We start from the raw sequence: 115,343 nt of genomic DNA on the forward strand, positions 1-115,343 counted from the left end.
TGTCTGTTGTTGTGTATAGGAAACCGCCATCGCGTTTTTGAACGATAACGCCCATTGGTTCGCCATCTTTGTTCTTGTATTCATCTAGGAATACAACTTGCGCGCCATCATCTTCAACGGCAAGACCTTGTTCTTTTAGGTCTGCAACGATCTTAGGAAGCATGTCGTTGTACATGCTCTCGCCCATCACGTCGTCACGAGTCAGTGACACGTTTAGACGGTCGTAGTTGCGCTGGTTTTGGATCATGGTTACATCAACGAGTTTTTTCCACATTTCTGCACAGTACTCGTCACCGCTTTGCAGTTTCACAACGTAGTTTCGCGCTTTCACTGCGAATTCTTCGTCTTCGTCGTACAGTTTCTTAGACTCACGGTAGAAGCCTTCAAGGTCAGCCAGTTCCATAGAAACTTCGCCAGACTCTTGTTGTACACGCTCAAGGTTTGCGATAAGCATACCGAACTGAGTACCCCAGTCGCCGATGTGGTTCGCACGGATCACTTTGTGACCTAGGAACTCAAGAGTACGTACTACCGCATCACCGATGATGGTTGAACGTAGGTGACCAACGTGCATTTCTTTAGCAACGTTTGGTGCAGAGTAGTCAGCAACGATAGTTTGAGCTTCGTCTGCTGCAACGCCAAGACGTGAGTCAGCCAGTGCTGCTTCCGCTTGTTTTGCTAGGAACTCTTCGCTTAGGAAAATGTTGATGAAACCAGGACCTGCGATTTCTGTCTTGCTCGCAATACCGTCTAGGTCTAGAACATCCAGTACTTTCTGTGCAAATTCTCGTGGGTTAGTACCCAGTTTTTTAGCAACGCCCATTACGCCGTTTGCTTGGTAGTCACCAAATTGTGGCTTTGCTGATTGGCGTACCGCCGCAGGACTGCCTGCAGGTGCGCCAGCGGCTTCTAGAGCCTGAGATACTTTGTCATTAATAAGTGCTTGGATATTCACACGCGTTTCCTTCAATTCAAGGACGAAGAACTCGGCGAAGTAAGTGCCAAGTTCTGCTGGAGTTCACAAAAATGGGGCTAATGATAACAACTTTATTGCTTTTCATACAGAGAGGAATTGGGGAAATTTATACTTTTTCGATTGAATGGAAATGAGGCTTGGTTTGCGTTTACTATTGCGCTCAGAGTAATGAGATAAATAGCCCCACAAGAGAGCCACAATGACGACTCAACTAGTTGAAAAACGCCTAGCGCCTGAATTGATGATCCAAGATTTGGATGCATTTATGGCGAAGATTGAAGAGTTTGCATCCCTGTTAAAACTGGATCTGAGCTTTGCTCAAGCTGACCATATTGCGTTGCGTATTAACGATACTGATACCGCAAAAGCTGCGCATGAGGCTTGGAGTCAATACGGAAAGGTGATTTCACAAGCGAAAATCAACGGTCGCCCAATTATTGTTATTGAGTTCGATAAAGCGTTGGAAAGTCGTGGCTGGAAGATTGAGTGTCTGGAGCTGCCATACCCTGAGGAAGGCAAAATCTACCCAACTGAAAGCTGGGAACATGTGGAGTTTGTGATTCCGTCTCATGCCGAAACCGCAGATGAGTTTCTTGCTGATTTGAGACACACTTATCCAGCGTTTGGCGCACGCTTTAATGAGTTAGAAGAGCTGGGTGTGAAGATCAAACTATCGAGCCCGAAAGGGGAAGGCGAACGCTTGAATAACCCAACGGTGGCGTTTAAGTATCAAGGCATTTGTATCAAGCTGCACCCGCATTCACTCAAGCGTATTGTTGAGTCTGAGCAGTCGTAAACGCTAGAGTGAGAGTTGCTTAGTTGTTGGAAGTAAAAAGGGAGCCGAGGCTCCCTTTTGCAAGCTAACTATTATTTAGTTAGTGACTTGCTTTTTGGGTTTGTAATGAAAAGCTTTTTGCCTTGCAACTCTTCATCTAAAGGCAGTGTAAAAGTTTTGGCAAACGGCATTCGTTTACAATGATCCGCCTTGTCTCTAACGATAGTAATAAGAGCTTCTGTCTGTGAGCTTTGCTCTATTTTTAGGCTAAAGTCCTCGTTTTCACTGCAGCCGTTAGACTCTGTGATAAATGAAATTTGACTCTCACTTGTCCTATAAGTCTCTACCATCATTGCTTGGTGCTCAGACGTCTGGTTTGTTTGCAGTCCTGCGTTTGCTGAACATGCAGTTAAACTGATAGTGCCCAAACCAAGTAGGAATATCTTGAGTCTATGTTTCATCTCGTTACCTTTTTTTGCGTCGTACGAATGAACCTGCAGCCATTAACACCAGTAGGCCAATAGATAAACTGCCGCCTGAACTAGACTTTTTATTAACGTCGTTACCAGCATCGCCCGTATTATCTGTGCTGACTGACATATTTATGTTGCGAACAAATGCTTGCGCGCTGTAAATGCCACTTGAAAACGGGTGTTGGACGTATTCAAACGTTATCGTATTAGATGCTTTGTAAAGATCGATCTGGATCTCTTTATAATCGAGGAGTTGGTTGGTGCTATCGTAAATTTCACCATTAACTAAGATGAACAAGTAATCAAAACCATCGGACATTACTTTGAGATCCATGGTAAGTTTGCCCTTCGGAAGATCGGTCAAAACCAGCTCAGATACACCAGGATAAGCTCCCATATCCGCTGATTGCAGTTCACCATTTTCAGCCGTCCAAGCGTTTTGACCGGTATAAACATTTGCGTCTGCTAGCGGAATGGCATTACGCACTGATCTGCTTGCTTTATCTACACCTGAATACTCGAAAGTTGTTGTGAGTCTGGACAGTTTCGGATGATCGGTAAAGAGCTCTATCGTTGTTTCTGATCCCGAATAGCTAGGTTGGTAGCCGACGGTAATTTGACAGCTTTGCGAAGGCTTTAAGGTACCAGTACAAGTGCTTTTCTCGATGGTACTTCCGTATGATATTGTGCTTTGGTAGATGTTGAATGGGATAGTATCGTCATTACGAATAGTAAAGGTCTCTTGCTGCGCTTTTCGCTCAACGAAACGAAGATCTCGGTACTTAGTGAAGCTGATAGTATTGCGATGACTATCTATCCATCCATTGTGTTGAAAATGAGCGACGTTGGCGTAAACACCATAAGCATTTGGTTGAGCACATCCATCACCCCAACTGACCACCCCTAATAACTTGTTGATGCCGTTATCGTCAACGATGAGCGGACCGCCGCTATCTCCTTGGCAGCTATCTTTACCTCCCCAATAGTATCCAGCGCAAATGCCGTCATCTGATACATTAGAGTAGTTTCCTGGTAGGTTTTGGCAGGTAGCTCGATCTACGTATTCCAAATCTACTTGTTGTAAAACGGTTGGGTATATTCGGTCTGTCGTGGACGTATTTCCCCATCCAGCCACGTGCAACTTGTCTCCTGCGCGTACGTTAGCTAGAACTTCTGGCGTTGCAAGAGCAATAGTCGCGCTGTCGACACTGCGTTCCAACTCAATAAGAGCAATGTCATTGTTCGTTGTTATGTTGTTATATTCATCATGTGAATAGATATTTTTAATGGCGATGCGCTGTGCTTGAGACTCTCTGTTTTTGTCATAAAGACCAAGAACGATATCCAGATCGTCCGCATTAAGACCTTCCACACAGTGCGCAGCAGTTAATACGTATTTTCCACCTAGGAAACTGCCACCACAAAAGTGACCAATAGATGTAGGTTGTCCTTTACGTACCAGTGAAGCAATAAATTTCCAGTCGGAAGTGTTGGCAGGTTCGCCGCCGATAATGCGAGTGGATACATCATTCTGAACAGGCTCAAGAGTATCTGCGATTGTGGTTGCTGGTAAAGTCAGCCCAATCAGAAAAGCCACTAACGTTTTTTTCATTTTAATTCCGTAATATTAACGTGGTTTATTATAAGGAGGGCAAATGATAAACGGAATCATTCTCTCAGTAAATAGTTGTGGAGAAATGAAAAATTATAACGTATCGGTTTAACTTTGATGGTTAGAATTGGAGGGGGGATCTTCTGAAAAGATGAAACCCGCCAAGTTGGACGGGTTTCACTATCGTTGTAACTAGTACGGAGGGATTACAGGATCACTGTCTTATTCCCATAAACAAAGACGTGGTCATTGATCACTTTATTCAAAGCCTTACTCAATACGTTCTTCTCTACATCGCGTCCCGCTTGCGCCATATCTTGGGCATTGAATGTATGGTCGACAGGAATTACGTCTTGCTTGATGATCGGCCCTTCATCTAAATCATTAGTCACGAAGTGTGCTGTTGCACCGATGATTTTCACACCGCGATCGTAAGCTTGTTGATATGGCTTCGCGCCAATAAAAGCAGGTAAGAAGCTGTGATGAATATTAATGATTTTATGGTGATATTTCTCAACAAACGTCGGCGTTAATACGCGCATGTATTTAGCTAGCACCAAAAAGTCAGCATCGTATTGATCGATCACTTCTAGCATCTTCTGCTCGTGTTCTTCACGGCTAAGGTTTTCATGGGTCACATGGTGGTAAGGAATGTCGAAGCGTTCAGTGAGAGTTTGCAGTTTGTCGTAATTCCCCACCACAGCGGCGATCTCAACATCTAGGCTTCCATCGTAGGTTTTCATCAGAATATCGCCTAAACAATGCGCTTCTTTTGTGACGAGAATGACGATGCGCTTACGGCGAGAGCCAACCAATTTACGCTTAGCACCTTGCGGGAGAGCTTGGTCCAAGTCGGCAAGAAACGTTTGATCGTTGAAGTACCCCTCCAACTCCGTTCTCATGAAAAAGTGGCCACTGGTATTATCAACAAATTCGTTATTGTGAACGATGTTGAGTTGGTGCTTGTAACAGATATTAGTAATTTTCGAGATGAGACCCGGGGCGTCAGAACAGTGGGTCAACAGTGTTTTCTTTTCCATAAATCAGGTACTTCCATGCATTAATATTTTAGCGTACGAATTTGTTATTATTCCCTGGCGGGTGTAACTGTACTGCCATGTTTCACCATAAATAATCTATTCTTACGTTGGTTTCAACAAAATATCCTTGTGTCGCCGCAAGCTGGTCAGATTGTGGGCTGATGTCACTCCTATTCCTCTGATATACTCTCGATAATTTTTCAAACTCAATACCAAGCATGATCGCAAAAACTTTTTCCTCTGATGGCGCGTTAGGTAAGGCCATTCCTGGCTTTCAAGCTCGTCAGCCACAAATCGATATGGCGGAAGCCGTCAGCAGTGCGATCAAAGATCAAACCCAGTTGGTGGTGGAGGCAGGAACCGGAACCGGTAAGACCTTCGCATACCTAGTCCCTGCGCTGTTGAGCGGTAAAAAAGTGATTATCAGTACAGGCTCGAAAAACTTGCAAGAGCAGTTGTACCATCGTGACTTACCGCTCATGGTCAATGCGCTTGGTTTTTATGGTCAAGTGGCATTATTAAAAGGGCGTCCTAATTATCTGTGTTTGGATCGTTTGAGCCGCCAAATGGTCGAAAGCCACACTAATGAATCTGACCCGACGTTATTAACTCAACTGGTTAAAGTGCGTGCTTGGTCATCAGAAACCAAAACAGGTGACCTTGGTGATTGTGATGATCTGCCAGAAGACAGCATGATCATTCCGACCATCACCTCAACCAATGATAACTGTTTAGGTAAAGAGTGTCCGAGCTACACCGATTGCTTTGTATTGAAAGCGCGTAAGCGAGCCATGGATTCCGACATTGTTGTAGTGAACCATCACTTGTTTCTTGCTGATTTAGCGATCAAAGAAACAGGATTCGGTGAACTGATTCCAGAAGCCGATGTGTTTGTTTTTGATGAAGCTCATCAGTTGCCAGATATTGCGAGCGAATATTTCGGCCAGTCAGTTTCAAGCCGCCAAATTCACGATCTTGCCAAAGACATTGAAATAGCCTACCGCACCGAAGCCAAAGATATGCGTCAATTGCAAAAAGTGGGCGACAAACTCATGCAAAGCGCAATGGACATGCGGATTGTATTAGGTGAGCCAGGCTTTCGTGGCAACTGGCGTGAGGCGTTGCAATCAGGTTCTATTAAGCGAGAATTATTGCGCTTAACTGACAGCCTCGAATTGGCGATTGATGTACTCAAAATAGCTTTAGGGCGCAGTCAATTACTGGATACCGCTTTTGAACGAGCCAATTTGATCAAAGGCCGCATCGCCCGCGTCTGTGATGTCGATATTACCGGTTACTCATACTGGTACGATACCTCGCCTCGTCATTTCGCTCTGCACATTACGCCTCTTTCTGTCGCGGACAAGTTCCATGAGCAAATAGAGATTAAACAAGGCGCGTGGATTTTCACGTCAGCAACCCTAGCTGTATCGGGCGACTTCAAGCACTTTACTGAGCGCCTTGGCCTCAAGCCTACAAAGCAATTTTCTCTGCCGTCCCCCTTTGATTATCAAAAACAAGCGCGCCTTTGTGTGCCAAGGTATTTGCCAGAGCCAAACAGTAACGGCTTAGCGGATAAGTTAGTCCGAATGCTTGCTCCGGTGATTGAAGAAAATGATGGTCGCTGCTTCTTTTTATGTACCTCGCACAGCATGATGCGTGAACTAGGTGAGAAGTTCCGAGAAGTACTTGAGCTGCCTGTGTTAATGCAAGGGGAGATGAGTAAGCAGAAAACCTTGGCGGAGTTTATGGAACTGGGTAACGCTTTACTCGTGGCGACGGGCGCTTTCTGGGAAGGGATTGATGTTAGAGGTGATGCGCTGAGCTGTGTTATTATCGACAAATTACCGTTTACCGCCCCTGACGATCCGTTACTCAAAGCCCGTATCGAGGATTGTCGATTACGTGGCGGTGAACCATTTGCTGAAGTACAAATCCCGGATGCAGTGATTACGTTAAAGCAGGGAGTCGGGCGATTAATTCGAGATCAGAAGGATCACGGTGCGTTGATCATTTGTGATAATCGCCTTGTCACGCGAGACTATGGTGGTATTTTCCTCGGAAGTCTACCACCTATCCCAAGGACGCGAGACTTAGATGGAATCAAAGCATTCCTGAAAGCAGAACAATCTGTCACAGACGCAAGTGCTGAGGCATAACCCAATAAATGAGAGTTGTAGAGAGTTAAATGAGCGCAAAAATTCTTGCTATCGATACAGCGACTGAAAACTGTTCAGTTGCGTTGTTGGCTAATGATCAAGTGATTTCACGTAGCGCGGTTGCACCACGCGATCACACCAAAAAAGTACTGCCAATGGTTGATGAAGTACTCAAAGAAGCTGGCCTGACTCTACAAGAGCTGGATGCGTTAGCGTTTGGACGTGGTCCAGGTAGCTTTACTGGCGTTCGTATCGGTATTGGTATCGCACAAGGTTTGGCGTTCGGTGCTGACTTACCTATGATCGGCGTTTCAACGCTGGCTGCAATGGCTCAAGGTAGCTATCGCTTACATGGTGTGACCGATGTCGCTGTGGCCATTGATGCACGTATGGGTGAAGTTTACTGGGCACGTTACACTCGCCAAGCAAACGGTGAGTGGGCAGGGGTGGATGCAGAGTGCGTAATTCCACCAGCACGTCTCGTTGAAGAAGCACAAGCAGACGACAAAACGTGGACGACAGCAGGTACTGGTTGGGATGCTTACCAAGAAGTATTAGCAGGCCTACCGTTTAATTTGACGCATGGTGACGTTCTGTACCCTGATTCACAAGACATCGTGATTCTTGCTGAACAAGAATTTAAAAAGGGTAATACCGTGCCGGTCGAAGATTCGAGCCCTGTTTATTTACGTGATAATGTGACATGGAAAAAACTTCCTGGTCGCGAATAGTCCGTTTTTCATTAACCTGACAAAAAGCAGGGCGTTTGCCCTGTATTTTTATGGAGTGCTATGGCGTCGATTAATGGCTTGCCTCCTTCTTTGATTCCCGGTGCAAATCGCACTCATAAAGCCAGTCAAAAGAAGCAGGTAAATAAATCACAAACAAAGCAGCCTGTAGGTCAGCCTTCAAAGGTTGCTAACGCCGTGGCGCACTCCATAAAACACGTGGATGAGTCCCAAATTCACCGAGCTCAAGTGCAATATGACCTTCCTGAAGGGGGCGCACGTAAAGCAATGGAGCAGTACATGGATGTCATGAATCGAGCTAAAAAAGAGGAACTGGCTCAATTACTTGGTGTCGATATTTACGTGTGAGATCTCCCCAGCTTGGGGTTACTAATATTGAAAGGTGGTTTATGAAGGTTTTTGGACGGTTTTTTCTCGCATTATTTGCTACGGTTGGTTTGTCTGCGTGTAGCTCGTTGCCTGAGGAGCTAAATGCAAGCACAGAATTGGTCGTTACAGACTATAAAGCTTTTGCTGAGTCTCAGGGGCAAGTGAGTGAAGATGTTCGCCTTGGTGGAATCATCGCTAAAGTGGATAACTTTAAAGATAAAACGCGTCTAGAGATTGTAAACCTTCCTATCAGTAAGTCTGGTAAACCTGATATCGATGAAGAGCCTACGGGACGTTTTGTCGCCTATTTTGATGGCTATTTAGAGCCTGTCGCCTTTAGTGAAGGCCGTTTGGTGACGGTTGTAGGCAAAGGAGCAGGGGAAGAAGAAGGAAAGATCGGTGAGCACGGTTACATCTTCCCGGTAATAAAGGGGGAAGGGTACCGTTTATGGAAAATTGAAGAACGTGTACGCATGTATGACTCGCCAACCTACTTTTACCCATGTTACTCGATTAACTGCCGCATGTGGCGTAATGATTTCCCACAAGACGGTAAAGTGATAAAACAGGTCAAATAATCTGCGATGCATGAGCGTCAATTCGAGCTTCCTGCCGGCAAAATGGCAGCCCTTGAGATAGGGAACGAGAAAACGGCTGACTTGTCAGTCGTTTTTCTTCATGGGTGGTTAGATAATGCGGGCAGCTTTAAAGCGCTCATGGAGCAGTTGAATCAACTTAATCCTCACTTACACCTCCTCGCCATCGATCATTTTGGTCACGGTTTATCGAGTCATAAATCTCACGATAATTATTACCCCTTTCACGACTATATTGCCGATTTGTATCAGTTTTTGGACGAATTATCACCAAACAGACTGATATTAGTAGGGCATTCACTTGGTGCTTTAATCGCAAGTTGCTATAGTGCTGCGTTTCCAGAGCAGGTCGAAGCTCTTGTGCAAATTGAGGGAGCAGGACCTCTTACTGAAGATCCTACTAACAGTTTGCCTCGTCTTCGCGATGGCGTTTTAAGTCGAATAAGACAGCAAAACAAGCCAGAGCGAGCCATTGCCTCCTTCGATCTGGCGTTAAAATTACGCGTGCAAGCCAACCAATTAACCGCTGAGCAGCTTCTGCCGATAGTCGAGCGAGGAACGGAGCAGCGAGGAGATAAATGGTATTGGCGGCATGACGCCAAGTTAAAATGTGCGTCGCTTTACCGAATGGCGCAAGCGCATGCTAACTCGATTACCAGCCAAATACGTTGTCCTCATTTGATCGTATTAGGCGATCAAGGATTTCAGAATTTACCATCTAACCAAGCTGATTGGGGAGAGAACCCGCCGCAAGTGGTTTCTGTCAAGGGTGGTCATCACTGTCATTTAGAGCAAATACTCGAGGTCGCAACGCGAATTCTTGGTGTAGTTAACAAAATTTAAACAAGTGTTTGAGAGTTGCGTGCTCAAGCACGTTCGCTGTGCTGTAATAGCTTTCAAAATAAAAAGGACGCTATTTTTTAGCCAGTTATAAACGAGGAGTAACATCGTGGATAAACCATGGCTTTCACGTTATCCAAGTGACGTACCTGAAACCATTAATCCAGAGCAATATGAGTCTTTGGTAGAAATGTTTGAGCAGTCTGTACAAAAATATGCAGACCAACCAGCATTCATGAACATGGGCTCGGTTATGACCTTCCGTAAATTGGAAGAGCGTAGTCGCGCATTCGCAGCGTATCTGCAAAACGAGTTAAAACTGCAAAAGGGTGACCGTGTTGCTCTGATGATGCCAAACCTACTGCAATACCCAGTGGCGTTGTTTGGTATTTTGCGTGCAGGTTGTATCGCCGTAAACGTTAACCCACTTTACACTCCTCGTGAACTTGAGCACCAATTGAATGACTCAGGTGCGACGACGATTGTGATTGTATCTAACTTTGCGAACACGCTAGAACAAATCGTCGATAAAACACCAGTTAAACACGTGGTGTTAACCAGCCTTGGTCAAATGCTGCCACGAGCGAAAGGTACGATTGTCGATTTTGTCGTGAAGTACGTTAAGGGCATGGTGCCTAAGTATGATTTACCTGGTGCAATCTCAATGCGTCAGGCTCTACGTAAAGGTCGTCGTCTACAATACGTTAAACCGTTTATGTCTGGGGATGACATCGCATTCCTGCAATACACGGGCGGTACGACAGGCGTCGCGAAAGGTGCGATTCTTACACACCGTAATATGATTGCGAACGTTTTACAGGCGAAAGGCGCGTACGGGCCGGTTTTATCTCCAGGCCGCGAATTGGTCGTGACAGCGCTACCGCTGTATCACGTATTTGCTCTTACCGTAAACTGTTTACTGTTTGTCGAAATGGGTGGCCGTAACCTACTTATTACCAACCCTAGAGATATTCCAGGATTCGTAAAAGAGCTACAAAAGCATCCGTTTACTGCGATCACGGGCGTGAATACCTTATTTAATGCTTTGATCAACAACGAAGACTTCCACGAGTTGGATTTCAGTAACCTACGTTTAGCCGTTGGCGGCGGCATGGCAGTGCAGCGCTCAGTGGCAGAAAGATGGCAGAAGACCACGGGTTGTTACCTACTAGAAGGTTACGGCCTAACCGAGTGTTCTCCATTGGTTGCGGCATACCCGCATGACCTTGTTGAATACAATGGATCGATTGGCCTGCCTGTGCCATCAACGGAAGTTCGCATTGTGGATGAAGAAGGCAATGCTCTTGCGAACACTGAAACTGGTGAACTTCAAGTTCGCGGTCCTCAGGTTATGCAAGGCTACTGGCAACGACCTGAAGCAACGAAAGATACGATCAACGAAGACGGTTGGCTATCAACGGGCGACATTGTTAAGTTCGATGATGAAGGCTTCCTGCACATCGTTGACCGTAAGAAAGACATGATCTTGGTATCAGGCTTTAATGTTTACCCGAACGAAATCGAAGACGTTGTAGCGCTACACGGCAAAGTCCTTGAAGTGGCCGCTATTGGTCAACCGCACGAAGTCTCTGGTGAATTAGTGAAGATCTATGTCGTGAAACGCGACCCGAGCTTGACCAAAGATGAAGTGATTACGCATTGTCGTCAGCACTTAACTGGCTACAAAGTGCCTAAGTTGGTTGAGTTCCGTGAAGACCTCCCTAAAACCAATGTCGGTAAGATCTTGCGTCGTGTTCTGCGTGAAGAGAACGACGCTGAACTTGCGAAGAAAAGCGCATAAGCCGATTTCGTCGAGTCGAAAGATTTAAAAAATGATAGAATGCCAGCGTTTTGCTGGCATTTTTTATAGCGAGAAGTATGTGAATTATCAAATTATTACCAAAAACAAAGACCTAGAAGAAGTTTGCATTCATGCCCGAGAGGCAGATGTAGTGATGCTGGATACCGAATTCGTCCGTATTCGCACTTTCTACCCGCAGTTAGGTCTGATTCAGCTTTTCGATGGTAATCGCCTCTCGCTGATTGATCCGACCGAATTAACGGATATGACGCCGTTCGTAGCGCTATTAAAAGATACTTCCGTGTTAAAAGTGCTGCATGCCTGCGGTGAAGATTTAGAAGTTTTCCAAAATGCATTTGGTTGTACGCCGTTCCCTATGGTAGATACTCAGTTGATGGCGGCCTTTCTCGGTCACGGCCTATCGACAGGCTTCGCATCGCTGGTGGAAGAATATTTAGGCGTAGAGCTAGACAAAAGTGAGTCACGTACTGACTGGATGGCCCGACCGTTGACGCAAAAGCAATTAGATTATGCTGCTGCAGACGTGCATTACTTGTTACCGTTATACGAGAAGCTGTTCGATAAGGTGACGCAAGCAGGTTGGTGGGAAGCCGTACAACAAGAAAGTGATTTGTTGGTTTCAAAACGCATTCGCGTCACTAATGAAGAGAATGCCTACCTTGATATTAAAGGTGCTTGGCAGTTAAAACCTTCTGAACTGGCCATTTTAAAGCCTCTAGCGATGTGGCGTTACCGTGAAGCAATCAAACGAGATTTAGCGCTGAACTTTATCTTCAAAGAAGGTGACCTGTTAACAGTCGCTCGTCTTGGCTTAACTAACTTTAAGAAGATGGAGGCGGAAGATATTGATATCCGAGCGATTAACCGCCATGGCGCGAAGATTGCCGCTATTGTTAAACAAGCGAAGCAAACACCTTCTGAAGAGTATCCAGCAAAAATTGAACGCTTAATGGATTATCCAGGTTACAAACAAGTCTTCAAAAATATGAAAGACATAGTGAAATCGGCGTCGCAGAAGTCTGGCTTAGCAACGGAGTTCCTTGCTTCTAAAAAGCAGATTAATCAGCTAATCAGTTGGGTGTGGAAAAAAGATCGCGATCCAGAAGTGTTGCCTGACTTGATGCAGGGCTGGCGCTTGGATCTACTCGGCGACAAGATGAACAAAGCATTAAAGTAATAAAAGATTAAAAGGTTGGCCTCGGTGCCAACCTTTTTCATTCAAATCTGAGCATTCAATCTCGCGAGGAAAAGTGGTTTACTTCTCGTCGTCTGGTAGCTTCACATTGAGCTCAAGAACTGAGATATCGTCGTCTTTGTGCTCAAATGTTAAGTCAACCATATTTGGATCAATTGCCACGTACTTACTGATCACCTTCAAGATGTCCTCTTTCAATTGAGGTAAGTAAGAAGGCGCTGGATCATTTTGGCTGCGGCGCTCAGCAACAATGATTTGCAAACGCTCTTTAGCTAGATTCGCAGAAGTTTTCTTCTGTGGACGGAAAAATTCTAATAATGACATGTCTAGCCTCCAAAGAGTCGTTTAAAGAGTCCTTTCTTCTCCTCAGTAAGGAAACGAAATTCAACCTGATTGCCTAATAAGCGATCAACGGTGTCAGAATAAGCCATGCCCGCATCGGTGTTATCGTCAAAAGTAACCGGTACACCTTTGTTTGACGCGTTAAGCACGGCTTGGCTTTCTGGAATCACGCCCAGTAGTGGAATATGTAAGATCTCCTCTACGTCCTCAACGCTTAGCATTTCGCCTTGAGTGACGCGAGATGGGTTGTAGCGAGTCAGTAGCAGGTGCTGTTTTACTGGCTCTAGCCCTTGTTCTGCGCGCAGGGACTTAGAATCTAAAATACCGAGAATGCGGTCAGAGTCACGCACAGAAGAGACTTCTGGATTCGTTGTGACAATGGCTTCATCGGCGTAGTACAAGGCCATCAATGCGCCTTGTTCGATACCTGCTGGTGAATCACAAATAATGAAATCAAAGCCCATTTCATCAAGTTCGCCGAATACGCGCTGAACACCATCTTTTGTCAGTGCGTCTTTATCACGAGTTTGAGAAGCAGGAAGAATGAATAGGTTGTCCGTGCGCTTATCTTTGATCAGCGCTTGGTTTAATGTCGCTTCGCCGTTAATGACGTTTACAAAGTCATACACGACACGGCGCTCACAGCCCATGATTAGGTCGAGGTTACGCAAACCGATATCAAAATCGATCACCGCGGTCTTTTTTCCCTTCAGAGCTAGACCAGAGGCGATGGCTGCGCTTGAAGTGGTTTTACCAACGCCACCTTTACCAGACGTTACTACAATAATGCGTGCCATTTTTTTTCCTTTTTAGATTAAATCGCGAGAACTTCTAAATGTAATGATTCATCGGCTTTACTGATCATTACTTTCTTTTGCCAGTACTCGCTTTCAATTTGATCGCTTAACCAGTAGTCACCCGCAATGGATACCAGTTCTGCTTGTAAATCGTGGCAAATAATACGCGCTTCCTGCTGACCACTTGCGCCTGCAATCGCACGGCCTCGAAGTGTGCCATGGATATGAATAGAGCCGTCAGCGATGACTTCAGCACCAGCACTTACGTGCGCTAACACCACCAAATCACCATCTTTCGCGTAGATCTGTTGTCCTGATCGAACAGGCGTGCGAACTACTTTCGTTGGTGCCATTTTGGCTGGCGCCTGGCTTGGTGATTTGCTTGCCGACATAATGGCGAAGCCAGCTTCGGAAGCAAGATTTTGTACACGCTTGTCTTTACAGCCCGTTACACCGACCGGAATAAAACCAGCATCTGAGATGCCTTGTTTAAGCTTAGGGAAATCAATGTCGCCTTGTACTTTTGCTATATTGATTACCAAAGGCGCGGATGCAAAAAAAGAAGGTGCTTGAGAAACTTTTTCTTGCAAAAATTCGACAGTCTTTGCGATCTCATTGTCAGAAAGGTGTAAAACTGACAATGTAAAACTGCTACCTTTAAGGTCTGGTGAATGGGTCATCGTGGACTTCTTGCCTTTATTGAAAGAGCGTTGCCTTAAACTAGGTTTGTCATGTTATATTTCATCCTTTGACGCAGCAAGTTCTCTCGTGGGCAAATAGGTGAATTAATCTCAAATTTGCTATTAAGTTTGCGAGAATTTGACGTTTTCAACCTAATCCGCACTCAACGCGGCTAAATCAGCATAAAAGGCGTGTCATGCTTTGTTCTATTTATAAAAGCTCGAAAAAAGAAGGTACTTATCTCTATATTCCGAAAAAGGATGATTTTTCACAGGTTCCTGACACCTTAATGCAGATGTTCGGTAAGCCTATCGCTGTTATGACGATTAAACTTGATGGCCGTAAATTGGCACAAGTTGATATCGAAAAAGTGAAGGCTTCATTGCAAAATGATGGCTTCTTTTTGCAGGTTCCGCCTCCGCCGGAGAACCTACTAGAAAAGTACAAAGAACAAAAAGCCCAGCAGAAAGGCGAATAACGTCATCGTTTTTCATCTGGGATTTCTGCCTTGCTCAAGGAGGGCAATATGAAAAAAATACTGGCTACCATGCTTAGCGTTGGTGTGTGTACCTCGGCTTTTGCAAGTAGCGAGGGTTTCGATGAATACTTGAATAAGCTGCGTGCTGAAGCGCGTGATAAAGGTATCTCAGAGCAGGTCATTAGTGCTGCTTTTGCGAATGTTGAGTACAAGCCTCGAGCAGTAAAAGCGGACCGAAACCAACCAGAGAAGAAACTGACGTTGGATGAATACATTCCTCGCGCGGTGCCCGAATGGAAGGTGAAGCAAGCCAGACAGCTCTATAAAGAGCATTACACCGAGCTAAAGCGTATAGGCGATGAGTACGGTGTGCAGCCTCGCTTTATCGTGGCGCTGTGGGGTGTAGAAAGTAACTTTGGTAAATTTACGGGTAACTTCAAAGTGATTGACGCGCTATCGACAATGGCATTTGAAGGTCGTCGTGAAGAGTTTTTCCGTAAAGAGACCATGTCGGCATTGCAGATCCTCGATCAAGGCCATATTGAACTAGAAAACTTTAAGGGGTCATGGGCTGGTGCGATGGGGCAATGTCAGTTTATGCCAAGCTCTTTTCTTCGTTTTGCCGCTGACGGCAACGGGGATGGTAAAAAAGACATTTGGCAATCTGAAGCCGACGTATTTGCATCAACTGCTAACTATTTGAGCAAGTCCGGCTGGGATGACAAATACACTTGGGGTCGCCAAGTGAAAGTCCCTAAAGGCATTGATCGTAGCTTAGAAGGGCGCACGGCTGAAAAAGGTAAATACCTTCAGGAGTGGAGCAAACTTGGCATCACAAAATACGACGGTAGTCCGTTGCCAAAACTGGATGAAGACATCAAAGCATGGTTGATCATGCCGGACGACGAAAATGGTCGTACGTATCTGGTTTACAATAACTACAACGTACTGATGAAGTGGAACCGCTCTTACTATTTCGCACTCGCCGTGAGTCACTTGGCTGACCGAATCAAATACTGAGCTGTTATCAAATAATCACTTGGCATCCAGTATTCAATATGAGGGCTCTTCGGAGTCCTTTGTTTTTCCTATAATCAAATCGAGGTAAAGCGTGTTATCTGAACGTGCCGCACAAATGGTGATTTTCTCCGCTCTTCTTAAACATAAAAGCTTCACAGCGGCTGCAAAGAGCTTAGGCGTGTCGGTGTCTCATGTGAGTAAGCAGTTGAGTCAGCTAGAAGCGTCTCTTGGTATCAAGCTTGTTCAACGCACTACGCGAAGCTTTACGCCGACTGAGGCAGGGAAAACCTTTTTTCATCACTGTGAGCAAGTGGTACAAGCGGTGAGCAGCGCCACATTAGAGATGGAGACCCAGCGGGATGAAGTGGCAGGTTTGGTACGTCTTGGATTGTCGCAATCATTTGGTACCTTACACATTATCCCAGCGATTCAAGAGTTACGCGAACTGTATCCTCAACTTCAAGTGGAGGTGCATTTGTTTGACTATAAGGTCGATATGTTAGCCGAAGGGCTCGATTTATGGGTGACCAACAACGAGCATTTGCCTGAAGGCTACATTGCGCAGCGTTTGACGGATTGCCAGTTTGTTGTGGCGGCATCACCAGATTACTTATTGAAACATGATACGCCAACAGAGCCGGATGACTTGTCTTCTCACAACTGTCTTATATACAGAAGCTGGGAGCGTGACTATACGGGTTGGGCGTTTACTAAAGATCAGCAGGAGTTGAACGTAAAAGTTTCGGGCAACTATTCAGTGGATCTGGCAGAAGCCGTTCGGGATGCCGCTATTGCAGGTTGGGGTATTGCCTACCTTGCCACTTACTTACTGGGTGATGAGTTTAGGACGGGTAAGTTAATACAATTGTTACCGGATTGGAAAGCAAGCCAGTCGATGCCGTTTTATGCGGTGTATCCAAGCCGCCAACATATGCCCAAAAAAATATCCGCAGTGATTAACTTCATCAAACAGAAGATCGGTAACCCGTGTCATTGGGATCAACGTCTAGCGCCTTACATCTCTATTCCTAAGTAACAGGATCAATGACGTTATTGAACGGCACATAAGGTGATTCACTTCACAAAAATTTTTCCAGAACTAGAAACATCTTTTCCATATAGAAATAATAAGAATAAGCAAACGTTTATATTTATATAATTCAATGCCTTATAGTTAAGGTTAATTATTGGGCGCTTAAACTTTTCACACTGTTAACATCCTCAACTTGCAGCATTTTGAGTCCACTATACAATCCGGTGCCTTCCATATCCCCCTTCTGTCGGATTCATTTTATGAACTCAATTATTGGTATCGTAGCCATACTATTCGTAGCATGGCTACTTTCTACAAATAGAAAAAATATAAAGCTGAGAACAGTGTCGTTTGCGTTTGCTTTGCAGGTACTGTTTGCGTTGTTGGTTTTATATGTACCAGCAGGACGAGATGCGCTGAATTCAGTGAGCAGCGTAGTGTCGAATTTGATCAACTATGGTCAAGAGGGCATTGCGTTTTTATTCGGTAATTTGGCGACAGGGGGCTTCACCTTTGCGATCAATGTTCTGGGTATCATCGTTTTCTTTTCCTCTCTTATCTCAGGTCTTTATCACATTGGCGTGATGCCAAGAATCATCAACTTTATCGGTGGCGGTATTCAAAAACTGCTGGGTATCGGTCGTGCGGAGTCTTTGTCTGCTACGGCGAATATCTTTGTTGGCACCATTGAAGCACCATTGATGGTAAAGCCTTACCTAAAACACATGACTGACTCGCAGTTCTTTGCGGTGATGACAGGTGGTTTGGCATCAGTTGCTGGTGGAACGTTGGTCGGTTACGCATCACTGGGCGTCGACCTTAACTATCTTATTGCTGCTGCATTTATGTCGGCACCTGCGGGCTTGCTGATGGCAAAAATTTTAATGCCAGAAGATACGGATAAAGCAGCAGATATCGACATTAGCCAAGTTGAAATTCCACGTGCAACCAACGTAGTAGAAGCATTAGCCGATGGTGCAATGGCGGGTGTACGCATTGCTGTATCGGTAGGTGGTACGCTATTGGCTTTCATCAGTGTCATTGCAATGTTAAACGGCATGCTAGGTTGGATTGGTGATCTTGTTGGGACGCCACTAAGCTTCGAGCTGATCCTAGGTTATGTATTCGCACCTGTCGCTTGGTTATTAGGTGTACCATGGCAAGAAGCAACCACAGCAGGCTCGCTGATTGGTAATAAGATTGTGGTGAATGAGTTCGTTGCCTTCATCCAGCTTGCTGAAGTGAAGTCTCAACTCAGTGAACACTCACAAGCAATCGTGACGTTTGCTTTGTGTGGTTTTGCAAACATCTCAAGCATGGCGATGCTGATTGGTGGGTTGGGCTCATTGGTACCTGAAAAGCGTGCATTTGTTTCTAAACATGGTTTCCGTGCGATTATCGCTGGTGTCATGGCGAACTTAATGAGCGCTTCGATTGCGGGCGTGATTTTAAGCCTGTAATTGAAAGAGATACCTAAAATTAGCAAAAAGGCTCCTTGCGGAGCCTTTTTCGTATCTGAAGTTTACGTTATTTGTCTGTGTGGAACTGCTCGCAAGCGAGCATCGTGTTCTCAATTAAGCTTGCGACGGTCATTGGGCCAACACCACCAGGGACAGGAGTAATAAAGCTCGCACTTTCACGTGCTTTATCGTATTCCACGTCGCCAACTAGCTTGCCTGAATCAAGACGGTTAATGCCGACATCGATAACCACTGCACCTTTCTTAATCCACTCTCCAGGGATGAAGTTTGGCTTACCAACCGCAACCACGACAACGTCAGCTTGACGCACATGACTCTCTAGGTCTTTGGTAAAACGGTGACATGTTGTTGTCGTGCAGCCCGCAAGCAGCAGCTCAAGTGTCATAGGACGACCAACAATGTTTGATGCACCGACCACAACAGCATGTTTGCCACGAAGCTCTATGTTGTAACGGTCTAGTAGGGTAATGATGCCCTTTGGCGTGCAAGAGCGAAGCTTTGGAATACGTTGCGCAAGACGACCAACGTTATAAGGGTGGAAGCCATCCACGTCTTTCTCTGGGTGAATGCGCTCTAAAACATGTGTTGTGTCGATGCCCGCAGGAAGGGGTAATTGCACTAGAATGCCGTCAATTTCATCATCGTTGTTTAATTCATCAATCAGCGCTAGTAACTCTTCTTCTGAGCTAGACGCAGGAAGGTCAAAAGACTTAGAAACAAACCCAACTTCTTCACATGCGCGGCGTTTGCTACCGACATAAACCTGAGAAGCAGGATCTTCACCAACTAGAACCACTGCTAAACCAGGGGCACGTAGCCCAGCTTCAACACGAGCTTTAACACGTGCTGCCACTTCGGATCGAACAGTTTGGGAAATGAGAGTTCCGTCTATATTTTGAGCAGTCATGACTTTCCTTATAAATTAAGAAGGCAAATTATCTGCGGCGCATTGTCGCAGAATTTCTTATTAACATCCATACGCAAACGTTTGCTTTGTGGTGTTTTTGAACATTAAGCGTTTTGATGGACTTTTTTTAGGCATTCAGATCAGAATGTTATGAAAACCCGTTGATTTACCCGTTTGAACTCGTATAATCCTGTCCCTGTAGCGCGCCCTTAGCTCAGCTGGATAGAGCACGTCCCTTCTAAGGATGTGGTCGTAGGTTCGAATCCTACAGGGCGTGCCATTTATTCTGCGGGCACAGTCTTTCTTACTGTTTACTAAGAGGACTGTGCCATGCAATCTATGACTCCCGTCACACTATCTAACCCAACACTGAACACTCCTGTACCTGTCTGTGTGGATTACTACATCCAAGTTAAAGCCCAATATCATAAGTCTTACTTAGGTACGTTACAGTACCGTCTAGCTCGTATCAGTAAGCATTACAGCAGCATGACTGTTCGTGACCTTACTGTATCTCCTGATGCTCGTGAGAGTATTCAATCCTTTATTGATTCCCGATTAAAGAAAGTTAAATCTGGCACTGTTCGTAAAGATGCCAGTGCATTACAGGCTATGTTGAACTGGTTACGCAGAGACATAGGACTGAACATCCCTGATATTTTTAAGCAGATTAGAATCCCATCCGATTACGGTGTAAGACAGTTCGTTCCTACTGATGAGCAGGTCTATTCAGTAATCAGTCATTTACCAAGCGATGAACTCAAAGATGCTACTTTGCTACTGGCAGAGACAGCTTGCCGTAGGAATGAAGTGCTTAGGTTGCGTATCTGTGATTGTCACCTTGATAAAAGGTATGTGCAACTAGTTGATACCAAGAACGGTGAAGATAGGAAAGTTCCTTTGAGTTCAGCAGCTATGGCAGTAGTTCGTAAACGTCTTGAGTTGGTGCAGGGGAGGGCAGATACTTATCCACTGTTCAGCGTTATGCCTGAGTATCTTAGTAAGCAGTTCCGTAAAGCTGCTGATAAAGAGGGATTGTCTGAATTCGTTGTTCACAGTTTAAGGCACTACCGATTGAGTAAGTTGATAGCAGCAGGGCATGATGCTGTGCTTGTTAGCAAGGTATCAGGTCACAAAGACCATAGGATGCTGAATAGGTATGTGAAGCTGGATGCTACTGATTTAGCCTCAATGCTATTCGACTAGATATTGAAGCCGCTTGCACTACATTGCCACACAAGAGATTAAAAATTTAGCGGGGATTCTGTTAACGCAGAGTCCCCGTTTTTTTTTATCTGCAAGAAAAGCTTGAACCCTCACTATTAGAGAAGTAGATATCTCGAGACCCCACACCATTAGAGAAATAGACACCTCGAGTCAACGAAAGACTTTAACGAACGCACTATGCACGGAAGTAGTTCTGCAAGGGCTAACTATACCGTCAGGGGACAGGATTTTAATATCTCCCACAGGTAGTAAATACAGTATTCCGTTAGGAAAGCACCTGTATTTGTTTATGCACGTAGTAGGTGCAGAGCAACTACCCGTAGGGGACAGGATATATAGTAATAATGAGTTATGAGTGAGGTAGATATGGCTAGACCGAATAAGGTAATCACAGCAATCAATAAAATGCTGGATGAGCACAGGTATCTGACAGCAAAGCAGATACAGGTTGGACTTGGATATAAGAGTCAGGGAGCAGTAGCTAATGCGCTGAATAGATACATCAGTCAGGGTAAGTTACAGCGTGTTGATGTGCTTGGGTTGAAAGCATTCGAGAAAAGGGATTCATCTCTACGGGATTCATCGAAGATGAAACCCTCTGCTTCGATGAAGCCCGTAGAGAGGGGAGGGCAATCAACATGCCCGTAGAGAGTGTGGAGTGCAGCGGGGGCTTACTTCCGTCACAACATTTAATAAGAGGGTCACAGCATTATGAACATGAACTTACCATAAACCGCCTATGGGAAACCAGAGGGCAAGGAAGCATACGGATTTACAAATTGCTGAGGTTGTTGCCCTGCGTGAAAAGTATCGCATTGGATACGGTCAGATTAGTTATTTAACAGGGATTCCAAAGGGTACGTGCAGGGCGTATTGCGTGGGAGAGAGGGCGCAGACGCTGTTGAATTCCAACGAGTTCAATCAAAGGGTTGATGAGATTAAGCGCATGCTCTCCCAGCATCCACCAGCGAGTCGTAAAGGGGTGCAGGAAAGCAAGGCAGAGATGCGTGCTCGATTGCGGAAGGAGAGGCAAGACAGGCTTGCTGACGAGGCGATACCGCATACTCCTGTGCCGACACAGAAACAGGTACAGGCAGCAGCCATGCACAGGGCAGCAGCTATGCTGCAGCGAGGGCAGCAGCCCGTTATCAGTGAAGCGGATAGCCTACGCAAGCGAGTACAAGAACGGGGACGAGTGCCGCAATGGGTCGATGCTGCGTTGAGGCGAGGGGATTACCAAAGGGTTGAGAAGTGGTTGACCCGATAAGAAATCCAGAGTCTGAAATCAGGGGTTCTGGAGCAGGGTGTTTTTAGAGGGGGGAGACTCGGGAGCCCTTATGTAACAAGGGTTGAGGGGTGGGGACACTTTTTTACCCATCCTCTTATATACGGAGAAGAACATGGCGAGAAAGAAGCATACGTTCACATGCAAGAGATGCGGGAACGAGTACACAGCATGGCGTGAGTACAAGAAGAAACGATGTAGTGATGCATGCGTTGCAGTGGATTGGTCACACGGTTTTATGAGGTGGCTAGAGAGAACAACCAAACGACACGGAAGTTACGAGGAAGCATTTAAAGAGTTCGATGCATTTGAAGTTTATCAAGTGTACCGACACGCACAAGTGATGCGCGGGTACTGGCGAATTGATGGTGAGATAGGGGTTACGATGCGCGTGGATATTGCGCACCTATACCCAGTGAGTACGGAATGGATTAGCCCACTAGCAGCATGGAACCTCGTCCCCGTACCGGAAGTGTTCAACAGGGCACTAGGGGATAAGGTGTTCAGACGACACTGCCACACTGGAGTCAAGAAAGTAGATGGTACACGTATCGAGGATGTGAAAGCGTGGTTGCTCACGAACACTAACCTGATGCAATTGCTACGGCAGAAAGAGTTAGTGAAGCGAGATGAGGGTGAAGAGGATAAAATCTACAGCTTCAAGTCTCCGTGCATTGCGATACCGCAAAGTGCAGAACGATTACTGGATATGCCAGAGGATACGTACAGCACCAAGAACGTAGAGCAAACGGATACCCTAACGAATCGGTTACTGGATGGCACGATACTAGAGGATGCTGAACCGTACATTCAAGAGCACTTGATAAGCGGCAGCAGAGGGCGTGTAGCTGCGTTCTTGGAAAGGTATGAGGCAGACATAGCCAAGAATGAACAAGACGACGGACACGCCGCTGAACGTGCGTATCAATCGGTACAAGCACAACTACACAAGATGGGCGGCGCAGCTATGCGACTAGCCATAGCGGAGGAACAGCAGAGGAGGGGACACATTTTTACCCATCCTATTAAGGGAGGTAAGAATGAACAGATTCACAGCACTTTACGGTGAACCAGAGGAAACTCTGGGAGGTATCCCCAAAGACAGCACGTGGCATTCAGTCGGGTGGAACCCACCGGACGATGAGAAAGATGATGAGGAGAATGAAGCATGAGGATGGTTGAGCAGTTGCTCGCGGATAATCCGATAGCAAATGGAGAGGGACGGGGGAGCATGAAAGCCCCGCCCCAAAGACCAAAACAGTAGTAGACGAGATGCCCGCACATGCGGGCTTCGTTGTATTTGAAGGGGAGGATTATGAACACAGATACTTTTAAGAATGGGAAGAGCACAGTTATCAAGATGGGAACGCAAGAGGCACGAGATATCGTGTGCAGTCCGTCAACTCATCACAGGGCAGTTAACCTGATTGGGCAGACATTCGGCAGGTTGACTGTAGTTCATGCAGCAAAAAGACGGTCAGGTCGTGCAGAGCAACGATGGAAGTGCAAATGCGAGTGCGGGTCAGGATATGTGCTAGTGCGTAGCAATAGTTTAACAAGTGGTCATACGGTATCCTGTGGTTGTAGTAGTCGTGAAGTAGCGGCAGTTAAAGCGGTGAAACAGTTTACTACTCACGGTTTATTCACCCATCCTTTGTATCAAACATGGGCGAGCATGCGGGCACGTTGCTACAGAGAAACGGCAACAGGATATAAATCTTACGGTGCGAAAGGAGTTAAGGTTTGTGAGCGTTGGAGAGACCCTATAACAGGGTTCAAAGCTTTTATTGAGGACATGGGTGAGAAGCCAACCGCAGAGCATACGCTGGATAGGATTAATCCCTTTGGGCATTACACACCGTTGAACTGCCGATGGGCAACACCAGAGCAGCAGGCGCAGAACACGCGTAAGGCTTGGGTTAAGGGAGGGCAATTAGGGTGGATTTAACCGAGAAGTTGATACAAGAAAATCCAATGGCTCGTGAACTGTGGGGTAGCGATGCCCCGATGGTGATTAGACCGAGGGAGAGTTTTCCCATAAGCAACTCATGTGCGTTATGCGGTAAAAAGTTGACGGGTAAAGCTAGGCACTTAGACCATCGTCACTCGACTGCGCTTATCCGTGGGTGGCTACATCCAGCGTGCAATGTGAACCTTGGTCATTGGGAGAAATCCGGTAACTGGAAATTCCACCAGCGAAGTGGAGTAACTAGAAATAGAGTGGAGGCGTATCTTATGCAGAGTGCATTGAAACCAGAGCAGTACCTTTATGAGCCACGAGTGAGTTTAGTTAGGCGATGCTATCGAGTCGTCATCAACAGCCCGACCAAGGAAGAAGCGAAAGCCCGTGCGGTTCAACGTGGACTGCCTTGGCTGTGGTGTTACACCTTGGCGGTACAACACGGATTAGATTGGGTGGAGGAGTAGAGTTATGCACAAGATTACAGTGTTTCATTTTATGCATGCGATAGCATGGTTTGTACCTAAAAGAATCTGTATAGGGTTCATGCAAGATACAGGGAACTACACAGAGCGTTACCCGTGGACTTGGGCGTACAGGTTAGCGGATTACTGGGAACAGGAGACCGAGAAGTTGTGCAATCGAGAGCAGCGGGATAGTGAGCTAAAACGTATCGGGGAGTTAAGGTCGGTAGCTGATGGTTCAACAGAATTTCACAGGAAATAGTGATGAACCAGACTGGAGTAACCGTGTGGAATAAATAGGATAATCTTGCACGGTTACTCCATTCACTTGCAAGCATAGTGGTTTTACCACGGTCGGGTCTGCCTGCAAGGATTCCAAAATCTCCCGGTCGCTCTAGGAATTTATATATAAATAAGCTGGGCGACCACGTAATAATAGTCAGCCCGTGGTTACTCCCAACTAAGAGTAATCACGCCGCACTTCTCCGACGGAGTTTCCATGGAAATCTTGTCCCTGAAGTGCAAGCGATGGATTTTAGGGAATAAATTTCGTGAGGGGGCAATCCCTCGACTTCAATATAGCTCGCGTCCCCCGTGCGGGTGTCGCCTGCGTGCGCAAGACACGACCTTTAGGAAAACTTGAGTGTTTCTGTCGGGTAAGGTGGCCGAGCAATCTGGCTGCTGGCGAGTAATGGAAATACTTCAGCGGGATTTACACCACACCATTAGAGAAGTATAAGTCTCCAGCGGTTGCACTGCGCGGTATTTGTTGACTGAGCAAGCGTGTTGCTGTGATGGAAGATACAGCTAGTACAGCTAGTACATCTATTACTCCAAGCACAGTCCTGTCGAGACAGTGCCCGTAGCTGGTGGATAAAGAGATGCAGTTCAAAAGATGCAACAGAATGCGAGCGTAGTAGCATAAAGGTACGGTACAATCCCTGAGATAAATGAGGGATTAGTGCATGTTAAATAACGAGATTTATGAAGTACCTACGAACAGACGATACTGGATGGTTAGGTCTAGTGGTGGACATTACTACAACCACTTCACTTCTAATAACTGTATTGGTATTGGGCATCTGAATGTACTGGATTTGGAGTCAAAGGCAGCAGGAGAGTTCAATAGCACTGAAGTTGAACTAAGGCATGCACTAAGACAGAAAGGCTTTGAGAAGAAGCGCTTTGATAAGTACAACAGACAGCTAAAGCAAGCTACTAAGTTTATCCATGAAATGGCTATCGGTGACTGGATTATTACGGTTGGTCAAGCTGGCTACAGGTACGGTGTAATCACCAGTAAGGCATACATAGAGCGAGAGCCTGTAGTTCTAAAGGGTGAGGCGAGAGGCTTTGCTGGTGATGCTGATATGCACTTGCGTAGGGACGTGAACTGGGGGCCAGTAATCCGCAGAGAGCATGTGCCGTATGGTCTTGCACAGGCTCTTCGAGCAAGACAGACGGTTACTTGTCTTGATGAGCATTGGCAAGCATTGTGCCATGCGATATACCCTGCTTTTGCTCAAGGTGAGGAGCTGTATCTATCAGTTAAAATAGGTACAGATAACCCGATTGGTAGTTACTCGATTGGTACGCTTCTGACATTGTTTAGTGAAATGGAAGTGCTTGCCAAAGAGGTAGGTAACGCCTTTAAGGATACAGAATATAGTCCAGAGGCTTTTGATGCTGTCTTTAAAGGTTACTTGAATGATGGATTATTAACTGTAACTAACAAAGCTTCCTACCATTCCCAAGGTGATGTGTGGTTGAAGTTTGCAGCGAAACATGCGTTCTGGTTCCACATACTGATGACATCAACAGTTTTACTTGGTAATGAATGGTTAGGAGTAAATGGTGTTATCCCTGACGAGATTCAACAACAATTGTGGCAGATGGCAATTGAGCGACTTACTGAGCATGATGCTGTGGAACAATTGCAGCAACTAGAATTAGATGTACCTAAGTTCCAAACCAAGGAACTAGAAGTACCTGTAGAGCGAGAGTTACCTGAGCTTGCGAACATGAATCAAGAAGCCTAGCTTGACAGAGAGGGGCACGGGACTTAGATTAAAAGACCAAGCACAATACCGTGCTTGATAGATTTAACGACTGTGCCCGTGCGATAGAGCACGTACAGGGAGCGAAGCGACTGCATTTCACTTCTAAGGATGTGGTCATTGGTTCGAATCCAATAGGGCGTGCCATTTATTCAAAAGCCCCGATAACTCTTTGAGTTGTCGGGGCTTTGTCGTTTTTAGGTTTTTGGCTGTAATTACCACTCTATCTACAACTTTTGAATGGCATTCTAGCCATTGCAATTTCTAGCAATTAATATGGACGCATATTAATTATCTTTCGTTAGTCTTTATGCCTGCCACTTCTAATTTTTATGACCAACACGCCGACTCTTTCGCGAAGCAATACACATCGCTCCAGTTTGAGGATGTCCACGCGAGTTGGAGAGTTTTCTGGCCCCAGGCTGGAGATCGCGTGTTAGATGTTGGCGCGGGCTCTGGTCGAGACGCGAAATGGATGGCTGAACATGGGTGTGAAGTTGTTGCGATTGAGCCTGCTCAAGCACTTCTAAGGCTTGGTAAGTCTTACTGTGGCGATTCCGTTACTTGGCTTGAAGATGCATTACCTAAGCTTGAGAAAACCATTAATCTTGGCTTTCGCTTCGATTTAATTCTTATCAGTGCGGTATGGATGCATCTTGCGCCTACGCACCGTGAACGTGCATTTCGCAAACTTGCAAATTTGTTAGCGCCTAATGGTCGATTGGTGATTAGCCTTCGTCACGGTGACTTTTCTGACGGTCGTAAAGCTTATCCGGTATCGGTTGAAGAGCTCGAAAAGTTTGCAAAGAATAGCGCTTTAATGGTGAGGAACGTATCTCTCGATGATGATCAGTTAAAGCGAACGGGTGTATCTTGGCAAACGGTAGTGATGTCTTTGCCTGATGATGGTTCTGGTGATTTGAATAAGGTTCGTCACATTATCGTCAATGATTCCAAATCGGCTACCTATAAACTCGCACTACTGCGTACTTTACTACGAATTGCAGATGCTCATTCTGGTGCAGTGGTTGATCGCAGCGAAGGTAAAGTTGCCATCCCATTAGGATTAGTTGGCTTGTATTGGATTCGTCAATTTAAGCGTTTAATCGATAAAGAGAACATCCAGCAAAGCTCGAACTCGTCTAAAGGGCTAGGTTTTATAAAGCCCGATGGTTGGGGCAGACTTTCCCATTTAAGTCCTGATGATCTTGCTATAGGCGCGACATTTTTTGGCGAAGACGCAGTGGCGCTGGATAAAGCAATAAAAGATAGCTTAAAAACCATAAAAGATGGCCCCGTCGCCTTTACCTATCAGGGCGATAAATCAAACCCTTACTTTGAAATGATTCGTTCAGCTAAGAAGCCAAAAAGTTCAATTGTTGTGGATAGCGAGTTCCTCAAAAGTTATGGGCTGTTTGTGTTGTGTGAAAGCCTTTGGGATTGTTTTCGATTGTATAACTCTTGGATTGAGCCGCTGGTGGTCAACCAGTGGATTATGGAAATGCAACGATTTCGGTCTAATCAAGAGCGGAGTATTCCACTGCAAACGTATCACGATTGTTTGGTCTGGATTGATAAAGACCATGATACGCGAGTCGTGCGAAAGAGAATTGAACCGTTGAAGCTCAGCCATTACGACATTGTCAGTGTATGGAGTGGAAGCAAATTACGAAATGAGTATCACGTTGATCACTGTTTGCCTTTTGCTTATTGGCCCAACAATGATAAGTGGAACTTACTACCAACATCTAAGGTTGAAAACCTAAACAAGCGTGATCGTATTCCTGCTAGCTATCGATTAAACGCATCCAAGCCGCGAATTTTGGATTGGTGGCAGTTAGCTTGGGGAGAGACGGATAATTTGAGTCGTACATTTTTTACCGAGGCTTCATTGTCGCTACCTAATGTGCCTGCATCTTGCCAAGATTTTGAGCATGTCTTTGAAGCGATGGGATTACAAATTCGTGGTGTTAAAAGTCGCCTTTGTATCGCGGAATGGTAATGTCTTGTTTGCCGTTACTGCGTGATATATGAACCTGATAGGCAACCAACAAAAAAGCGCTGGTTAACCAGCGCTTTTGTATTTACTAAGGGCATTACACCTTTTTAAAGATGATGGAGGTGTTGATGCCGCCAAAGGCGAAGTTGTTACTCATCAAATATTTCACGTCCAGCTCTCGGCCTTGTCCGGCAATGTAGTCTAAATCGCCACATTGCTCGTCGAGGTTTTCTAGGTTGAGCGTTGGGTTGAACCAACCTGTGTGCATCATTTCTAAACCTAGCCACGCTTCAATTGCGCCACAGGCGCCTAGTGTGTGGCCAAAGTAGCTCTTGAGTGAACTGATTGGCACTTTGCCCAGAGCATTCGCTGTTGCGTTGCTTTCCGCAATATCGCCGCGGTCGGTGGCAGTGCCGTGAGCAGATACATAGTCGATCTTCTCAGCAGGAATGCTCGCGTTTTTCAAAGCCATTTCCATACAGATTTGCATGGTTTCCATCTGTGGTTGAGTGACGTGTGCGGCATCACAGTTGCTGGCAAAACCTATGATTTCTGCATAGATTTTCGTGCCACGAGCGACGGCGTGTTCGTACTCTTCCAGAACCAGTGTTCCCGCACCTTCACCAATCACCAAACCATCGCGATCGGAGTCATAAGGTCTTGGTGTGCTTTTCGGGTCTTCATTCTTCAGACTGGTGGCAAAAAGGGTATCGAAGACAGCGGATTCCGTTGGACACAATTCTTCAGCGCCACCAGCAACCATGACCGTTTGGTAGCCGTGTTTGATCGCTTCGTAGGCGTAGCCGATTGCTTGGCTGCCGGAGGTACATGCACTGCTGGTTGGGATCACTCGGCCTTTCAAACCGAAAAATAGACCAACGTTCACCGCCGTGGTATGTGGCATCATCTGCACGTAAGTCGTTGCGGTGATCGCTTTAGTGGTTTTCTCATTCAGCATGACACCAAATGCGCCGATTGCGTCAGTACTGCCTGTTGACGAGCCGTATGCGATACCCGTTTGGCCATTGGTGAGTACGTCGTTACCAATCAAACCTGCTTGGCTTAGTGCGTTTTCTGTTGCGACGGTCGCTAATTTGGAAACACGCCCCATGCCACGTACTTGTTTGCGCTTGTAGTGCTTTGGCAGATCAAAATCTAAAATGGGTGCCGCGAGTTTAGTGTTCAAACCATCATACTGTTCGTAAGAAGGCATGTATTGGGTCGCGTTCTGGCAGTCACGCAGTTTTGGTTCGACAGATTGCCAATCGTTACCAAACGCAGTCACACCCGACATTCCGGTTACAACAACTCGACGGTTCATACTAGGCCTCCGTTTACCGAAATGACTTGGCGAGTTACATAGCCTGCGATGTCAGACATAAGGTAACTGACTAAACCAGCGACTTCTTCTGGCTCTCCCATGCGGCGCAAAGGAATTTGCGGCATCGCGTGTTCTTTCACGTATTCGTCTACCATGCCTGTGTCGATAAGCCCTGGAGCAACGCAGTTGACGGTGATTTTGCGTTTTGCCAGTTCAAGTGCGAGTGATTTTGTTGCACCAATTACGCCCGCTTTTGCTGCGCTGTAGTTGGTTTGGCCACGATTACCCATTAGGCCAGAGACTGATGCAAGGGTAACAATTCGGCCGCCTTTGCGCTTTTGCACCATTGGCATAACACAAGGGTGAAGAACGTTGTAGAAGCTATCTAAGTTGGTATGAATCACACCATCCCATTCTTCTTCGGTCATCGCAGGGAAAGCGGTATCTTTTGTGATGCCAGCGTTGTTTACGACGCCATAGTAAGCGCCGTGTTCGGCGATATCGGCTTCTAGCTTCTCACGACAATCTGCACGGTCACTGATGTCGAATTGGATAAGACGACCGCTACCACCATGCTGTTCGATGGTGTTTAGGGTGTCTTGCGCGCCTTGTTGATCGCCCATGTAATGGACAATGACTTGGAAACCATCTTTGGCTAATTGAACGGCAATGGCTTTACCGATGCCTTTGCTGGCACCTGTAACGAGGACTTGTCGGGTCATTGTTGACTCCTGATTTTCATTTCTTGTAATTTTTCTTCTGATGGAACGTAAACGTTCAATTGGCAAGTCGCTACAACAGTTCCTTGTAGCTCAATACGGGCTGAAAAAACCGCCATACCGTTATCTTCCATAACTTTTTCAGCATACACATCGAGCACCTGTCCGCGAGAAAACGTATCGCATTCAGACGTGTATCGACGGCTACCAAGTAAAAAGCCAATCGGTGGCGCTTGTTCTTTCATTAATGCGTGGTAACCAGACCACGCCGCGACAGATTGCGCCATAAACTCAATGCCAACGTAAGCTGGCACAGTTTGAGAGGCCGAGTCGAAGAACGGGTTGTGTTCTGCGATATCAACCTGGCAGTGAATCGTATCTTGTTGAACATCTAAAGCACGATCGACCAAGATCATTGGTTTGTCGTGTGGCAAAAGTTGTTCGATGGGAGGAAGTTTAGTCATGAGCGTAACCAAAAATAAGACTAATATTATTGCCACCAAAAGCAAAAGAGTTGCTGAGAATCGCTTTGTTACCCAGTTTGGTTGGCGTCTCAACTAACGATATATGGATATCGTCTGCTTTGGTTTCGCAGTGTTGCATTGGCAAGTCAAGGTTGTACTTGAGAATATGCCAAGCGATAGCGGCTTCCGTTGCACTTGCAGCGCCTAATGTGTGTCCGGTAAGTGGCTTTGTAGAGCTCACAGGGACGGAGTCACCAAAGCAGCGATGAATGGCTTTGCTTTCCATCGCATCGTTTAACGGCGTTGCTGTGCCATGCGCGTTGATGTAACCAATGTCTTGCGCTGTAAGTCCTGCATTGGCCAACGCTTTTTTCATCGCTTCTTCTGCGCCTAAACCTTCTGGATGTGGTGCGGAAATATGGTGTGCGTCTGAGCTGTCGCCAGCTCCGAGAAGAGCAACGGGCGCAGGTGTTTTGCTTAGCAACATTAATGCTGCGGCTTCGCCGATATTGATGCCGTTGCGATGTTGGTCAAACGGCTTACAAAGGGTATCGGATAGAGCTTCTAAACCGTTAAAGCCGTTTAGCGTTAGGCGACAAATGGTATCCACACCACCTACAATGACCGCATCAACAATGCCAGAGCGAATCAGGCGTTGCGCGGTTAAAAAGACACGACCACTAGAAGAGCAAGCGGTTGAAACTGAGTAATGTGGGCCGCTCAAATCAAAGTAGGCGGCAATAAAATCGCTGCAGTTGCCAAGCTCTTGTTTGGTGTAATGGTAGTCGGCAGGAAACTCACCGCTTGCCAGCTTTTCGCCAAATGCGATTTCGCCATCTGAAATGCCAGATGTGCTGGTGCCGATCACGACTGCGATACGGTCACGACCATATTTAGCAATGGCGTCACGCACGTCGCTTTCGATTTGCTGCAAAGCTGACAGTGCGAGGCGGTTGTTTCTCGTATCAAACTGGCTGAGTGCGGTCGGTAATTGCGGTAACGTCTGTGCAATTCGACCGATTACGGTTTGGCGGCCTGAATTTAAAATATCTTGGTCAACCACCATGTTGGATGGCTTCGCTCCCGATAAACACTGGTGGATGAGCGCGTCATCTTGTCCCATGGCAGAGTGGAAGCCACAGGCCTGAATATACAAAGGTTGAGAAGAGCGAATAGGCATATTGTTATTCTAAATTGTTCTTAATTAATCTGATGTTGCAGTGTTTGAATAGAAATTGAAAACTGATGTTTGAGGTGATGAAAATCAATTTTACCCTCTAACTTGTTAGAAGAGCTGTATTGAATCTCAATGATCTTTTCACCGTCGCTATCAAAGATGGCGCGAGAATTATTTTTATCAATAATTCGCCACCTTACCTCATTTAACGACCCTTCCCAAGCGGAACTCGGCCAGAGCGTGATCATCAGGTTAAATAATACCTGTTCTGGCTGCGGTAGCGAACCTTGTAAACCGTTGAGCACTTCGGTTTGAATTTGTTCTCCATCGTAAGACAGTGAGAGTACTCTTGTCCCCCAGGATGAGAAGCCTGCCAGCACCACTTCGTTGTTGGTTACTTGCAGTTGTACCGGAAGTTGCTCAGATGTGGTTTTACCATCTATTGCCCAAGAAGCCGTAATCAACTGACTGGCAGACAACTGATAGCCCAAGCTTGCGGGAGTGGGCAAGCTAACTTGGGTGTGCTCGTCAATGTCGACCTGAGGCGTCGATTGGTGAGGGACCAAGCTGCATGCACTTAAAAACAGGCTCAGTGTGATGAACGTCGCGTAGCGAAAAGCATGGTTAAAAATCATGACGTCGTTTCCTCTGTTTTAATCGCAATCGGAGAGAGCAGCCAAGCAACAAAAATACCACTTAACACCGTAATGCCGAAACTGTGAATCGCGTGAGTTTGGCTGAGTGATAGCAACCCAAATGACAGCACAGTGGTTATTGCCGAAAGGGTGATCGCCAATAGTGTGCTCACGCTGCGGGCTTTCTCGGCAAAGAACAGAGTGTAATCGATCCCGATACCAAGAATGAGCACCAAGCCAAGCAAGTTGAATAGGTTTAATGTTGTTCCCATCGCGACTGCCGTTGCCAGACCGCAGGCGCAAGCAATCAATGATGGCAGTAAAACTCGCCAACTGTGTTGCAGACCGTACCGCTTGATTAATACCAGAAAGATCACAGCACTGGCGGCTGCCAATAGTTCCATGATTTTGATTCGGTATTCACCAAATAGGGCGGATATTTCCTCAGCTTTGTTTAGATAAACAACATCAGACTGCGATTTGGCAAATGCCTTAACAACGGCGGAGTCTTGCAATTGGTTTAACACCACTACCGTTGCAGATTTTCCTTTGATCTTACCCAAATGGAGAAAACGCACAGGCGCTGATACTGGGTTTTGCAAGTACTGAGCAACCGTGACAGGGATAAAGTCGGCGTCCATTTTAGGCTTTTTACTTAAGCTCAGTCCGGAAGCTAGTGGGCTGGATTGTGTCGCGTAAAGATCGCGAATCAATTGATAGTCTTGTTGCTGACGCTCCACCGAGCTCAAGTAGCGGCTCAGACTTTGGTAGCTTTCGATGGTGCTGTCCGCTTTCCACGCTTCTAATGTTGGCGTCAAAGACTCCAGCTTTTTCATTAGGTTTTCGTCATCGTCGGCGGTAACGACCAACATTTGCTGCGAAGATTGCATGCCACTAAGCGTCGTAATCAAGGTTTCTTGCTGCTTGAGATCGTTCGGCATCGTTTGCAGTAGACGAATGTCGTCATCGTAGTTCAATTGCAGCAAGAAAAAGCCACTCGCAACCACACATAACATCGGCAATCCGACTTTAATTCGAGGTTGATTCCAAAGCGTTAACCATTTCGCCAACAGTGATTGTCCTGGTAAGTTCGAAATGGATCGCGATGGGTTACGAGCCAGTATCGGATACCAAGCCACCACGGTGATGTAAGCAGCAATCAGACCAATGGATGAAAACAGCGCAAGCTGCTGCAAACCTGGAAACGGTGCCACTAACATGCCCAAATAGCCGATCAAACTGGTGATTAAGCCAAGTGTGATAGCTATGAAAATATGCTTTAATCCTTGCTCGCTATCCCATTCATTTCCCGCCGCAAGACGTTCGGTTAGGTAGTGGAATGCGTAGTCGATAGACACGCCGATTAAACTTGCGCCAAACACTAAACTGAACAGATGGACTTTTCCAAAAATCCACGTCGTAACGGACAACGCAACGAGCAAGCCAATGGTGATTGAAAGCAGTGCGAGAGACAGTGGCACCACACTACGAAAGACCAATACGAACAATGCAATGATACCGAGCAGAGAGAACACACCGATGGTACTGATCTCCGATTTTGCACTTTGCGTACCAAAGTCGGCGTAAAATAGAACGCCAGTATGTGCGACTTCAGCGCCATATTTCTGCGCGACGCCTTGTTCTAGCGCTTGAATATCAGGGACTGCAAGCTGCCCAGTTAGGCTATAAGGCGAGTCTTTTAGCTCGGCAGTAATAAGCAAGTATTGAGCACCGTCTTTTTCGACGGACAGATAGCCGTTATCCAATCGGAAAGAGGACGATTGCTGGGTAACTTGGCTCAAATAATCACGAAATAGCAAGAAAGGATCATTTTGTAACTCTTGCCCGGTCACTCCAGAAAACGGGTTGTACAGCGACTGAATCACATGCTGCACTTGCTGTTCTGGATTTTGGCTTAAACGCTCTCGTTGTTCAGGCGTCAGCAATTGGAAGCGGTGCTTAAAGTAGTAACTCGCCCAAGCTTGCTGCTCTTGAGGTGAGATTTTTCCCACCACATCGCGAAAATGATTACTCTGACGCAAACCCTTATCAAATTCAGCGGCTGCTGCAAAAAGGGCATTTTTGTCCGGCGCTGTGATCACGAAAATGACTTTGTCGCTCATACTTGCCGAGACCGACTCAAAGGCTTGCTCAGCCACCGGGTTTTGTTGGTTCTTCGGCAACAGTTTTAAAATGTTGGTCTCAATCGGAGATTCTGCACTCCAAACCCATTGTTTGAGTAGCAACGCGCCCGCTAAAACAACGAGATTGAGCCAAACCAGAGCAAAGGTGTGAGTGCCAAGACTGAGTTTAGAAACGGAATTGAGCGTCTTCGGCATCCGTGAGTTCCTGAGGTAGAGAGGTCTGGTTCGTAAACGTGATTTCGGTCTTATCGCCACGCAGCTCTTGTAGGGTTAGGCGATCAATGTGCGTTTTACCGGAAAGAGTGATGGATTGAAACACCGCATTTAATGGTGACTGTTTTGGCACTAAAACGAGCTGCCACTGATTGTTCTCAACTGAAAAATCGAGTGTGAATTGTTCTCGCAGTGCAGAAGTATCCCCGTGGAACACGGATAAAAACACATGACTAAAGTAGAACGCCATTGGGTTTTCTTGTGCAGAGATCGTTTTCGGTGCTTGGTCGGCAAAAGTTTGACGAAGTTTGTTTTCCGTCAATACCAAATTGACTGCGAAAGGTTCTGTTTGTTGCCACAACAAGCCATGTGTTTTGCTCAGTGTGAACTGACCTTTAGAGGTTAAAGGTTGACTGAACATTTCCAGATGACGCTGCTGCGTAAAATCTCCGCGTACGATTTCATGCTGAGACAACTGCTGTTGAAGCGATGCCAAATCCGTTACATTTACTGTCGGTGTGGCCAGTGCTGGAACAGAAAATATCAGCAAAAAAGAGAGTAACCACTTTTGCATTAGTCCAGACTCCCATGGTTGTGCCATTGCTCTACTTTATCTAAAAAGATTGCTGGAGAAACAAAGCACATCTCTTGCTTTTCAATGGATACGGCGACTTGCGTTGTATGCGCTTTGCACATACGTTGATTCGTTTCGGCGTCGTAAATCACGTAATCCACACGTAAGCGGTTTTCCCACTCAGTGAGTTGCGCGGTAATGCGAATGGTGTGATTAAACGGAATCGCCTTCACGTATTTAACGCGCGTGTCGATGATCGGCCACATGTACCCAGAGTCTTGCATATCGCGATAGCTGTATTGGATCTTTTCCATCAGCACACGACGCGCTTCTTCAAAATATCGAAAGAAGTTGCCGTGATAAATCACGCCCATCGGGTCAGCATCTTGGAATGAGGTGACCATAGTCACCTCCGCTTTTAATGGGTAGAGAACCTGCTCTTGCATTATACCTCCGCGTAGAGTGGCCAATGACGTTGCTGAATGCGTTCAATGAAATGGCGCAAATCTTGTTCCAATGGGCGATCTTCAATCACAAATTCAAACTCGTTCAGTACTGCGTCACGAATTACTCGCAAACTCTGACTCATGTGGTGTTCGTCCAATTCGTTATGACGGCGACGAATCTCAACCGCTTGAACGCTTGCTAGGAGTGAAGCCGCAGCAACTTGCTCTGTTAACTCAAGTACGCGTAAGCAATCACGAGCCGCAATGGTGCCCATGCTCACTTTGTCTTGGTTGTGACATTCGGTTGAGCGAGAAAAAACGCTCGCTGGCATGGTGTTTTTCAACGCTTCTGCCGTCCAAGCTGAGATACCAATCTGAACCGCTTTAAAGCCGTGGTTGATCGGTTTACGCTCGCCTTCTGCACCGGTTAAGTTAAACGGCAGGCCGTTATTGAACTTGTAATCCATCAGTTGCGCCATCTGACGGTCCAGCAAATCAGCTAAGTTGGCAATGTTCACTTTCAACGTATCCATCGCCATTGCGATATGACCACCGTAGAAGTGACCGCCGTGCAGAACGCGCTCGTTGTCGCCATCGATAATTGGATTGTCGTTGGCACTATTTAGTTCATTCTCAATCAATTGACGTAGCCAAGGCAGTGAGTCTTGCACCATGCCAATTACGTGTGGCGCACAACGCAGCGAGTAGCGATCTTGCAGTCGGTCGCTATTGCGTGGCGGACGCTCAGCATTGAGATCATCACGCAGCCAAGCCGCAACTTGCTGTTGACCAGGATGAGGTTTTACCGCAAACAACGCTTCATCAAAGTGGAAGTCATTACCTTGCATACCCACAGAGACCATCGCGGTAATCTTGGTGCAAAGCTGCGCTAGGTATTCTGCACGTTTGTAGGCAAGACAGGCGAGGGCCGTCATCACGGATGTACCGTTCATTAACGCCAAACCTTCTTTTGGTTTTAGGCGAATTGGCTCAATGCCCAGCTCTGCAAACACTTCTTGTGTTGGTCGCACATCACCTTTGTAAAGCACTTCACGTTCGCCAATTAAGGTCGCCGCTAGGTAAGACAGAGGCGTTAAATCGCCACTTGCGCCCACCGAGCCTTCTTGTGGAATACGCGGCGCAATGTCGTGGTTGATAAGCGTAACGATTTGGTTCAACAGATCGTGAGACACGCCAGATACGCCTTGCGACAATGAACACAAACGGGTTGCCAGCACCGCGCGAGCTTGCTCATGAGAAAGGATTTGACCTAAGCCACAACCATGGAAGCGTGTAAGGTGCAACGGAAGTTCATCCACAAGAGCGGGTGGAATCGCCACAGTACATGAATCGCCGTAACCGGTAGTCACGCCGTAAATAACGCCTTCTTCTTTCAGTAATCGTTCCAGAAACGCCACGCCACGATCAATTTTCGCGGTAAATTCTGGCGAGGTGTTCATGTTTGCCTTTGCACCTTGAGCAATGGCAACGACATCTTCGATGGTTAAAGATTGGGCACCAAAAGTGATGTTGTGATTATTGTTGTTTGTCATGTGGCTGATTACTTAAAGTCCAGAAGTTAAAAAAGTTGTACCACTGTAACGGCGCTTGCAGTGTGTGGTGTTCTAATCTTTGTGCGTACTGTTGAACAACGCGTTCTAGTGCCTGCTGACGCTCCTTGCGTGGTAGCGTGATTTGGTCACTAAAGTGTTCAAAGTACACATTAAAATGCGGAGTGTTTGCTTCGTCGTCGCGTAGGCCGAAGAGTAGGTAAACCGGTGCTTTTAATACCGAGGCCAGCATGAATGGGCCTTGCGGGAATGGCGCGGGTTTACCAAGAAAACCTGCCCAAACGACACGATTTTCTTTGCTGGTGGACGTGCGATCGCCAACGATCACCACCCATTCGCCTTGCTCGATTTTTTGTTGAAGCAGAATCGCGGTGTCTGGCCCCATTGAGCTGACTTGAATCAGATTCAGTTCCGAATTTGGGTTTACCGCCTTCATTACCGCATTAAATTGTTCAGCGTGTTGGGTAAATACCAAGGCATTGATTTTGACATGAGAGTGTCGACGACCAAGCGCACGGCAGAGTTCGATATTGCCAAGGTGCGAGCCTAAAATGAGCACGCCTTGTTTTTTCTGCGCCATCTCTTCGAAATGATGCTGGCCGTGAATGGTTAGGTTATCGACGTTAAAGTCACCTTGCCATGCTGCCAGTTTGTCGAGCATGGTTCGCCCAAAAGAAAGCAGATGATGATAGCTGTCCAACTGTTTTGGTAGTGCGATGCTCTGCTGCGTTGCGTAGTACTGCAAGTTTTGCAGGTAAATCTCAGACGCTTCACGGGCAGATTTACCCGTGAAGTGGTAGTAGCGCATGACTAATTTTAAAATCAGGTCAAACGCTTTTCTGCCGAACAAGCGGTAAACCGCGAGTAAGGTTTTGATGCCTAAAATCGTGCCTTGTTCTTTTCGTTTCGACCAGTGGGCATTACTGTCATCTGTGTTTTGGCGCTTTCTGGCGAGTAGCGAAGGAATGCGCGGCAACATGCCAAAAAATAGGCGAGTGTGCATCCAGCTTATCTTGACGTTATCCCACAATGCGTCGAAGTGGGAAATGCCACCTTCAGGGTAGATCACGCGCGTTGGAACAAAATCAATGTCGACGCCTTCCCAGTACATTCGCACTAGAATTTCGATATCAAAATCCATGCGTTTGCCGATACTGTACTTGTTCAACACGGCGACCGTTTTCGCCACTGGGTAGGCGCGAAAACCGCACATGCTGTCTTTGATAGACAGTGACAAGGTTTCTATCCACACCCACACGTGCGTAGCGTAGCGACCATACAAACGGGATTTAGGTACGCTCTCGTTGTATATCGGTTGGCCCGAAATCAGGTTATCTGGTTTTGTTTCGCTGGCGCTGAGCAATTTCGGCAATGCTTCTAGGTCGTGTTGACCGTCTGCGTCGATTTGAATGGTGTGCGTAAAACCAAGTTGGTGAGCTTGATGTAGGCCTGCCATCACCGCGCCACCTTTGCCTTGGTTTTCACTCAAACTAATCAGTTTTATCAGCCCTTGTTCACTCAAAGCAGAAAGCGCTTGTTTGGTGTCTTCATTGCTGCCGTCGTCCACGACCAGCACTGGCAAAGCGAAAGAGGATAACGATGCCACCACGTCTGCAATTGTGCTGCCGTGGTTGTAGCAAGGAATTAAAAAGCAGGGACGGTAATCACTCACGTGACTCACCCAGTTTCATTTTGCCTGAAGAGTGAGTCACCAAGGTTTCACCGTTTTTCGATGTGTACTTAAAGGTCAATTTCTCGCGCTCATTGTCCCAAGAGAGTGAGAGACAAACGTCGGCGTTTGGCAGAATCGGCTCTTGAAATTTGATGACTTCCATTCCTTTAAATACCTTGGGAGTGTTCAAATATTGAACGGCGTAGAACAACGCCCAATCAATTTGAGTGACGCCGGGTAAAAGAGGGAAGTGATTGAAATGACCTTGGAAATCTAAGATGTCAGCATCCACTCGCAGCGACAGCTCCGCGGTATGGTCACTCACTTCAATATTCTGAATAGTTGGTTTTCTTTTATCCATGTTACTAGCTTTATTGGAATAGTTTTTCAATTTCAGCAACTTGGCGTTTGCCTTGGCTGTTCAATGGAATTTCGTCGACCACTCGGAATTTTCTCGGGATAGCGATCGGTTCTAGCCAATTGCGCAGTGCCTTGCGAAGCTCAAGCCAAAATTTGCCTTTACCAAGTTCATTAAGCACATCGCTGCCTTGATCGTTAAGTACGATGATCGAGACTAACGTGAGGCGACCAGATTCTTCCATTGGGATCACCACGCTTTCTTGAACCCACGGCAATTGCTCTAAACGTTTTTCCACTTCGACAAGGGAAATACGCTTTTCTTCGACTTTGACGATTCGGTCAGTGCGTCCACGCAATTCAAAAGAAATACTATCATGGAAATAGCATTCATCCGCAGTTTGGTACCAAGTGTTTTCATCAATGTGTGGCGAGCGGAGCTTTAAACAATTTTCATGGTTAAGCTCGGCTTCAATACCAGGGAATAACGTCCAGGGAGTACTGGCTTCGTGCTGCTGACGGTAAGCGATGCCGCCGGTTTCTGTGCTGCCAAAAACTTCAATAGGAAGTGACCCAAACAACAACTGGCTGTGCTGCGCGGCTTGGTTTGGCAAGGGACCACCAGAAGAAAATACGCACCGAATCGCAACCGGATTGTGCTCTTCACTGAGTCGTTTTAGTAACGCAGGGCTGCTTACTAGCGTGGTGTCAGCATCAGCGTGATGGACAATTTGCTCTGGGAACTCAAGGTTGTGTGCTGAAAATGGACGTGCGGAGCACAAAGGCCACAATACGCGGAACAGCAAGCCGTAAATGTGTTGATGAGAAACGGTGCTTTCAACGCGTGTGCTGGCAACCGTGTCGCCCCACAGGTTATCTAGAATAGCAACTTCGATATCGAGCTGTTTCAGCGTTTTTGCAATGGCTTTTGGTGTGCCGCTTGAACCCGAAGTGAATAGCGTTACCGGTATTTCCGCTAGGTTTAATTCTCGCCAAAAATAAGGTTGTTTGGCCTCTGGCTCGTTAATCACGGTGGTTTCTAGCAATGATTGAGCTTCGATCAAAAGCGAGCTCACCAGTTCTGGAACCGAGACATCGGCATCATGCAGCAACAAATCGTAGTGATCACTGAGCTCTTTGAGTGCTTCTGGTTGGTAATTACCAGGTAATACAATGGATTTTCCTACATAACAACAAGCGAAAAAGCCAACGGCAAACAGGTAGCTGTTGCCAAAACACAACGCAATGTTTTGCGTTGGTTGGGTTTCTAACTGCTGAGCAAGCGTTGCGACGTGCTGCTGGAAATCACCCCAAGTGATAACTGTGTCGCGATCGTAAGAGACAGGGGATTGCTCAGACCTCTCTGCGACGAACAAGGTCGCTAGGGAGGTAAAGCTCGAATACGTTGTATTCATACGATTAGTGTTCCTTTCGAACAAATTGACGCACGATCCATTCTCCAGCGAACAAGCCACCAGCAAGTAAGTAGCTGATGAGGCCGTTATAAAGCGTCCATATTTTTACTGGTAGGAAACAGGTATAGAGCGCAACGGCAGCATTGAGCGTAAAAAAAACGCACCAAACCATCGTCACTTTGCGTGTGTAAGCCACGCCACTAGCCGGAAGGTCAGGCTCTTGCAAGCGAGCAAGCCTTTCAATGATTGATTGCGGCTGTTTTAAGCTCAGTCCAAAGACACACAGCATACATACATTGACAACCACAGGGTAAAACTGAAGCCACCCGTGTTGTTTAAACACCATGCCAAGTGTAATTAGAACAATGCCAACAGCGCCCGTAGCGAGCGCCAAGAATTTAAACTCTTTTAGTGGGGTCTTATTTGCGACGAAAACACGCAAAAGTAACGCAGCAATTAACAAGCCCCCGACCAAGTTCAAGCCAAATTTATCTATACCGAAATAGACGGCGAAGGGGTAGGCAAACAGTACAATTGCAGACAGACCAGTCAGCAATTGGCGCATTAACTTTCCTTCAATAACTCAGTGACGGCGTTAACCACATCGTCAACGGTTCTTACAGCACTAAACTCTGCTGGCTTGATTTTTTTGCCAGTGACATTCTGTAGGTGTACGACCAAATCAACGGCGTCAATGCTATCAAGGTCGAGATCTTGGTATAAGTGCGCATCTGACTGAATGTCGGCTGCGTCAATTTCGAACAGCTCAACAAGCGCATCTTTAACTTGTTCAAATACTTGATCTTTATTTACATCAGTCATGAATATACCTACAACTTATTCATTAGTTTGAGAAGAAACGTATTTCGCTAGGTTTGCTACAGAAGCAAAGTGTTCGCGCGTGTTTGAGTCGTCGGCATCAATAACGATGTTGTATTGTTTTTTAATTGCGAGTCCAAGCTCAAGTGCATCGATAGAATCTAAGCCAAGTCCATCACCAAAAAGTGGTGCATCCGTTTCAATATCATCTACGGTTAAATCTTCAAGGTTTAAAGCATCAATAATAAGTTGCTTAATGTCGTTGTGTAACTGTTCCACTGGGACCTGCTTATTAATAAAAGTTTTCTGGAAAAATGTTTTCAGCTAGGTGCTGTTGTAAGCGTCGCGCCGCTATTGTCGGCGACGTAGTTTGCTTTATAAAAGGGTCAATCTCAACTTTATCCTTAACTTCAACCCTGAAAAAAGGCTTTGTTGCCGGTACTTGATACCATTTTTTCTCTTTTGTGAGGAAACTTGGCGTTACCGTAATATGGACAACCCTTAAATCTCGTTCTGTTCTTACCGCAATTTGTGCTGCGCCGCGTTGTAATTTTGGTTCTACACCTGGTGTTGTTCTTGTCCCTTCAGGAAATATAAGCAACACGTTGCCTTTGTTAAATCGTTCATCACAAAGTGCTAATAAATCATCCGGCGCTTCATTGGGAATATATCCGGCTGCTTTTACGATGTGCTTCATAAAAGGATTCGACCATATTGCCGATTTTACTAAACAGTCGCAGCGATTTAATTGTGAAGCAATGAGAACGTAATCGATTAAACTAGGATGGTTGGCAACAATTAAACAATTACGATCTTGTTGAAGAATATCGGCGCCAATAATTTCGTAATCGATTGCTCCACTTAACTTCATCAATTTACAAAAGGTGTTGAATGAATATCGAATGGCACCTTGAACTTTATATTCACGTTCCGTTTGGTCTGAAACGAAAATACGAATGGTAGGAATAACAATGAAGCTCAGTGCTAAACCACCTAACCCAAATACTGAAAAACAAAAGCCGGTTGCTAGCACACGCCAATACTGATTTAAGCGACTCATTGCTTGTGCCATTCCCAAATTTGTTTCGGAGCGTGAATAGTCCACTGATTTTCATCTGACAAGTAGTGTTGCAAAAACGCTAAGCCTTGTGGTAACGGGTGGTTTGAGCATTTTGCACTGATGCCGCTTTGCACCGTGAAGCCATCTCCATGAGAAAGTATCAAGCCAAGTCCAAACCCTTTGTATTGTTGGTTTTCATACTCTAAATAAGAGTCAGGCATAGGCTCATCAAAATCAACAAGCAGCACTTTTTTATCAGGATTGTCGGACAAAAACAGCCATGCTTCTAATATTGCACTTTGGAATGTGTTTTCTGCCGCAGCGATCGAAGTTAGGGGGATGGGCTGTTTGGTTGCAATAGTGGCAAGCCCTGCGGCGGTATTATGCACTGACTGAGAAAAAGCCATCGGAGACGCTTCTTCTCCGTTAATAATATCTTTAACTAACGCAACACTGCGATGCAATTCGCCATGACGACTCGAAAATACGAGGTAATCAACCTGATGTTGATTAAGCAACTCGATTGCCGTTTGCACTGCCAGTTTGCTAAGTGGACTCATTCTTCTGCGCATCATCGCAGGAATATCTGCAACATTGATTTTGCCATCTTCTGGCCATGTTATCTCTGTTGCCCATTGTTTCCATTCATTGGATTCGGATAAACCGAATGAATTCGCTGTCCACGCATCAATATTGAACGAAATGTTGATCTTCGAGTTTGGCATATTGGGTTAAATTGTTTATTTTACAGCTCGATACAAATTGGGCTTTACCCAAAGTCATAATAAAAAAGGAAATTATCATGTCGCGTTTTAAGCTGTATGTCTCGTTATTATTAACTTTGCTTCTTGTCGGTTGTGGACGAGTACAACCTGTAATGAATGTGGAGGATACTCCAGTTGCTTATGATCTTCAAAATAAACAAGTAAAAATGGCCATTGTGCAATCGGCAACCAACCGAGGTTGGACGATTGAAGAAGTAAGCCCAGGCGTTCTTATTGCAAAAATTCACGTTCGTAAACACTTTGCAGAAGTAAAAATTCCATATAACAACAAATATTACTCAATTATTTATCTCAACTCAGTAAATCTAAAAGCCAGTGATGGCAAAATCCATCGCAATTACAATCGTTGGATAAACAACTTGAATGTTGATATTCAACGAGCTATTGCATTGTTAGGCTCTCAGTCTAAACAATAAAAATATTAATTGCAGTTAGGTTTTTCCGTGTTAAATCAAAATAATGACCCTTTTAATGCTTTTGAAGCAAAAACAGAAGCTCAGAAGTTATCTTTTGCACCAATCGTGTTCCAGACCGCCAGAACGCTCCGAGATTTAGGTATTTTAGCCGCGCTAGACAGCGCCGGTCCACAAGGCATGAGTGCCACGGACATTGCCGAGAAAACGGGCGTGTCAGAATATGGTGTCAAAGTATTGTTGGATATGGCGATTAGCGCACATATTGTTTTATGGGAAAGACCTAACTATTCGCTTGCGAACCTTGGTTTTTACCTTCTTCACGATGGTATGACGAACGCAAACATGGATTTTACGGCTGATGTCTGTTACGCCGCGATGATGCATCTGACGGAAGCGATTAAAGAAGGTAAGCCTTCAGGTTTGAAAGAGTTGGGCAATTGGGAGACGATTTATCAAGGTCTGTCGACGCTGCCAGATCAAGCCAAACAGAGTTGGTTTAAGTTCGATCACTTCTATTCGGATCGCTCGTTTCCATTACTGCTTAAAGAAGTGTTTGCAAGCAAGCCAAAGCACCTCGTGGATATTGGCGGAAATACCGGGAAATGGGCTATTCAGTGTTGTAAGCATGATCCTGATGTTGAAGTTACCATTGTCGATTTGCCGCAGCAATTAGAAGTGGCGATGTCAAATGTCTCAGAAAACCAGTTCGCCGAGCGTGTACGTCCATACCCTGCCAACATGCTTGATAAAGCACAAACATTGCCTGAGCATGCTGACGTATGGTGGATGAGCCAGTTCTTGGATTGCTTTTCACCAATTGAGATCCTAAATATCCTTAAAAAAGTCAAAGCCCAGTTAACGAAGGGAGATACTATTTACGTATTGGAGCTATTTTGGGATGCCCAAAAATACGCGGGTGCTTCCTATAGTCTTAATGCAACCTCTCTCTACTTTACCTGTTTAGCCAACGGCAATAGTCGTTTTTATCGCAGTGATGATTTCTTAGAAATTGTCGAAGCGGCAGGTTTATCTGTCGTCGAAAGAACCGACAACATTGGCCTTGGTCACACCTTATTAAAACTACAAGCAAACTAAATTCAGAATGAAAACAGAGCTCAAGCAAGTTGTCGTCGTAGGAGCGGGCCCATCTGGCTCCACCGTTTCTGCGTTATTAAAATCGCGTGGCATAGATGTCGTTGTCATAGAAAAAACTACCTTTCCACGTTTCTCTATCGGAGAAAGCCTGCTTCCTGCATGTATGGAAGTTGTCGAGCAAGCCGGAATGACCAATGCGGTAAAGCAGTTTGGCTTCCAATATAAAGATGGCGCTGCATTTCGTCGCAATGGTGTTTACACCCAGTTCGATTTTACGGACAAATATACCCCAGGGCCAGGTACGACGTTTCAGGTGCAACGTGCCAGTTTTGATAAAGTGCTCGCCGACAGTGCTGCAGAGCAGGGCGTCGATATTCGTTATCAACATGAGCTAGTTAGCTTGGCGTTTGAAGGCAAAAAATCGCGCTTAGAAGTTGTTGGACCGGATAAACAGGCCTATCAAATCGAAGCAGATTTTGTTTTGGATGCGAGTGGTTTTGGCCGTGTTTTGCCACGCTTGTTGGATCTTGAAGAGCCTTCTTGTCTTCCTCCAAGAAAAGCGATATTTACTCATATTGAAGATCGTATCTCTCCACAAGAGCCAGAGTACGATCGCAATAAAATTCTGATTTCCGTACATCCTGAAAATCACGATGTGTGGTACTGGCTGATTCCATTCTCGAATGGTACGTGTTCGTTTGGTGTGGTGGGTGAGCCTGAGTTTTTTGAGCGATACCCAGAGGATAAGCTTGCAGCTTTGCAGCAGTTGGCGAATGAAGAGCCGGGGTTGGCTTCTTTGTTGCGAAACGCGAAGTACCCAAATCCAACAGGAGAGTTGGGTGGCTATTCAGCGAACGTCAAACGCTTAGCGACAGAAAACTACGCACTGCTTGGTAATGCCGGCGAGTTTCTTGATCCTGTGTTTTCATCGGGTGTCACTATCGCCATGAAATCGGCAGAGTTTGCAGCGGACTGCGTGGTTCGTCAGCTGAATGGTGAAAAGGTTGATTGGCAAGAAGAGTACTCGCAACGCTTGATGGTGGGGGTGAATACATTCCGCACTTATGTGGAGGGGTGGTACAACGGCACATTGCAAGATGTGATTTTCTACCAAAACCCGAATCCACGTATTAAGCAGATGATTAGCGCGATTTTGGCTGGGTACGCTTGGGATACAAACAACCCTTACGTAAAACAAAGCGAACAACGTTTGTCGACGCTCGCTGAGCTGGTTCGAGAAGCGGAACTGTAAGAGTATAAATTCTCTTAGCTGAGGATGCGTAAACCTAGGTCTTACCGAGAAATTGGTAAGACCTTTTTTATTCTCGACAATACCTTTTTATTTGTACTTCGAGCTTACTGGAGACATCTTGACCACTTGTTTCGAGGTGTATCGAATTTGAGAAAATTTATAGTGATTATGATCACATACATACTCATTGTTGCTGATATTTATATTAAACGTGTAGGAAATGGATTACATTTTGGGAGTGTTCCCTAAATCCGGCTTCGTTGTGAAAACGGTTTATAAGCAACTGTATAAATTAGTAAAGTTCCAAAAACTGCACCAAAAAAAAGATAAGTTTCTTGCCAAATCAATTCGCTTGGTGAGTTCGAACCATCGACTACGCCAAACACTTCCTTTACTTTCTCGAATTGTCAAAGAACACGACGCGCCAACGGTCTCTTCGGTTGTTGATCCCGATAACGCGGTGGCGTGGGGAGGCAAAGTTTCTCCAGAGTTCAAATGCAAAGTCATTCGTATTAGTGAAGAGCTGGAGATCAACCCTAATCATCTGATGGCCTGCATGGCATTTGAAACCGCTGAAACCTTCAGTCCAAGCATCAAAAATGGTTCAGGAAGTGGGGCGACAGGGTTAATTCAATTTATGCCCTCTACCGCTGAGTCATTAGGAGTGAGTACGAAAACTCTTGCGAGGATGAGCGCGGTCGAGCAACTTGACTATGTAAAAGCCTATTACTGGCCATATCGCCATAAAATTAATAGTCTGGAAGATACGTATATGGCAATTCTCTATCCTGCTGCGATTGGCAAACCGTCTTCTTTCGTTTTGTTCAAGCAAGGCTCGATTGCATACCGACAAAATGCGGGTATCGATCGTCACAATACAGGAAAAATCACGCTTAATGATGTTTCCTATAAAGTACGGAAAAAACTAGAGAAAGGTTTACAGCCCAATTTGATGGGATAGGGCCGTGTTTTATTCAACTTCGCTATTGTTGGTTGGTGTATCGATGTCTTTGGTGACTCTGACTTGCATAATGCGATGTTTTTTAACGAGGAGTATGTCAAATCGCCAACCTTGGTAGTGAATGTGCTCCCCAACATTTGGGACTCGACCATAAAGCCATGTCAAAAGCCCATTTAATGTTTGAAAGCCTTCTCGCTCTTCGCCTTCTATGCTGCTCAGTTCGAGTTTATTCTTGAGCTCATTGAGCGGGATCAACGCGTCCATCAACCAGCTGCCATCTTTTTGTTGCTTGGCCCACACTTGCTGTGGAGCCATGCCCAGTTCTCCAGCAATTGACTTTAACAAGTCGTAAAGGGTTACTAGGCCTTGTACATCACCATACTCATCGACAATAAAGACCATTTCCGCACTGGTTTGTTGCATGTAGTTAAGGAGAGGTAACCCTTTCATGGACTCGGGTACAAAACGCGGACGCTTGAGCTGTTTAGCCAGTTTACTGATAGACAATTCGTCATATTCATCGAGCAGGACTTTGGATGAAATGGTACCAATAATATTGTCCAAACTACCCTTACAGACTGGCCATACGGAGTGTTGGGTTTGGCGAAGGTCAGTAAGGATGACATCAATAGGTTGGTTGGCATCTAGGTAATGGATATCGCACCGTGGTGTCATTAACGATAATGCTAAACGATCGTTAAGGTGGAGTAAGTTGCGAATCATCAATTGCTCTTGTGGCTCAATCGCACCGGACTCAGAGCCTTCGCTAACAATAGCAAAAATATCCTCCTCGGTAACAATCTCACCGTTGCTGTCGTTTTGGCGCAATAATCGGAGAAAAGTATCGGTTGAAAACGTCAATAAGAAGACAAAAGGAGTGGTGAGCTTGGCGAGCCAGTGGATCGGATAAGCTACGATAATAGCGATGGTTTCTGCGTTGTTTTGTGCAAAGCGCTTGGGAACGAGTTCTCCCACCACAATCGCGAAGTAGGTGATCATGAGCACGACGCTCATCGTTGAAAGTACCGTGGCTATCTCTCTTTCTAGCCCTTGGGTTACTAACCAATTTTCGAATGGTACTGAAAGCGTTGCTTCACCAAAAATACCACTTAATAGCCCGATGACGGTAATGCCTATTTGGATCGTGGAAAGAAACTGAGTCGGATTGTTTTTAAGTTCGAGCGCTAAAGCGGCAGAGGCGTTGTGTTCTGCAATTAATTTTAGCCTTCCGCTTTTGGCTGCGACTAGAGCGATCTCTGACATAGCAAACGCGCCATTGAGTGCGATTAATCCAACCAGCAGTAATACGTCCATAACGTTTCCCAGTAATGTACACGTTAGCAGCATAACTAGATTCACGCGCAAGAAATGTGATGTTGCGAGTAAATCATGCAGCGCTCTATTATCGGGCTCTACGCGCATGAATCCTTCTGTTACTTCACTGGGATTCTGATACACTACGCGCCCATTTCCTCTGTTGAGACGTTTCTATGCCATTTTCTAAGCTTGGTTTAAGCGCATCTATTACTGATGCAGTAAAAGCGCTAGGTTATGAAAAACCGACCTCTATCCAACAAAAAGCCATTCCAATCGTACTGCGTGGTAGCAACTTAATTGCTGCAGCACAAACGGGGACAGGTAAAACGGCCAGTTTTGTTCTACCAATCTTAGAAAAGCTTAGTCAAGGCGAAACGCAACGTAAAAAACGCGCTCGCGCTATTATTCTTACGCCCACACGCGAACTTGCGCTTCAGGTTCATCAAAGCATTGAAGCTTATGGTAAAAACTTACCGCTGCGCTCAATGGCGATGTTTGGTGGTGTGGATTATGCGCCACAAAAACAAGCCTTGATCGAGGGTGTCGATATTGTGGTAAGTACGCCGGGACGTTTGATTGACCTGTACGGTCAACGCGCTATTCACTTTGATGAAGTGGAAATGCTAGTGCTTGATGAAGCGGACAAAATGTTGGACATGGGATTCATCGATGCGATCGATAAGATCGTTGATTGCATGCCAGAACATGTTCAAAGTCTGCTGTTCTCGGCAACGCTATCTAACCCTGTTCGTGATTTGGCGAAAAACGCGATTATTGATCCTGAAGAGATCACGATTGCAAAACACAGTGCATCTAAGTCGAACATCAAACAGTGGATCACCACCGTCGATAAGGACATGAAGTCGTCGCTGTTAAGTCACATGCTCAAAGAAAACGACTGGTCACAAGTACTGGTATTTATTGAAACCAAACACGGTGCTGCCAAGCTTGTTAGCCAACTTGAAAAGCGCGGCATTGTGGCTGAAGCGTTTCACAGTGGCCGTAATCAGCGTGTTCGCCAAGAATTAATAGAAAAGTTCAAAGCCGGTGAAATCCAGTACCTAGTCGCAACTGGTGTTGCAGCGCGCGGTATTGATATCGATAACTTGCCCGTTGTTATTAACTACGACTTACCGTATCCAGCAGATGAATATGTACACCGTATTGGTCGTACTGGTCGTGCTGGCGCACAAGGTGAAGCGATCTCATTAGTCTCAAAAGATGATTTTAAAAACCTTTGTATGATCGAGAGCCGTTTAGGGCACTTGCTAGAGCGAGTGGAAATTGACGGCTTTGCACCAAGAAAGCCAGTGCCGATTTCTATTTTAAATTACGTACCTAAGAACAAACGTAAACCGCACGATAAGCGCGAATCAAAATAGCCTGTTTTATCTCTACGATCCAAAAGCCGCATTGTTGCGGCTTTTTGCGTTCCATGGAGATTCACTCATGGGTTGACAGTGTTGGCTTTTATGCCGTAATGAGGAAAAAAGTTAATTTATGTCATACGCTTAACACTCAAAGTGAGTCAGCTTTCGTAAAGCTTTTGTCAATTCTCTGTCCTCAGGTTTGCACAAGGTTAGGAATGGGCGCAGACTTTTTTGCTTGCTAGTGAATGCATAAGATGAGGCATAAATGAAAACAGGTGATAAGCAATTCGCCGTTATTGGTCTTGGCCGATTTGGTTTGGCAGTGTGTAAAGAGCTACAAGATTCAGGAGCTCAAGTTTTAGCGGTTGATATCAACGAAGACAGAGTTAAAGAAGCTGCCAGTTTTGTTAGTCAGGCAATTGTGGCTAATTGTACTCACGAAGAGACGGTTGCTGAGCTTAAGCTTGATGATTACGACATGGTGATGATTGCTATCGGAGCGGACGTTAACGCCAGTATTCTCGCCACACTGATCGCCAAAGAAGCGGGAGTGAAGTCAGTATGGGTTAAAGCCAACGATCGATTTCAAGCGCGTGTCCTGCAAAAGATTGGTGCGGACCACATTATCATGCCTGAACGTGACATGGGGATACGTGTCGCGCGTAAAATGCTCGATAAACGGGTTCTTGAGTTCCACCCTTTAGGTAGTGGCTTAGCCATGACGGAGTTTGTGATTGGATCTCGTTGGATGGGTAAGACATTAAGTGACCTCGCACTGTGCAAAGTCGACGGTGTGCAAGTACTCGGGTTTAAACGGGGCCCAGAAATTACCAAGGCGCCAGACCTTAATACCAAGCTAGAAATTGGCGATCTCATTATTGTGGTTGGCCCGCAAGATGCGCTGGCAAATAAATTAAAATCACTATGACGCAGTTTCATCAAAAAGGCGTTTTTTACGCGCCAGATGGTAAACGAGAAAAAGCCAAGGGTAACGAGCCGCGGATTATATTGCTGAGTTTTCTCGGTGTGTTGCTGCCTTCTGCCGTGCTGTTAACCTTGCCAGTTTTTTCTGTTACAGGCCTTTCGATAACGGACGCTTTGTTTACCGCAACATCCGCCATCAGTGTGACAGGGCTTGGTGTTGTCGATACCGGGCAGCACTTTACGTTAGCCGGGAAGATCTTGCTGATGTTTTTAATGCAAATCGGTGGATTGGGGCAGATGACGTTGTCGGCGGTTTTACTCTATATGTTTGGTGTGCGTTTAAGCTTACGCCAGCAAGCGTTAGCGAAAGAAGCGCTAGGGCAAGCTCGACAGGTCAACTTAAACCGACTGGTGAAGCGGATTGTGATTTTTGCGCTTGTCGCAGAATCTATTGGGTTTATTTTCCTTTCCGTTCGTTGGGTTCCTGAAATGGGCTGGCAAACTGGCATGTTTTACGCGTTATTTCATGCGATTTCTGCGTTTAACAACGCAGGGTTTGCTCTGTTTTCAGACAGTATGATGAGCTTTGTGAATGACCCGCTGGTCATCTTTACCCTGGCCGGGTTATTCATTTTTGGTGGGCTTGGTTTTACTGTTGTCGGAGACATCTGGCTGAACTGGCGTAAAGGTTTCCACTTTTTGCATCTTCATACCAAAATCATGCTTATCGCGACACCGATATTGCTCCTCGTTGGAACGGTGATGTTTTGGTTACTCGAGCGGAGTAATCCAAATACAATGGAATCGTTACCTGTGGCGGGTCAATGGTTGGCGGCATTCTTCCAATCCGCTAGTGCTCGGACGGCCGGATTCAACAGTGTCGACTTGGCGCAGTTTACCCAGCCAGCGTTATTGATCATGATTGTTCTGATGTTGATTGGTGCTGGGTCCACCTCAACGGGGGGCGGTATTAAGGTTTCCACATTTGCCGTTGCGTTCATGGCTACATGGACCTTTTTGCGCCAAAAGAAACACGTGGTTATGTTTAAACGAACCGTAAACTGGCAAACCGTGACTAAGTCACTTGCCATTATCGTTGTTAGCGGCGCCATTCTGACAAGCGCGATGTTTTTATTGATGCTCACAGAGAAGGCAAGCTTTGATAAGGTCATGTTTGAAACCATTTCCGCATTTGCGACGGTAGGGCTTACCGCTGGTTTGACGGCAGAGCTTTCTGAACCTGGCAAGTACATTATGATCGTGGTGATGATCATTGGTCGTATCGGGCCACTCACGCTTGCCTACATGTTGGCCCGCCCTGAACCTACCTTAATCAAATACCCAGAAGACGCCGTTCTTACAGGGTAAAGTAGTGTTTATCTGCACCCCACCGACCATAACGAGCACTGATTAATAGCAGTGCTCGTACATTTATAAAATATGTGGGACGTTGCCCAATTTTATCTACAAAGTCGCAGAAGTTTATTTCTTCTTCCTTTTGTTTCGATACTATTCATTCACTCAATTTATACCCTCGGAAGCCACACTTACAAAAGTATTTGGGCATCCGACGCTTTTGTAACGTGATGCTAAATAATATTGTGTTATCTGAGCGAATTGATACCAGCCTTAGTCGTTAGCTACTTAACCTCATTCTATGTTTATGGGTTACTGTGTACTGGCTGTGCTTGGTATTAAACGAATCGAAAAGATGGAGCCGTACTTTGAAATTCAACACACTTGCCTTGACTATGCTAACTGCGCTTCTTGCAGGTAAGAGCATGGCAACTACTCCGCCATCACCAGTTTGGCATACTATTGCGTTGAGCGATGGTACCTCTAGTGAGGCAATCTTACGCGGCACTGCCGATTTCCACTGGTTTGAAGATAAACAAGGTAATGCCTTGGTTCATGAAGATGGCATTTGGTTTTTTGCACAGATTCAGCGCGAGTCAGACATCCCAACGTTACGCTCGACGGGTGTTGCTAAAACTCAATCGAGTGATGCGCCTGAATCGGCGAAGTTTCGTCCGGATCTACAAGTTAAGCCGCAGTTATCTTCTCTAAAAACCATTGAACCGATGGCGCGCCAAAATCTATTGCGTTCGGCGCAAGGTTATCAGGCGATGAGTAGCTCATCGGTGAAGCAACAACCACTGTTGGTTGTGCAAGTCTCCTTTGATGACCAAGCAATGGTGCATGACTTCGAACAACGTGTGTTTAATACCGATGGCCAAAGCGTTGTCGATTATTTTGATAAAAACTCTCAAGGGAAATTCAAAGTTGTCCCTGCGATTGAGAGTTATGGTACCGCGAATGATGGTGTGATCAATGTGACCGTGGCGCAAAGCCACCCAAATTGCCACTCTAGCTCAACTGACAAGACTTGCACTGCCAAGTTGAATGCGGTCTTCACCGAAGCATATCAAAAACTGGATCCGTACTTTAATCTTTCGGCTTACGACAGCAATCAAAATGGTACCGTAGAACCGTCAGAACTCTCAGTTATGTTTATTTTTGCGGGTGGCGACCGTTCAACCGGATTCCTTGATCGTCCTTCTATTTGGCCTCATAAATTCTCTCACGACGATGTGACATTAGATGGCAAAAAAATTGCCGATTATTGTGTGTTTGCTGACTACCAAGTTGATCATCAAGCGACGTTAGGCGTGATCGTACATGAGCTTGGCCATTTAATGCTTGGCTTGCCGGATTTGTACGCAAGGAACAGTGATGCCTCGATCGGTTCTTGGGGCGTGATGGGCGGTGGTTCATGGGCACAGAAACCGGGAGACTCATACGCAGGAGACACGCCAGTGAACATGAGCGCGTGGAGTAAACACGCCGCTGGTTTCGTTGTACCAACGATCACTCATGAAAGCCCGATGCCTATTTCCGTGAATAACGACGATGTCAAACTGGTGTATCTCGACCCATACTTGAAAGAGTTTGGCCCACGCGTTTATTTGGAAAACCGTACCTTTAGCGGTTACGACCGAGCATTGGCGGCAGAAGGCATACTAGCGACGTCGGTTAATGTCCAGAATCGCTTTAACGATGTTGGCTCGATGCAGGTTCAAATCATGCAGGCCGATGGTCTGAATGAGTTAGAACATGATGGAAGCAGTGATGCCGGCGATTTGTATCCTAATGGTGGTAATGTCATTTCAGATACATCGACCCCGGGTCTGAGAGCGATCGCCGGGTTTGATACTGGGGTTCGTATTTCCAACATTGCCAGCAATACCAACGGCGGCAGTTTTTCTCTTGAGCATATAAACGAGCCAAATAAATCGGCATGGTTGAACTCTCTTCACCAAGGTTATGTGTACGCAAGTGGCAGTAACACTCTGGCGGTATCACTGGATTTGAATGCTGAGACAAAGCTTGATGGTCTTCAACTTTACGCGCAAAGCAATAGCGCTCAAAGTGACATGACTTATCGAGTATGGCGATTCCCATTCTCAGGTAACGTGGGCTACCGATTAATATTGGATCAGAACAATGCTGAACTTTTACAGCAAGGTAGCTTCCAAAAGCCATCCCGAATTTTATTCCCTCAACCGAGCCAATTAAGTGCGGGTCAGCACCTGTTAGTAGTGGAATTAGAAGGCGGTGAATTTGAATCGAACTTTGACTTTGGCCGCTTACTAAAAACTGAAAAATCATCCCTGCCTGTAATGTGGACTGGTAATTACAACGAGATAGGTACGTTTGGTTTAGAGCAAGCCGGGTTCTCTTATGTTCCGTTCGCAGCACTCTTGAATGTGGAGGCGAACAACATTGTTGAAGCGAAAGCTGATTCACTGCAAACCGATAAGAATACGCCAATCGATCTGAATCTGATGGACAATGATTTCATGGCCATAGGGTATCAGTTCAATGTGGACATTGTGCAGAAGCCTGAGCACGGCACCATTTCTGGCAACCAATACCAACCTGAAGCTAACTTTGTTGGTTTGGACAGCTTCCAATATCGTTTGTTGTCTACGGACGGCGTGTATTCGTCTTCGGTTGTGAGCGTGCAGGTCGAAGTACTTGGTAGTAATGAAGCACCAAAAGCGCTCATCGATGTGGATAGCCAAAAGATTACTGCTGGACAGAAAGTAACATTGTCGGCGGCAAACAGCACAGATGCGGATGGCGATGTGTTGAACTACCGATGGGAGCAATTGGCTGGTACTTCAGTTTCTATCGGAAATTCGACCAGTGCTACGGCAAGCTTTACAGTGCCTCAAGGTATAAAAGCGGGTGAGGTTCTGACATTCCGTCTAACCGTTACTGATCCAAGTAATGAAACCTCCAGTGCTACCGTCAATTTAACCATGCAAAACGCAGCGCCAGTCACGCTAGCAGATACGGCGACCGTTGCCGTTGGTGAAAGCATTGTGATTGATGCTGCTGGCAATGATTCGGATGTGAATGGCGATAAACTGGTTGTAGAAAGCGTACAGAACCTGACGGGCGTGGGAAGTGCGAGTGTAGAAAATGGCAAAATTCGTTTTCAAGCTCCGGATAGTGCGGTTGATAACATCAAGCTGCAATACACGGTTTCAGATGGCAACGGTGCTACCGCAATGGGAGAAGTGACTGTGACGGTTGTCGCTTCCTTGAAAACAACGACATTCAAGAACTCTGAAGGTAGCGGCAGTGTTTCTTATTGGGCTCTGATGTTACTCGTTGCATTGGGCTGGCGACGCCGCGTCTAAAACGATATCGAATTACCGTATAAGCCACTCACATTGAGTGGCTTATTTTTTGTGCCTGTTTTACTTCCTAATACTTCTCATTATCTTATGAGATGTGTTTCTCATTATTTTTAAAGCGATTTTTCTATTCAGCGGTTACCCTATGGGCAGATTTTTATAAATTAAGGATGTTGTATGTCAACCGAGGACTTTTCTGTTTCGGCAATATGCCGAGAAGCAGCAGTGATGGTCAGAAGGAACCTACTCGCAATTGTCATTGCTTGTATTCCATTGATCATCGTGCACTCAATTTTTGTGTTTATGTATCCTGAAATGACGGGGCAAGATCAAGCGAACGCTCAAGAAGGAAACATCGCGGGATTTTATTTCGTCACAATCATTTTATACCCACTTGTTGCCGCGATGGCGGCTGTGCGTGTACACCGAATTTATTTGGTTGGCGATTACATGCACTCAGCGTTGGATGTATTTCGCTTGTCAGCCAGAGAATTCCGTTTCATTGGCTGGTGGATATTATTTGGGTTGATGATGATGCTCGTCATTGGTATCCCAATCTTTGTGTTGTCGTTTCTCTATATTGCAGAAAGTGGTGAACCTGATTTTGTCGCCATGGCATTTATCACAACGGTTGCAAGCATTCCGGGCTATTGGGTGATGGCGCGCTGGTCGTTCGTGTTGCCAGCGACCGCAATGGATCATCAGCCGCGCAGCTTGCGTCGTTCGTGGAACCAAAGCAGACCATACAACAAACAAGTATTCATTTTGATGGGCTTAATTCCATTGGGCGCGGGATTGCTCAGTCAGCTTATCTTTAGTCACTTTACTAACCTCTTCATGCTGAGTCTTGTGGGTGTTGCTTATGGTATTTTCGGTGCGTACCAGTTGGCTTTGTTATCGTTGAGCTATAAAACGGTCGTGGACATTGAACGCGCTCGTTTTGATACACCATCAGAGCCACCAAAAACGGGTGAAGAGTTTTCCGCTTAATCATTTGATCGCTTTTACATACCACTTCCGTTTGTGAGGTGGTATGCAGCGGGTTAATACCTTCCTACCGCCTTCGCGTTATTCACGCAAAATACCCATGCCCATTTCATGGCTGAATGACAGTGACGTTCACACGTATACTGACAGCAGTACTTCTTTTTATTAAGGAACCCCACATGTCCATTTGGCAACGGGTCAGTTTCACCCATCGCTTTAGTCAATTACCGTCAGCTTTCTATACTTTGGTCGAGCCACAACCCTTGGATAACACTCGTTGGGTCGCTTGGAATGGTGAGTTTGCGCAGCAGTTTGGTTTACCAGCAGAGCAAAGCGATGAGCTATTGGCGGTTTTTTCTGGGCAAAGCGAATTCGAACCGTTTCGCCCTCTGGCGATGAAATACGCAGGACATCAGTTTGGCGTTTACAACCCAGACTTGGGCGATGGACGTGGATTGCTGTTGGCGGAAATTGAGCATCAAGATGGCACTTGGTTTGATCTTCACCTTAAAGGCGCGGGGCTAACCCCCTACTCGCGAATGGGGGACGGCAGGGCGGTGTTGCGCTCAACCATTCGTGAGTATCTATGTAGTGAAGCCATGGCTGGGCTTGGGATCCCGACGACTCGTGCTCTTGGCATGATGGTCAGTGACACGCCGGTTTATCGCGAGAAAACAGAATTCGGCGCAATGTTGATTCGTATGGCGGAGACCCACGTGCGTTTTGGCCATTTCGAGCATTTTTTCTATACCAATCAATTGGCAGAGCAGAAGTTACTGGCGGACAAAGTGATCGAGTGGCACTTTGCTGATTGTGCATCGGCAGAGAAGCCATACGCTGCAATGTTTGGTGAAATTGTTCAGAAAACAGCGGACATGATTGCTTATTGGCAAGCGTATGGGTTTGCTCATGGGGTAATGAACACCGACAATATGTCGATCCTTGGTCAAACGTTTGATTACGGCCCGTTTGGTTTTCTTGATGATTATGAGCCGGGATATATTTGTAATCATTCCGACTACCAAGGCCGTTATGCATTTGACCAACAGCCAAGAATTGCGCTTTGGAACCTCTCAGCACTCGCGCATGCGCTATCGCCACTCGTTGAGCGAGAAGATTTAGAAGCGTCGTTGAGCCAATTTGAAGTCCGGTTGAGTCAGCAGTTCAGCCGCCTAATGCGTGAGAAGTTGGGTTTAAAAACCAAGATCGCGGAAGATGGACGTTTATTTGAAGCAATGTTTGAGCTCCTTCACCAAAATAACACGGATTACACTCGCTTCTTTAGAACGCTTTCAAATCTTGATACTGATTCTTCTCAATCCGTAATCGACTTGTTTCTTGACCGAGAAGCTGCGCGAGCTTGGCTTGATCTGTACTTAGCTCGATGTGAGCTAGAGGTTGATGAACTAGGGGGCCTGATTTCAGCCGAACAGCGTTGCGAACAGATGCGTCAAGCCAATCCCAAATACATCTTGCGTAACTACTTGGCTCAGTTGGCGATTGATAAAGCGGAAGAAGGGGACTTTAGCGAATTACACCGATTGGCCGAACTGTTAAAGCGCCCATTTGATGAGCAACCCGAGTTTGATGATTACGCGAAATTGCCACCAGAATGGGGGAAGAAAATGGAGATAAGCTGTTCTTCATAAATGGGTCATTTCCCACCCATTTGAATCTTTTTCTTGGGTGGAATTCACTCGTTATACTCTGTGTTCATGTTAATGGTCTTTGTTAATTTATTGAAATGCATATGAATTTTAACATGGTCCATTAATTGCTCTTTGTTGAACATCCGTACCCATCGCCTAACACTTAGTTATTCATGGACGGGATGGGATGTGATTCAACAAGGAGAATAATAATGTTTAAGCCTCTAACTCTACTATCTGTCTCTGCGCTTGCTGTAACGAGCTTTAACGCTGCCGCGAATTGTGACCCAGGTGAAACGGTCATCAAGTTCAGCCATGTAACGAACGCGGACAAACACCCAAAAGGTATTGCGGCTTCGTTACTTGAAAAACGCGTTAACGAAGAGATGAACGGTAAAGTCTGTATGCAGGTGTTTCCGAACTCAACGCTTTACGATGATGATAAGGTGTTGGAAGCACTACTAAATGGTGATGTTCAACTCGCTGCACCTTCTCTTTCTAAGTTTGAGAAATTCACCAAAAAGTACCGCCTTTTCGATCTGCCTTTCTTATTCGACGATGTCGACGCTGTTGACCGCTTCCAAAACTCTGAAGCCGGTGAAAAGCTGAAAAACTCAATGAAACGACGTGGTCTACAAGGTATTGCGTTTTGGCATAATGGCATGAAGCAAATGTCAGCCAACAAGCCGCTCATTTCTCCAGCCGATGCTGAAGGTCTTAAGTTCCGTGTTCAAGCTTCGGACGTTCTCGTTGCTCAGTTTGAACAGCTAGGCGCAAACCCGCAAAAAATGTCATTCAAAGAAGTGTACGGTGGCCTGCAAACTAAGGTTATTGATGGTCAAGAAAATACTTGGTCAAACATCTACGGCAAAAAGTTCTTCGAAGTTCAAGATGGCATTACGGAAACGAACCACGGGATTCTGGATTACCTAGTGGTGACGTCAAACGACTTCTGGAAAAACTTACCAGACGATCAGCGCGAGCAGCTAAACACAATCATCCAAGAGGTGACAGCGCAGCGTAATGCTGAGTCGACCAAAGTGAACCTGGCGAACAAAAACAACATCATCGAAGCTGGTGGTGTGGTTCGCACGTTAACACCAGAGCAGCGCCAAGAATGGGTCACTGCACTTCAGCCAGTATGGAAGAAGTTTGAAAAAGACATTGGTTCTGACCTAATTGAAGCCGCTTTGGCTTCTAACCAAAAATAATAACGCCTAGCACGCTTAGCCCTCTCGATTAGAGGGGGCTCTTTTCCCCTACAGACGACGTGATGTAATTATGGAACAGACTTTTTTTGCCAAGGCTGGACGAATCACCGATGCCATTGAAGAGACTTTGATTGCTTTCTTCTTAGGTGCCATGACCTTGTTAACCTTTGCCAATGTCATCTTTCGTTATGTCTTTAACGACAATATTCTTTGGGCGCTTGAGCTCACCGTCTTTATGTTCGCATGGATGGTGTTGGTCGGCGCTTCTTACGGTGTGAAAAAACACTTTCATATTGGTGTTGATGTGATCATCAACATAGTGCCAGAGGGCAAACGAAAAGCCTTGGCGTTATTTGCTTCAATATGCTGTTTAGCCTTCTCTATTTTGCTTTTAATTGGCTCTTGGAACTACTGGTATCCGTTCGCCACAGACCGAGCGTGGTATGAAACGGATGATATTCCAATGCCGGAAATGCTTCAGTTTATGGCGGATTGGTTAAACGAGGGAGAGCGTTACGAAAAGCTGCCACGTTTTATTCCTTATTTCGCTTTGCCGCTTGGTATGGCGTTGCTAACGCTGAGATTTGCTCAGGCAACATGGCAAATTGCTACCGGAAAGCTCGACCGACTGATTGCAGGACATGAAGCGGAAGAAGAGCTAGAGGCGCTTCAAGAAGAGATGAGTGATGCCGGTGATCTTATGGCTCCAAAGGCCTCAGACAATTCTAAGAGCAAGGAGCAATAAGCCATGGATATCTTATTTCTATTTTTGATGGTGATTGGTTTCATGCTCGTCGGCGTGCCAATCGCAGTTTCTCTTGGTCTTTCCAGTATTCTTTTCCTTTTGATTCATTCGGATGCGTCTTTGGCGTCTGTTGCTCAAACGTTGTTTAATGCATTTGCTGGACACTACACTCTGCTAGCAATTCCATTCTTCATTTTAGCTTCAAGTTTTATGTCGACAGGTGGCGTTGCAAAGCGAATCATCCGATTTGCGATTGCCATCGTCGGTTGGTTCCGTGGTGGTCTCGCCATGGCTTCTGTTGTGGCATGTATGATGTTTGCCGCGCTGTCAGGTTCATCTCCAGCAACGGTTGTTGCCATAGGTAGCATCGTTATCGCAGGTATGATCAAAAACGGTTACTCAAAAGAGTTTGCGGCCGGCGTAATTTGTAACGCAGGTACGCTAGGGATTTTGATTCCGCCGTCTATCGTTATGGTAGTTTACGCTGCCGCGACCGATGTGTCAGTTGGACGCATGTTTCTCGGTGGTGTGATTCCCGGTTTGCTAGCGGGTGTCATGTTGATGATAGCGATCTATATTGCTGCCCGTATTAAGAACCTGCCAAAACAACCATTTGTCGGTTGGAAAGAGACGTTTGATGCAGCTAAGGATGCAAGCTGGGGCTTGTTGCTGGTGGTGATCATTCTCGGTGGTATTTATGGCGGTATTTTCACCCCAACAGAAGCCGCTGCAGTTGCTGCTGTGTACTCGTTCTTTATTGCCAACTTTGTATACAAAGACATGGGGCCATTTGCAGACAAGAAAAACACTAAACCTGCGCTCGTTAAAATCTTCCAAACTTTCGTTCATAAAGACACTAAACACACGCTGTATGAAGCGGGTAAACTCACCATCATGCTGCTTTTCATTATTGCCAATGCGTTAATTTTGAAGCACGTTCTCACGGAAGAACGCATCCCGCAAATGATCACAGAGTCGATGATGTCAGCTGGTCTAGGACCAATCACCTTCTTGATTGTGGTGAACGTATTGCTGTTGATTGGTGGTCAGTTTATGGAGCCATCAGGCTTATTGATCATTGTTGCACCACTGGTGTTCCCGATTGCGATAGCACTGGGGATCGACCCAATTCACTTAGGTATTATGATGGTGGTGAATATGGAGATAGGTATGATAACACCACCTGTTGGGCTTAACTTGTTTGTTACTGCAGGTGTCGCCAAAATGTCGATGATGAATGTAGTAAAAGCCGCACTGCCATGGGTGGCGGTGATGTTCCTATTCCTCATTATTGTAACGTACGTGCCATGGGTATCGACTTGGTTACCAACGACCTTGATGGGGCCAGAAATCATTACTAAGTAATGGCACCAGATATTTGAAGAAAAACAAAAGAGGTGTGATGATTCACACCTCTTCGTCTATGGGTTTGTAGCTAGGCCTACGAGGGTCTGGTTGGACTCGCCGCTCGTAGCTTCGCCACTTCTTTTTATTCTTGCGCCGCTCCTCGCCTGAACGTCTCTCTTCTTGATATTGCCCGTCTACCATCACGGTATCTGTAATGATCGGTATTCTCACTTTCTCGTTCATATCCGTAACAACCATGATGAATCAGTTATTAAAAATTATGATTCAAGTTGGATATAATACCAATCCTTGGGAATCGTTTTATTTATAGAGCTCTTTATCTATTTGATAGCGTTGCATTTTGTCATACAGAGTTTTTCGAGGCACATTTAATTGCGCCATTGTCTGTTTAATGCTGCCGTTATTTTCTAGTAATGCACCTTCAATGGCTGCTCTCTCGAACTCTGCAACTTGTTCTGCAAGACTTGAAGAAGGCTTGGCAACCGGAGTCGATTCTCCTAACTGAATTAATTTACCCAATAGCACGAAACGCTCTGCTGCATTTCTTAGCTCGCGAACATTGCCTGGCCAGTCATGGTTCATCAGTTGGGCGAGGTCGTGGGATGACAAGCTAGGAGAGCTTTTACCGTAACGTGAAGCCGCTACCAATAGGAAATGATGGAAGAGGGCAGGGATGTCTTCTTTCCGTTCACGCAGTGGCGGGAGATCTAAGGTAACCACATTCAGTCGATAGTAAAGATCTTGGCGAAAGGTTCCCTCTTCAGCAGCGCGTTTCAAATCGACTTTGGTTGCGGCAATTACTCGAATATCTAAGGGCAAGAGTTCATTCGAGCCGACACGCTCAATCACACGCTCTTGCAGTACTCTCAGTAAACGGATTTGGGCTTGGATTGGCATTGACTCGATTTCATCCAAGAAAAGTGTACCGCCTTGAGCAAATTCAAATTTACCGATACGGCGGCTTTCTGCGCCAGTAAATGCGCCTTTTTCATGCCCGTAGAGTTCGCTCTCAATCAAATTCTCTGGTACTGCACCACAATTTACTGCGACAAAGTTTTGGTTCCGTCGAGAGCTTTGTTCATGCAAAGAACGGGCGATTAACTCTTTACCTGTACCAGTCTCGCCAAACAATAAGATATCTGCATCAGTATCGGCGATGTGAGCAATGGTTTCGCGTAACATTTGAATGCTAGACGTTTCTCCGATAACACGAGGTCCGAGCGTTTTACTTGCCTTGAGAGACAGGCGTAACTTCTCGTTTTCAACCGTTAATTGGCGCTTCTCAATGGCGCGCTTGACGGTTTCAACTAGGTGCTCAGGTGGGAATGGCTTTTCGATAAAATCATACGCTCCTTGGTGTAATGCATTAACCGCCATTGAGATATCGCCATGACCAGTAATCATAATCACGGGAAGATGGGTGTCTTTGCGCACAAGGGTATTCAGTAAATCCATCCCTGAAATACCGGGTAAGCAAATATCGGTAATCACCACACCTGGCTCGGCTCCCTGCTTAATGGCGAGTAAGGCAGATTCAGCGTCTGGAAAGAATGTGGCATCGATATCTGCCAATTCAAACGTTTGTTCTATTGCCAGTCTAAGATCGGCTTCATCATCAATAAAAAACACCTGACACATGATCTCATCCTTTTGATTGTTCTGTGTTGTTAGGAGCGATAGGTAAACACAATGAAAATCGAGCTCCGCCTTGTTCTCGATTTTGGGCACATAATCTTCCGTTCATACTGGCTAAGATTTGTTGCGAGATAGAGAGTCCTAAACCTAACCCATTTTGTTTGGTAGTTAGGAAAGGCTCACATAAGTCCGAAAGTGAGAAATCTCCAAGCCCTGCACCATTGTCATCTACATGAATCCAAACCAAACCGGCATGTTCGTCTTGCTCTATGGATAACTGTACTTGTTTGTCTTGTTGCTCTTTGAGAGCCTCTATCGCATTGGTCAGTAAATTAACCAACACTTGTTCAAGTTGAATGATATTGATCTGAACTTCAACATCGTGCTCTGGTACCTGCGTTTCTAGCGTGACACGTGCAGATTTAAGTGCGGGTTTCATCAGCTCTTTGACTGAGGCAATTACTGGAAACAAACGAGATTGAGCCAGCTCGTTTCCACTGGTTTTTTTAGCGAAAGAACGAAGCTGCTGACTGATGTTTGCCATACGATCAGTGAGGGCTGAGATGCGAGTTAGATTATCTTCCACTCGCTCATATTTTTCTTTTTGGAGGAACAGCTTGCCGTTTTCAGCAAAGCTGCGAATGGCCGCAAGTGGATTATTCAGTTCATGACTGATACTGGCTGACATTTGCCCCAATACTGCTAGTTTCGCAGCTTGAACGAGTTCGTCTTGCGTTAGGCGAAGTGTTTGTTCGGTTTCAATTCTCTGGGCGATTTCTGCTTGCAATTCTGCGGTGCGAGCCATGACTTGATATTCAAGTTTTTGATTGGCCTCTTGCTGAATTCTCTCAAGTTGTAAGTGGCGTTGTTGACGGTGATAGATGAGCTGGCCAATTAAAAACAACACGGTGAATGCAAGAGTAAGTACAAAAATGTAACCCATAGTGAGCCAGACGATAGACTGCTTGGGAGATAGTACACGGATGGTCAGCTTGAGCTCTGGTAGGAGCAACGAAGAGACCACCAAGGTCCCTTTGTTATATGGGTAACCTTGTTTTAGCTCAGAATGCGTTTCCTCCACATTGCCCACCAATCCTAGAGTTTCAATTGGCTCATCAAGATATTGTCGGCTTGCCCAAACTTGTTTTCTTTCATTCTCAGTCAGTGGTTGTAAGCTTTTGAGTAGCCAATCGCTTCGGCTGCTCATGAAAACAATCCCGTGCGGATCGCTCGCGACGAACACACTATTTGGCTGCTGCCAGTTGTCTTCTATCTTACTCAAGTCCATCTTAACCACGACCACACCAAGTACGCCGCCCGCGTATATGATCGGATAAGAATAGTAGTAGCCACGCTTACCCGAAGTCGAACCCAGCGCGTAGTATTGGCTTCGTTCCCCAACGATTGCTTGTTTGAAATAAGGGCGGAACGCAAAATTTCGTCCAATAAAAGATCGCTCTTTACGCCAGTTGCTGGCCGCGATTGTTGTACCCCATTGATCGATTAAATAGGTATCTGCCGCTTCAATCACGTCATTAACGGATTCTAAATACCGATTGGTGAGTTCCAGTTGGGCACTGTTATTTGGATGCAGTAACGCTTGATGGAGAGGGTCATCTTTAGCCAGAAGGTTAGGGATATGGGCGTATTTATCGAGTTTGTTTTTAATATGACTAGAAAATTGCTCAAGTTGGGACTGGTGTTTATCAAGCAATGATTGATAACTAGTCTGCCAAACCCAATGACCACCTATGATTGCGCAAAGGAAATAGAAGGCAAAAAAAGTCAGCAGAATCCGGTTTTTTTGCGACATCCTTACACTCCTTAAACCTTTCCTTTGGTCACGTAAGAAAATGTTAATAGTTTGTAGGGAGGATTAGGGATTTAGTTTTCAACTCTGTGGAGTAAAACAAGAGCAAGATCTCTTTTTAGGCTTTTCGATAAAAAAACCGGTCGATTCTCTTGAAAAAGTCGCTATTGTCCCCATTCTAGATATGCTGACGATACTTAGACGGTGTTTGAATCGCATTTTTGAAGAAAAAATGGGTCAGCATTCGAGAATTTAGCGCAGACAATGTCCACATAGTGGCTATTGGCTCGACAGGGTTGCGACAGATCGCTAGAATGTCGCGTCTAAAAATTCTGTCCTGAGGCTAATAGGAGATACCTTTGGTAATTTTATCGAAGATATCACTGATTAGTCCGGTACTGACAAACAGTATCGATACTCGATTTAAATTAGGTGTTCGGACAGAACACTACACAAGGATGAAGCGTAAGCTCCGCTGAGTTTCGCTCATACGCTCGGAAAACCGAGCCACTTTAGAGGTTTATATATAATGCAAGTTACTGTTGAAACGCTAGAGGGCCTAGAGCGCCGTCTAAACATTACTGTTCCAGCTGCAAACATCGAAGACGCTGTAACAGCTGAACTACGCAACATCGCTAAAAACCGTCGTTTCGATGGTTTCCGTAAGGGTAAAGTGCCTCTAAAAATGGTTGCTAAGATGTACGGCAAAGCAGTACGTCAAGACGTTCTTGGTGAAGTTATGCAACGCCACTTCATCGAAGCTATCGTTAAAGAGAAAATCAACCCAGCTGGCGCTCCAACTTTCGCTCCTGTAGAAAACAAAGAAGGTTCAGACCTAGTTTTCACTGCAACTTTTGAAGTTTACCCAGAAGTTGAGCTTAAAGGCCTAGAAAACATCACTGTTGAAAAACCGCTAACTGAAGTTAAAGACGCAGACGTAGAAGAGATGATCGATACTCTACGTAAGCAACAAGCTACTTGGGTTGAAGTTGAAGAAGCAGCAGAAGATGGCAAACGCGTAAGCATTGACTTCGTTGGTTCTATCGACGGTGAAGAGTTCGAAGGCGGTAAAGCTGAGAACTTCCCACTAGAAATGGGCGCTGGTCGCATGATTCCTGGTTTCGAAGACGGTATCGCAGGTAAAACTGCTGGTATGGAATTCGACATCGACGTGACTTTCCCAGAAGATTACCACGCTGAAAACCTAAAAGGTAAAGCAGCTAAGTTCGCAATCAAAGTGAACAAAGTTGAAGCTCGTGAACTACCAGAACTAAACGACGAGTTCGTTGCTAAGTTCGGTGTTGTTGAAGGCGGTGTTGAAGCACTTAAAGCTGAAGTTCGTAAAAACATGGAACGCGAGCTTAAGCAAGCTGTTAAGAACCGCATCAAAGAGCAAGCGATTGACGGTCTAGTTGAGCAAAACGACATCAACGTACCATCAGCGCTTATCGAGCAAGAAATCCAAGTTCTACGTCAACAAGCTGCACAACGCTTCGGTGGTAACCCAGAAGCTGCTGCTCAGCTTCCACGTGAGCTGTTCGAAGAGCAAGCTAAACGTCGCGTAGTAGTTGGTCTTCTACTAGGTGAAGTAATCAAGTCTGAAGAGCTAAAAGCGGACGACGAGAAAGTTAAAGCTCTAATTGAAGAAATGGCTACTGCATACGAAGATCCATCAGAAGTTATTGCTTACTACGAGCAAAACGAAGAAATGATGAACAACATGCGCAATGTAGCTCTAGAAGAGCAAGCAATCGACGCGATCATCGCTAAAGCACAGGTTTCTGAGAAAGAAGTAGGCTTCAACGAGCTACTTAACCAACAACAACCTGCTGCTTAATAAGCAATATCTTGCGTAGAAGGTTGACTTAACGTTAACTATTCTGCTAACAATGGTCCGTATGATAGTCATCATCCGGGCCATTTATTTTAGGGACATAAGAATATGAGCTACCAAGAAAAAAATGCAATGTCGCCAATTATGGACGCGCTAGTACCAATGGTGGTTGAACAAACTTCCCGCGGCGAACGCTCTTACGACATCTACTCACGTCTGCTGAAAGAGCGCGTGATTTTTTTAACGGGTCAAGTGGAAGACCACATGGCAAACCTTGTCGTGGCTCAGCTACTTTTCCTAGAATCTGAAAATCCAGATAAAGATATTTTCCTATACATCAACTCGCCAGGCGGCAGCGTAACAGCTGGTATGTCTATCTACGATACCATGCAGTTTATTAAGCCAAATGTTAGCACTGTATGTATGGGTCAAGCATGTTCAATGGGTGCCTTCCTGTTAGCAGGTGGTGCGCCAGGTAAGCGCTACGTACTGCCTAACTCTCGTGTAATGATCCACCAACCATTGGGTGGTTTCCAGGGTCAAGCTTCTGATATCCAAATCCATGCTCAGGAAATCCTGACCATTAAGCAGAAGCTAAACAAGTTGTTAGCAGAACATACTGGCCAACCTCTTGAAGTCATTGAGCGCGATACTGATCGTGATAACTTCATGTCATCAGAGCAGGCTGTGGAATACGGTATCGTGGATGCAGTGTTAAGCCACCGCGGCGAGTAATTAGCCAGCGCATTTTGGCAAAAATTGATATACACTCATTCATGAAGAGTAAAGGCTAAGAGGTTAGCGAATGACAGATAAAAGCAAAGAAAGTGGCAGCGGTAAATTGCTGTACTGTTCTTTCTGCGGCAAAAGTCAGCACGAAGTTCGCAAGCTAATCGCAGGTCCGTCAGTGTACATTTGCGACGAGTGTGTCGACTTATGTAACGATATTATTCGCGAAGAAATCAAGGATGTTCTCCCTAAGAAAGAATCTGAAGCGTTACCAACGCCAAAACAGATCCGTGAACACCTTGATGACTATGTGATCGGGCAAGATTACGCGAAAAAAGTGCTCGCAGTTGCGGTATATAACCACTACAAGCGTTTACGCAATGGTGATACAACGAGTGAAGGTGTGGAGCTTGGTAAAAGTAACATCCTTCTAATTGGCCCAACAGGTAGCGGTAAAACACTACTTGCTGAGACATTAGCTCGATTCTTGGATGTGCCATTTACAATGGCAGACGCAACCACACTAACCGAGGCTGGTTATGTGGGTGAAGACGTTGAAAACATCATCCAAAAGCTTCTGCAAAAATGTGATTACGATGTAGCTAAAGCTGAACGCGGCATCGTTTACATTGATGAAATTGATAAAATTTCACGCAAAGCTGAAAACCCATCTATTACGCGTGACGTATCTGGTGAAGGTGTTCAGCAGGCGCTACTAAAACTTATCGAAGGCACGGTTGCATCGGTTCCACCTCAAGGTGGTCGTAAGCACCCTCAGCAAGAATTCCTACAAGTGGACACGTCGAAGATCCTGTTCATCTGTGGTGGTGCATTTGCTGGCCTAGATAAGGTGATTGAGCAGCGTGTTGCAACAGGTACAGGTATTGGCTTCGGTGCTGAAGTTCGTTCTAAAAACGAATCGAAGACCGTGGGTGAGCTATTTACTCAGGTTGAGCCTGAGGATTTAGTGAAGTACGGACTCATTCCAGAATTCATTGGTCGTCTTCCTGTGACAACAACACTGACTGAGCTTGATGAAGAAGCGTTGATTCAGATCCTATGTGAACCGAAGAACGCATTAACCAAGCAATACGCAGCATTGTTTGAGCTTGAAAACGCCGAACTTGAGTTCCGAGAAGATGCGCTGCGCGCTATCGCTAAGAAAGCAATGGAGCGTAAAACAGGTGCTCGTGGTTTACGCTCGATCCTTGAAGGCGTATTACTGGAAACCATGTACGAACTGCCATCTGCGACAGACGTAAGTAAGGTCGTGATTGATGAGTCCGTCATCAATGGTGAGTCAGAGCCATTGCTTATTTATAGCAACTCAGACAATCAGGCCGCTGGAGCAGAATAAATTCAGCCGTAATGAAAAAGGAGGTAAGTAATTACCTCCTTTTTTTATTTCTCTTATTGAATCCAAACAATTAGCCCCCATATAAATCGATAAGTAATACGTAAACGTGAAAGCGGAAGAGAGAATTATATGAACTTGGAACGTTCCGAGCGTATCGAGATCCCGGTACTACCTCTACGTGACGTAGTGGTCTACCCGCACATGGTTATTCCATTGTTTGTTGGTCGTGAGAAATCGATTAGCTGTTTAGAAACGGCGATGGAAACCAACAAACAAGTTCTTCTTGTGGCACAAAAGCAAGCTGATACTGACGAGCCTACGGTTGACGACCTATTTGAAGTAGGTACGGTAGCCACCATTCTCCAGCTACTGAAGCTTCCGGATGGCACAGTAAAAGTACTGGTTGAAGGTCAGCAACGTGCGAAAATTAATCACTTTAAAGAGAGTGACTTCTTCCTAGCGGAAGCGGAATTTGTTGTTACGCCAGAATTGGATGAGCGTGAGCAAGAAGTGATTGTTCGCAGTGCGATTAATCAGTTTGAAGGCTTCATTAAGCTAAACAAGAAGATTCCACCAGAAGTTTTAACCTCACTCAACGGTATCGACGAAGCAGCACGCTTAGCGGATACCATTGCAGCTCATATGCCGTTGAAGCTGGTGGATAAGCAGCAAGTACTTGAAATTGTTGATGTCACTGAGCGTCTGGAATTCCTAATGGGCCAGATGGAATCAGAGATCGATTTGCTGCAAGTTGAAAAACGCATTCGTGGTCGCGTTAAGAAGCAAATGGAAAAATCTCAGCGTGAGTACTATCTGAATGAGCAAATGAAAGCGATTCAGAAAGAACTTGGTGAGATGGAAGACGCACCAGACGAGTTCGAAACGCTGCAGAAGAAGATTGACGAATCAAAAATGCCTCAAGAGGCACGTGAAAAGACTGAGCAAGAGCTTCAAAAGCTTAAGATGATGTCTCCGATGTCTGCCGAAGCAACAGTGGTTCGTAGCTACATCGATTGGATGGTCAGCGTGCCTTGGGCTAAACGCTCAAAAGTTAAGAAAAATTTAGCGAAAGCAGAAGAGATTCTTAATGAAGACCACTACGGTCTAGAGCGCGTAAAAGAGCGTATTCTTGAATACTTGGCGGTTCAAAACCGAATCAATAAGTTAAAAGGTCCAATCCTTTGTCTTGTTGGTCCTCCAGGTGTGGGTAAAACGTCTCTTGGTCGTTCAATTGCTTCCGCTACAGGTCGTAAGTACGTTCGTATGGCGCTGGGTGGTGTACGTGATGAAGCAGAAATCCGCGGTCACCGTCGTACTTACATTGGCTCATTGCCAGGTAAATTAATCCAGAAGATGTCGAAAGTTGGCGTGAAGAACCCACTGTTCTTATTGGACGAAATCGACAAAATGTCTTCAGATATGCGCGGCGATCCGGCATCAGCGCTACTAGAAGTACTTGATCCTGAACAGAATAACTCGTTCAACGATCACTACTTAGAAGTGGATTACGACCTTTCTGACGTTATGTTCGTTGCAACCTCGAACTCGATGAACATTCCAGGTCCATTGTTAGACCGTATGGAAGTTATTCGTTTATCTGGTTACACCGAAGACGAGAAGCTGAACATTGCAAAACGTCACCTTGTTGATAAGCAAGTGAAGCGCAATGGTCTAAAACCGGATGAGATAATCATTGAAGACTCTGCGATTATTGGCATCATCCGTTATTACACTCGTGAAGCGGGTGTCCGTAACTTAGAACGTGAGATCTCTAAGATCTGCCGTAAAGCCGTGAAGAACATCTTGCTGGATAAAGACATCAAGTCAGTCACGGTAACGATGGACAACCTAAAAGAGTACTTGGGTGTTCAACGTTTCGATTACGGCAAAGCGGATGAAAGTAACCGAATTGGTCAAGTGACAGGTCTAGCTTGGACAGAAGTGGGTGGTGATCTGCTAACGATTGAAACTCAATCCATGCCAGGTAAAGGTAAGCTGACGCAAACGGGCTCTCTTGGTGACGTGATGCAAGAGTCTATCCAAGCCGCAATGACAGTAGTTCGCTCTCGTGCAGAAAAACTGGGTATCAATACTGACTTCTACGAGAAGAAAGATATTCACGTGCACGTACCGGAAGGCGCGACGCCAAAAGATGGCCCAAGTGCGGGTACTGCAATGTGTACTGCCTTGGTTTCTGCTCTGACAGGTAACCCTGTGAAAGCAGAGGTAGCGATGACGGGTGAAATCACACTGCGTGGTGAAGTCCTACCTATCGGTGGCCTAAAAGAGAAGTTACTTGCGGCACACCGTGGCGGCATTAAGACTGTGCTAATTCCAAAAGACAACGAGCGTGATTTGGAAGAGATTCCTGATAATGTTATCGCTGATCTGCAAGTCATCCCTGTACAGTGGATTGATGAAGTACTGAAAGTCGCACTAGAGCGAGACCCGACGGGCGTTGAGTTTGAGTCTCAAAAATAGTGATGTGCAGCAAAAATAAGTAAAAGTTTACGCTGATAAGTCTAAAAAGGCTTGTCAGCGTTTTTTTTGGGCGCTAAGTTAGTTTCGATAGCTGCCAGCCCTTGACGAATAAGGGATGGAGCATATTTTCTTAACAATGGAACGAAAGTCATCACAAAAATAATCACAGATGACACAAAGGGGAAATTACAGTGAATAAAACTCAGTTAGTAGAACAAATCGCAGAAAATGCAGACATTTCTAAAGCGTCAGCGGGTCGTGCTCTAGATGCATTCATCGAAGCAGTAAGCGGTACTCTTCAGTCTGGTGATCAAGTTGCTCTAGTTGGCTTTGGTACATTCAGCGTTCGTACTCGTGCTGCACGTACTGGTCGTAACCCAAAAACTGGTGAAGAAATCCAAATCGCAGAAGCAAAAGTACCAGCTTTTAAAGCTGGTAAAGCACTGAAAGACGCTTGTAACTAATCACAGCGTTAATTCTGTAACCGGCCATTTGCTTAACTTTTGCTCAAACAATAAGTTTCGAACAAAAATTTACAAACTTCGAGCCGAACTTTCTTAAATTATGCGCATCATACTGATGCGCATTTCTTTTTCTGATATTATTGCGCCATTATTTCTATTAGATAGAAGCAGTAGGCTTCAATTGTGGAGAGCAGTTAAATTATGATGGATCGACTACGCGAAGGCGTGAATAGCATCGCGGTCAAAATTATCCTTGGGCTTATCATCCTGTCTTTCGTATTTGCAGGTGTGGGTAGCTACATCGTTAGTGGTAACAACAACTCTGCAGCGAAAGTCGGTAACACTGAGATTCCTCGTGGTGAGTTCGAGATGGCATACCAAAATGAGCGTAACCGTATGCAAGCTCAGTTGGGTGACTACTTCTCTCAAATGCTGGCTGACCCTGCATATGTTGAATCTTTCCGCAAATCCGTTTTAGATCGAATGATCAATGACGTGTTGCTTGACCAACAAGCAGAAGCTTTAGGTCTGCGAATCAGCGACACCCAAGTTCGTAGCATGATTCTAGACATGCCTCAATTCCAATCTAATGGTCAGTTCGATCAAGAGATCTATCAAGCTTCTCTGCGTCGTGCAGGCTTTTCGCCAGACTCTTTTGCTGAGTACATGCGTCGTGAATTGGTTCGTGAACAACTGCTGAATGCACTACAAAACAGTGAATTTATTCTGCCAGGTGAAGTACAGGCAGAAGGTAAGCTGTTCACTCAAACTCGTGATATTCGCACGATTAAAATCGACTTAGCAGAGTTTGCGAAAAACATTGAATTGACTGACGAAGAAATTCAACAGTACTACAAAGCAAACCCTGACAACTTTACTCGCCCAGAGCAGGTTAAAGTCGCTTATATCGAACTGTCTGCTGAAGCGCTAAAGGAACAAGTTAATGTTTCTGATGCTGAGGTGAAAAAGTACTACGAAGAGCACTTAAACAAATACTCTTCAGAAGAGCAGCGTCGTGTCGCTCATATTCTTGTAGAAGGGGACGATGAAGCAAAAGCGCAGGCTATCCTAGATGAGCTAAATGCGGGTGCAGATTTTGCGACGCTAGCTCAAGAGAAATCTGACGATTTTGGCAGCGCTGAAAACGGTGGTGACTTAGGTTGGATAGAGCGTGATGTGATGGACCCTGCTTTTGAAGAAGCGGCATTCGCGTTGAAGAATCCAGGCGATACGTCGGGTCTAGTAAAGTCGGACTTTGGTTACCATATTATCAAGCTTGAAGAGCTAAAAGACTCTGTGGCGAAGCCATTTGAAGAAGTAGCCGCTGAAATCAAACAAGAAATGGTTGACCAACAAGCGGTTGATCAATTCTACGAGCTACAAAGCGAACTTGAGCGCGTAGCGTTTGAATACCCAGACTCATTGTATGACGCTTCTCAAGCGGTTAACCAAGAAGTGAAGACAACGGACTTTATTTCTCAAGTTGACGCACCTGAAGTGCTTCGTAACCCTGCGGTAATGCAAGCTATCCTTAGCCCAGAAGTAAAAGAAGATGGCTTAAACTCTGAAGCTATCGAAGTTGCACCTGAACATATTATTGTTGTTCGTGTTGAAGACGCACGTGATGAGACGGTTCTTCCACTAGAAGAAGTGAAAGATCAGGTTATTGCAGAGCTATCTCGCGTTAAGGGTGAGCAAGATGCGATGGAACTTGGTACACAGGTTGTTGCTGCATTGAAAGAAGGTAAGACAGATGTGCTTACTGAAAACAACCTTGCATTTGGTGAACAAGAGACAGTAGATCGCCGTTCTCCGTTGGCAACAACGGTATTCGCGATGGCAAAACCAGTCGATGGTAAGCCAGTATATGGTCAGTCTAAAGATCTTGAAGGTAACATTGTTATCATCGAGCTTGATGCTGTAAATGCTGAGCTAGATAGTGATTTAGAAGAGCAAGTTGCGATGCAAATGCAGCGAGCATCTTCTCAGCAAGACCTATCATCTGTGCTAGCTGTACTGCGCGCAAACACTGACATTGAGTACTTTATTGTGAGCAACTAAGCACAATTAGTGTAATTTGCATGTTAACTAAAACGGACCGCATAAGCGGTCCGTTTTATTTTTGTCTTTATTAACTTCAATCATCAATAAGCATTACTTAAATTAGTGCGCGTTTAAGTGATACCAGTCATTGCGAATATCGGGTCATCTAAGTTTGTTAAATGCATAATCACGTTGCTTTTCACTACGAACTTGGTAGTTACTTGCTCCCGATGACTGGTTTTAGCCTACTATTTTGGAGATTGTATGTTCAATATGAAATGGATTTTGACATTGTGCTTATTTGTTTTTGCACCTTTTAGCATGGCTGCGGATTCAGCCACTGGCAAATATGAAGGAATTGAAATTACCGTAAATATCAACACGGCCTCTGCTGAAGAAATAGCGACCATGTTGAAAGGTATAGGTGAGAAGAAAGCGCAGAGTATCGTGGACTACCGCGAGGAGCATGGCCCTTTTAAAACAGCAGCAGATTTGAAGAGCGTAAAAGGCATTGGTGAAGCGACAGTTAAGAAAAACGAAGACCGCATTTTACTGTAGCTTGATGTATTTCAGATATTGAGTCTGAATTCAGAACAATATCTGTTTCCCTATTACTGCTTTCCCGAACCAACCCCTCTTTCGTGGTTCGGGATTTTTTAACCGAATAAACGACGGCGAAAGCCTTTTTCCATTAGAGCCATTGTTAACCCACCGAGTGCGCCAAATAAATGAGCATCAATAGCAACGTTTGCGCCGATAAGCGCAGCAGTGCTGCTTGATGGACCATAGATCTGCTCCCATGCTACTTTGGCAATAAGCCCGCCGACCAACAACAAGCTGCTTCTTCTGCTTTCAAAGACTTCTCTGAGTGCCCAGAATCCAAATAGTCCGTGTAGTACGCCAGATAATCCCACGTACACCGACATGTTGGTAAACAAATTCATTGCGCCAACAAATGCGCACAAGAGTGAGAAAACGATAAGGAAGTTGCGAGTACTTGGACGAAAAATAAAAGTAATGATCCACAATCCTGCCAGGTTCATCCCTAAGTGTGCAAAGTTGGTATGTGTGAGATTTCCTGTTACGATTCGCCACCATTCGCCATGGCGTATATTGTAGCTGTGCCACTCGGTTAGGCTTGCCATTGGTTCGAATTGAAGTATCAAACAGATCACGCTGATAATACTCAGCAAGGTATAAAGGTTCACTCTATGTCTCGTTATTGTTCTCGTTGTGGAAAATCGCAAAAAGCGTGTATTTGCCAATGGATTGTACCGTTGGCAAGCGAGGTAGAACTTATCATTCTTCAGCACACGAGTGAAGAACATCGTCCGCTTGGTACGGCACGGATTCTCAATTTGAGTTTAGATAACTGTATTTGTCTGATAGGAGAGGACTTTTCTGGTGATAATGTCTTAAATCACTTGTTGGCGGATGAATCATATCAACATTTTGTTCTTTACCCATCGGAACAGTCACGATGCATCTCTGAAATCAATCAAGCGAGTCGTAGTGTATCTAAGAAAATACGTTTGATTTTGCTCGATGGGACGTGGAAAAAAGCGTACAAAATGTGGCAGCTTTCTAGCAATTTACATCCACTCCCAACCGTGCAATTACCGAAGCAATTGCAAGGGCATTACACCATTCGTAAAGCGCCCTCTGAGAATAGCTTATCGACAGTCGAGGCAGGTTATCATTCGCTTCGTTTGCTTGAACCCGAGAGAGACTTTACACCACTTATGCATGCCTTTGAAAAGATGATCGAATTCCAAATCGCCCAGATGCCGCCGGGCGTATTTGAAAAGAATTACTTGAAAGGTTGAGTGTGACTAAAGAACGATGGAAGAGAATAGCTGACGGTGCAGCTTTTGCGCGTGACCATCGGTCATAGCAGAAATGTAATCGGCGATGACTCTCATCTTATTGCTTTCGCTTTTCGCTTGGCACCACAGTTCTCTTGTATGAACAGGCAGCAAGCGCTCTGGGTCCGCTGTTAAGGCTTCAAAAATGTCCATAATAATTTGCTGACCCTTATACTCAACGATCTGGACCTGAGGGACTTGGATAACGAAGGTGCTGACAAAGTGCTTGAGCACGTCAAGTGCTCGTGCCATTTGTGGCTCTAAACACGCATTCCAAGACAGTAATGGATTATTGAAAGGCTCATCCACCGCCTTAATTGAAATGCTGGTCAGCAGGGCGTTAACCATACCACCGATGGCATCTTTCCGCTCATGATGCTTACCACTAAATAGCATCTGTCCGATGGAATCGATATGTGCTTCAAACCACGGGTCGCCACAGTCCGCTAATTGACTTGCTGCGCCTTCTTGCCATTGCTGACGTGTCACCATACCAAGTACGATTGCATCTTCTAAATCATGAACGCCGTAGGCGATATCGTCCGCTAGCTCCATGATTGAGCAATCGAGTGATTTAAAGCGCGTTTTACTGTGCTCAAACTCCGATTCTGGTTTTGAGCGCATTAGGCTAAGCAATGCCTTGTCGTTGTCAGAAAGCGGTGCAATTACCCAATCAAATAAGTCTTTATCACAATCATAAATGCCCTTAGCTGGGCTCCAATCTTTGGCTTTTAGTTTACGTTGATGCTCAGCTGGTTGAGGCAACTTGACGGAGCGTGTTTGACTAATAAGGGCAGGGTACTTGATCAAACCAAGCAGTGTGCGGCGTGATAAATTCATTCCGAAATGCTCAGTATAAGGCTCTAACTTAGTGACGATACGAAAGGTTTGGGCGTTTCCCTCGAAACCGCCATGTTCGCGCATTACGTAGTTTAGAGCGACTTCTCCCCCATGACCGTATGGAGGATGCCCGATGTCGTGCGCCAAACATAATGAATCAATTAAGCTGTCTGATGGCAATAGATCACGGAACTCTGGTTGTTTTTTCTTCAACTGGGCGACGATACCGGTCCCGAGTTGCGACGCTTCTAAGGAGTGTGTTAACCGGCTGCGGTGAAAGTCTTCCAAGCTATTGCCGTGTACTTGGGTTTTTGCTTGTAAGCGTCGAAATGCAGCCGAGTGAAGAATGCGCGCTCGGTCTCTTTGGTACGGGCTTCGATGGTCGTCACGACGTATTTTATGCTCATCATCATGGCGCTCTTGCCATTGCGGGTGTAATTCAAACGACACGATTATCTCCGTAAGCTAACTGATTTCATCTAACGATAATTCGAAACTTGGGGCAAAGGTATTGAGGAAGTAATCCATTTCAGGCGTTCTACGTTCTTGCAAAGTGATGTCTAAGCGTTTTTTTGCCAGAGCGAACTCATGATTGCCTGCGCTTAGTTCTTCGAGACATTTTAAATAGGCACAGATGGAGTCGGCTTGCTTGACGATTTTTGCGTCCTCTCTGTGTGCAGAGTGGGAAAGAAGGTAGGGGGCAAAATCATCTTGGAACTCTTCCGGTAACATTGAAAGCAATTTTTGTTCCGCTGCCGATTCTATCTTCTTATATTCTTTGGCAATTTCAGGGTTGTAATACTTCACTGGGGTTGGAAGGTCACCCGTTAATACTTCGCTAGAGTCATGGTACATGGCAAGAATCGCGATGCGTTCTGGATTAAGGTTGCCGCCGAACTTTTTGTTTTTAATTAGGGCAAGGGCATGAGCGACAAAAGCAACTTGTAAGCTATGCTCTGAAACGTTTTCTGGTGAGACGGACCGCATTAAAGGCCAGCGTTGGATCAGCTTCATTCGAGCCAGGTGGGCGAAAAAATGGCTTTCTTTCATGGCTTTCTCCGTTTCTGGTGTAAAAAAGGAACTCACTAGGAGTTCCTCTAAGCATATGAGAGATCAGCACTAATTACTACCAGTGATTCATTACTGGCTGTAGGTTGATAGGAATCGCTCAAAACGTCCAATGGCGATTTCTAGATCTTCAACGTGCGGCAGTGTCACGATGCGGAAGTGGTCTGGTTTTGGCCAGTTAAAACCGGAACCTTGCACCAGTAAGACCTTCTCTTGTTTTAAGAAATCTAAAACCATCTGCTGATCGTTCTTGATGTTGTACATTTTTGTGTCGATTTTCGGGAAGAGGTACATAGCACCCTTAGGTTTGACACAAGAAACACCAGGAATCTGATTGATCAGTTCATACGCTCTATTGCGCTGCTCTAATAAGCGTCCGCCAGGTAAAATCAGTTCATTGATACTCTGGTATCCACCTAGCGCAGTTTGAATCGCATGTTGCATTGGTACGTTTGCACATAAACGCATCGATGAAAGCAGCTCCAAGCCATTCACGTACCCTTGAGCTAGGTGTTTAGGTCCCGTTAGGAACATCCAGCCACCACGGAAACCACAAACACGGTAGGCTTTTGAAAGGCCATTGAATGTCATGACTAGCACATCTTCAGTGAGTGTGGCGACTGAGGTATGTGTTGCACCGTCGTACAACACTTTGTCGTAGATCTCATCTGCGAAAATGATCAGTTTGTGCTGGCGTGCTATCTCAATCACTTCAAGTAGGAAGTCACGGCTGTATACCGCACCTGTCGGGTTGTTCGGGTTGATCAGAACAATGCCACGTGTCTTTGGTGTGATTTTCTTTTTGATGTCTTCAAGGTCTGGGTACCAGTCTGCACCTTCATCACATAGGTAATGAACCGACTTACCGCCTGATAGTGCAACTGAAGCTGTCCACAACGGGTAATCGGGAGCTGGGATTAGCATTTCGTCGCCATTATTTAACAGCGCTTGCATGGCCATCACGATCAGCTCAGACACGCCGTTACCCACATACACATCTTCGACATCTAGCGAGCGGATACCTTTACGTTGATAGTGTTGGACCACGGCTTTACGAGCAGAGTAAATGCCTTTGGAATCACAATAGCCTTGAGAAGTCGGCAGATTACGAATCACGTCGACTAAAATCTCATCAGGGGCGTCAAAACCAAATGGGGCAGGGTTACCAATGTTTAGCTTTAGGATTTTATGCCCTTCTTCCTCCATGCGCTTAGCATGTTTGAGTACAGGACCCCTAATGTCGTAGCAGACATTATCGAGTTTTGACGACATCCCGATATTTTGCATTGTATAATTCCTAAAAATTCGTTAATTTCTTTATTAAAATACAATAATTTGTTTTTTATTAGAATATATATCTGTAAATTATCTGTTTGCTGGTTAAGTTTTGCTCGTTTGCTATCACAGGATTTTGCAAAAGATCGCATACGACCTTGATTTGCTTTGGGTCTAAACTTAGAGTAGCCGTCAGTTATCATTTATCCTCACATACTACGAGGTTGATTTGTCACAGTTCCATCAAGCCGTAAAGAGAATTATCGAGCGAGTTCAGCAAGCGGAAGGCAATCAAACACGTCTGGTCGAGCCCCTGAGCGAGAAACCTAATTTCTCATTTATTGATTGGCTTGATGCACAACCACTTTTCCCTAAATTCTACTGGCAGTCCCGCGATACTCGTGAAGAGGTCGTTGCACTAGGGCAATTACACGCTTTTGTTGAGCCAGGCCCTGCTTATACCATTCTAGGTGAAGGGCAACGAGTCTGGGGCGGACGCTCTTTTGACGGCCAGCATGAGAAGAATCGTCGCTGTATGCCTTCTTTCTTCTTTTTGCCTCAAATTGAGTTAATTCGTTTTGACCAACAATGGTCTCTCGCAGTTAATATTTCAGAAGACAAAGCGCGAACCCTAGCAGGACTGCATAAACTGGTTTGTGAGGTCGCGACCTTAGCTCCGATTTCTTCTCACATCCGCTCTATTGTTCATACGCCAAGTCAGCCTCAATGGAATGAGTTAGTTCATAAAGTTCTGACTGGTATAAAGAATGATGATTTTAAGAAAGTGGTATTGGCGCGTCGCTCTACCGTGCAGCTTGATAACACATTAAGCGCTGCACAGTTGCTGAAAGCGAGTTACTTAAATAACCATCATAGTTTCCATTTCATGCTGAGCTTAGACAGCAAACACAGCTTTATGGGCTCTACGCCAGAACGTTTGTATTCTCGCGTAGGGCACGAACTTCATACCGAAGCGTTAGCAGGCACGATTGGTCGAGGGGACAACGCCACTCACGATATGGAGTTGGCGAATTGGTTATCCCAAGATGAAAAGAACCTCAATGAAAACCAATATGTAGTTGATGACATTATTGATCGCCTATCACCGCATTCCGAAGCGGTTGAAGTGGAGGCCGAGGCAAGTTTGGTTAGGCTACGAAAAGTGCAACACCTCAAGCGAAATATTCACGCGAGCCTAAAGACGGGAATAAACGGTGTTCAGTTGTTATCGGCGCTTCAGCCAACGGCGGCGGTTGCTGGCTTACCTCGACAAGAATCCATGCAGTTTATTCTTGATAATGAGCCCTTTGCACGCGGCTGGTACGCGGGGTCAATGGGTTACATAAGCCATGAACGAGCAGAGTTTTGTGTCGCGATCAGAAGCGCGCTTGTTCTTGGTGACCAAGTACAACTGTTTGCGGGCGCAGGTATTGTGCCAGGTTCTGTGGCAGAGCATGAGTGGGCGGAACTTGATAAGAAAATGTCGACGTTACTTACGCTGATTTCTGATCACCCCCCGTTGGGAGTCGCATCATGAACCATGACCAAGCGGTGCTCAATCGAATTTGGTCAGAAACCATATTGATTGAGCTTCAGCGATTTGGCGTTAAGCATGTTTGTATCGCTCCTGGCTCTCGTTCTACTCCTTTAACTTTAGAGGTGGCAGAGCGGTCCAATTTTTCTATTCATACTCACTTTGATGAGCGTGGTCTCGGCTTTATGGCTCTTGGTTTAGCGAAAGCTACTCAAGAGCCAGTGGCAATCATCGTTACCTCTGGTACGGCAGTGGCGAACTTATTACCAGCCGTTGCGGAGGCTAGGCTTACTGGTGAAAAGCTGGTGCTGCTCACTGCGGATCGTCCGATGGAGCTCGTTGGCTGTGGCGCAAACCAAGCGATTAACCAGTTGGGTATTTTTTCACATCATGTCTCGGCCAGCTTGAATTTACCAAGCCCAACTTTAACAACATCGCTTAATTGGTTGCTGACCTCTGTTGACGAAGTGATGTTTACTCAGCAACTGCAAGGCAGTGCTGTTCATATTAACTGTGCATTTCCAGAGCCTTTGTATTCCAACGGTGCAAAAGCGGATTATCAAACCTACTTAGACTCGGTAGCCGGATGGCGAAAAGGAAGTGGTAGTTATACCCAGCGTTTTAGCCACTTGTCACAGGCGAAAATCCCGTCTTGTGCGGATAAAAAAGGCTTGGTTGTGATTGGCAGCTTACCGCTTGAACAAGCGAAGTCGGCGCAGGCATTTGCACAAAAGATGGGATGGCCGGTACTTGCAGACCCGCAAAGTGGTCTCAGTTCGGATTGGGCGCATTACGATGTATGGCTTCAACTTCCCGAGCTCGCAAACGAGCTTGAATCTTGTGAACTTATTATCCAATTTGGTAGCCGAATCATCTCCAAACGTTTGAACCAGTGGATTGATAAACAAGTTTCGCAAAATCAACAAAATAAAGACGTTCAATACTGGTATATCTCGCCGCGTATGGACCGTAATAACCAAAATCATCTGGCGCAAATGCACTGGGTTGAGCTTCCTCAAACTTGGGTTTCTCGCATTAGCTTTGAGAAGCCAATATTTGCTGGGTGGGCTGATAGGTTAGCGAATGGAGTTAAGCGAGTTCATCAACGTATCGAAGAAGCTTTCCTATCTGGTTCAGCGTCTGCCATTGACGAAATTGCGTTGGCAGCAGACATCAACGAGCGCACTAAAAACGCTGATGTCTTTTTGGGTAACAGTTTGTTTGTTCGACTTGTCGATATGTACGGCAAACTTGATGATGTAGAAGTGTTCACTAACCGAGGCGCGTCAGGAATTGACGGTTTGTTTGCTACCGCATCAGGTGTGCAGCGAGCAAGAGGTAATCCGTTACTGATGTATATTGGTGACACATCAGCACTGTATGATCTCAATTCACTAGCGCTGTTTTCTCACAATAAATTGCCGACGGTACTTGTGGTCACAAACAATGATGGTGGCGCAATTTTCGATATGTTACCGGTGCCTCAGGAGCATCGCACTGCGTACTACCAAATGCCCCACGGTTATCAGTTTGAACATGCAGCCAAACAGTTTGGTTTAAAGTATGAGAAGCCAACTACGTTAGAAATGTATCAAGCAATGGTTGCCGAGCACCTGTCGAGCGGTCAAGGCACACTGCTGGTGGAAGTTCAAACCCCACCAAGTCAAGCCGCAGAGTTGATAAAGGCATTTAATAAGAGCCTGCATGCTTCACTCTGAGCGTCTCTCTTCAACTGAAAAACACCAAAGTGGTGATCTTCCCACTCTGGTGTTTTTGCATGGCTTTTTAGGAAGTGGTGCTGATTGGCAAGCTTGTTTGGATGAGCTGACTTGGTTTGAACGAATTGTTATAGACCTTCCTGGTCATGGTCGTAGCCAGTTTACAAAGTGCAACGATCTCGATGATTGCTGCAAACTTCTTAATTCCACACTATCTTTATTATTTCCCTCACAACAACCACTTATTTTGATTGGTTACTCGATGGGCGGCCGTATTGCGATGCATGGTATTGCCAATCAATGCTTCTCAGATCTCAATATTGTGGGCGCAATTGTTGAAGGGGGAAACTTCGGGCTTCAAACTGAGTCAGAGAAACAGGTGAGATTGGAGAATGATGCTCGCTGGGCAAAGCGTTTCAAAACTGAACCACTTGAATGTGTTTTGAACGATTGGTATCAGCAAGCGGTGTTTTCTTCACTAAACCATGAGCAAAGACAAACATTAATTGCGAAGCGAAGTGATAATCTTGGCTCGGCGGTCGCGAGCATGCTGATGGCAACATCGTTAGCCAAGCAGGCGTATTTGTTGCCCACACTGAAAAAGCAGAATATACCGATGTATTACTTGTGTGGCGCGAAAGACCAAAAATTTAGCCAACTGGCACAACGTAGCGGGTTGGCGTATCGACAAGTTGAAGGCGCAGGACATAACGTTCATCAAGAGCAGCCCCAACAATTTGCGATGCATATTAAGCAAATAATTCAATCTCACTTTGGTGAGAGTAACGAGAACAATGGGAATCACCATGGCTAAAACAGTAGGCATTTCTGAAGAAGAACTTTACGCTCCGGTTCAATGGAAAGATTGCAGCGAGAAATACGAGGATATTCACTACCATAAATCTGAAGATGGTATCGCGAAAATTACCATTGCACGCCCACAAGTGCGTAATGCATTCCGCCCTCAAACAGTAAAAGAGATGATTGATGCGTTGGCAGATGCGCGTTACGACTCTGGTGTTGGCGTGATCATTCTGACAGGTTTAGGTGAAGACGCATTCTGTTCTGGCGGCGACCAGAAGATCCGTGGCGACTACGGCGGCTATAAAGACGAGCAAGGTACACACCACCTAAACGTATTGGACTTCCAACGCGATATTCGAACTTGTCCAAAACCTGTGATCGCATCAGTTGCCGGCTGGGCTGTTGGCGGTGGTCATGTACTGCACATGATGTGTGATCTAACAATTGCAGCAGACAACGCGCAGTTTGGTCAAACGGGCCCTAAAGTGGGTTCATTTGATGGTGGTTGGGGCGCGTCTTACATGGCTCGTATCGTCGGTCAAAAGAAAGCTCGCGAAATCTGGTTCCTATGCCGTTTCTACAACGCGCAAGAAGCGTTAGACATGGGTTTGGTCAACACGGTTGTGCCGCTAGAAGAGCTAGAGAAAGAAACCGTTCGTTGGTGTCGTGAAGTGCTTCAGCATAGCCCAATGGCACTACGCTGCCTGAAAGCAGCATTGAATGCGGACTGTGATGGTCAAGCCGGTCTTCAAGAGCTTGCGGGTAACGCAACGATGATGTTCTACATGACCGATGAAGGACAAGAAGGTCGTAACGCATTCAACGAGAAACGTCGCCCAGACTTCGACAAATTCCCTCGTAACCCATAATTCGTATAAAAAGAGGAGTGTTTTAGCTCCTCTGTTCCATTTTTCCTGAGCGCCTCGCCCTCTGGGAGGCTGGTGGGATTGCTCGCCAGAACGCTCAAATATACGGCATTACATAGGACTTGAATTATGCGTGAAGCGAAAATTTATCGTTATAGCTTGCCCATGGATAGTGGTGTCATCCTGCGAGACAATAAGCTAACAGAACGTGTTGGTTATGTTGTCGCGCTTTCTGAACGTGACCAAATAGGGCTTGGAGAAGTCGCTCCTCTTCCTGGTTTTAGTTTAGAGAACACCGAAGATGCTGGTATTCAGCTACAAGAACAAGCGGAGCGTTGGGTAGCAGGATTGGATGTGGATTACGCCAACATGTATCCATCGGTCGCGTTTGGTTTATCGATGGCACAGTTAGAGTTAGCTGGTGGCTTACCCCAACAAGGTAAGTATCAAACAGCGCCGCTGTGTACTGGTGACCCAGACGAGCTCATTCCAAAGCTGAACGAAATGGAAGGCGAGAAAGTCGCGAAAGTAAAAGTCGGGCTTTATGAGCCAATTCGCGATGGCATGCTTGTGAACCTTTTCCTTGAATCTATCCCTCAATTAACGCTTCGACTTGATGCAAACCGCGCTTGGACACCAGAAAAAGCGCAGCAGTTTGCTAAATACATTACTCCGTCTCTGCGTCAGCGCATTACCTTTTTGGAAGAGCCGTGCCGCTCTCCTGGCGATAGTCTCTCTTTTGCTATCAATACTGGTATTGCGATTGCTTGGGATGAAACGTTGCAAGATGCGGTTCGTCGAGAGGATTTCCGTCTTGAAGATCTAACTGGTGTGAAAACGATCATCATCAAACCCACACTCATTGGTTCGGTGGATTTTTGTATTACACTGATAGAGAAGGCGAAGTCACTGGGGATGAAAGCGGTTATTAGCTCGAGCATTGAATCCAGTCTCGGCTTAACGCAATTAGCGCGCTTTGCCCAATGGCAGCTGCCTGATGAAGTTCCAGGTTTGGATACGATTGGCCTATTCAAAGCTCAGTTAGAGCAAGGCTGGCCTAAGTGTGAACTTCCCGTTCTTCCTCTGAAAGATCAGGAGATTGTGTGGCATTCTGCATAGACAATGTTGCGAAGGCACCGTGGAAATATTGGGCTCAAACGAGCCCTTTTTCTATTGCACTCAAGACACCAACAGAAACATTAAACTGGCAACAACTCTCAGTACGTATTGACCAATACGCTCACTATTTGAATGACTTGGGTGTAACGCGGGGAGATGTGCTGACTTTGGTAGGTAAAAACCAAGTCGAAACTCTGCTGTTTTATCTTGCTTCCAAGCAGTTAGGCGCACTTGCCGCGCTGACCATGGTACAACCACTCGATACGCTACAGAGTAAACTTGCGACCCTTTATAAACCTGAACAAACTCGGTTTATCTGGTTTGCTCAGGAGTGCGCTTCGACCTTTTCTGAACATGATATACAAAAACTCAAGGCAACATTGCTTTCACCGCCCTTAGTTTCACAACAAGAGCGTGATGCGGTGATTGAAGATGCCTATCACCATGACAGGCTCGCTTCAGTGGTATTTACCTCTGGCTCGACAGGGGAGCCTAAAGCCGTGGTTCATACACATCGACAACACTTTGCATCCGCAGAAGGCTTGTTGCAAGAGTTCATTTTCACTCAGCAAGATTCTTGGCTATTGTCGCTTCCGCTTTATCACGTCTCTGGATTGGCGATTGTATATCGTTGGCTATATGTCGGAGCGACATTGAAAATCGGTACAGGAAAACTTGTCGAAGATATTCAGGGCGTGTCACACGCATCTTTGGTTGCAACGCAACTCAAACGGCTATTGGATGATGATGCTCACTTGTCATTGACGCATGTGCTATTGGGCGGCAGCCACGTTGCTCACGAGTTGGCGTTGCGAGCAACAGGACGAGGGATTGAGGCGTGGTTAGGTTATGGGATGACGGAAGCAGCCTCTACCGTTACCGCAAAGAGAATTGACAGTACCAGTAATGCTGGACACGTATTGAAGCACCGTAAGGTAAAGTTGGTTGACCAACGCATTTTTGTCGGTGGTAAAACATTGGCGGCAGGGTATTTTCATCAAGGTCATGTTACTCCGTTTCTGGATGAGAAAGGCTGGTTCGATAGCAAGGATCTCGGTGAGTGGCAAGGTGACGAGTTAAAGATCATCGGCCGTGCCGACAATCAATTTATCTCTGGTGGTGAGAACATTCATTGTGAAGAGATTGAGGCAGCATTGAACCAGATTGATGGCGTGGTGCAGAGCATAGTGGTTCCAGTCGAAGATGCGGAATTTGGTCATCGCCCTGTTGCTGTGATTCAGACCAATGATTTGCGCAGCAAAGCGGAATATGACCTGCATTTGCAATCCAAATTAGAGAAGTTTAAATGGCCAGTGGAATACCATTTAATGCCACAAGTGCTACTAGAAAGTGGGATCAAAGTTTCTCGGAAGGCAGTGAAGGAGTGGCTATTGCCATCAATTCAGCATTAGTCAATTTTGCTATGTATTAGTCAGAAAGGGAATTTCGTATCCTTATAACTCTGAATCATAATTATGTTTCTTCGAAGAGAGAAAAGGCATTAGGTTCAGGATGGTAAAGCTAGTATTAATTACGGCGGTAGCACTACAAATTGGTATTGCAATAAGCAGTGAAGGGCTCGCCCGCTCTCTTGCAGAGCTGACGGCCTTTTTGATCGCTATCGCATTGGTTGTTACATACAAAAACAGCAAACTTGAGCCGTCGTCATCTCAACACGATGAGAAGACCACTAATATCTAAACAATAACCAACTTAGAGAAGTGGTTGAAATTAACACCCACAGAGTTACACCAAACAACAGTGGCTTAGCTCCAGCAGACCTCAGCTTCGAAATTGAAATGCTGCAACCAATCAGGAACAGACACACCACCAAAGCTTGTTTCGCTCCAACGAAAATACCGTGATAGACCATTTCAAATTGAGGGAAGAAGTCGCTAAACGCGATGGCTGCGCAGTACCAAAAAATGAAATAAGGAATAACTAACTTTTTCGTTCCATTCTCTTTCTGGTCTCTCGAAAAGATCACGGCACTGATCAATGCGACAGGGATGATCCACAAAGCTCGTGCGAGTTTTAACGTTGTTGCTGTAGTTAGTGCTTCTTCACCGTAGGCTGAGGCAGCCCCAACAACAGAAGAAGTGTCATGAATAGCAATCGCGGCCCATGTACCAAATGTGTGTTGATCTAGCCCTAAAGCATGCCCAACCACAGGAAACACGAATAGTGCGATGGAGTTTAGGACAAATACCGTTGCCAGTGCTAATCCAATCTGTTCGTCTTTTGCTTTAATCGCTGGTGCCACCGCGGCAATTGCACTACCACCACAAATTGCTGTACCTGACGAGATTAAGTATGCGGTTACTCGCTCCAACTTAATTATTCTGGCAATGATAGTGCCTATGATCAGTGTGCCCGCAATCGTGGCGATAATCAGACCGATACCATCCGATGTAACAGAGAGTGCTTGCTCAAAGTTGATGCCAAAGCCTAAACCAATAATCGAGTAGGACAGCAGCTTTTTAGTAAAAGAAGCAATGGGCAGTTCTGAAGGCACAAAACCAAAACTTGTGAGTAGAAAACCAATAACTAGGGCAATAGGAGAGGAGACAAAAGGGGTTAAGCAAAAGAGTAACGCCAATCCAAACAAGAGGTAGTTTCTATTCAAGGTTTTTATTCGCTGTTGTGAATGAAAGCGCGAGTATATCGCACTGAGTGTGGTCAGTTTGTCTTAATGATTTGAACACATGTTCAGTTATTCTAAACATGTGTTCAAATGTATTTTTATCGCCAGTCGCCTCTAAGTTGATGCACTTTATCGAACATCGTTTTTGCCGTTGCTTCATTTGGTGGAACCGGCTGTCCGGCCTCAATTTCTAGCTTTGACCAAAATCGAGTCGGTAAGCCACAACATGCGCGGCCTTTCGCGCGGCTGAAATAGCTTCCCCATAAGCCTTTGAGTGCCACGGGTATGACAGGTACTGGGCTGCGACGCAGAATAATATCAATGCCACGCATGAATTCATTCATTTCACCGTCTGAGGTTAATTTCCCCTCTGGGAAAATACAGACGATATGTCCTTCGCTTAATGCGGTTTCTACATCATTAAATGCACGCCTGATGGAGTTTCTGTTACTCGCTGAAATCGGAATTACCCCAGTTCTGCGTAAAAAGCGTCTTAGTGGAGGTAGGTTGGCGTAATCTTCCTCCATCACAAAACGAATCAACCTTGGGCATACTGCGCTAAGTAGCAAGGCGTCCATATAGCTCACGTGATTACATACGATCAACGCACCGCCTTGTTCTGGCAAGTTATGTAGGTTTTTATGTTTCACTCGATAAATAGTGTGAGTTAGCATCCAAACCACAAAACGGACAACGAATATCGGTATTTGCAAAAAAATGTAGGCGGCGACCAAGAAATTCAAAATGGCTAACAATGCAAACAGCTGAGGAATTGTCATCTTGATGACACTCAGGCACACAATACCTAAGACAGCACTGCCGACCATAAACAGAGAGTTAAAGATGTTGAGCCCTGCGATGACTTGTGCGCGCTCGGTTTCCTTTGCTCTATGTTGCATTAATGCGTAAAGCGGTACGATAAACAATCCGCCAGAGGCGCCAATCATCAATAGATAGAAAAATAATGGCCAAAAAGGCTCATATCTAAAGAAGTCTACAAAGTCATGGAAGATAGGTAGGTCACTTGGAATGGAGGTTGCCATCAAGTACCCAAATACCGTAATGCCAAGTGCGCCAATAGGCACAATACCGACTTCGATACGATGATTCGAGATCCAATTGCAAAGTAGCGACCCTAGCGCGATACCAATGGAAAACAGAGCAAGTAAGAAAGACACCGCACTCTCGGTGCCATTTAAGTAAATCTTGGTGAAATTCGGGAACTGGGTTAGATAGGCGGCGCCTAAAAACCAAAACCAGCTTATCGCCATAATACATTGAAAAACAACACGATCTGATTTTGCGATGGATAGCGTGTGTTTAGTTTGTTTGTACGGTTGCCAACGAAAAGAAAGATTAGGCGCGCTGGCGGCTGCAAAGGGTATTGATCGGCTCGACAAATATCCCAACAATGCAAAGAGTACGACACAAAATGCGGCAAGGTATTTTGCGTTGTCTGCTGAGGCGATAATTCCAGCACCTAGGGTACCAATAAGGATGGCGATAAAGGTACCAGCTTCAACAAGGGCGTTGCCTGGCACTAACTCTTTTGCTTTTAATTTTTGGGGCAAAAGGGCATATTTAACCGGTCCAAAGAATGCTGACTGTGTGCCCATTAAGAACAGTAGCAGCAAAAGCACACCATAACTTTCGGTTATAAAACCAATGGCGCCCAAAAGCATGACGGCGATTTCAAACAGCTTTACCTTGCGAATAAACCATGATTTTTCATATTTATCGGCTAATACGCCAGCTGAAGCGGAGAATAGAAAGAACGGTAGAATGAACAAGCCAGCCGCTAAATTGATGAACAAGTTGCTCGAAATAGGTAGTGCGCTGGATCCCGCGAAGGCGACAAACAGCAGCAAAACGTTTTTAAAAATATTGTCGTTGAAAGCGCCAAAAAACTGAGTAATGAAATAGGGTAGGAACTTTCTTTGCGTAAGTAAGGACGGCTGTCTGTCGGACGACATGGATAATCCTTTGTTACCAGTTTGTGAGGTAGTTAGAAAGCAGGTTACTGATTAATTCTTTACCATCAATGGGTTCACTAGAGAAAAATTTATCATCAACACTGAGTAAAGTAATACCGTGTACGCCAGACCAAAGCACTCGACTTGCTTGAATCACTTCGGACTCGGTACGATGTGGTGCGATTTGAGCCAATAGTGACTCCAGCATTCCTGTCATCCCGTCGATACGTTTGGCATGCCATTCTGGAAGTTCTGCACCATTCATGTTGTGCTCGAACACTAACTGCCAACGGTAAGGGTGCTTTTGAGCGAAATCGTGGTAGCAATAAGCCAGTTCAAATAGAGCTTGATGAGCGTCTTTACTGCTATTGGTCGCCTTCAGTGCTTCTTGGGAGAGTTCGTCTAAAGTTTGCGCGACTACGTGTAAAAGTAACAGGTTATAGTTGCCAAAAATGTTGACTAATGTGCTTGGCACGTAACCAATCATGTTAGCGATTTTACGAAGACTGAGTTCGTGGTAAGAATTCTCATCTAAAAAGTTTTTGACTGTTGTTAACGTCAAATTCACTAACTCTTCTCTGGTGTGATCGTTTCTGCGCGCCATACTCTCAAACTGCTTTATTGAACATCGTTCAATATGATAGTCAGCTACCTATTAACCGTCAACAAGGCAATATACTCAAGTGACGTCAAGGTCCAGGATTCTGAGCTGTGTCACTGATTCTAATTCAAGTAAAACATCCCCGAGTAGTAGCGAGTTCATTCCCAGCATTTCTAAACGAACCAAGTATCTCGAAGTTAACCGAGAGCAGTCTGTATCTTTGGCAATATTCTGATACATGTCAGCTTCTGTAAGCTGTTTTCATCAACAGGCATACAGAGTATGATGACGTAACAATCATCTTTGGCGTGCTACTGTTTGAAACAATCGTTGTTTCGTCTGATAGAGCACAATCTTAGATAGCTAACTTTAAGGATAACGATGAAACGTTTATTTTCTATTGTTGCTCTGTTGATGTTTACCGTTGCTGTAACGCCTATCGCGGAAGCGAAGAAGTTTGGTGGCAGTAAGTCTTTCGGTAAGAGCTACAAAACAGCGCCAGCACCAAAACAACAGCAACAAAACACCAATACGGTCGGCAAAGATCAGACGGCGAAGTCTTCAAGTAAAAAAGGCTTAATGGGTGGTCTGCTAGGCGGACTTCTTGCTGGTGGTCTACTTGCTGCATTCTTTGGCGGTGCTTTTGAAGGTATCCAGTTTATGGATATCTTAATTATTGGTTTGATTGCCTTTGTCATCTTTAAATTAATGCGCGGTATGCTAGGTGCGAAGCAGGGCAGTATGAACCAGCATCGCCAGCAACCTGCATTTGGTGGTAACGCATCTAAGTTTGAGCAACCAAACATGCAAAACTTTGAGCAACAGCCAAACACAAATAATGGTGGCTTTGGTGGTTTCGGCGCTCAAACGGACGTACCACATAACTACCCACCGGGCTTTGACCAAGCAGCGTTCATTAACGGCTCTCGTGAACACTACCGAATCCTGCAAGGAGCGTGGAATCACAATCAACTGGAAACCATTGAAGAATATGTTTCTCCAAGCTTGTTTGAAGATCTGAAAGCAGAGCGCGCGAAGCTCGACGGTGAGCAGCATACTGATGTAATGTACGTTGATGCAGAGATCGTCCGTGCCGATTACGATGCAAATAAAGCACAGCTTAGCCTACAGTTTAGCGGTCGTTACCGTGACACAGTAGAAGGTGTTGAAGAAGAAATCGAAGATATCTGGCACCTAGAGCGTGACCTGACTGTGCCTAATGCACCATGGTTAATTGTTGGTATTCAAGGCTAGTCACCTTTAAACCAATTTAGTCACTAATAAAAATCCCGCGCCCCCTGCGGGATTTTTTGTATCTGTCGTTTGTATCTACGAAAGATATTTTTATAAAACCTGCCAGGTGGAGCCTTCATCATGCTCGCGCTTAACTCTGCCGAATATCTTTTTTGCTAGCTAGTCCTCAAGTGCTTTACTGAATGTTTTTAGCATTCACATTATGGTCATTGCGATAAAACAAGGACAAAGTGCTAGTACATTGTTTGTATTACAACGACCAGATCCGAACTTTGGCCATCGGAGATTCGCTTAGGCTCAGTTGTTAAAGTAGGATCCAACAGAGGGAGAATCGCGAAGAAGTTGGGTTAAATAAGGAAGGGCTTGTTACTTTATCAAGAATCCGAAACGAAAAAAGCCAGCTCAATGAGCTGGCTTTTTCAATATGGTGGAGGGGGACGGATTCGAACCATCGAAGGCAGTGCCGGCAGATTTACAGTCTGCTCCCTTTGGCCACTCGGGAACCCCTCCAGGGTGTTTTATACTTGAATGATAGTTTCCCAACCTAGCTTCCAAGTTGTTCTTATGTTTAAAGGAAAAACACAAGAAAGAATATGGTGGAGGGGGACGGATTCGAACCATCGAAGGCAGTGCCGGCAGATTTACAGTCTGCTCCCTTTGGCCACTCGGGAACCCCTCCAGGGTGTTTTATACTTAAAAGATAGTTTCCCAACCTAGCTTTCAAGTTGTTCTTATGTTTAAAGGAAAAACACAAGAAAGAATATGGTGGAGGGGGACGGATTCGAACCATCGAAGGCAGTGCCGGCAGATTTACAGTCTGCTCCCTTTGGCCACTCGGGAACCCCTCCAGGGTGTTTTATACTTAAAAGATAGTTTCCCAACCTAGCTTTCAAGTTGTTCTTATGTTTAAAGGAAAAAACACAAGAAAGAATATGGTGGAGGGGGACGGATTCGAACCATCGAAGGCAGTGCCGGCAGATTTACAGTCTGCTCCCTTTGGCCACTCGGGAACCCCTCCAGGGTGTTTTATACTTAAAAGATAGTTTCCCAACCTAGCTTCCAAGTTGTTCTTATGTTTAAAGGAAAAACACAAGAAAGAATATGGTGGAGGGGGACGGATTCGAACCATCGAAGGCAGTGCCGGCAGATTTACAGTCTGCTCCCTTTGGCCACTCGGGAACCCCTCCAGAGGATTTTTATACTTAGTAAGATGTTTTCCCAACTCATCTCCCAAGTGCGGAGCGAATCATAGCAAACTCGCTCAGGCTGTAAAGCGTTTTTCTTGCGTTTTTACGTTGAATGCTGTCTTTTTGGGCAAAGATGGTAGAAAGTCAGCGTTTTGTGTGTCCTTTGAACAGAAGAGAAACGCTCTTTTTACTTGAATTTACACTACTTGACGTTAAACCACGTATCTACTGATAAAATGTAAGCAGTTTAATGACATAAGTTTATTCGTTTAGAAGTCAATATCATGAGCATGAAAGCCACGTTATCGTTATCTGTTTTAACGCTTTCTATATTAATGAGTTCTCCATCAGCTTTCGCAGCTATGCGAGGCTCAGCAGTTACCGTCGTAACTGAGCAAGTAGAAACGCACGAGATCAATCAATCCTTATCGCTTATCGGTAAATTAGAAGCGGCGGAGTCTGTGGTTGTTGCATCGGAAGTCGCCGGCAAAGTGAATCAAATCGCTGTTAAAGCGAATCAAAATGTCCAACAAGGTCAGCTGTTAATCAAGTTGGATGATGATAAGGCTCAAGCCGCTTTGATTGAGGCAGAGGCGTACCTTAAAGATGAACAACGTAAGCTAAAAGAGTTTCAACGTTTGGTTAAGCGAAATGCTATCACCCAAACTGAGATCGACGCACAAAAAGCAAGCGTTGAAATTGCACAAGCAAGGCTGGACGCCGCTCAAGCAAATTTGGCCGATCTTCATATTACGGCTCCATTCTCTGGCACTGTTGGTTTTATCGATTTTAGTCGCGGTAAAATGGTTAGCGCGGGTACAGAGCTGTTGACCTTGGATGACCTTTCCGTCATGGAGCTGGACTTACAAGTACCGGAGCGCTATTTATCGATGCTTTCTATTGGTATGGAAGTCATTGCCAAAACCAGTGCATGGGGTGAACAGACGTTTACTGGTCAGGTTACAGGCATTGATACGCGGATCAGCTCAGAAACTCTGAACCTGCGTGTGCGTATTGAGTTTGAGAACCCTGAAAACCGCTTAAAGCCGGGCATGTTAATGAATGCATCATTGGCCTTCCCTGCGATTGAAGCGCCAATTATCCCGGTTCAAGCACTAGAATACTCTGGCACCAAGCGTTACGTATACGTCATCGATGACAACAATAAAGCGACTCGACAAGAAGTCATTCTCGGTGCTCGTGTCGATAACGAAGTCGTTATTGAATCAGGCGTTGAAGTTGGCGACAAAATTGTTGTACAGGGCATCGTTAATATGCGAGATGGTGTTGAAGTTAAGGAAATTGTCGCACCAGGAAAGTCAGAAACAGCTAACGCAACGGGTAATCAAGGTGTTCAAAGCACGCAAGACGAAGCGGCTAAGGAAGCAAACTAATGTTACTTTCTGACGTTTCTGTAAAACGCCCAGTCGCAGCGTTGGTATTGAGTATGCTGCTGTGTGTATTTGGTTTTGTATCCTTTACGAAACTAGCGGTGCGAGAAATGCCGGACATTGAAAGTCCGGTCGTTTCCATTAGTACGCGTTACGAGGGAGCTTCCGCGACGATCATCGAGAGTCAAATTACTTCTGTATTAGAAGATCAGCTTTCAGGTATCAGCGGAATCGATGAGATCAGTTCGACGACGCGAAACAGCAGTTCGCGTATCACGATCACTTTTGAGCTAGGTTACGATCTCAATACGGGTGTTAGTGATGTTCGCGACGCGGTGGCTCGCGCTCAACGTTCGCTACCTGATGAAGCGGACGATCCAATTGTCTACAAGAATAACGGTTCAGGTCAGGCCTCCCTCTATATTAACCTCAGCTCTGCAGAGATGGACCGCACTCAATTGACGGATTATGCAGAACGTGTACTGATGGATCGCTTTAGCTTGATCTCTGGGGTGAGCTCCATTGATCTTTCTGGTGGTTTGTACAAAGTGATGTACGTGAAGCTTAAGCCAGAGCTGATGGCGGGGCGCTCAGTCACGGCTTCGGACATTACATCGGCACTGCGAAGTGAAAACTTAGAAAGTCCGGGTGGTGAAGTTCGTAATGATTCGACAGTCATGTCGGTACGGACAGCGCGTAGCTATAACACGCCGGAAGATTTTCAGTACCTCGTGATTAAAAGGGCAAGCGACAACACGCCTATCTATTTGAAAGATGTCGCTGATGTTTTTATCGGTGCAGAGAACGAAAACTCGACCTTTAAAAGCGATGGCGTCGTCAATGTTAGTTTGGGGGTTGTTCCTCAGTCTGATGCGAACCCGTTAGAAGTAGCAAAATTAGTTCGAGCTGAAGTTGATAACATCCAGAAGTTCTTGCCGGAAGGGACGCGGCTTGCTATCGACTACGATGCGACGGTGTTTATCGAGCGCTCGATAGAAGAGGTATATAGCACGCTATTTATTACGGGTGGTTTGGTTATTTTGGTGTTGTACATCTTCATTGGTCAAGCTCGTGCAACCTTGATCCCAGCTGTTACGGTTCCTGTATCGCTGATTTCCTCATTCATTGCCGCTTATTACTTTGGCTTTTCTATCAATTTAATCACCTTGATGGCGTTGATCCTGTCTATCGGATTGGTAGTGGATGACGCGATTGTGGTTGTTGAAAACATCTTCCACCATATAGAACGTGGTGAATCACCTTTGCTTGCGGCCTATAAAGGCACGCGGGAAGTAGGTTTTGCCGTTATCGCGACAACGCTAGTGCTGGTGATGGTATTCCTGCCGATTTCCTTTATGGATGGCATGGTAGGTCTGCTATTTACTGAGTTTTCTGTCTTGTTGGCGATGTCTGTGATTTTCTCGTCTTTGATTGCCCTAACATTAACTCCTGTATTGGGTAGTCAGATTTTGAAGGCGAATGTAAAACCAAATCGATTTAATCAAGTGGTCGATCGCCTATTTAGCAAACTTGAGAGTGGTTACCGCTCATTATTGAAAGGCGCATTGAAAATGCGTTGGGCTGCACCGCTGGTGATTTTGGCGTGTTTGGGCGGCAGTTACTTCTTGATGAACCAAGTGCCAGCCCAGTTGACCCCTCAAGAAGATCGCGGCGTGATGTTTGCGTTTGTACGCGGGGCTGATGCTACGTCATACAATCGTATGTCAGCCAATATGGACATTGTTGAAGACCGATTGATGCCATTACTCGGGCAAGGGTATCTGAAGTCGTTTAGTATCCAAACGCCAGCGTTTGGTGGGCAGGCAGGCGATCAAACCGGCTTTGTTATCATGATTCTAGAAGACTGGAACGAGCGAGATGTAACAGCTCAGGAAGCGCTTAACAAAGTGCGTGGCGCACTGGCTGGCATACCTGATGTTCGAGTGTTCCCATTTATGCCTGGTTTCCAAGGTGGTTCGAGTGAGCCTGTTCAGTTTGTATTAGGTGGCTCTGATTACGATGAACTTCTCGTCTGGGCTGAAATGTTGAAAAACAAAGCAGAAGAATCGCCAATGATGGAAGGTGCTGAGATCGATTACTCAGAGAAAACGCCAGAGCTATTGGTTACGGTCGACAGACAGCGTGCCGCAGAACTAGGGGTCAGTGTCAAAGACATTTCTGATACGCTAGAAATCATGCTTGGTGGTAAAAGTGAAACGACTTATGTTGAGCGTGGCGAAGAATATGATGTGTATCTTCGTGGTGATGAAAACAGCTTTAATAATGCAGCGGATTTAAGCCAGATTTATCTGCGAACTAATAGTGGGCAGTTAGTGACGTTAGACGCGGTCACTAAAATTGAAGAAGTGGCAGCTTCTATTCGTCTATCTCACTACAACAAACAGAAATCCATCACTATTACGGCTAATCTGTCAGAAGGCTACACATTAGGAGACGCGCTGAATTACCTTGATCAACAAGCGATAGACAACTTACCAGGTGACATCTCGGTGAGTTATTCTGGCGAGTCAAAAGACTTTAAAGAGAACCAGGCGAGTGTTGCTGTCGTATTTGCGTTGGCATTGCTTGTGGCGTATCTCGTGTTGGCGGCTCAGTTTGAAAGCTTCGTGAACCCGTTAGTGGTGATGTTTACGGTGCCGATGGGCGTATTTGGTGGCTTCCTTGGCTTGGTTGTGATGGGGCAAGGCATGAACATTTACAGCCAGATCGGCATGATCATGTTGATCGGCATGGTGACGAAAAACGGCATTTTGATTGTCGAATTTGCCAACCAGTTACGTGACCGTGGTGTTGAATTCGAAAAAGCGGTTATTGATGCAGCTGCGCGACGTCTACGCCCGATCTTGATGACAGCATTTACCACGCTTGCTGGTGCTATCCCGTTGATTGTATCGACAGGGGCAGGTTATGAGAGCCGTATTGCCGTGGGTACCGTGATCTTTTTCGGGATGGGATTTGCGACATTGGTGACCTTGTTTGTCATCCCGGCTATGTACCGATTGATTTCGGCGAAAACACAGGCGCCAGGTCATGTAGAAGCAGAATTGAACAAAGCACTCAGCCACGATACAAAAGGCCGTATTGCTCATCCTTAGCCGCTGTACGTAAAGCTTTGATTGAAAACACCGAACAAAAGTTGTTCGGTGTTTTTTTATATTGAGCGTGATTACTTATAGATCTAATGATTATTTTTGTTTATTATTTCGCCACTTCTTCGAGGGGCACAGGACTCGCTCATCGTATTGACTGAATGTCGGGTCTTGTTAGGTATCATGCCGGGAAAGCAGCATATACCTATTATTATTTGAGGTGTTCTCTTGAAAAAAGTACGTGGTAGTTACATGGTAGAAATGGTTTTAGTTGCGGGTGTTATGGCGTTGTTAGCGACCACTGCACTTCCGACGTTAACGAATGCACTAAAGGATCGTCAAGATGGCATTTTACACTCTCTCGATGCCGGGCAACCAAGTAGCCATGTGAATCAAGAGACAACAGAAAAGTTCTCCGCTCAGTAACTGATGACACACCGTAGATTGTAAAACAAGCCGAGGTAAAAACCTCGGCTTGTTTGTATTTCAATTCTGGTAACTTGGTGCTATCTAATGTCAGAAGCGTTTCCCTAAGCTAACTTGCACACCTTCGTAGCTGTCGTAAAAATCTTCAAAGCCCATATCTGCGACATTATAGATGTACTCTGCGCGCAACCAGATGTCTTTGCTCATATCCCAATGGACACCAGCACCGATATTGAATAGTGCTCCTGAATCATCGGTGACTTTTTGTTGGTTTGGAACGTACATTTCTGCCTGAGTCCCTAACGCGGTCACGCGGCCAAACAAAGAAAGTGGCGTATCGCCAAGGTTATCACTGGTCAATACTGCTGACATACCCGCTTGGTAATAGTGCAAATCCAAATCTGTTTTCAGTGTGTCGTTCTTAAGTTCGTTTTGGGAATAGCGAAGCACACCTTCAAACGCAAGGTATTGATTGACATGATAGCCCCAACCAACAGTGATATGTGGTGTGGACCACTCATTGTCTCTGTCTGAGCCAAAATAGGGTGTATCAAAACCGACGTTACCAGTACCCAGATAAAAATAAGATTGATGAGTTTGTTCTTGAGCAGCAAAAGTCGGCACACTGATGGTCAAGGCAGACAATAATAGAATGGCGTTTTTCATAACTTGACGATAACCTTTGTAAAAGACCGTTGTAATGAGTTGTGTTAATATTAATTTAATCAATAAGATAGATGGCGTTTATCATATCAGCTTTTACGCAAAGGTAGTCATTTAGACTGGGAATTGTTGCGCTAAAGCAGCCTTCCTAGGCTGGAGAACTTACTATTCGGTATGGTGACTAACGTCAATCAAATAAGAGAGAAGGAAAGGAAAGTGGCTGAATTCAAATATAAAAATCTGACTCAAGAAGAACAAGATAAGTTAGACGCGGCGACATTTCGTCGTTTATTGGCGCATTTAGACGCGAATAAAGACGTGCAGAACATCGACCTCATGATTCTTGCGGGCTTCTGTCGCAACTGCTTTAGCAAATGGTACAAAGCTGAAGCGGAAAATCTCGGTGTGGATTTAGATATTGATGACGCTCGCGAACGTGTTTACGGCATGACTTACGATGAATGGAAACAAAATCATCAGCCAGCGGCAACGCCAGAACAATTGGCGGCGTTTGAAGCGCGTCAGAAAAAGTAATACTCATTTCCAAAAAAACAGCCCGCACATCAGCGGGCTGTTTTTTTACATTCGAATTTACATATTAAGCGGTAATTGGACCGCAACATGCAGGTTCGACACAGCCTTTCGCTTGAATGACTTCAAGTTGCGCGAGGTAAGGTTGAATATCGCCGATGTTCTCTTTTACCCATGCTAAGTCGTAATACGTATCTAAGTAACGCTCACCAGAGTCACATAAAAGTGTCACGATAGAGCCTGTTTCACCGCGTTGTTTCATCTCACAAGCCAATTGCAGCACACCGTAAAGGTTCGTGCCTGTCGATGCGCCGACTTTACGCCCAATCAGCTGAGATACCCAATGGGCGGTTGCCACACTGGCTGCGTCTGGAATTTTGCGCATTTCATCAATGACACCTGCAATAAAGCTTGGCTCGACACGTGGTCGACCAATGCCTTCAATTTTGCTGCCGGTCTCACCTTTTAATGAGTGATTACCTGACTGGAAAGCGTCGTAAAACACCGAGTTTTCAGGGTCTACGACACAAAGTTTGGTGTCGTATTTTTGGTAACGAATAAAACGGCCAATGGTTGCAGACGTGCCACCAGTTCCTGGGCTCATTACTACCCAATTAGGAATTGGGTGATCTTCTAGTTCCATTTGGCTAAAGATAGAGTTCGCAATGTTGTTGTTGCCGCGCCAGTCAGTCGCACGTTCAGCATAAGTAAACTGATCCATGTAGTGGCCATTTAACTCTTGAGCCAAACGTCGAGACTCGTCATAAATCTGATCTGAGCGCTCTACAAGATGCGCTTTACCACCGTAAAACTCAATTTGTTCAATCTTTTTACGTGCGGTGGTTTTCGGCATAACAGCAATGAACGGTAAGCCAAGCAAGCGAGCAAAATACGCTTCTGAAACGGCAGTGCTGCCTGAGGACGCTTCAATCACTGTGGTTTCAGGACCAATCCATCCGTTACAAATCGCATAAAGAAACAACGAGCGTGCCAATCGGTGTTTCAGAGAGCCTGTTGGGTGCGTGCTCTCATCTTTTAGGTAGATATCGATACCATCAAGAGAAGGCAGTTCGAGTTTAAATAAATGAGTATCAGCAGAACGTTGAAAGTCTGCTTCAATTTTACGCACTGCATTGTTGATCCAGTTGTGGTCAGTACACATGGCGTCTCTCCTTGGAAATCGATAGATAAGCATTGGATGGGAATAATTTACCTATAATATGAGAGAAAAACTTTGCTATAGTTGCTGGTAATGACTATTTTGATAGAAAAGTTTTCTACACTTTGTGGGTTTTATAGGATGAGTTTGGATCGAGTCGATAAGCAGCTGCTTGCGTTGTTACAAACCGACAGCACCTTGTCATTAAATGAGTTAGCAGAGCAGGTTAATCTGACAACAACGCCATGTTGGAAGCGTTTGAAAAGGTTGGAAGAAGAAGGCTACATCGAAAAGCGCGTGGCGTTACTGAGTGCAGAAAAACTCGACCTGTCTTTTATCGCTTTTGTTCAGCTAAAAACCATCGATCACTCTGAAGATTGGTATCACCACTTTGTCACAACAGTGAGTGATTTCCCTGAGGTGATGGAGTTTTATCGTATGGCCGGCGAGTATGACTACATGATGAAAGTGCTAGTCAAAGATATGAAGTGTTTTGACGAGTTTTATAAGCGCTTAGTTAATAGTGTAAAGGGACTGTCTAATGTGACTTCAACATTTGCTATGGAATCCATTAAATATACGACTGAGTTACCACTTCTCAACTAAATAGCTTTATACGAATTTTATTTAATGGTTACTCTATCTGTTAGCATTTTAAATGTTAACAGGTAGCAGGGTTATTCTAACTAAGTTACTTTTTACTGGGTTGGAATAAATATAAACGATATTTATTCTCTCTTCTATTTCCGCATTAACTGTTTGTTTTTTATCCTCCACCAAGCGCTAATACAGCAAAATGCATGAAAAAATAACGCAATTTTTTCTCTTTATTTTTCGTGTTTTATTTTTGTTGAATATTCATTCTTACTAAATTAATTAATTGGTTTAATTTAAACGTTTGCTTTGTGTTGTTTTGGGTATTTTAGTCACCACTTCTGAACATTTATTTTTATGCGTAATACAGTAGCAAATACTTAAGTAATAAAGTACTCAAAAATGGATATAGTGATTAATAAAACATCGTATTATTATCGCTAGCACTTATTTGTGACAAAGTGTTTCTAAAAATGAACAGAAAATATTATTTGCTTTTTCTTGCGGCTTTACTCGCTGGTTGTGGTGGTGGAGGTGACTCTAAAACGAACAATACAAAGACACCAACTACGATAACAAAGCAGAGTCGTCCACAGTTAAAAGCTGAAGACACGGTATTGAAGTTTGAGGGCGTGGGAACCGTTACAGAGGCAAAATTGAGCAATGTACATGGCTCGGTGTCTTATCAAGTCATTGACTCTAATCCGCTAAATGTTGTGAAAATTAATGACTCTGGAATGCTACAAATTTTGCGTCCAGGAACGGCAACAATTCTGGCTACGGATAGCAGTTCTGCTTATGAATCCTCTGAAGCACGATTTTCTATCACTGTGGAACGAGGTATTAACACAGACCTTTCGGTTAGTGATCTAAACTTCAATGCAATCGAATCTGAAGGGAAAGCGCTGACCGTTCGTGGCCAAAAAGGTGAATTGAGTTATGAAGTAGAAAGTGGTCATAACTTGATTCGGGTTGATCAGAACGGTTCGGTATATTCATTAGGCTCAATTGGTCAGGCGTCGGTACTGATTACTGACTCAGGTAACGAGCTTTATCTGCCGAAACAAGTTCGCGCGACGGTGAAGCTTCATGGAGTAGCATCCGGGCAACTTCAATTCGCCTTGCTGGAAGACGAATATAGAGAAGGGCTGACGTTAGAACCTGCACGTTTAGATAAAGCTCAAACGCAAAGCATCACATACAAAATCATTCGCAGCGAACCAGACAACAAAGTTGCCGAGTTACTCAACCCTGAGTCAGGTGTGCTCCTTGTTCATAATGTTGGGCAGTTAACCGTTGAAGCGACAGCAACTTACAGCGATGCCTTTTTAGATAAGCAGCAAACGGCGCAATTTGTTGTGGATGTAAAACAAGGTCAACGCGAAACAATCAGCGTAGCGGATGTTGTGAAAACTTATGAGGAAGGTGGCCGAATTTTCCCTAAGGTGACGAATGCTCGCGGCGACTATTCACTGCGAATTATTAGCGGCACAGATGTTATCGCTAAGTCTATGAGCAGTGAAGCACTGCTGATCAAAGGTGTAGGTACGGCTGAAGTTGAAATCTACGAGCATGAAATGCGTAATTATCCTGCAAGTAAAGCTCGCTTCAATGTTGAAGTTAATCGCGCGCCTCATCCAGTGATGAACGACATTGAAATGTCGCTTATTTATCAGCCTAGCCTCTCAATTCCTTTGGCATTTTCAGGACAAAAAGGCAACGTAAGCCTAGTCGGTAGTTTACCGGACGGTTTAAGAATGACCGATGGCAAGTTAGAAGTAGAGACGGCTGGTGAATATCGTCTTAAGTTTGAAGATGATGGTGGGGATTTATATCAACCAATTCAGTTTAATGTAGTCATCAAAGTAGCGAAAGCTGCGGGACAAGCCATGGTGACACAAGATTATGAAATGGTGTATAGCAAAGACTATAGCTTTGACCTTCGTCGTGACTTTGGTTTAAGTACAAGTAACGATCATGTAGAACTCGTTGATAACACTGCTACAGATGTTATAGAGGTTACTGCGGATGGACGTGCCTATGTTTACAAAGCGGGTAAAGCGACGTTAACAGTTCGCAGACAGGAGAGCGCGAATTATACTGCGGGTCCAGATCAGAAAGTGTACGTTAATATTCTTAGTGCGCCGAGTCGGATTGATGTGCAATCCGATGTGGAAGAGACTTGGAAAACCAGCCAGCCTTATGTTCAAAAACCGACCATCTCTGGTACGGTTGGCGAAGTTTCGTATCGATTTGCAGAAAATGCAGCAACGGATGTGGTTTCCCTAGACAGCAAAACGGGCGAGATGCGCATCCTCAATGCTGGCAGCACAAGAGTTGTTGTATCGGATGCAGGGGACGATAAATTTACTCCGGGTGAAAGCAGTTTCTCTGTTACGATCAAACAGGGCACAAACCCTGTATCGATTGCTTATCCAACGGTAGACTTTTCAGCGGGTACTATTATCTCACCAGTGATGAGTGGAGGAGAGGCGAAAGCCAGCTATCGTCTTATTAACCAAAAAGATCCTGTGGTTGAGTTAGCCTCTTCTGAAACGGGGCGTTTGAAGGTTTTGCACGCAGGCGAGTACCAATTAGAAGTGACGCTAACTGCACGTAACTATATAACTAAAACCGTATTGGTTAACGGCACCATTAATAAAGCGGATCATCCCGGTCTTACCGCGAAACTTCAAACCGTTGAGTTTACGCCTTTCAAGGAAATTGACTTAGATTTCGGTAGAACGGTCGGTACTCGAACTTACTCATTTGGCGATACTGTGAGCAAAGATCTTGCCACGTTAGACAATGCGAATGCAGAGTTGACGCTAACCAATTACTCTCAATACCATTCTATTGCTCTAGATATCTCTGAGAGTGAATCGCGAGATTACAAAGCGTTACCAAGAACAAAAGTCACGGTTAGTGTCGATTTGGCAGAGTCGGGTGTTGCAGATAAATACACACAACTTAATAGCGAACAAACCGTTATTGTGAGCACGCTTAGTGCCCCACAGTTTGCCAATTTAGAAGAGAGTGAATTTGGTATCTTGGGTTCGCGTTCGGTACGTGAACCGACGGATGACGAGTTGCAAAAACACGGTAAAGGTAAGGTTGTGCTATTTATGTTTAAGCCAGTTGGTAGCGATGACCGAAGACAAGAAAAGGCAGCGTGGGTGCATGTTGCTCGATTCGATGGATGTACATCAGAGCTGTTTGCTGATGACCTTAAGCCTTTTAATGCAATTGGTTATGATGATCCAGGGTATTGCACCAGCGGTAGCACTATCCGTATGACTCGGTTCTTAGTGATTGATGATTCTAATTTGGAAGACATAGAGTATGAGTTGGCTGCACCAATCATTACTTACCGTCGTGGGGTGCGTGAATTTTTAGCAACGGATAAAGGTGGATTCTATGCTGACCCAAATGTCGTTTACGGGAAAGGCGAATACGGTTACCCGAAATCACTTTACGAATGGTCGGTCATTACTATGAAGTATCAACCAAATTAATTATCGTTTGATACCCACAAAAAAGGAGTGCTGAGCACTCCTTTTGTCGTTTAGGGTTTAGTGGTTACTTGGTATAGCGCATTACACCTTCTTGCACTGCGGTTGCCACTAAATGACCTTGTTGGTTATAGATTTCGCCACGCACTAACCCACGAGTGTTACTCGCTGTTGGGCTTTCTATCGCGTACAACAGCCATTCATCCATTTTGAACGGACGGTGGAACCAGATTGAATGGTCAATGGTGGCAACTTGGAAGTTTGGCGTCATTAATGACACTTCATGCGGGTGCATTGCTGTCACGAGGAATCCCCAATCTGATGCGTAGGCCAACAGGTACTGATGTATAAGCAGGTTCTCTGGCATTTCACCATTGGCACGAATCCAAAGATACTGTTTAGGCTCTGCTTTTTTGGGTTTTAGGGGGTTGATGACCGTAACAGGACGGGTTTCAATTGGCTTTTCACCACAAAATGTTTTGCGTAGTCGTTCTGGCAGAAATTCGGCTATATGGCTAGCAAGCTCACTCTCAGAGGCGAAGTTTTCTGGGCCAGGAATGTCTGGCATTTCCTTTTGATGATCAAACCCAGGTTGATCGCCATGGTAAGACGCCGTTAGGTAGAAAATAGGGCGTCCATTTTGAATCGCCTTAACGCGTCTGGTGCTGAAGCTGCGGCCATCCCTTAGGTTTTCTACATCATAAATGATGGGCTTTTCTGGATCGCCAGGGTACAAAAAATAGCTATGGAAGGAGTGTACCGCGCGTGTTTCTTCAACGGTGTAGCGCGCAGCAGAAAGCGCTTGCCCAATCACTTGGCCGCCATACACTTGAGGCAAACCTAGGTTTTCACTTTGGCCACGAAACAAGCCTTCTTCTAATTTTTCGAGTTGTAGTAGGCTGAGCAATTCTCGTAATGGTTTACTCATTGTGTCTCCTCACCGTTGTCTTTCACTCCAACTTACCTCAACAGTCTCACTCTTGTGAAGTGCCATAGTTAAGAACTATTGAGTAACTTAGAAATAGTATTGTTCCGATTATGAAACAAAATCAATTGTTTGATAAATTCTAACTCAGTCAAACTATTGTCAAATAAACTGGCAGGAAGCAGACAGTTTTATATTCCACACCTATAATTGCTCCGGTTTAATACTCTTTTCGAGGAAGATATGAAAAAAACACTACTGCTTGTTACTTCTTTACTCTTTGGGGCTGCGTTAGTGGGTTGCCAAACTTCTCAAAATACAGAAATGGAATCTGCAGAGGCGTCAATGAAGACGATTACAGGTACAGTGGCTTACCGTGAGCGTATTGCTCTGCCGCCAAACGCAGTGGTTACCGTCGCGTTAGAAGATGTGTCTTTGGCTGACGCGCCAGCAAAAGTACTAGCAAAACAGACATTCGAAACGGAAGGTAAACAAGTTCCTCTTTCTTTTGAGCTGAACTACGATAACAATGAAATCAAACCAAACCATCGTTACAGCGTCCGTGCGCGTATTGAAGTGGATGGTAAATTGCGTTTTATCAGCGATACACATAACGGTGTAATCACAGATGAAGCACAAACTCACCAGTTGGATATTCGTCTAGTTGGCACGCGTTAATATCAAACTCAGCGAACAAAAAATGGCAGCTTAAGGCTGCCATTTGTATTTTCTTAGCGAAATTTTTCCAATCTCAGATACTTCAATTCCTTCGGCTTCTAATTTCTTTGTTTGTCGTTCTAAATTACTGCCTTTTAAGGATATTTTTCCTTGACTATTTATCACTCTAAACCACGGGAGTTTACTGTCCTCTGGCAAATTACCAAGCGCCTTACCAACATGTCTTGCGTAGCCCGGGTAACCTGCCATTTTTGCGATTTCCCCGTAGGTGGAGACTTTTCCTTTTGGAATTTGGTGAATTACAGCAAAGATTTGCGCTAAAAATTGGTCCATACTCAAAAGTGTCTATTGTGGATTACTAAGGAATGGTAAACCATCGGACTTGTATATTGCTAACGGTTCTTAACGTTTATATTGCCCGCGATTGACTTTTGTTGATCATATTTTCTCTTCAGTCGTGCCGTATGTTAATGAGCGTTAAAAAGCATAAAACAAACACAAGCTAAGCTTGAATCTAGACCCTCTCAACGACTTTTAATCCCAGTTTTTGCCGTTGAGTTACCAAGTAGGTGGGGAAGCCAGGAGGCGCTATGATTTTATCGACACTTCAATTTTTCATTACGACTTTACTCGCAGTGGTGTGCGTTCGAGCGATGAGTTTGAGCGAGGGAGATATTCCCGTTCTTGCACTCATGATCCCGGCGTTGTGGATCTTGCCACAAGGCGGGTTTGCAGGTTTGGTGTTGCTGGGCGCAATGATGGCTTTTGGCGCTACGCTCTCAATGCAGCCAATCGCGCTATCGATTGGTATTTTGATCCTTTTCCCACTTTTAATGGTAGTGTTCTCTCGTAGAAGTTCGTTGGGCGTTCTGCTCACCGCAGGCCTAATCGTACTTACTCTACAAGTCGGTATTATGGTCACGCAACAAGGTGGGAAGCTAGATGGCTCCGCTTGGGTTACAGTGGTTCAAACTGTCGCTGTCATGGCGATGTGGTGGTCTGCTGTACATTGGACCCCATCCAATAAGCACAGTTGGTGGCCGATGCTGTTGTTGTTCCCATTATGGATTGCTGGCTTGCCATATGCCGTTCTTGTGGCACTGAGCGTGACAGGAATGCTGGCTTCAATGGAAACCCTCGCGAAGCTTAAACACTCCATTCGTTGGAGTAAACTATTGTGCTGGACGTTACCGACCGTTGGCTTTGCTGCCTTAGTGGTGAGTCCGACTACAGATGTACCAAACCCTGTTTTTGTTGTTTGGATCTGTTTGTTAGGAACGGCTTGGATGACGGACTATATCTTACGTAGCAGCGATGAACAGGCAGAATTATGAGTATTTCGTCAGGTAAAAAGTGACACGTGCGGCAGACTATCGAATTGGTTGTGGAACAAAATGAAGATTAGTATATGTTCTTCATTTCATATTTACTAAACTTCCAATAATAATAACCACATTATAAGTGGTTGATTTAAGATAAGTTTGTCATGACTACCTTTGCTCGAACACTGTTGCTTTTTACTTGTTGCCTACTGAGTTTGAATGTAAAAGCTGAATCACCTTTAATTGCTCATTATAAAGTTGCGACAGAAGCGGATGATGTCGTCACCCGTGTTCTTTTTAATGCTGCATCGAAAGAGTTCGGCTTTACCGTTCAATATGTGAACTATTCCAGCTTTGATGCCATTCTAAATTCCGTCGCGAATGGAGAAGCGGACTTTGCTGCTAATATCACTTACACAGAAGAGCGTGCTCAACGCTTTAGTTACTCCCGTCCAACTAATATCGAATATACCTACCTTTTTGGTTTAAAAGACTCGACGTTGAGTGACATTTCACGAGTTGGCGTCCCTAAAGATACGGTTTATGCCGAATTACTCAAACAATACTACCCGGAGCTAAAACAGGTCTCTTATCAAGGTCATGAGCAAGCGGTAACGTTACTGAGATCAGGCGTTGTTGAAGGCGTAGTCGATGCCATCAATCAGCTTAAGCCGATGCTGCTGGAGGGCTTTGACGCTAAGATGTTGAATGATCAGATTTCGATAAAGCCAGTATCGATCATCAGTAAAAAAGATCATCACCTCGAAGAGTTGGATACGTTCGCTACGTTTATTCATGGGGAAGGAGTGCAAAAGCAACTTCGTGAAGAGATCTCCCAGTATCAATTTGAATTAAGGCGAGCGGCATTGCGAGAATCTATTCGCTTATTACCTCTCGATTTTAGTGAGCCAATACGGATCAAGCTCGAATCTATCTTTCCATATGTTGTTTACAACGAAGACGGCAGTATCGAAGGGATGACGGCAGATGTCGTCCTGAGAAGCTGTGAGATCTTGGCATTAAACTGCGTGATCATTAGTGAGCCAAATGAAAGTTGGGGCTCCATGTATCACGAGTTTATGCAGGGGAGTTTTGAAATTTTAGCGCCGTTAACGGTCAGTCGAGAGCGACATGAATTTAGTTACTTTCCCAAGCCCCATTACTCACCAGCATCCGTTATGGTCAAGCGTTTAGGTTACAAGCCGAACACTTACTCTCATGTGTCACAGTTGATCTCTGAGCGGATTGGTGTGGTTGAGGACGACTTTTTCGATCAAATGATGACGCAACTTTTACCGCTAAAAGAGCTGAAACGTTATCGTACCCAACAAGAACTCATTCAGGGTTTATTGAATGAAGAGGTCGATTACATTCCGATGGATACAGCGATGCTCAACCACTTTTTACGTCTGAGCGAGTTGGTTCCGATAGAGCAGGACACGGCGATTGGCGAGTTTTACCAGTCACAACTTTCTGTTGGATTGGTGGCGAACGAGAAAGGTGCCATGCTTGCTCCTTTTTTCAGTCGAGCGATAGCGATGTTGGAAGTTGATAAGATCATTGCCCAGTACGACCTGCGCCCAGATTGGCGTACCGCGCTTGAATATGAGGTTCGGCTGGCAACGCAAACGCAGGCTGTGTTTGTCTTTGTATTGTTGTTTGCGATTTGCGTTTCGCTTTATCTTTATCGTCAATCGAATACTGACAATTTAACGGGGTTAAGAAATCGCCGCGCGTTGCAAGTAAAACATCGAAAAGGCGTAAACAAAGATCTATCCATACTTTACTTGGATATTAACCACTTCAAACGAATCAATGATACGTACGGTCACCGTGCTGGTGATGAGGTGTTGCAATTATTGGCGCTAAAAATTCATTATGTATGGTCAGGAAAAAGTTACCGGATAGGGGGAGATGAGTTCATACTGTTGGGCTATCCGACTCAAGCAGAATTAAATAGGGCAATGAAAGAGCTCAGCAGAATTGATGTAAAAGGCAAACTGTGTAGTGAGTTAGAGTCTGTGGGTATCTCTATCGGTGTCTCTGCAAAAAGAGAACAGCACATGAGCTTAGAGCAAGCCATGCATTTAGCTGATGAAGATATGTATTCAAGTAAGCAGTCAACACGCCGTTATCCTTCTTCGCATCGTTACGTGGCTCAATCATAGAGGAATGAATTGATCGAGTTTTGTCCAAACGGTAATGAAATGACGAAATTCAAGGCTTTTGCTCTTGCATTATGAGGGCTGATACTGAATAATCGCCCCATCGATTGAGGCAAGTCCTCTCGAAAAGAATTATGGGGCTCTGGTCCTCTCGCAACAATAGCTCGTGAACTCGGTCAGGTCCGGAAGGAAGCAGCCGCAGCGGGTGACTTGTGTGCCGGGATGTGGCTGGGGTCCCACCCTTTAAAAGCCCTGCGTATATCGCAGGGCTTTTTTCGTTTTTGAACCCTCTTTTACTGCGTTTGCTCTTCAAAGTCTTCTGATGAATCAAGTTTCTTGAGGTTATTTAGGTATAATTTATAATCTCACGCGCTTGATACCGAACTGTCGTGAAGATTGTTTCGAGTACATTCGCCGAATAACCATTTTCACCTGGGATACTTTAATGATTTCAAAAAACCAATTAAAACTGCTTCGTGCTTTAGGTCAAAAGAAACAGCGTAAAGCGCATGGCTTATTCCTAGTTCAGGGTGAAAAGAACGTTTTAGAGCTGGCAAGCAGTTCATTAAAGGTGAAGCACGTCTTCGCAACCGAAGCATTTCTCGAACAAAACGCTAGTGCGCTAAGTGGTTTTGATTGCATTGAAGCATCGCTTGACGACCTGACCAAAGCGAGCACACTCGTGAGCAATAACGCGGCCATTGCCGTGGTTGAAATCCCGAGTGTAAAAGTGCCTCAAGCAAAAGGCTTGATGATTGCGCTAGATGGCGTATCTGACCCAGGTAATCTAGGAACGATTATTCGTGTCGCAGACTGGTATGGCATCAAGCACATTATTGCGAGTACAGATTGTGCTGATCCGTATAACCCTAAGACGATCAGCGCGACCATGGGCAGTTTTGGCCGCGTACAAGTGAGTCTGGTGGATTTGCCAAGCTACTTAGAAGAAGCCAACTTGCCAGTTTATGGCGCGTTTCTGGAAGGGGAGAGCGTTCATAAAACGGAATTCGCTGCTGAAGGTATTTTGTTGATGGGCAGCGAGTCCCACGGCGTACGTGAAGAAGCTGCGAAGCTCGTGACAAATAAGATCACGATTCCGGCATTTGGTGGTGCTGAGTCGCTGAATGTCGCAATGGCAACCGGTATTATTTTAGACAATATGCGTCGACATCATTGTTAATGTAACTATGTGCCAATAATGAAGCCAGTCAATTTGACTGGCTTTGTTGTATTTACCACCTGTTAAAAATCAGCCCATTTGCAAGTTGTACTCAATTAAACAACAGTGAATGCCGATGATGACTTAATTTTGATTCAGATCAATAGGCTGCACCTATAAATAAAATTACTCATTTCCATTTAGTAAATTCAGGAAATTAGGCGACACTTATCTAAAGGCCGCAATAAAATGCCCTTAAGGAGATAAGAATGCATTCATTAAAAGTAAAAGATTACATGACGTTGCAAGCGGTGACCTTCACTAAAGATATGTCACTTTCGGCTGCTTTGAATAAAGTCATGCAAAGCGTCACATTAGGTGGACCCGTCATTGATGAGAATGAAAAGGTAGTTGGATTCTTATCAGAGCAAGACTTGTTAGATAAATTGGTGAAAGCGAGTTATCACTGCCAAGATACGCATACCGTTCAAGAGTGTATGCATGACGATGTTTTATCTGTTTCTCCAGACATGTCAGTGATTGAGTTGGCTGACATGATGAAGATTGGTAAGCCAAAAATGTATCCAGTGGTTGACGGCAAAGGTAAATTGGTTGGTGTTATCACTAGGCGAGATGTGCTGCGCGCCATCGGGATGACTTTAAATGAGTGTTTTAAGCATCCAGTTTAACCTTTTTGATCAAATATCATAGGTGCTTGATTTTAAATAAGTCATTTGGAAAGACGCTTCGGCGTCTTTTTTTATTTTCAATCGACGAGTTTTTAAAAAATCACCTTGACCTTGGAGCTAGCTCTAAGGTTTATCCTTAGTCATAGGCAAAGAGCCTACACCAATAAGGAAAATAAATTATGTGTACGAAACATCAAGGTTGCCAATCTAGCAAAATCAAAACTGCGGTGCCGCTTGGCGCGAGCGAGTCGTGCTGCGCACCAGTAAAATCTTCACTCAACATTTCTCAAGCTGGCGTAGAAGTGTCCGAAAGTTCATGTTGCAGCGGAGGGAGTTGTAGCGCCGACCCTGGTGAGGAAGAAGAGCCCTCAAGGGAGAGTGATTCCTCAATTCGAAACTCGTGGCTTGTGTCAGGTATGGATTGCCCTTCATGTGCGCAAAAGCTTGAGAAGGCTATTACGTCTTTGGAAGGTGTTAACCAAGCAAAAGTCTTATTTGCAACAGAAAAACTGGTTGTCGATTTTGACGATCGCGAGCTGACCTCTACGATAGAGCATACAGCCCAACAAACAGGTTTTCCGCTTTCTTCACTCGATGCTCCAAAACCAAATACCGCAACGAAGGGCTGGCGTGGGGTAGTAAAAGACAACATTCAAATTCTCTCTATTGCTAGTGCGATGGTTGTCGCGGCAATAATTTCTAAGATCGACCCTCAAATAAGCACTTGGTTATTCACGTTGACCTGTTTACTGGGTTTATACCCAATTGCGCTTAAAGCGTTCAAGTTGGCGCGTAGCGGTACGCCTTTTGCGATTGAAACGTTAATGAGTGTGGCAGCGCTCGGCGCTTTATATTTAGGTGAAACCGCTGAAGCGGCAATGGTGTTATTGCTTTTCCTTATTGGTGAAAAGTTAGAAGCATATGCATCATCCCGCGCTCGAAGTGGTGTCCAAGCGCTAATGGACTTAGTCCCAGAAAATTCAATTTTAATTGTTGATGGTGAGCGTAAAGAGGTGCCTGCAGCTCAGCTTAAGCCGGGGGATATTATAGAAGTTGCCCCCGGTGGTCGTTTGCCAGCGGATGGTGTGTTGCAAGATGCGCTTGCGAGTTTTGACGAAAGTGCGTTAACGGGAGAATCCGTTCCCGTTGAGCACCAAACGGGTGGCAAAGTGATGGCCGGGGCTGTGGTTGTCGATAAAGTCGTTCGTTTACAGGTGACTTCTCGTCAAGGCGAGAATGCGATTGACCGAATTCTCCATTTGATTGAAGAAGCAGAATCTCGTAAGGCACCAATAGAACGTTTTCTGGATAAATTCAGCCGTTGGTATACGCCGCTGATGATGTTGGTGTCCTTGATGGTTATCGTCACGCCACCACTGTTGTTTGCTCAACCATGGGAAACGTGGATTTATCGAGGACTTGCCCTGTTACTGATCGCCTGTCCGTGTGCGTTGGTTATTTCAACGCCTGCAGCGATTACTTCTGGCTTGGCGGCTGCGGCGAAGCGGGGGGCATTAATCAAAGGTGGTGCGGCGCTTGAGTTGCTTGGTAAGGTGGAGTCCGTCGCATTTGATAAAACCGGTACATTGACGCAAGGCAAGCCGCAGGTGACCGACGTCTTTGCTTTTGATGTAGATGAAGACAAGTTACTTAGCCTGACAGCCTCAATCGAAGTTGGCTCAAGCCATCCTCTCGCGGTTTCTTTAGTTAATAAAGTGCAACAGCAGGGGCTTCCTATTCCTGAAGCGCTAGATAAAACCGCGCAAGTGGGCTCTGGTGTCACAGGTTACGTCGATGGGAAAATAGTCCAAGTAGTCACGCCTTCTAAGGCAGATTTCCCACTTTCTCAAGAAACCGAAGAGCGAGTGGTGACGTTGGAACAACAAGGTAAAACGGTTGTTATTGTGCGTTACGATTACGAGGTCATTGGCGTGATCGCATGGCAAGATACATTGCGCCCAGATGCCCAAGAAGCTATCGCTACGTTGAAGGAGCTTGGGATAACGTCGGTGATGCTAACCGGTGACAACCCGAGAAGTGCTGAAGCAATGGCGACCAGAATAGGCTTGGATTATAAAGCAAGCTTATTACCAGCAGATAAAGTGCATTACGTCGAGAAACTATCACAGCAACACACCGTTGCAATGGTGGGAGATGGTATTAATGATGCGCCAGCGATGAAAGCTTCGAGTATCGGTATTGCGATGGGAGGCGGTACGGATGTTGCGCTGGAAACGGCCGACGCGGCATTAACGCACAATCGTCTGATTGAGTTACCTGCCATGATAGAACTATCGCGTGCGACGTTAAGTAATATTCGTCAGAATGTTGCGTTAGCGCTTGGTTTGAAAGGCGTTTTCTTGGTGACAAGTTTACTGGGCATTACGGGTCTATGGGTGGCAGTATTAGCCGACAGCGGCGCAACTGCACTGGTTACGTTAAATGCGTTGAGATTGCTCCGTTTTGAGTCCAAGCAGGCCAAGTGACCTACCTAACTAGTTAATAAAAAGCCCGAGGCATTCGTGTCTCGGGCTTTTTTAACCGTATCGACGAAATCTAATAATATGTTTTAGTTTGTTTTTGAAATCACGCATCGCTATGCAACAAAATGAGCCAAACTCCCCAAAAGTGTGATCATTGCTTGTTTTGGGTGAAATTATAGTTTCATTACATTTTCTCATTGTGATTGTGATCACTCTATGTTGGTGAAAGGTTCGCTACAGTGCATTTGTACCCAATAACTGATTAATGAGCTTATTGTTCATAAAATAAGCCACAATAAGGAGCGACTTATGTCTCAAGCTGTATTTCATTTAGGTGTTACTGAAGCTGATCTTAATGGTGCGACTCTAGCCATCATTCCTGGTGATCCAGCGCGCGTTCAAAAAATCGCAGAACAAATGGAAAACCCAGTATTTCTAGCAAGTCACCGTGAATACACGCTATACCGTGCCGAATTAGACGGTAAACCTGTTGTGGTTTGTTCTACAGGTATTGGTGGCCCTTCTACCTCTATCGCAGTTGAGGAACTCGCGCAGCTTGGTGTTCGTACTTTCCTACGTGTTGGTACAACTGGCGCAATTCAACCGCATGTAAACGTAGGTGACATGATCGTAACGACGGGGTCAGTTCGCCTTGACGGTGCGAGCCTGCACTTTGCGCCAATGGAATTCCCAGCAGTTGCTGACTTTGAAGTAGCAACTGCAATGAAAGCGGCAGTAGAAGAGTCTGGCGCTGCGGTTCACATGGGTGTGACGGCTTCAAGTGATACTTTCTACCCAGGTCAAGAGCGCTACGACACGTTCTCTGGTCGCGTTGTTAAGCGTTTCCAAGGTTCTATGCAAGAATGGCAAGACATGGGCGTACTTAACTTTGAGATGGAGTCTGCAACATTGCTAACAATGTGTGCGAGCTCTGGTCTAAAAGCAGGTTGTGTGGCGGGTGTAATCATCAACCGTACACAAAAAGAGATTCCAGATCATTCAACTCTGAAAGAGACGGAAGCTCGTTCAATTAAGGTGGTAGTAGAAGCAGCGCGTAAAATGCTGTAAGCCGCGATAATTGGCATTTTAAACAAACGGAAAAACCAGAGGCATGCCTCTGGTTTTTTTCTACCTATCTAAATCCACACTTAAAAATTAGGTATAAAAAAAGCAGCCTGTAACGCTGCTTTTGATCATTTTGAATTCTAGCTGTTATCGCTGATGTTAGATCTCGTCCGAGCCACCTGCGTCTTTAAACCAAGCCGTTAGGTGCGTTCTTAAGTCTTTAAGCTCATCAGGGCCAATCAGAGCTAGCCCCAAATCTTCTGCACGAGTAATGTCATTGTGACGAAGCGGTCGGAAGCTCACCAGCATTGCACGTGCTTGTAAACCACCTAGCAGATCTCTGAGGGATTCTAGCTTGTACAAGGTGTCATCGCCGTCATCTCGCATGCCTTTGGTTTTACACTCAATGATATGGAGCTTGTTGTTTACCACTGTTGCAACATCCAACTCATTGCGTACTTCACTTTCACCAAGTTTGCGATAAACCTGAACATTCAAAGAGCGATCTTGAATCGTCGGCATCGTATCTTGAATTTGCTTGACTGTGCTGTGTACCAGAGTCTCTAACCATTCACCGTTTGAAAAGCGGCGTGCATCTTCATCAGCAAACGTTAGAACGCCATTCTCATAAGTGGCGATTTGCGCTTCCACTAAGTCCGA

Annotated in this window: 103 protein-coding genes, 6 tRNA genes, 1 other RNA gene and 1 pseudogene (2 of these 111 running past the window's edge); 65 read left to right on the plus strand and 46 right to left on the minus strand. The window is 45.3% G+C overall.

Annotated elements, in window-relative coordinates:
* Positions 1-955, minus strand: the 5' portion of a protein-coding gene (gene argS, locus ACHFJ9_RS12350) for an arginine--tRNA ligase (protein WP_395356958.1). It extends 779 nt beyond the left edge of the window; the window shows 955 of its 1,734 coding nt (coding positions 1-955); its start codon is at positions 953-955; the stop codon falls past the left edge of the window.
* A 220-nt stretch (positions 956-1,175) separates the two neighbouring features.
* Here argS and ACHFJ9_RS12355 point away from each other — a divergent pair, with 220 nt between their 5' ends.
* Entirely contained in the window at positions 1,176-1,772 is a 597-nt protein-coding gene (locus ACHFJ9_RS12355; RefSeq protein WP_395356960.1) for a VOC family protein, read from the plus strand.
* A gap of 71 nt (positions 1,773-1,843) precedes the next feature.
* Here the strand turns inward: ACHFJ9_RS12355 and ACHFJ9_RS12360 are convergent, their stop codons facing one another.
* The 3 genes from ACHFJ9_RS12360 to purU all read right to left on the minus strand — a co-directional run bounded on the left by ACHFJ9_RS12360 (position 1,844) and on the right by purU (position 4,876).
* Positions 1,844-2,212, minus strand: coding sequence for a hypothetical protein (locus ACHFJ9_RS12360; protein WP_010645551.1), 369 nt, complete (start codon positions 2,210-2,212; stop codon positions 1,844-1,846).
* Positions 2,213-2,216: 4 nt separating this feature from the next.
* Positions 2,217-3,836, minus strand: coding sequence for a serine protease (locus ACHFJ9_RS12365; RefSeq protein WP_262681843.1), 1,620 nt, complete (start codon positions 3,834-3,836; stop codon positions 2,217-2,219).
* 206 nt (positions 3,837-4,042) lie between these two features.
* Positions 4,043-4,876 carry a formyltetrahydrofolate deformylase gene (gene purU, locus ACHFJ9_RS12370; protein ID WP_005382206.1) on the minus strand — a complete coding sequence of 278 codons (834 nt, stop codon included), beginning with the start codon at positions 4,874-4,876 and terminating at the stop codon, positions 4,043-4,045.
* Positions 4,877-5,094: 218 nt separating this feature from the next.
* Here purU and ACHFJ9_RS12375 point away from each other — a divergent pair, with 218 nt between their 5' ends.
* The 7 genes from ACHFJ9_RS12375 to rnd all read left to right on the plus strand — a co-directional run bounded on the left by ACHFJ9_RS12375 (position 5,095) and on the right by rnd (position 12,588).
* Positions 5,095-7,035: an ATP-dependent DNA helicase gene (locus tag ACHFJ9_RS12375; RefSeq protein ID WP_395356963.1), complete on the plus strand. Its 1,941-nt coding sequence runs from the start codon at positions 5,095-5,097 to the stop codon at positions 7,033-7,035.
* Positions 7,036-7,064: 29 nt separating this feature from the next.
* Entirely contained in the window at positions 7,065-7,766 is a 702-nt protein-coding gene (tsaB, locus tag ACHFJ9_RS12380) for a tRNA (adenosine(37)-N6)-threonylcarbamoyltransferase complex dimerization subunit type 1 TsaB (RefSeq protein WP_064376304.1), read from the plus strand.
* Positions 7,767-7,826: 60 nt separating this feature from the next.
* Positions 7,827-8,132 (plus strand): hypothetical protein, encoded by a 306-nt coding sequence (locus ACHFJ9_RS12385; protein ID WP_017819942.1) that lies wholly within the window; start codon positions 7,827-7,829, stop codon positions 8,130-8,132.
* Between the two features lie 41 nt (positions 8,133-8,173).
* A complete protein-coding gene (locus ACHFJ9_RS12390) occupies positions 8,174-8,731 on the plus strand; it encodes a Slp family lipoprotein (RefSeq protein ID WP_005382214.1) in 558 nt (185 codons plus the stop codon).
* A 6-nt stretch (positions 8,732-8,737) separates the two neighbouring features.
* Positions 8,738-9,592 carry an alpha/beta fold hydrolase gene (locus ACHFJ9_RS12395; RefSeq protein ID WP_301657534.1) on the plus strand — a complete coding sequence of 285 codons (855 nt, stop codon included), beginning with the start codon at positions 8,738-8,740 and terminating at the stop codon, positions 9,590-9,592.
* Between the two features lie 106 nt (positions 9,593-9,698).
* On the plus strand, positions 9,699-11,390 hold the full coding sequence (fadD, locus tag ACHFJ9_RS12400; protein ID WP_005396044.1) for a long-chain-fatty-acid--CoA ligase FadD: 1,692 nt from the start codon (positions 9,699-9,701) through the stop codon (positions 11,388-11,390).
* 79 nt (positions 11,391-11,469) lie between these two features.
* Positions 11,470-12,588, plus strand: coding sequence for a ribonuclease D (gene rnd, locus ACHFJ9_RS12405; protein ID WP_257889170.1), 1,119 nt, complete (start codon positions 11,470-11,472; stop codon positions 12,586-12,588).
* A gap of 78 nt (positions 12,589-12,666) precedes the next feature.
* On the opposite strand, the gene minE is transcribed toward rnd, so the two are convergent.
* The 3 genes from minE to minC are packed head-to-tail and all read right to left on the minus strand — an operon-like array spanning position 12,667 to position 14,425.
* Positions 12,667-12,930, minus strand: a complete 264-nt coding sequence (gene minE, locus ACHFJ9_RS12410; protein ID WP_005396037.1) for a cell division topological specificity factor MinE — start codon at positions 12,928-12,930, stop codon at positions 12,667-12,669.
* A 2-nt stretch (positions 12,931-12,932) separates the two neighbouring features.
* On the minus strand, positions 12,933-13,745 hold the full coding sequence (minD, locus tag ACHFJ9_RS12415) for a septum site-determining protein MinD (protein WP_005388331.1): 813 nt from the start codon (positions 13,743-13,745) through the stop codon (positions 12,933-12,935).
* Between the two features lie 17 nt (positions 13,746-13,762).
* Positions 13,763-14,425 carry a septum site-determining protein MinC gene (gene minC, locus ACHFJ9_RS12420; RefSeq protein WP_005382304.1) on the minus strand — a complete coding sequence of 221 codons (663 nt, stop codon included), beginning with the start codon at positions 14,423-14,425 and terminating at the stop codon, positions 13,763-13,765.
* 197 nt (positions 14,426-14,622) lie between these two features.
* On the opposite strand from minC, the gene ACHFJ9_RS12425 reads away from it, so the two are divergent.
* From ACHFJ9_RS12425 to ACHFJ9_RS12440, 4 genes are all read left to right on the plus strand, one after another.
* Positions 14,623-14,904 (plus strand): YcgL domain-containing protein, encoded by a 282-nt coding sequence (locus tag ACHFJ9_RS12425; RefSeq protein WP_005382303.1) that lies wholly within the window; start codon positions 14,623-14,625, stop codon positions 14,902-14,904.
* Positions 14,905-14,952: 48 nt separating this feature from the next.
* Positions 14,953-15,924, plus strand: a complete 972-nt coding sequence (locus ACHFJ9_RS12430; protein ID WP_047009509.1) for a lytic transglycosylase domain-containing protein — start codon at positions 14,953-14,955, stop codon at positions 15,922-15,924.
* 91 nt (positions 15,925-16,015) lie between these two features.
* Positions 16,016-16,960 carry a LysR family transcriptional regulator gene (locus tag ACHFJ9_RS12435; protein ID WP_005396032.1) on the plus strand — a complete coding sequence of 315 codons (945 nt, stop codon included), beginning with the start codon at positions 16,016-16,018 and terminating at the stop codon, positions 16,958-16,960.
* A gap of 257 nt (positions 16,961-17,217) precedes the next feature.
* Positions 17,218-18,417: a NupC/NupG family nucleoside CNT transporter gene (locus ACHFJ9_RS12440; RefSeq protein ID WP_104969178.1), complete on the plus strand. Its 1,200-nt coding sequence runs from the start codon at positions 17,218-17,220 to the stop codon at positions 18,415-18,417.
* Between the two features lie 67 nt (positions 18,418-18,484).
* On the opposite strand, the gene folD is transcribed toward ACHFJ9_RS12440, so the two are convergent.
* Positions 18,485-19,345 carry a bifunctional methylenetetrahydrofolate dehydrogenase/methenyltetrahydrofolate cyclohydrolase FolD gene (gene folD, locus ACHFJ9_RS12445; RefSeq protein ID WP_005396027.1) on the minus strand — a complete coding sequence of 287 codons (861 nt, stop codon included), beginning with the start codon at positions 19,343-19,345 and terminating at the stop codon, positions 18,485-18,487.
* A gap of 203 nt (positions 19,346-19,548) precedes the next feature.
* On the opposite strand from folD, the gene ACHFJ9_RS12450 reads away from it, so the two are divergent.
* The 10 genes and pseudogenes from ACHFJ9_RS12450 to ACHFJ9_RS12495 all read left to right on the plus strand — a co-directional run bounded on the left by ACHFJ9_RS12450 (position 19,549) and on the right by ACHFJ9_RS12495 (position 28,340).
* A tRNA-Arg gene (locus ACHFJ9_RS12450) sits at positions 19,549-19,625 on the plus strand.
* A gap of 50 nt (positions 19,626-19,675) precedes the next feature.
* A complete protein-coding gene (locus ACHFJ9_RS12455; RefSeq protein ID WP_395356969.1) occupies positions 19,676-20,551 on the plus strand; it encodes a site-specific integrase in 876 nt (291 codons plus the stop codon).
* Positions 20,552-21,674: 1,123 nt separating this feature from the next.
* Positions 21,675-21,839 carry a hypothetical protein gene (locus ACHFJ9_RS12460; protein WP_395356971.1) on the plus strand — a complete coding sequence of 55 codons (165 nt, stop codon included), beginning with the start codon at positions 21,675-21,677 and terminating at the stop codon, positions 21,837-21,839.
* A 235-nt stretch (positions 21,840-22,074) separates the two neighbouring features.
* On the plus strand, positions 22,075-22,926 hold the full coding sequence (locus ACHFJ9_RS12465) for a hypothetical protein (RefSeq protein ID WP_395356973.1): 852 nt from the start codon (positions 22,075-22,077) through the stop codon (positions 22,924-22,926).
* Entirely contained in the window at positions 22,898-23,029 is a 132-nt protein-coding gene (locus ACHFJ9_RS12470) for a hypothetical protein (RefSeq protein WP_395356975.1), read from the plus strand. The genes ACHFJ9_RS12465 and ACHFJ9_RS12470 overlap by 29 nt, the downstream gene beginning before the upstream one ends.
* A gap of 365 nt (positions 23,030-23,394) precedes the next feature.
* Positions 23,395-23,805 carry a hypothetical protein gene (locus tag ACHFJ9_RS12475; protein WP_395356977.1) on the plus strand — a complete coding sequence of 137 codons (411 nt, stop codon included), beginning with the start codon at positions 23,395-23,397 and terminating at the stop codon, positions 23,803-23,805.
* 59 nt (positions 23,806-23,864) lie between these two features.
* Positions 23,865-24,020: pseudogene (locus ACHFJ9_RS12480) on the plus strand (endonuclease domain-containing protein); the annotation flags it as partial.
* Positions 24,021-24,092: 72 nt separating this feature from the next.
* On the plus strand, positions 24,093-24,284 hold the full coding sequence (locus ACHFJ9_RS12485; RefSeq protein ID WP_395357491.1) for a hypothetical protein: 192 nt from the start codon (positions 24,093-24,095) through the stop codon (positions 24,282-24,284).
* Between the two features lie 962 nt (positions 24,285-25,246).
* Positions 25,247-26,320, plus strand: coding sequence for a hypothetical protein (locus ACHFJ9_RS12490; protein WP_395356979.1), 1,074 nt, complete (start codon positions 25,247-25,249; stop codon positions 26,318-26,320).
* 328 nt (positions 26,321-26,648) lie between these two features.
* Positions 26,649-28,340, plus strand: coding sequence for a methyltransferase domain-containing protein (locus ACHFJ9_RS12495; protein WP_395356981.1), 1,692 nt, complete (start codon positions 26,649-26,651; stop codon positions 28,338-28,340).
* 94 nt (positions 28,341-28,434) lie between these two features.
* Here the strand turns inward: ACHFJ9_RS12495 and ACHFJ9_RS12500 are convergent, their stop codons facing one another.
* From ACHFJ9_RS12500 to ACHFJ9_RS12580, 17 genes are read right to left on the minus strand one after another with little or no spacing between them, the layout of a single operon-like run.
* A complete protein-coding gene (locus tag ACHFJ9_RS12500) occupies positions 28,435-29,658 on the minus strand; it encodes a beta-ketoacyl-ACP synthase (protein ID WP_395356983.1) in 1,224 nt (407 codons plus the stop codon).
* Positions 29,655-30,380 (minus strand): 3-oxoacyl-ACP reductase FabG, encoded by a 726-nt coding sequence (gene fabG, locus ACHFJ9_RS12505; RefSeq protein WP_395356985.1) that lies wholly within the window; start codon positions 30,378-30,380, stop codon positions 29,655-29,657. The genes ACHFJ9_RS12500 and fabG overlap by 4 nt, the downstream gene beginning before the upstream one ends.
* Positions 30,377-30,841: a hotdog family protein gene (locus ACHFJ9_RS12510; RefSeq protein ID WP_017634799.1), complete on the minus strand. Its 465-nt coding sequence runs from the start codon at positions 30,839-30,841 to the stop codon at positions 30,377-30,379. Before ACHFJ9_RS12510 ends, fabG begins: the two co-directional genes overlap by 4 nt.
* Positions 30,834-32,021, minus strand: a complete 1,188-nt coding sequence (locus ACHFJ9_RS12515; protein WP_395218999.1) for a beta-ketoacyl-[acyl-carrier-protein] synthase family protein — start codon at positions 32,019-32,021, stop codon at positions 30,834-30,836. The genes ACHFJ9_RS12510 and ACHFJ9_RS12515 overlap by 8 nt, the downstream gene beginning before the upstream one ends.
* 20 nt (positions 32,022-32,041) lie before the next feature.
* A complete protein-coding gene (locus ACHFJ9_RS12520) occupies positions 32,042-32,653 on the minus strand; it encodes a DUF3261 domain-containing protein (protein WP_161443457.1) in 612 nt (203 codons plus the stop codon).
* Positions 32,650-34,992 carry an MMPL family transporter gene (locus tag ACHFJ9_RS12525; protein ID WP_238843477.1) on the minus strand — a complete coding sequence of 781 codons (2,343 nt, stop codon included), beginning with the start codon at positions 34,990-34,992 and terminating at the stop codon, positions 32,650-32,652. The genes ACHFJ9_RS12520 and ACHFJ9_RS12525 overlap by 4 nt, the downstream gene beginning before the upstream one ends.
* The gene (locus ACHFJ9_RS12530; protein WP_213871787.1) at positions 34,964-35,584 is read right to left on the minus strand and encodes an outer membrane lipoprotein carrier protein LolA; all 621 of its coding nucleotides are present in this window, start codon (positions 35,582-35,584) and stop codon (positions 34,964-34,966) included. The genes ACHFJ9_RS12525 and ACHFJ9_RS12530 overlap by 29 nt, the downstream gene beginning before the upstream one ends.
* Complete coding sequence (locus tag ACHFJ9_RS12535) at positions 35,584-36,030, minus strand: thioesterase family protein (protein ID WP_054575208.1); 447 nt, start codon at positions 36,028-36,030, stop codon at positions 35,584-35,586. Before ACHFJ9_RS12535 ends, ACHFJ9_RS12530 begins: the two co-directional genes overlap by 1 nt.
* Complete coding sequence (gene hutH / locus ACHFJ9_RS12540; RefSeq protein WP_053815764.1) at positions 36,030-37,583, minus strand: histidine ammonia-lyase; 1,554 nt, start codon at positions 37,581-37,583, stop codon at positions 36,030-36,032. Before hutH ends, ACHFJ9_RS12535 begins: the two co-directional genes overlap by 1 nt.
* The gene (locus ACHFJ9_RS12545; RefSeq protein WP_395356989.1) at positions 37,567-39,273 is read right to left on the minus strand and encodes a glycosyltransferase family 2 protein; all 1,707 of its coding nucleotides are present in this window, start codon (positions 39,271-39,273) and stop codon (positions 37,567-37,569) included. Before ACHFJ9_RS12545 ends, hutH begins: the two co-directional genes overlap by 17 nt.
* The gene (locus ACHFJ9_RS12550) at positions 39,266-39,634 is read right to left on the minus strand and encodes a (3R)-hydroxymyristoyl-ACP dehydratase (protein WP_005396010.1); all 369 of its coding nucleotides are present in this window, start codon (positions 39,632-39,634) and stop codon (positions 39,266-39,268) included. The genes ACHFJ9_RS12545 and ACHFJ9_RS12550 overlap by 8 nt, the downstream gene beginning before the upstream one ends.
* Before the next feature lie 10 nt (positions 39,635-39,644).
* Positions 39,645-41,045, minus strand: coding sequence for an AMP-binding protein (locus tag ACHFJ9_RS12555; protein ID WP_395356992.1), 1,401 nt, complete (start codon positions 41,043-41,045; stop codon positions 39,645-39,647).
* Positions 41,046-41,049: 4 nt separating this feature from the next.
* Positions 41,050-41,610, minus strand: a complete 561-nt coding sequence (locus tag ACHFJ9_RS12560) for a hypothetical protein (RefSeq protein ID WP_228070055.1) — start codon at positions 41,608-41,610, stop codon at positions 41,050-41,052.
* Positions 41,610-41,867 carry an acyl carrier protein gene (locus tag ACHFJ9_RS12565; protein WP_005382279.1) on the minus strand — a complete coding sequence of 86 codons (258 nt, stop codon included), beginning with the start codon at positions 41,865-41,867 and terminating at the stop codon, positions 41,610-41,612. Before ACHFJ9_RS12565 ends, ACHFJ9_RS12560 begins: the two co-directional genes overlap by 1 nt.
* A 15-nt stretch (positions 41,868-41,882) precedes the next feature.
* Complete coding sequence (locus tag ACHFJ9_RS12570) at positions 41,883-42,143, minus strand: phosphopantetheine-binding protein (RefSeq protein ID WP_005382278.1); 261 nt, start codon at positions 42,141-42,143, stop codon at positions 41,883-41,885.
* Between the two features lie 13 nt (positions 42,144-42,156).
* Complete coding sequence (locus ACHFJ9_RS12575) at positions 42,157-42,924, minus strand: lysophospholipid acyltransferase family protein (RefSeq protein WP_006742871.1); 768 nt, start codon at positions 42,922-42,924, stop codon at positions 42,157-42,159.
* Entirely contained in the window at positions 42,921-43,649 is a 729-nt protein-coding gene (locus ACHFJ9_RS12580) for a beta-ketoacyl synthase chain length factor (RefSeq protein WP_268979830.1), read from the minus strand. The genes ACHFJ9_RS12575 and ACHFJ9_RS12580 overlap by 4 nt, the downstream gene beginning before the upstream one ends.
* A 77-nt stretch (positions 43,650-43,726) precedes the next feature.
* Here ACHFJ9_RS12580 and ACHFJ9_RS12585 point away from each other — a divergent pair, with 77 nt between their 5' ends.
* The 4 genes from ACHFJ9_RS12585 (at position 43,727) to ACHFJ9_RS12600 (ending at position 47,433) form a co-directional block, all read left to right on the plus strand.
* Positions 43,727-44,125 (plus strand): hypothetical protein, encoded by a 399-nt coding sequence (locus ACHFJ9_RS12585; RefSeq protein WP_005390458.1) that lies wholly within the window; start codon positions 43,727-43,729, stop codon positions 44,123-44,125.
* A 27-nt stretch (positions 44,126-44,152) separates the two neighbouring features.
* Positions 44,153-45,220 (plus strand): methyltransferase, encoded by a 1,068-nt coding sequence (locus ACHFJ9_RS12590; protein WP_395356995.1) that lies wholly within the window; start codon positions 44,153-44,155, stop codon positions 45,218-45,220.
* Between the two features lie 7 nt (positions 45,221-45,227).
* Positions 45,228-46,472: an NAD(P)/FAD-dependent oxidoreductase gene (locus ACHFJ9_RS12595; protein WP_301570786.1), complete on the plus strand. Its 1,245-nt coding sequence runs from the start codon at positions 45,228-45,230 to the stop codon at positions 46,470-46,472.
* Positions 46,473-46,692: 220 nt separating this feature from the next.
* Positions 46,693-47,433, plus strand: a complete 741-nt coding sequence (locus tag ACHFJ9_RS12600; protein ID WP_104971420.1) for a transglycosylase SLT domain-containing protein — start codon at positions 46,693-46,695, stop codon at positions 47,431-47,433.
* Positions 47,434-47,442: 9 nt separating this feature from the next.
* Here the strand turns inward: ACHFJ9_RS12600 and ACHFJ9_RS12605 are convergent, their stop codons facing one another.
* A complete protein-coding gene (locus ACHFJ9_RS12605; RefSeq protein ID WP_395357438.1) occupies positions 47,443-48,780 on the minus strand; it encodes a hemolysin family protein in 1,338 nt (445 codons plus the stop codon).
* Between the two features lie 143 nt (positions 48,781-48,923).
* Between ACHFJ9_RS12605 and ACHFJ9_RS12610 the strand changes: the two genes are divergently transcribed.
* The 9 genes from ACHFJ9_RS12610 to ACHFJ9_RS12650 all read left to right on the plus strand — a co-directional run bounded on the left by ACHFJ9_RS12610 (position 48,924) and on the right by ACHFJ9_RS12650 (position 61,707).
* Positions 48,924-50,132: a DEAD/DEAH box helicase gene (locus tag ACHFJ9_RS12610; protein ID WP_046874220.1), complete on the plus strand. Its 1,209-nt coding sequence runs from the start codon at positions 48,924-48,926 to the stop codon at positions 50,130-50,132.
* 253 nt (positions 50,133-50,385) lie between these two features.
* Complete coding sequence (locus tag ACHFJ9_RS12615; RefSeq protein WP_006742864.1) at positions 50,386-51,048, plus strand: potassium channel family protein; 663 nt, start codon at positions 50,386-50,388, stop codon at positions 51,046-51,048.
* Positions 51,045-52,412, plus strand: a complete 1,368-nt coding sequence (locus tag ACHFJ9_RS12620) for a TrkH family potassium uptake protein (protein WP_069527688.1) — start codon at positions 51,045-51,047, stop codon at positions 52,410-52,412. Before ACHFJ9_RS12615 ends, ACHFJ9_RS12620 begins: the two co-directional genes overlap by 4 nt.
* A 356-nt stretch (positions 52,413-52,768) precedes the next feature.
* Positions 52,769-55,753, plus strand: coding sequence for a M6 family metalloprotease domain-containing protein (locus ACHFJ9_RS12625; protein ID WP_395356999.1), 2,985 nt, complete (start codon positions 52,769-52,771; stop codon positions 55,751-55,753).
* Positions 55,754-55,927: 174 nt separating this feature from the next.
* Positions 55,928-56,740 carry a hypothetical protein gene (locus ACHFJ9_RS12630; protein WP_005390499.1) on the plus strand — a complete coding sequence of 271 codons (813 nt, stop codon included), beginning with the start codon at positions 55,928-55,930 and terminating at the stop codon, positions 56,738-56,740.
* A gap of 176 nt (positions 56,741-56,916) precedes the next feature.
* Positions 56,917-58,386, plus strand: a complete 1,470-nt coding sequence (locus ACHFJ9_RS12635) for a protein adenylyltransferase SelO (protein WP_395357001.1) — start codon at positions 56,917-56,919, stop codon at positions 58,384-58,386.
* Positions 58,387-58,598: 212 nt separating this feature from the next.
* Complete coding sequence (locus tag ACHFJ9_RS12640; protein ID WP_005390503.1) at positions 58,599-59,597, plus strand: TRAP transporter substrate-binding protein; 999 nt, start codon at positions 58,599-58,601, stop codon at positions 59,595-59,597.
* 70 nt (positions 59,598-59,667) lie between these two features.
* Positions 59,668-60,342 carry a TRAP transporter small permease gene (locus ACHFJ9_RS12645; RefSeq protein WP_395357003.1) on the plus strand — a complete coding sequence of 225 codons (675 nt, stop codon included), beginning with the start codon at positions 59,668-59,670 and terminating at the stop codon, positions 60,340-60,342.
* 3 nt (positions 60,343-60,345) lie between these two features.
* Complete coding sequence (locus ACHFJ9_RS12650) at positions 60,346-61,707, plus strand: TRAP transporter large permease (RefSeq protein ID WP_047009484.1); 1,362 nt, start codon at positions 60,346-60,348, stop codon at positions 61,705-61,707.
* A 42-nt stretch (positions 61,708-61,749) separates the two neighbouring features.
* Here ACHFJ9_RS12650 and ACHFJ9_RS12655 read toward each other — a convergent pair whose 3' ends face one another.
* The 3 genes from ACHFJ9_RS12655 to ACHFJ9_RS12665 form a co-directional block, all read right to left on the minus strand.
* Entirely contained in the window at positions 61,750-61,932 is a 183-nt protein-coding gene (locus tag ACHFJ9_RS12655) for a hypothetical protein (RefSeq protein WP_031780150.1), read from the minus strand.
* A 78-nt stretch (positions 61,933-62,010) separates the two neighbouring features.
* Positions 62,011-63,348 carry a sigma-54-dependent transcriptional regulator gene (locus ACHFJ9_RS12660; RefSeq protein WP_005390512.1) on the minus strand — a complete coding sequence of 446 codons (1,338 nt, stop codon included), beginning with the start codon at positions 63,346-63,348 and terminating at the stop codon, positions 62,011-62,013.
* 4 nt (positions 63,349-63,352) lie between these two features.
* Complete coding sequence (locus ACHFJ9_RS12665) at positions 63,353-65,158, minus strand: ATP-binding protein (RefSeq protein WP_395357006.1); 1,806 nt, start codon at positions 65,156-65,158, stop codon at positions 63,353-63,355.
* Between the two features lie 526 nt (positions 65,159-65,684).
* On the opposite strand from ACHFJ9_RS12665, the gene tig reads away from it, so the two are divergent.
* The 7 genes from tig to ACHFJ9_RS12700 all read left to right on the plus strand — a co-directional run bounded on the left by tig (position 65,685) and on the right by ACHFJ9_RS12700 (position 74,621).
* The gene (gene tig, locus ACHFJ9_RS12670) at positions 65,685-66,992 is read left to right on the plus strand and encodes a trigger factor (protein ID WP_005390526.1); all 1,308 of its coding nucleotides are present in this window, start codon (positions 65,685-65,687) and stop codon (positions 66,990-66,992) included.
* A gap of 105 nt (positions 66,993-67,097) precedes the next feature.
* Positions 67,098-67,724, plus strand: coding sequence for an ATP-dependent Clp endopeptidase proteolytic subunit ClpP (gene clpP / locus ACHFJ9_RS12675; protein ID WP_005382347.1), 627 nt, complete (start codon positions 67,098-67,100; stop codon positions 67,722-67,724).
* A gap of 70 nt (positions 67,725-67,794) precedes the next feature.
* Positions 67,795-69,075, plus strand: coding sequence for an ATP-dependent protease ATP-binding subunit ClpX (gene clpX, locus ACHFJ9_RS12680; RefSeq protein WP_005390528.1), 1,281 nt, complete (start codon positions 67,795-67,797; stop codon positions 69,073-69,075).
* Positions 69,076-69,204: 129 nt separating this feature from the next.
* Entirely contained in the window at positions 69,205-71,556 is a 2,352-nt protein-coding gene (gene lon / locus ACHFJ9_RS12685; protein WP_182019035.1) for an endopeptidase La, read from the plus strand.
* Positions 71,557-71,747: 191 nt separating this feature from the next.
* Positions 71,748-72,020, plus strand: a complete 273-nt coding sequence (locus tag ACHFJ9_RS12690) for an HU family DNA-binding protein (protein WP_005382341.1) — start codon at positions 71,748-71,750, stop codon at positions 72,018-72,020.
* 201 nt (positions 72,021-72,221) lie between these two features.
* Positions 72,222-74,081, plus strand: a complete 1,860-nt coding sequence (ppiD, locus tag ACHFJ9_RS12695) for a peptidylprolyl isomerase (protein WP_256954371.1) — start codon at positions 72,222-72,224, stop codon at positions 74,079-74,081.
* 255 nt (positions 74,082-74,336) lie between these two features.
* Positions 74,337-74,621: a ComEA family DNA-binding protein gene (locus ACHFJ9_RS12700; protein WP_054867875.1), complete on the plus strand. Its 285-nt coding sequence runs from the start codon at positions 74,337-74,339 to the stop codon at positions 74,619-74,621.
* Between the two features lie 98 nt (positions 74,622-74,719).
* Here the strand turns inward: ACHFJ9_RS12700 and rrtA are convergent, their stop codons facing one another.
* Entirely contained in the window at positions 74,720-75,271 is a 552-nt protein-coding gene (gene rrtA, locus ACHFJ9_RS12705) for a rhombosortase (protein WP_005390532.1), read from the minus strand.
* 3 nt (positions 75,272-75,274) lie between these two features.
* Here rrtA and ACHFJ9_RS12710 point away from each other — a divergent pair, with 3 nt between their 5' ends.
* Complete coding sequence (locus ACHFJ9_RS12710) at positions 75,275-75,889, plus strand: tRNA-uridine aminocarboxypropyltransferase (protein WP_114322553.1); 615 nt, start codon at positions 75,275-75,277, stop codon at positions 75,887-75,889.
* Positions 75,890-75,895: 6 nt separating this feature from the next.
* Here ACHFJ9_RS12710 and ACHFJ9_RS12715 read toward each other — a convergent pair whose 3' ends face one another.
* From ACHFJ9_RS12715 to ACHFJ9_RS12725, 3 genes are all read right to left on the minus strand, one after another.
* Complete coding sequence (locus tag ACHFJ9_RS12715) at positions 75,896-77,218, minus strand: anti-phage deoxyguanosine triphosphatase (RefSeq protein ID WP_164666890.1); 1,323 nt, start codon at positions 77,216-77,218, stop codon at positions 75,896-75,898.
* A gap of 15 nt (positions 77,219-77,233) precedes the next feature.
* Positions 77,234-77,818 carry a 5'-deoxynucleotidase gene (gene yfbR / locus ACHFJ9_RS12720; RefSeq protein WP_258684045.1) on the minus strand — a complete coding sequence of 195 codons (585 nt, stop codon included), beginning with the start codon at positions 77,816-77,818 and terminating at the stop codon, positions 77,234-77,236.
* Positions 77,819-77,908: 90 nt separating this feature from the next.
* Positions 77,909-79,123 carry a pyridoxal phosphate-dependent aminotransferase gene (locus ACHFJ9_RS12725; protein WP_395357012.1) on the minus strand — a complete coding sequence of 405 codons (1,215 nt, stop codon included), beginning with the start codon at positions 79,121-79,123 and terminating at the stop codon, positions 77,909-77,911.
* Between the two features lie 217 nt (positions 79,124-79,340).
* Here ACHFJ9_RS12725 and ACHFJ9_RS12730 point away from each other — a divergent pair, with 217 nt between their 5' ends.
* From ACHFJ9_RS12730 to ACHFJ9_RS12760, 7 genes are all read left to right on the plus strand, one after another.
* Positions 79,341-80,648 carry an isochorismate synthase MenF gene (locus ACHFJ9_RS12730; protein ID WP_006743248.1) on the plus strand — a complete coding sequence of 436 codons (1,308 nt, stop codon included), beginning with the start codon at positions 79,341-79,343 and terminating at the stop codon, positions 80,646-80,648.
* Positions 80,645-82,363 (plus strand): 2-succinyl-5-enolpyruvyl-6-hydroxy-3-cyclohexene-1-carboxylic-acid synthase, encoded by a 1,719-nt coding sequence (gene menD / locus ACHFJ9_RS12735; RefSeq protein WP_395357014.1) that lies wholly within the window; start codon positions 80,645-80,647, stop codon positions 82,361-82,363. Before ACHFJ9_RS12730 ends, menD begins: the two co-directional genes overlap by 4 nt.
* Complete coding sequence (menH, locus tag ACHFJ9_RS12740; protein ID WP_395357016.1) at positions 82,350-83,177, plus strand: 2-succinyl-6-hydroxy-2,4-cyclohexadiene-1-carboxylate synthase; 828 nt, start codon at positions 82,350-82,352, stop codon at positions 83,175-83,177. Before menD ends, menH begins: the two co-directional genes overlap by 14 nt.
* Positions 83,170-84,036 carry a 1,4-dihydroxy-2-naphthoyl-CoA synthase gene (menB, locus tag ACHFJ9_RS12745; RefSeq protein WP_005390550.1) on the plus strand — a complete coding sequence of 289 codons (867 nt, stop codon included), beginning with the start codon at positions 83,170-83,172 and terminating at the stop codon, positions 84,034-84,036. Before menH ends, menB begins: the two co-directional genes overlap by 8 nt.
* Before the next feature lie 126 nt (positions 84,037-84,162).
* Positions 84,163-85,152, plus strand: a complete 990-nt coding sequence (gene menC, locus ACHFJ9_RS12750) for an o-succinylbenzoate synthase (protein ID WP_047009472.1) — start codon at positions 84,163-84,165, stop codon at positions 85,150-85,152.
* Positions 85,137-86,564 carry an o-succinylbenzoate--CoA ligase gene (menE, locus tag ACHFJ9_RS12755; RefSeq protein WP_395357019.1) on the plus strand — a complete coding sequence of 476 codons (1,428 nt, stop codon included), beginning with the start codon at positions 85,137-85,139 and terminating at the stop codon, positions 86,562-86,564. The genes menC and menE overlap by 16 nt, the downstream gene beginning before the upstream one ends.
* Positions 86,565-86,664: 100 nt before the next feature.
* Complete coding sequence (locus ACHFJ9_RS12760; protein ID WP_012842016.1) at positions 86,665-86,853, plus strand: hypothetical protein; 189 nt, start codon at positions 86,665-86,667, stop codon at positions 86,851-86,853.
* Here ACHFJ9_RS12760 and ACHFJ9_RS12765 read toward each other — a convergent pair.
* From ACHFJ9_RS12765 to ACHFJ9_RS12775, 3 genes are all read right to left on the minus strand, one after another.
* On the minus strand, positions 86,843-87,778 hold the full coding sequence (locus tag ACHFJ9_RS12765) for a YeiH family protein (RefSeq protein ID WP_395357021.1): 936 nt from the start codon (positions 87,776-87,778) through the stop codon (positions 86,843-86,845). The two genes, ACHFJ9_RS12760 and ACHFJ9_RS12765, sit on opposite strands and share 11 nt — an antisense overlap.
* Before the next feature lie 116 nt (positions 87,779-87,894).
* Positions 87,895-89,769 carry an MFS transporter gene (locus ACHFJ9_RS12770; RefSeq protein ID WP_395357023.1) on the minus strand — a complete coding sequence of 625 codons (1,875 nt, stop codon included), beginning with the start codon at positions 89,767-89,769 and terminating at the stop codon, positions 87,895-87,897.
* Between the two features lie 13 nt (positions 89,770-89,782).
* A complete protein-coding gene (locus tag ACHFJ9_RS12775) occupies positions 89,783-90,373 on the minus strand; it encodes a TetR/AcrR family transcriptional regulator (RefSeq protein WP_006743255.1) in 591 nt (196 codons plus the stop codon).
* Positions 90,374-90,751: 378 nt separating this feature from the next.
* On the opposite strand from ACHFJ9_RS12775, the gene ACHFJ9_RS12780 reads away from it, so the two are divergent.
* On the plus strand, positions 90,752-91,624 hold the full coding sequence (locus tag ACHFJ9_RS12780; protein ID WP_046874203.1) for a Tim44 domain-containing protein: 873 nt from the start codon (positions 90,752-90,754) through the stop codon (positions 91,622-91,624).
* A 425-nt stretch (positions 91,625-92,049) separates the two neighbouring features.
* On the opposite strand, the gene ACHFJ9_RS12785 is transcribed toward ACHFJ9_RS12780, so the two are convergent.
* From ACHFJ9_RS12785 to ACHFJ9_RS12805, 5 genes are all read right to left on the minus strand, one after another.
* Positions 92,050-92,134, minus strand: a tRNA-Tyr gene (locus ACHFJ9_RS12785).
* An 84-nt stretch (positions 92,135-92,218) separates the two neighbouring features.
* Positions 92,219-92,303 (minus strand) — tRNA-Tyr (locus tag ACHFJ9_RS12790).
* Positions 92,304-92,387: 84 nt separating this feature from the next.
* Positions 92,388-92,472 (minus strand) — tRNA-Tyr (locus tag ACHFJ9_RS12795).
* Positions 92,473-92,557: 85 nt separating this feature from the next.
* A tRNA-Tyr gene (locus ACHFJ9_RS12800) sits at positions 92,558-92,642 on the minus strand.
* Positions 92,643-92,726: 84 nt separating this feature from the next.
* Positions 92,727-92,811: transfer RNA gene (locus tag ACHFJ9_RS12805), tRNA-Tyr, on the minus strand.
* A gap of 284 nt (positions 92,812-93,095) precedes the next feature.
* Here ACHFJ9_RS12805 and ACHFJ9_RS12810 point away from each other — a divergent pair.
* The 3 genes from ACHFJ9_RS12810 to ACHFJ9_RS12820 all read left to right on the plus strand — a co-directional run bounded on the left by ACHFJ9_RS12810 (position 93,096) and on the right by ACHFJ9_RS12820 (position 97,738).
* The gene (locus ACHFJ9_RS12810) at positions 93,096-94,205 is read left to right on the plus strand and encodes an efflux RND transporter periplasmic adaptor subunit (RefSeq protein WP_301582719.1); all 1,110 of its coding nucleotides are present in this window, start codon (positions 93,096-93,098) and stop codon (positions 94,203-94,205) included.
* A complete protein-coding gene (gene vmeF / locus ACHFJ9_RS12815; protein WP_046874696.1) occupies positions 94,205-97,318 on the plus strand; it encodes a multidrug efflux RND transporter permease subunit VmeF in 3,114 nt (1,037 codons plus the stop codon). Before ACHFJ9_RS12810 ends, vmeF begins: the two co-directional genes overlap by 1 nt.
* A 222-nt stretch (positions 97,319-97,540) precedes the next feature.
* Positions 97,541-97,738 carry a type II secretion system protein gene (locus ACHFJ9_RS12820; protein ID WP_005390570.1) on the plus strand — a complete coding sequence of 66 codons (198 nt, stop codon included), beginning with the start codon at positions 97,541-97,543 and terminating at the stop codon, positions 97,736-97,738.
* Positions 97,739-97,828: 90 nt separating this feature from the next.
* Here the strand turns inward: ACHFJ9_RS12820 and ACHFJ9_RS12825 are convergent, their stop codons facing one another.
* Complete coding sequence (locus ACHFJ9_RS12825) at positions 97,829-98,404, minus strand: porin family protein (protein ID WP_005390572.1); 576 nt, start codon at positions 98,402-98,404, stop codon at positions 97,829-97,831.
* A 213-nt stretch (positions 98,405-98,617) separates the two neighbouring features.
* On the opposite strand from ACHFJ9_RS12825, the gene ACHFJ9_RS12830 reads away from it, so the two are divergent.
* Positions 98,618-98,935 (plus strand): DUF1244 domain-containing protein, encoded by a 318-nt coding sequence (locus ACHFJ9_RS12830; protein ID WP_005390574.1) that lies wholly within the window; start codon positions 98,618-98,620, stop codon positions 98,933-98,935.
* 64 nt (positions 98,936-98,999) lie between these two features.
* Here the strand turns inward: ACHFJ9_RS12830 and ACHFJ9_RS12835 are convergent, their stop codons facing one another.
* Complete coding sequence (locus tag ACHFJ9_RS12835) at positions 99,000-100,094, minus strand: PLP-dependent cysteine synthase family protein (protein WP_005390576.1); 1,095 nt, start codon at positions 100,092-100,094, stop codon at positions 99,000-99,002.
* Positions 100,095-100,232: 138 nt separating this feature from the next.
* Here ACHFJ9_RS12835 and ACHFJ9_RS12840 point away from each other — a divergent pair, with 138 nt between their 5' ends.
* Both ACHFJ9_RS12840 and ACHFJ9_RS12845 read left to right on the plus strand, forming a co-directional pair.
* Positions 100,233-100,697, plus strand: a complete 465-nt coding sequence (locus ACHFJ9_RS12840; RefSeq protein WP_005390577.1) for an Lrp/AsnC family transcriptional regulator — start codon at positions 100,233-100,235, stop codon at positions 100,695-100,697.
* A 461-nt stretch (positions 100,698-101,158) separates the two neighbouring features.
* Complete coding sequence (locus ACHFJ9_RS12845) at positions 101,159-104,200, plus strand: cadherin repeat domain-containing protein (protein ID WP_395357028.1); 3,042 nt, start codon at positions 101,159-101,161, stop codon at positions 104,198-104,200.
* A gap of 64 nt (positions 104,201-104,264) precedes the next feature.
* Here the strand turns inward: ACHFJ9_RS12845 and tesB are convergent, their stop codons facing one another.
* A complete protein-coding gene (gene tesB / locus ACHFJ9_RS12850; protein WP_005390581.1) occupies positions 104,265-105,125 on the minus strand; it encodes an acyl-CoA thioesterase II in 861 nt (286 codons plus the stop codon).
* A gap of 240 nt (positions 105,126-105,365) precedes the next feature.
* Between tesB and ACHFJ9_RS12855 the strand changes: the two genes are divergently transcribed.
* Positions 105,366-105,800 (plus strand): YbaY family lipoprotein, encoded by a 435-nt coding sequence (locus ACHFJ9_RS12855; RefSeq protein ID WP_012842007.1) that lies wholly within the window; start codon positions 105,366-105,368, stop codon positions 105,798-105,800.
* 30 nt (positions 105,801-105,830) lie between these two features.
* Here the strand turns inward: ACHFJ9_RS12855 and ACHFJ9_RS12860 are convergent, their stop codons facing one another.
* On the minus strand, positions 105,831-106,133 hold the full coding sequence (locus ACHFJ9_RS12860) for a DNA base-flipping protein (RefSeq protein WP_005390592.1): 303 nt from the start codon (positions 106,131-106,133) through the stop codon (positions 105,831-105,833).
* Between the two features lie 257 nt (positions 106,134-106,390).
* Between ACHFJ9_RS12860 and ACHFJ9_RS12865 the strand changes: the two genes are divergently transcribed.
* From ACHFJ9_RS12865 to udp, 7 genes are all read left to right on the plus strand, one after another.
* Positions 106,391-107,134 carry a hypothetical protein gene (locus ACHFJ9_RS12865; RefSeq protein WP_046874702.1) on the plus strand — a complete coding sequence of 248 codons (744 nt, stop codon included), beginning with the start codon at positions 106,391-106,393 and terminating at the stop codon, positions 107,132-107,134.
* Between the two features lie 152 nt (positions 107,135-107,286).
* Positions 107,287-109,290, plus strand: coding sequence for a GGDEF domain-containing protein (locus tag ACHFJ9_RS12870; protein ID WP_104974319.1), 2,004 nt, complete (start codon positions 107,287-107,289; stop codon positions 109,288-109,290).
* Positions 109,291-109,427: 137 nt separating this feature from the next.
* An RNA gene (ffs, locus tag ACHFJ9_RS12875) (signal recognition particle sRNA small type) lies at positions 109,428-109,524 on the plus strand.
* Between the two features lie 208 nt (positions 109,525-109,732).
* A complete protein-coding gene (locus ACHFJ9_RS12880) occupies positions 109,733-110,467 on the plus strand; it encodes an RNA methyltransferase (protein ID WP_005390601.1) in 735 nt (244 codons plus the stop codon).
* 248 nt (positions 110,468-110,715) lie between these two features.
* Entirely contained in the window at positions 110,716-111,135 is a 420-nt protein-coding gene (locus ACHFJ9_RS12885; RefSeq protein WP_005390603.1) for a CBS domain-containing protein, read from the plus strand.
* 179 nt (positions 111,136-111,314) lie between these two features.
* Positions 111,315-113,621, plus strand: a complete 2,307-nt coding sequence (locus tag ACHFJ9_RS12890; RefSeq protein WP_395357032.1) for a zinc/cadmium/mercury/lead-transporting ATPase — start codon at positions 111,315-111,317, stop codon at positions 113,619-113,621.
* Positions 113,622-113,927: 306 nt separating this feature from the next.
* Positions 113,928-114,686, plus strand: a complete 759-nt coding sequence (udp, locus tag ACHFJ9_RS12895) for a uridine phosphorylase (RefSeq protein WP_012842006.1) — start codon at positions 113,928-113,930, stop codon at positions 114,684-114,686.
* A 156-nt stretch (positions 114,687-114,842) separates the two neighbouring features.
* Here the strand turns inward: udp and ACHFJ9_RS12900 are convergent, their stop codons facing one another.
* Positions 114,843-115,343, minus strand: the end of a protein-coding gene (locus tag ACHFJ9_RS12900; RefSeq protein ID WP_005390608.1) for a DUF1887 family protein. It continues 660 nt past the right edge of the window; 501 of the gene's 1,161 nt are visible here — the last part of the coding sequence; the start codon falls outside the window, past its right edge — the gene reads right to left on this strand; it ends in the stop codon at positions 114,843-114,845.

It is taken from the genome of Vibrio sp. D3 (genome assembly GCF_043995865.1).
Taxonomy (GTDB): domain Bacteria; phylum Pseudomonadota; class Gammaproteobacteria; order Enterobacterales; family Vibrionaceae; genus Vibrio; species Vibrio diabolicus.

Bases quoted from the DNA above. Each gene is read 5' to 3' on its own strand.
- ACHFJ9_RS12355 (WP_395356960.1), top strand. From the start codon at position 1,176: ATGACGACTCAACTAGTTGAAAAACGCCTAGCGCCTGAATTGATGATC.
- ACHFJ9_RS12360 (WP_010645551.1), bottom strand. From the start codon at position 2,212: ATGAAACATAGACTCAAGATATTCCTACTTGGTTTGGGCACTATCAGT.
- ACHFJ9_RS12365 (WP_262681843.1), bottom strand. From the start codon at position 3,836: ATGAAAAAAACGTTAGTGGCTTTTCTGATTGGGCTGACTTTACCAGCA.
- purU (WP_005382206.1), bottom strand. From the start codon at position 4,876: ATGGAAAAGAAAACACTGTTGACCCACTGTTCTGACGCCCCGGGTCTC.
- ACHFJ9_RS12375 (WP_395356963.1), top strand. From the start codon at position 5,095: ATGATCGCAAAAACTTTTTCCTCTGATGGCGCGTTAGGTAAGGCCATT.
- tsaB (WP_064376304.1), top strand. From the start codon at position 7,065: ATGAGCGCAAAAATTCTTGCTATCGATACAGCGACTGAAAACTGTTCA.
- ACHFJ9_RS12385 (WP_017819942.1), top strand. From the start codon at position 7,827: ATGGCGTCGATTAATGGCTTGCCTCCTTCTTTGATTCCCGGTGCAAAT.
- ACHFJ9_RS12390 (WP_005382214.1), top strand. From the start codon at position 8,174: ATGAAGGTTTTTGGACGGTTTTTTCTCGCATTATTTGCTACGGTTGGT.
- ACHFJ9_RS12395 (WP_301657534.1), top strand. From the start codon at position 8,738: ATGCATGAGCGTCAATTCGAGCTTCCTGCCGGCAAAATGGCAGCCCTT.
- minE (WP_005396037.1), bottom strand. From the start codon at position 12,930: ATGTCATTATTAGAATTTTTCCGTCCACAGAAGAAAACTTCTGCGAAT.
- minD (WP_005388331.1), bottom strand. From the start codon at position 13,745: ATGGCACGCATTATTGTAGTAACGTCTGGTAAAGGTGGCGTTGGTAAA.
- minC (WP_005382304.1), bottom strand. From the start codon at position 14,425: ATGACCCATTCACCAGACCTTAAAGGTAGCAGTTTTACATTGTCAGTT.
- ACHFJ9_RS12425 (WP_005382303.1), top strand. From the start codon at position 14,623: ATGCTTTGTTCTATTTATAAAAGCTCGAAAAAAGAAGGTACTTATCTC.
- ACHFJ9_RS12430 (WP_047009509.1), top strand. From the start codon at position 14,953: ATGAAAAAAATACTGGCTACCATGCTTAGCGTTGGTGTGTGTACCTCG.
- ACHFJ9_RS12440 (WP_104969178.1), top strand. From the start codon at position 17,218: ATGAACTCAATTATTGGTATCGTAGCCATACTATTCGTAGCATGGCTA.
- folD (WP_005396027.1), bottom strand. From the start codon at position 19,345: ATGACTGCTCAAAATATAGACGGAACTCTCATTTCCCAAACTGTTCGA.
- ACHFJ9_RS12455 (WP_395356969.1), top strand. From the start codon at position 19,676: ATGCAATCTATGACTCCCGTCACACTATCTAACCCAACACTGAACACT.
- ACHFJ9_RS12460 (WP_395356971.1), top strand. From the start codon at position 21,675: ATGCACAGGGCAGCAGCTATGCTGCAGCGAGGGCAGCAGCCCGTTATC.
- ACHFJ9_RS12470 (WP_395356975.1), top strand. From the start codon at position 22,898: ATGAACAGATTCACAGCACTTTACGGTGAACCAGAGGAAACTCTGGGA.
- ACHFJ9_RS12485 (WP_395357491.1), top strand. From the start codon at position 24,093: ATGCAGAGTGCATTGAAACCAGAGCAGTACCTTTATGAGCCACGAGTG.
- ACHFJ9_RS12490 (WP_395356979.1), top strand. From the start codon at position 25,247: ATGTTAAATAACGAGATTTATGAAGTACCTACGAACAGACGATACTGG.
- ACHFJ9_RS12495 (WP_395356981.1), top strand. From the start codon at position 26,649: ATGCCTGCCACTTCTAATTTTTATGACCAACACGCCGACTCTTTCGCG.
- ACHFJ9_RS12500 (WP_395356983.1), bottom strand. From the start codon at position 29,658: ATGAACCGTCGAGTTGTTGTAACCGGAATGTCGGGTGTGACTGCGTTT.
- fabG (WP_395356985.1), bottom strand. From the start codon at position 30,380: ATGACCCGACAAGTCCTCGTTACAGGTGCCAGCAAAGGCATCGGTAAA.
- ACHFJ9_RS12510 (WP_017634799.1), bottom strand. From the start codon at position 30,841: ATGACTAAACTTCCTCCCATCGAACAACTTTTGCCACACGACAAACCA.
- ACHFJ9_RS12515 (WP_395218999.1), bottom strand. From the start codon at position 32,021: ATGCCTATTCGCTCTTCTCAACCTTTGTATATTCAGGCCTGTGGCTTC.
- ACHFJ9_RS12520 (WP_161443457.1), bottom strand. From the start codon at position 32,653: ATGATTTTTAACCATGCTTTTCGCTACGCGACGTTCATCACACTGAGC.
- ACHFJ9_RS12525 (WP_238843477.1), bottom strand. From the start codon at position 34,992: ATGCCGAAGACGCTCAATTCCGTTTCTAAACTCAGTCTTGGCACTCAC.
- ACHFJ9_RS12530 (WP_213871787.1), bottom strand. From the start codon at position 35,584: ATGCAAAAGTGGTTACTCTCTTTTTTGCTGATATTTTCTGTTCCAGCA.
- ACHFJ9_RS12535 (WP_054575208.1), bottom strand. From the start codon at position 36,030: ATGCAAGAGCAGGTTCTCTACCCATTAAAAGCGGAGGTGACTATGGTC.
- hutH (WP_053815764.1), bottom strand. From the start codon at position 37,583: ATGACAAACAACAATAATCACAACATCACTTTTGGTGCCCAATCTTTA.
- ACHFJ9_RS12550 (WP_005396010.1), bottom strand. From the start codon at position 39,634: ATGGATAAAAGAAAACCAACTATTCAGAATATTGAAGTGAGTGACCAT.
- ACHFJ9_RS12555 (WP_395356992.1), bottom strand. From the start codon at position 41,045: ATGAATACAACGTATTCGAGCTTTACCTCCCTAGCGACCTTGTTCGTC.
- ACHFJ9_RS12560 (WP_228070055.1), bottom strand. From the start codon at position 41,610: ATGCGCCAATTGCTGACTGGTCTGTCTGCAATTGTACTGTTTGCCTAC.
- ACHFJ9_RS12565 (WP_005382279.1), bottom strand. From the start codon at position 41,867: ATGACTGATGTAAATAAAGATCAAGTATTTGAACAAGTTAAAGATGCG.
- ACHFJ9_RS12575 (WP_006742871.1), bottom strand. From the start codon at position 42,924: ATGAGTCGCTTAAATCAGTATTGGCGTGTGCTAGCAACCGGCTTTTGT.
- ACHFJ9_RS12580 (WP_268979830.1), bottom strand. From the start codon at position 43,649: ATGCCAAACTCGAAGATCAACATTTCGTTCAATATTGATGCGTGGACA.
- ACHFJ9_RS12585 (WP_005390458.1), top strand. From the start codon at position 43,727: ATGTCGCGTTTTAAGCTGTATGTCTCGTTATTATTAACTTTGCTTCTT.
- ACHFJ9_RS12595 (WP_301570786.1), top strand. From the start codon at position 45,228: ATGAAAACAGAGCTCAAGCAAGTTGTCGTCGTAGGAGCGGGCCCATCT.
- ACHFJ9_RS12600 (WP_104971420.1), top strand. From the start codon at position 46,693: ATGGATTACATTTTGGGAGTGTTCCCTAAATCCGGCTTCGTTGTGAAA.
- ACHFJ9_RS12605 (WP_395357438.1), bottom strand. From the start codon at position 48,780: ATGCTGCTAACGTGTACATTACTGGGAAACGTTATGGACGTATTACTG.
- ACHFJ9_RS12610 (WP_046874220.1), top strand. From the start codon at position 48,924: ATGCCATTTTCTAAGCTTGGTTTAAGCGCATCTATTACTGATGCAGTA.
- ACHFJ9_RS12615 (WP_006742864.1), top strand. From the start codon at position 50,386: ATGAAAACAGGTGATAAGCAATTCGCCGTTATTGGTCTTGGCCGATTT.
- ACHFJ9_RS12620 (WP_069527688.1), top strand. From the start codon at position 51,045: ATGACGCAGTTTCATCAAAAAGGCGTTTTTTACGCGCCAGATGGTAAA.
- ACHFJ9_RS12630 (WP_005390499.1), top strand. From the start codon at position 55,928: ATGTCAACCGAGGACTTTTCTGTTTCGGCAATATGCCGAGAAGCAGCA.
- ACHFJ9_RS12635 (WP_395357001.1), top strand. From the start codon at position 56,917: ATGTCCATTTGGCAACGGGTCAGTTTCACCCATCGCTTTAGTCAATTA.
- ACHFJ9_RS12640 (WP_005390503.1), top strand. From the start codon at position 58,599: ATGTTTAAGCCTCTAACTCTACTATCTGTCTCTGCGCTTGCTGTAACG.
- ACHFJ9_RS12645 (WP_395357003.1), top strand. From the start codon at position 59,668: ATGGAACAGACTTTTTTTGCCAAGGCTGGACGAATCACCGATGCCATT.
- ACHFJ9_RS12650 (WP_047009484.1), top strand. From the start codon at position 60,346: ATGGATATCTTATTTCTATTTTTGATGGTGATTGGTTTCATGCTCGTC.
- ACHFJ9_RS12655 (WP_031780150.1), bottom strand. From the start codon at position 61,932: ATGAACGAGAAAGTGAGAATACCGATCATTACAGATACCGTGATGGTA.
- ACHFJ9_RS12660 (WP_005390512.1), bottom strand. From the start codon at position 63,348: ATGTGTCAGGTGTTTTTTATTGATGATGAAGCCGATCTTAGACTGGCA.
- ACHFJ9_RS12665 (WP_395357006.1), bottom strand. From the start codon at position 65,158: ATGTCGCAAAAAAACCGGATTCTGCTGACTTTTTTTGCCTTCTATTTC.
- tig (WP_005390526.1), top strand. From the start codon at position 65,685: ATGCAAGTTACTGTTGAAACGCTAGAGGGCCTAGAGCGCCGTCTAAAC.
- clpP (WP_005382347.1), top strand. From the start codon at position 67,098: ATGAGCTACCAAGAAAAAAATGCAATGTCGCCAATTATGGACGCGCTA.
- clpX (WP_005390528.1), top strand. From the start codon at position 67,795: ATGACAGATAAAAGCAAAGAAAGTGGCAGCGGTAAATTGCTGTACTGT.
- lon (WP_182019035.1), top strand. From the start codon at position 69,205: ATGAACTTGGAACGTTCCGAGCGTATCGAGATCCCGGTACTACCTCTA.
- ppiD (WP_256954371.1), top strand. From the start codon at position 72,222: ATGATGGATCGACTACGCGAAGGCGTGAATAGCATCGCGGTCAAAATT.
- ACHFJ9_RS12700 (WP_054867875.1), top strand. From the start codon at position 74,337: ATGAAATGGATTTTGACATTGTGCTTATTTGTTTTTGCACCTTTTAGC.
- ACHFJ9_RS12710 (WP_114322553.1), top strand. From the start codon at position 75,275: ATGTCTCGTTATTGTTCTCGTTGTGGAAAATCGCAAAAAGCGTGTATT.
- yfbR (WP_258684045.1), bottom strand. From the start codon at position 77,818: ATGAAAGAAAGCCATTTTTTCGCCCACCTGGCTCGAATGAAGCTGATC.
- ACHFJ9_RS12725 (WP_395357012.1), bottom strand. From the start codon at position 79,123: ATGCAAAATATCGGGATGTCGTCAAAACTCGATAATGTCTGCTACGAC.
- menD (WP_395357014.1), top strand. From the start codon at position 80,645: ATGAACCATGACCAAGCGGTGCTCAATCGAATTTGGTCAGAAACCATA.
- menH (WP_395357016.1), top strand. From the start codon at position 82,350: ATGCTTCACTCTGAGCGTCTCTCTTCAACTGAAAAACACCAAAGTGGT.
- menB (WP_005390550.1), top strand. From the start codon at position 83,170: ATGGCTAAAACAGTAGGCATTTCTGAAGAAGAACTTTACGCTCCGGTT.
- menC (WP_047009472.1), top strand. From the start codon at position 84,163: ATGCGTGAAGCGAAAATTTATCGTTATAGCTTGCCCATGGATAGTGGT.
- ACHFJ9_RS12760 (WP_012842016.1), top strand. From the start codon at position 86,665: ATGGTAAAGCTAGTATTAATTACGGCGGTAGCACTACAAATTGGTATT.
- ACHFJ9_RS12770 (WP_395357023.1), bottom strand. From the start codon at position 89,769: ATGTCGTCCGACAGACAGCCGTCCTTACTTACGCAAAGAAAGTTCCTA.
- ACHFJ9_RS12775 (WP_006743255.1), bottom strand. From the start codon at position 90,373: ATGGCGCGCAGAAACGATCACACCAGAGAAGAGTTAGTGAATTTGACG.
- ACHFJ9_RS12780 (WP_046874203.1), top strand. From the start codon at position 90,752: ATGAAACGTTTATTTTCTATTGTTGCTCTGTTGATGTTTACCGTTGCT.
- ACHFJ9_RS12810 (WP_301582719.1), top strand. From the start codon at position 93,096: ATGAGCATGAAAGCCACGTTATCGTTATCTGTTTTAACGCTTTCTATA.
- vmeF (WP_046874696.1), top strand. From the start codon at position 94,205: ATGTTACTTTCTGACGTTTCTGTAAAACGCCCAGTCGCAGCGTTGGTA.
- ACHFJ9_RS12825 (WP_005390572.1), bottom strand. From the start codon at position 98,404: ATGAAAAACGCCATTCTATTATTGTCTGCCTTGACCATCAGTGTGCCG.
- ACHFJ9_RS12835 (WP_005390576.1), bottom strand. From the start codon at position 100,094: ATGTGTACTGACCACAACTGGATCAACAATGCAGTGCGTAAAATTGAA.
- ACHFJ9_RS12840 (WP_005390577.1), top strand. From the start codon at position 100,233: ATGAGTTTGGATCGAGTCGATAAGCAGCTGCTTGCGTTGTTACAAACC.
- ACHFJ9_RS12845 (WP_395357028.1), top strand. From the start codon at position 101,159: ATGAACAGAAAATATTATTTGCTTTTTCTTGCGGCTTTACTCGCTGGT.
- tesB (WP_005390581.1), bottom strand. From the start codon at position 105,125: ATGAGTAAACCATTACGAGAATTGCTCAGCCTACTACAACTCGAAAAA.
- ACHFJ9_RS12855 (WP_012842007.1), top strand. From the start codon at position 105,366: ATGAAAAAAACACTACTGCTTGTTACTTCTTTACTCTTTGGGGCTGCG.
- ACHFJ9_RS12860 (WP_005390592.1), bottom strand. From the start codon at position 106,133: ATGGACCAATTTTTAGCGCAAATCTTTGCTGTAATTCACCAAATTCCA.
- ACHFJ9_RS12865 (WP_046874702.1), top strand. From the start codon at position 106,391: ATGATTTTATCGACACTTCAATTTTTCATTACGACTTTACTCGCAGTG.
- ACHFJ9_RS12870 (WP_104974319.1), top strand. From the start codon at position 107,287: ATGACTACCTTTGCTCGAACACTGTTGCTTTTTACTTGTTGCCTACTG.
- ACHFJ9_RS12880 (WP_005390601.1), top strand. From the start codon at position 109,733: ATGATTTCAAAAAACCAATTAAAACTGCTTCGTGCTTTAGGTCAAAAG.
- ACHFJ9_RS12885 (WP_005390603.1), top strand. From the start codon at position 110,716: ATGCATTCATTAAAAGTAAAAGATTACATGACGTTGCAAGCGGTGACC.
- ACHFJ9_RS12890 (WP_395357032.1), top strand. From the start codon at position 111,315: ATGTGTACGAAACATCAAGGTTGCCAATCTAGCAAAATCAAAACTGCG.
- udp (WP_012842006.1), top strand. From the start codon at position 113,928: ATGTCTCAAGCTGTATTTCATTTAGGTGTTACTGAAGCTGATCTTAAT.